Annotated in this window: 95 protein-coding genes, 1 other RNA gene and 2 pseudogenes (1 of these 98 running past the window's edge); 39 read left to right on the top strand and 59 right to left on the bottom strand. The window is 62.8% G+C overall.

What is annotated here, in order from left to right; translation table 11 throughout:
• From VGM51_07745 to hisG, 6 genes are all read right to left on the bottom strand, one after another.
• On the bottom strand, positions 1 to 1,026 hold the 5' portion of the coding sequence (locus VGM51_07745) for a glycoside hydrolase family 76 protein (protein HEY3412934.1). The gene continues 288 nt to the left of window position 1, outside the view; only the first 1,026 of its 1,314 coding nucleotides appear in the window; its start codon is at positions 1,024 to 1,026; the stop codon falls past the left edge of the window.
• A 42-nt stretch (positions 1,027 to 1,068) separates the two neighbouring features.
• Complete coding sequence (locus tag VGM51_07740) at positions 1,069 to 2,106, bottom strand: tetratricopeptide repeat protein (GenBank protein ID HEY3412933.1); 1,038 nt, start codon at positions 2,104 to 2,106, stop codon at positions 1,069 to 1,071.
• Positions 2,103 to 3,395: a zinc-ribbon domain-containing protein gene (locus tag VGM51_07735; GenBank protein ID HEY3412932.1), complete on the bottom strand. Its 1,293-nt coding sequence runs from the start codon at positions 3,393 to 3,395 to the stop codon at positions 2,103 to 2,105. Before VGM51_07735 ends, VGM51_07740 begins: the two co-directional genes overlap by 4 nt.
• A 65-nt stretch (positions 3,396 to 3,460) precedes the next feature.
• On the bottom strand, positions 3,461 to 4,480 hold the full coding sequence (ruvB, locus tag VGM51_07730; protein HEY3412931.1) for a Holliday junction branch migration DNA helicase RuvB: 1,020 nt from the start codon (positions 4,478 to 4,480) through the stop codon (positions 3,461 to 3,463).
• 20 nt (positions 4,481 to 4,500) lie between these two features.
• Positions 4,501 to 5,103: a Holliday junction branch migration protein RuvA gene (gene ruvA, locus VGM51_07725; protein ID HEY3412930.1), complete on the bottom strand. Its 603-nt coding sequence runs from the start codon at positions 5,101 to 5,103 to the stop codon at positions 4,501 to 4,503.
• A gap of 85 nt (positions 5,104 to 5,188) precedes the next feature.
• Entirely contained in the window at positions 5,189 to 6,070 is an 882-nt protein-coding gene (gene hisG / locus VGM51_07720) for an ATP phosphoribosyltransferase (GenBank protein ID HEY3412929.1), read from the bottom strand.
• A gap of 236 nt (positions 6,071 to 6,306) precedes the next feature.
• Here hisG and VGM51_07715 point away from each other — a divergent pair, with 236 nt between their 5' ends.
• The 3 genes from VGM51_07715 to VGM51_07705 are packed head-to-tail and all read left to right on the top strand — an operon-like array spanning position 6,307 to position 8,676.
• Complete coding sequence (locus tag VGM51_07715; protein ID HEY3412928.1) at positions 6,307 to 6,906, top strand: sigma-70 family RNA polymerase sigma factor; 600 nt, start codon at positions 6,307 to 6,309, stop codon at positions 6,904 to 6,906.
• Positions 6,893 to 7,684, top strand: coding sequence for a hypothetical protein (locus VGM51_07710; GenBank protein ID HEY3412927.1), 792 nt, complete (start codon positions 6,893 to 6,895; stop codon positions 7,682 to 7,684). Before VGM51_07715 ends, VGM51_07710 begins: the two co-directional genes overlap by 14 nt.
• Positions 7,681 to 8,676 carry a hypothetical protein gene (locus VGM51_07705; protein ID HEY3412926.1) on the top strand — a complete coding sequence of 332 codons (996 nt, stop codon included), beginning with the start codon at positions 7,681 to 7,683 and terminating at the stop codon, positions 8,674 to 8,676. The genes VGM51_07710 and VGM51_07705 overlap by 4 nt, the downstream gene beginning before the upstream one ends.
• Before the next feature lie 67 nt (positions 8,677 to 8,743).
• Here the strand turns inward: VGM51_07705 and ruvC are convergent, their stop codons facing one another.
• From ruvC to VGM51_07645, 12 genes are all read right to left on the bottom strand, one after another.
• Positions 8,744 to 9,250: a crossover junction endodeoxyribonuclease RuvC gene (gene ruvC / locus VGM51_07700; protein HEY3412925.1), complete on the bottom strand. Its 507-nt coding sequence runs from the start codon at positions 9,248 to 9,250 to the stop codon at positions 8,744 to 8,746.
• A 76-nt stretch (positions 9,251 to 9,326) separates the two neighbouring features.
• Positions 9,327 to 11,450, bottom strand: a complete 2,124-nt coding sequence (locus VGM51_07695; GenBank protein ID HEY3412924.1) for a PQQ-binding-like beta-propeller repeat protein — start codon at positions 11,448 to 11,450, stop codon at positions 9,327 to 9,329.
• Between the two features lie 146 nt (positions 11,451 to 11,596).
• Positions 11,597 to 12,898 carry a glutamate-1-semialdehyde 2,1-aminomutase gene (gene hemL / locus VGM51_07690; protein ID HEY3412923.1) on the bottom strand — a complete coding sequence of 434 codons (1,302 nt, stop codon included), beginning with the start codon at positions 12,896 to 12,898 and terminating at the stop codon, positions 11,597 to 11,599.
• Positions 12,895 to 13,848, bottom strand: a complete 954-nt coding sequence (locus VGM51_07685; GenBank protein ID HEY3412922.1) for a UbiA-like polyprenyltransferase — start codon at positions 13,846 to 13,848, stop codon at positions 12,895 to 12,897. Before VGM51_07685 ends, hemL begins: the two co-directional genes overlap by 4 nt.
• A gap of 28 nt (positions 13,849 to 13,876) precedes the next feature.
• Positions 13,877 to 14,488 carry a UbiX family flavin prenyltransferase gene (locus VGM51_07680; protein ID HEY3412921.1) on the bottom strand — a complete coding sequence of 204 codons (612 nt, stop codon included), beginning with the start codon at positions 14,486 to 14,488 and terminating at the stop codon, positions 13,877 to 13,879.
• A complete protein-coding gene (gene nadB, locus VGM51_07675; protein HEY3412920.1) occupies positions 14,488 to 16,047 on the bottom strand; it encodes an L-aspartate oxidase in 1,560 nt (519 codons plus the stop codon). The genes VGM51_07680 and nadB overlap by 1 nt, the downstream gene beginning before the upstream one ends.
• A gap of 84 nt (positions 16,048 to 16,131) precedes the next feature.
• On the bottom strand, positions 16,132 to 17,040 hold the full coding sequence (gene hemC, locus VGM51_07670) for a hydroxymethylbilane synthase (GenBank protein ID HEY3412919.1): 909 nt from the start codon (positions 17,038 to 17,040) through the stop codon (positions 16,132 to 16,134).
• A gap of 4 nt (positions 17,041 to 17,044) precedes the next feature.
• Entirely contained in the window at positions 17,045 to 17,869 is an 825-nt protein-coding gene (gene ccsA, locus VGM51_07665; GenBank protein ID HEY3412918.1) for a cytochrome c biogenesis protein CcsA, read from the bottom strand.
• Positions 17,866 to 19,206 carry a glutamyl-tRNA reductase gene (gene hemA, locus VGM51_07660; protein ID HEY3412917.1) on the bottom strand — a complete coding sequence of 447 codons (1,341 nt, stop codon included), beginning with the start codon at positions 19,204 to 19,206 and terminating at the stop codon, positions 17,866 to 17,868. The genes ccsA (VGM51_07665) and hemA overlap by 4 nt, the downstream gene beginning before the upstream one ends.
• A gap of 136 nt (positions 19,207 to 19,342) precedes the next feature.
• Entirely contained in the window at positions 19,343 to 19,966 is a 624-nt protein-coding gene (locus tag VGM51_07655; protein HEY3412916.1) for a bifunctional precorrin-2 dehydrogenase/sirohydrochlorin ferrochelatase, read from the bottom strand.
• Positions 19,941 to 22,223: a cytochrome c biogenesis protein CcsA gene (gene ccsA, locus VGM51_07650; protein ID HEY3412915.1), complete on the bottom strand. Its 2,283-nt coding sequence runs from the start codon at positions 22,221 to 22,223 to the stop codon at positions 19,941 to 19,943. The genes VGM51_07655 and ccsA (VGM51_07650) overlap by 26 nt, the downstream gene beginning before the upstream one ends.
• Entirely contained in the window at positions 22,220 to 22,591 is a 372-nt protein-coding gene (locus VGM51_07645) for a cytochrome c maturation protein CcmE (protein HEY3412914.1), read from the bottom strand. Before VGM51_07645 ends, ccsA (VGM51_07650) begins: the two co-directional genes overlap by 4 nt.
• Positions 22,592 to 22,727: 136 nt before the next feature.
• Here VGM51_07645 and nadA point away from each other — a divergent pair, with 136 nt between their 5' ends.
• Both nadA and VGM51_07635 read left to right on the top strand, forming a co-directional pair.
• Positions 22,728 to 23,825, top strand: a complete 1,098-nt coding sequence (gene nadA, locus VGM51_07640; GenBank protein ID HEY3412913.1) for a quinolinate synthase NadA — start codon at positions 22,728 to 22,730, stop codon at positions 23,823 to 23,825.
• Between the two features lie 63 nt (positions 23,826 to 23,888).
• Positions 23,889 to 24,362 (top strand): GyrI-like domain-containing protein, encoded by a 474-nt coding sequence (locus VGM51_07635; GenBank protein ID HEY3412912.1) that lies wholly within the window; start codon positions 23,889 to 23,891, stop codon positions 24,360 to 24,362.
• A 3-nt stretch (positions 24,363 to 24,365) separates the two neighbouring features.
• Here VGM51_07635 and VGM51_07630 read toward each other — a convergent pair whose 3' ends face one another.
• On the bottom strand, positions 24,366 to 25,556 hold the full coding sequence (locus VGM51_07630) for an MFS transporter (GenBank protein HEY3412911.1): 1,191 nt from the start codon (positions 25,554 to 25,556) through the stop codon (positions 24,366 to 24,368).
• Between the two features lie 115 nt (positions 25,557 to 25,671).
• A complete protein-coding gene (locus tag VGM51_07625; protein ID HEY3412910.1) occupies positions 25,672 to 26,109 on the bottom strand; it encodes a hypothetical protein in 438 nt (145 codons plus the stop codon).
• A 224-nt stretch (positions 26,110 to 26,333) separates the two neighbouring features.
• On the opposite strand from VGM51_07625, the gene VGM51_07620 reads away from it, so the two are divergent.
• From VGM51_07620 to VGM51_07595, 6 genes are all read left to right on the top strand, one after another.
• The gene (locus VGM51_07620; GenBank protein HEY3412909.1) at positions 26,334 to 26,819 is read left to right on the top strand and encodes a TlpA disulfide reductase family protein; all 486 of its coding nucleotides are present in this window, start codon (positions 26,334 to 26,336) and stop codon (positions 26,817 to 26,819) included.
• A gap of 136 nt (positions 26,820 to 26,955) precedes the next feature.
• Positions 26,956 to 27,978, top strand: coding sequence for a pyruvate dehydrogenase (acetyl-transferring) E1 component subunit alpha (gene pdhA / locus VGM51_07615; protein HEY3412908.1), 1,023 nt, complete (start codon positions 26,956 to 26,958; stop codon positions 27,976 to 27,978).
• Positions 27,979 to 28,033: 55 nt separating this feature from the next.
• On the top strand, positions 28,034 to 29,041 hold the full coding sequence (locus tag VGM51_07610; GenBank protein HEY3412907.1) for a pyruvate dehydrogenase complex E1 component subunit beta: 1,008 nt from the start codon (positions 28,034 to 28,036) through the stop codon (positions 29,039 to 29,041).
• A 15-nt stretch (positions 29,042 to 29,056) separates the two neighbouring features.
• The gene (locus VGM51_07605; protein HEY3412906.1) at positions 29,057 to 30,286 is read left to right on the top strand and encodes a dihydrolipoamide acetyltransferase family protein; all 1,230 of its coding nucleotides are present in this window, start codon (positions 29,057 to 29,059) and stop codon (positions 30,284 to 30,286) included.
• Positions 30,287 to 30,317: 31 nt separating this feature from the next.
• Positions 30,318 to 31,979 (top strand): hypothetical protein, encoded by a 1,662-nt coding sequence (locus tag VGM51_07600; GenBank protein ID HEY3412905.1) that lies wholly within the window; start codon positions 30,318 to 30,320, stop codon positions 31,977 to 31,979.
• Between the two features lie 97 nt (positions 31,980 to 32,076).
• Complete coding sequence (locus VGM51_07595; protein ID HEY3412904.1) at positions 32,077 to 32,571, top strand: STN domain-containing protein; 495 nt, start codon at positions 32,077 to 32,079, stop codon at positions 32,569 to 32,571.
• 58 nt (positions 32,572 to 32,629) lie between these two features.
• Here VGM51_07595 and VGM51_07590 read toward each other — a convergent pair whose 3' ends face one another.
• On the bottom strand, positions 32,630 to 33,052 hold the full coding sequence (locus VGM51_07590) for a hypothetical protein (protein HEY3412903.1): 423 nt from the start codon (positions 33,050 to 33,052) through the stop codon (positions 32,630 to 32,632).
• A gap of 230 nt (positions 33,053 to 33,282) precedes the next feature.
• Here VGM51_07590 and lipA point away from each other — a divergent pair, with 230 nt between their 5' ends.
• The 3 genes from lipA (at position 33,283) to VGM51_07575 (ending at position 36,412) form a co-directional block, all read left to right on the top strand.
• Positions 33,283 to 34,194 (top strand): lipoyl synthase, encoded by a 912-nt coding sequence (lipA, locus tag VGM51_07585; protein ID HEY3412902.1) that lies wholly within the window; start codon positions 33,283 to 33,285, stop codon positions 34,192 to 34,194.
• 119 nt (positions 34,195 to 34,313) lie between these two features.
• A complete protein-coding gene (locus VGM51_07580; protein HEY3412901.1) occupies positions 34,314 to 34,757 on the top strand; it encodes a peptidylprolyl isomerase in 444 nt (147 codons plus the stop codon).
• 89 nt (positions 34,758 to 34,846) lie between these two features.
• Positions 34,847 to 36,412 (top strand): FAD-dependent oxidoreductase, encoded by a 1,566-nt coding sequence (locus VGM51_07575; protein HEY3412900.1) that lies wholly within the window; start codon positions 34,847 to 34,849, stop codon positions 36,410 to 36,412.
• Positions 36,413 to 36,533: 121 nt separating this feature from the next.
• Here VGM51_07575 and amrS read toward each other — a convergent pair whose 3' ends face one another.
• Entirely contained in the window at positions 36,534 to 37,676 is a 1,143-nt protein-coding gene (amrS, locus tag VGM51_07570; protein ID HEY3412899.1) for an AmmeMemoRadiSam system radical SAM enzyme, read from the bottom strand.
• Between the two features lie 393 nt (positions 37,677 to 38,069).
• Between amrS and rpoB the strand changes: the two genes are divergently transcribed.
• The 4 genes and pseudogenes from rpoB (at position 38,070) to VGM51_07550 (ending at position 48,269) form a co-directional block, all read left to right on the top strand.
• Positions 38,070 to 42,329: a DNA-directed RNA polymerase subunit beta gene (gene rpoB / locus VGM51_07565; protein ID HEY3412898.1), complete on the top strand. Its 4,260-nt coding sequence runs from the start codon at positions 38,070 to 38,072 to the stop codon at positions 42,327 to 42,329.
• Between the two features lie 95 nt (positions 42,330 to 42,424).
• Positions 42,425 to 42,865 (top strand): annotated as a pseudogene (locus VGM51_07560) (DNA-directed RNA polymerase subunit beta').
• A 399-nt stretch (positions 42,866 to 43,264) separates the two neighbouring features.
• Positions 43,265 to 47,605: pseudogene (gene rpoC / locus VGM51_07555) on the top strand (DNA-directed RNA polymerase subunit beta').
• Positions 47,606 to 47,951: 346 nt separating this feature from the next.
• Complete coding sequence (locus VGM51_07550) at positions 47,952 to 48,269, top strand: DUF5658 family protein (protein ID HEY3412897.1); 318 nt, start codon at positions 47,952 to 47,954, stop codon at positions 48,267 to 48,269.
• A gap of 95 nt (positions 48,270 to 48,364) precedes the next feature.
• Here the strand turns inward: VGM51_07550 and VGM51_07545 are convergent, their stop codons facing one another.
• The 8 genes from VGM51_07545 to VGM51_07510 form a co-directional block, all read right to left on the bottom strand.
• Positions 48,365 to 48,739: a DUF4388 domain-containing protein gene (locus tag VGM51_07545; protein HEY3412896.1), complete on the bottom strand. Its 375-nt coding sequence runs from the start codon at positions 48,737 to 48,739 to the stop codon at positions 48,365 to 48,367.
• A 58-nt stretch (positions 48,740 to 48,797) separates the two neighbouring features.
• Positions 48,798 to 49,193 carry a roadblock/LC7 domain-containing protein gene (locus VGM51_07540; GenBank protein HEY3412895.1) on the bottom strand — a complete coding sequence of 132 codons (396 nt, stop codon included), beginning with the start codon at positions 49,191 to 49,193 and terminating at the stop codon, positions 48,798 to 48,800.
• Complete coding sequence (locus VGM51_07535) at positions 49,190 to 49,666, bottom strand: roadblock/LC7 domain-containing protein (GenBank protein HEY3412894.1); 477 nt, start codon at positions 49,664 to 49,666, stop codon at positions 49,190 to 49,192. Before VGM51_07535 ends, VGM51_07540 begins: the two co-directional genes overlap by 4 nt.
• Complete coding sequence (locus VGM51_07530) at positions 49,663 to 50,625, bottom strand: hypothetical protein (protein ID HEY3412893.1); 963 nt, start codon at positions 50,623 to 50,625, stop codon at positions 49,663 to 49,665. Before VGM51_07530 ends, VGM51_07535 begins: the two co-directional genes overlap by 4 nt.
• Positions 50,626 to 50,708: 83 nt before the next feature.
• Positions 50,709 to 51,287, bottom strand: a complete 579-nt coding sequence (locus VGM51_07525; GenBank protein HEY3412892.1) for a Rab family GTPase — start codon at positions 51,285 to 51,287, stop codon at positions 50,709 to 50,711.
• Positions 51,288 to 51,330: 43 nt separating this feature from the next.
• Positions 51,331 to 51,663 carry a hypothetical protein gene (locus VGM51_07520; protein HEY3412891.1) on the bottom strand — a complete coding sequence of 111 codons (333 nt, stop codon included), beginning with the start codon at positions 51,661 to 51,663 and terminating at the stop codon, positions 51,331 to 51,333.
• The gene (locus VGM51_07515; protein HEY3412890.1) at positions 51,660 to 52,448 is read right to left on the bottom strand and encodes a tetratricopeptide repeat protein; all 789 of its coding nucleotides are present in this window, start codon (positions 52,446 to 52,448) and stop codon (positions 51,660 to 51,662) included. Before VGM51_07515 ends, VGM51_07520 begins: the two co-directional genes overlap by 4 nt.
• 155 nt (positions 52,449 to 52,603) lie before the next feature.
• Complete coding sequence (locus tag VGM51_07510; GenBank protein ID HEY3412889.1) at positions 52,604 to 53,755, bottom strand: cysteine desulfurase family protein; 1,152 nt, start codon at positions 53,753 to 53,755, stop codon at positions 52,604 to 52,606.
• A gap of 162 nt (positions 53,756 to 53,917) precedes the next feature.
• Here VGM51_07510 and VGM51_07505 point away from each other — a divergent pair, with 162 nt between their 5' ends.
• Entirely contained in the window at positions 53,918 to 55,243 is a 1,326-nt protein-coding gene (locus VGM51_07505; protein HEY3412888.1) for a glutamine synthetase family protein, read from the top strand.
• Positions 55,244 to 55,331: 88 nt separating this feature from the next.
• Here the strand turns inward: VGM51_07505 and VGM51_07500 are convergent, their stop codons facing one another.
• From VGM51_07500 to VGM51_07475, 6 genes are all read right to left on the bottom strand, one after another.
• Complete coding sequence (locus VGM51_07500) at positions 55,332 to 56,339, bottom strand: NAD(P)-dependent oxidoreductase (protein ID HEY3412887.1); 1,008 nt, start codon at positions 56,337 to 56,339, stop codon at positions 55,332 to 55,334.
• A gap of 15 nt (positions 56,340 to 56,354) precedes the next feature.
• Positions 56,355 to 56,768 (bottom strand): putative toxin-antitoxin system toxin component, PIN family, encoded by a 414-nt coding sequence (locus tag VGM51_07495; protein ID HEY3412886.1) that lies wholly within the window; start codon positions 56,766 to 56,768, stop codon positions 56,355 to 56,357.
• Positions 56,761 to 56,991 (bottom strand): hypothetical protein, encoded by a 231-nt coding sequence (locus tag VGM51_07490; GenBank protein HEY3412885.1) that lies wholly within the window; start codon positions 56,989 to 56,991, stop codon positions 56,761 to 56,763. The genes VGM51_07495 and VGM51_07490 overlap by 8 nt, the downstream gene beginning before the upstream one ends.
• Before the next feature lie 38 nt (positions 56,992 to 57,029).
• Positions 57,030 to 58,115, bottom strand: coding sequence for a threonine synthase (gene thrC / locus VGM51_07485; protein HEY3412884.1), 1,086 nt, complete (start codon positions 58,113 to 58,115; stop codon positions 57,030 to 57,032).
• Positions 58,116 to 58,319: 204 nt separating this feature from the next.
• Positions 58,320 to 59,309, bottom strand: a complete 990-nt coding sequence (locus VGM51_07480; GenBank protein ID HEY3412883.1) for a ParB/RepB/Spo0J family partition protein — start codon at positions 59,307 to 59,309, stop codon at positions 58,320 to 58,322.
• A 73-nt stretch (positions 59,310 to 59,382) separates the two neighbouring features.
• A complete protein-coding gene (locus tag VGM51_07475; protein HEY3412882.1) occupies positions 59,383 to 62,391 on the bottom strand; it encodes a family 78 glycoside hydrolase catalytic domain in 3,009 nt (1,002 codons plus the stop codon).
• Positions 62,392 to 62,667: 276 nt separating this feature from the next.
• On the opposite strand from VGM51_07475, the gene VGM51_07470 reads away from it, so the two are divergent.
• On the top strand, positions 62,668 to 64,032 hold the full coding sequence (locus VGM51_07470; GenBank protein ID HEY3412881.1) for a hemolysin family protein: 1,365 nt from the start codon (positions 62,668 to 62,670) through the stop codon (positions 64,030 to 64,032).
• A 20-nt stretch (positions 64,033 to 64,052) separates the two neighbouring features.
• Here VGM51_07470 and VGM51_07465 read toward each other — a convergent pair whose 3' ends face one another.
• Both VGM51_07465 and VGM51_07460 read right to left on the bottom strand, forming a co-directional pair.
• On the bottom strand, positions 64,053 to 64,673 hold the full coding sequence (locus tag VGM51_07465) for an NADPH-dependent FMN reductase (protein HEY3412880.1): 621 nt from the start codon (positions 64,671 to 64,673) through the stop codon (positions 64,053 to 64,055).
• A 21-nt stretch (positions 64,674 to 64,694) separates the two neighbouring features.
• Entirely contained in the window at positions 64,695 to 66,917 is a 2,223-nt protein-coding gene (locus tag VGM51_07460; GenBank protein ID HEY3412879.1) for an ATP-dependent DNA helicase RecQ, read from the bottom strand.
• A gap of 228 nt (positions 66,918 to 67,145) precedes the next feature.
• Between VGM51_07460 and VGM51_07455 the strand changes: the two genes are divergently transcribed.
• Entirely contained in the window at positions 67,146 to 68,678 is a 1,533-nt protein-coding gene (locus VGM51_07455) for an NAD(P)/FAD-dependent oxidoreductase (GenBank protein ID HEY3412878.1), read from the top strand.
• A 102-nt stretch (positions 68,679 to 68,780) separates the two neighbouring features.
• Positions 68,781 to 70,262: an aldehyde dehydrogenase family protein gene (locus VGM51_07450; GenBank protein HEY3412877.1), complete on the top strand. Its 1,482-nt coding sequence runs from the start codon at positions 68,781 to 68,783 to the stop codon at positions 70,260 to 70,262.
• Positions 70,263 to 70,333: 71 nt separating this feature from the next.
• Here VGM51_07450 and VGM51_07445 read toward each other — a convergent pair whose 3' ends face one another.
• Entirely contained in the window at positions 70,334 to 71,062 is a 729-nt protein-coding gene (locus VGM51_07445; protein HEY3412876.1) for a GDSL-type esterase/lipase family protein, read from the bottom strand.
• The gene (locus VGM51_07440; GenBank protein HEY3412875.1) at positions 71,059 to 72,102 is read right to left on the bottom strand and encodes a hypothetical protein; all 1,044 of its coding nucleotides are present in this window, start codon (positions 72,100 to 72,102) and stop codon (positions 71,059 to 71,061) included. Before VGM51_07440 ends, VGM51_07445 begins: the two co-directional genes overlap by 4 nt.
• A 112-nt stretch (positions 72,103 to 72,214) precedes the next feature.
• Between VGM51_07440 and VGM51_07435 the strand changes: the two genes are divergently transcribed.
• The 3 genes from VGM51_07435 (at position 72,215) to VGM51_07425 (ending at position 74,881) form a co-directional block, all read left to right on the top strand.
• Positions 72,215 to 72,628 (top strand): phage holin family protein, encoded by a 414-nt coding sequence (locus VGM51_07435; GenBank protein HEY3412874.1) that lies wholly within the window; start codon positions 72,215 to 72,217, stop codon positions 72,626 to 72,628.
• A 1-nt stretch (position 72,629) separates the two neighbouring features.
• The gene (gene rapZ, locus VGM51_07430; GenBank protein ID HEY3412873.1) at positions 72,630 to 73,490 is read left to right on the top strand and encodes an RNase adapter RapZ; all 861 of its coding nucleotides are present in this window, start codon (positions 72,630 to 72,632) and stop codon (positions 73,488 to 73,490) included.
• A gap of 98 nt (positions 73,491 to 73,588) precedes the next feature.
• Entirely contained in the window at positions 73,589 to 74,881 is a 1,293-nt protein-coding gene (locus VGM51_07425; GenBank protein ID HEY3412872.1) for a YvcK family protein, read from the top strand.
• A gap of 147 nt (positions 74,882 to 75,028) precedes the next feature.
• On the opposite strand, the gene VGM51_07420 is transcribed toward VGM51_07425, so the two are convergent.
• Together VGM51_07420 and VGM51_07415 are read right to left on the bottom strand one after the other, a co-directional pair.
• Positions 75,029 to 76,309 (bottom strand): MFS transporter, encoded by a 1,281-nt coding sequence (locus VGM51_07420; protein HEY3412871.1) that lies wholly within the window; start codon positions 76,307 to 76,309, stop codon positions 75,029 to 75,031.
• Positions 76,310 to 76,624: 315 nt separating this feature from the next.
• On the bottom strand, positions 76,625 to 76,966 hold the full coding sequence (locus tag VGM51_07415) for a P-II family nitrogen regulator (protein ID HEY3412870.1): 342 nt from the start codon (positions 76,964 to 76,966) through the stop codon (positions 76,625 to 76,627).
• A gap of 242 nt (positions 76,967 to 77,208) precedes the next feature.
• Between VGM51_07415 and ffs the strand changes: the two genes are divergently transcribed.
• The 3 genes from ffs to VGM51_07400 all read left to right on the top strand — a co-directional run bounded on the left by ffs (position 77,209) and on the right by VGM51_07400 (position 81,305).
• Positions 77,209 to 77,475, top strand: an RNA gene (gene ffs, locus VGM51_07410) — signal recognition particle sRNA large type.
• A gap of 146 nt (positions 77,476 to 77,621) precedes the next feature.
• Positions 77,622 to 78,371, top strand: a complete 750-nt coding sequence (locus VGM51_07405) for a hypothetical protein (GenBank protein HEY3412869.1) — start codon at positions 77,622 to 77,624, stop codon at positions 78,369 to 78,371.
• Between the two features lie 27 nt (positions 78,372 to 78,398).
• On the top strand, positions 78,399 to 81,305 hold the full coding sequence (locus VGM51_07400; protein ID HEY3412868.1) for a hypothetical protein: 2,907 nt from the start codon (positions 78,399 to 78,401) through the stop codon (positions 81,303 to 81,305).
• A 47-nt stretch (positions 81,306 to 81,352) separates the two neighbouring features.
• On the opposite strand, the gene VGM51_07395 is transcribed toward VGM51_07400, so the two are convergent.
• The 16 genes from VGM51_07395 to argB all read right to left on the bottom strand — a co-directional run bounded on the left by VGM51_07395 (position 81,353) and on the right by argB (position 101,732).
• Positions 81,353 to 83,878: a M14 family metallopeptidase gene (locus tag VGM51_07395; protein HEY3412867.1), complete on the bottom strand. Its 2,526-nt coding sequence runs from the start codon at positions 83,876 to 83,878 to the stop codon at positions 81,353 to 81,355.
• A 34-nt stretch (positions 83,879 to 83,912) separates the two neighbouring features.
• The gene (locus VGM51_07390) at positions 83,913 to 84,818 is read right to left on the bottom strand and encodes an ABC transporter permease (protein ID HEY3412866.1); all 906 of its coding nucleotides are present in this window, start codon (positions 84,816 to 84,818) and stop codon (positions 83,913 to 83,915) included.
• A gap of 2 nt (positions 84,819 to 84,820) precedes the next feature.
• A complete protein-coding gene (locus VGM51_07385; protein HEY3412865.1) occupies positions 84,821 to 85,810 on the bottom strand; it encodes an ABC transporter permease in 990 nt (329 codons plus the stop codon).
• 56 nt (positions 85,811 to 85,866) lie between these two features.
• Positions 85,867 to 87,360: an ABC transporter ATP-binding protein gene (locus VGM51_07380; protein ID HEY3412864.1), complete on the bottom strand. Its 1,494-nt coding sequence runs from the start codon at positions 87,358 to 87,360 to the stop codon at positions 85,867 to 85,869.
• 76 nt (positions 87,361 to 87,436) lie between these two features.
• Positions 87,437 to 88,393, bottom strand: a complete 957-nt coding sequence (locus VGM51_07375; protein ID HEY3412863.1) for a substrate-binding domain-containing protein — start codon at positions 88,391 to 88,393, stop codon at positions 87,437 to 87,439.
• A gap of 81 nt (positions 88,394 to 88,474) precedes the next feature.
• Positions 88,475 to 89,494 carry an ABC transporter permease gene (locus VGM51_07370; protein HEY3412862.1) on the bottom strand — a complete coding sequence of 340 codons (1,020 nt, stop codon included), beginning with the start codon at positions 89,492 to 89,494 and terminating at the stop codon, positions 88,475 to 88,477.
• A gap of 24 nt (positions 89,495 to 89,518) precedes the next feature.
• A complete protein-coding gene (locus VGM51_07365) occupies positions 89,519 to 90,871 on the bottom strand; it encodes a sensor domain-containing diguanylate cyclase (GenBank protein ID HEY3412861.1) in 1,353 nt (450 codons plus the stop codon).
• A gap of 59 nt (positions 90,872 to 90,930) precedes the next feature.
• A complete protein-coding gene (argH, locus tag VGM51_07360; protein ID HEY3412860.1) occupies positions 90,931 to 92,343 on the bottom strand; it encodes an argininosuccinate lyase in 1,413 nt (470 codons plus the stop codon).
• Position 92,344: 1 nt separating this feature from the next.
• Positions 92,345 to 94,282: a M1 family aminopeptidase gene (locus VGM51_07355; GenBank protein HEY3412859.1), complete on the bottom strand. Its 1,938-nt coding sequence runs from the start codon at positions 94,280 to 94,282 to the stop codon at positions 92,345 to 92,347.
• A gap of 61 nt (positions 94,283 to 94,343) precedes the next feature.
• Positions 94,344 to 95,534 (bottom strand): argininosuccinate synthase, encoded by a 1,191-nt coding sequence (locus tag VGM51_07350; protein ID HEY3412858.1) that lies wholly within the window; start codon positions 95,532 to 95,534, stop codon positions 94,344 to 94,346.
• A 70-nt stretch (positions 95,535 to 95,604) separates the two neighbouring features.
• Positions 95,605 to 96,120 (bottom strand): GNAT family N-acetyltransferase, encoded by a 516-nt coding sequence (locus tag VGM51_07345; protein HEY3412857.1) that lies wholly within the window; start codon positions 96,118 to 96,120, stop codon positions 95,605 to 95,607.
• Positions 96,121 to 96,185: 65 nt separating this feature from the next.
• Entirely contained in the window at positions 96,186 to 98,156 is a 1,971-nt protein-coding gene (gene argF, locus VGM51_07340; protein HEY3412856.1) for an ornithine carbamoyltransferase, read from the bottom strand.
• Positions 98,157 to 98,242: 86 nt separating this feature from the next.
• A complete protein-coding gene (locus VGM51_07335) occupies positions 98,243 to 99,457 on the bottom strand; it encodes an acetylornithine/succinylornithine family transaminase (GenBank protein ID HEY3412855.1) in 1,215 nt (404 codons plus the stop codon).
• A gap of 59 nt (positions 99,458 to 99,516) precedes the next feature.
• Positions 99,517 to 99,909, bottom strand: coding sequence for a hypothetical protein (locus tag VGM51_07330; GenBank protein HEY3412854.1), 393 nt, complete (start codon positions 99,907 to 99,909; stop codon positions 99,517 to 99,519).
• A 2-nt stretch (positions 99,910 to 99,911) separates the two neighbouring features.
• Entirely contained in the window at positions 99,912 to 100,718 is an 807-nt protein-coding gene (locus VGM51_07325; protein HEY3412853.1) for a DNA-formamidopyrimidine glycosylase family protein, read from the bottom strand.
• A gap of 144 nt (positions 100,719 to 100,862) precedes the next feature.
• Complete coding sequence (gene argB / locus VGM51_07320) at positions 100,863 to 101,732, bottom strand: acetylglutamate kinase (protein ID HEY3412852.1); 870 nt, start codon at positions 101,730 to 101,732, stop codon at positions 100,863 to 100,865.
• A gap of 400 nt (positions 101,733 to 102,132) precedes the next feature.
• Between argB and VGM51_07315 the strand changes: the two genes are divergently transcribed.
• Positions 102,133 to 105,162 (top strand): hypothetical protein, encoded by a 3,030-nt coding sequence (locus VGM51_07315; GenBank protein HEY3412851.1) that lies wholly within the window; start codon positions 102,133 to 102,135, stop codon positions 105,160 to 105,162.
• 167 nt (positions 105,163 to 105,329) lie between these two features.
• Here VGM51_07315 and VGM51_07310 read toward each other — a convergent pair whose 3' ends face one another.
• The gene (locus VGM51_07310) at positions 105,330 to 106,310 is read right to left on the bottom strand and encodes a DUF1259 domain-containing protein (GenBank protein HEY3412850.1); all 981 of its coding nucleotides are present in this window, start codon (positions 106,308 to 106,310) and stop codon (positions 105,330 to 105,332) included.
• Positions 106,311 to 106,542: 232 nt separating this feature from the next.
• Between VGM51_07310 and VGM51_07305 the strand changes: the two genes are divergently transcribed.
• The 10 genes from VGM51_07305 to moeB all read left to right on the top strand — a co-directional run bounded on the left by VGM51_07305 (position 106,543) and on the right by moeB (position 115,180).
• On the top strand, positions 106,543 to 107,358 hold the full coding sequence (locus VGM51_07305) for a sugar phosphate isomerase/epimerase family protein (GenBank protein HEY3412849.1): 816 nt from the start codon (positions 106,543 to 106,545) through the stop codon (positions 107,356 to 107,358).
• 37 nt (positions 107,359 to 107,395) lie between these two features.
• Positions 107,396 to 107,656 carry a (2Fe-2S) ferredoxin domain-containing protein gene (locus VGM51_07300; protein ID HEY3412848.1) on the top strand — a complete coding sequence of 87 codons (261 nt, stop codon included), beginning with the start codon at positions 107,396 to 107,398 and terminating at the stop codon, positions 107,654 to 107,656.
• A gap of 15 nt (positions 107,657 to 107,671) precedes the next feature.
• A complete protein-coding gene (locus VGM51_07295; protein HEY3412847.1) occupies positions 107,672 to 108,169 on the top strand; it encodes a PAS domain-containing protein in 498 nt (165 codons plus the stop codon).
• A gap of 1 nt (position 108,170) precedes the next feature.
• Positions 108,171 to 109,331 (top strand): SpoIIE family protein phosphatase, encoded by a 1,161-nt coding sequence (locus tag VGM51_07290; GenBank protein ID HEY3412846.1) that lies wholly within the window; start codon positions 108,171 to 108,173, stop codon positions 109,329 to 109,331.
• A 470-nt stretch (positions 109,332 to 109,801) separates the two neighbouring features.
• Entirely contained in the window at positions 109,802 to 110,194 is a 393-nt protein-coding gene (locus tag VGM51_07285; GenBank protein ID HEY3412845.1) for an SgcJ/EcaC family oxidoreductase, read from the top strand.
• A 248-nt stretch (positions 110,195 to 110,442) separates the two neighbouring features.
• Positions 110,443 to 111,093 (top strand): flavin reductase family protein, encoded by a 651-nt coding sequence (locus VGM51_07280; protein HEY3412844.1) that lies wholly within the window; start codon positions 110,443 to 110,445, stop codon positions 111,091 to 111,093.
• A 24-nt stretch (positions 111,094 to 111,117) separates the two neighbouring features.
• On the top strand, positions 111,118 to 112,143 hold the full coding sequence (locus VGM51_07275) for a CPBP family intramembrane glutamic endopeptidase (protein HEY3412843.1): 1,026 nt from the start codon (positions 111,118 to 111,120) through the stop codon (positions 112,141 to 112,143).
• A gap of 25 nt (positions 112,144 to 112,168) precedes the next feature.
• Complete coding sequence (locus VGM51_07270; GenBank protein HEY3412842.1) at positions 112,169 to 112,762, top strand: DNA-3-methyladenine glycosylase; 594 nt, start codon at positions 112,169 to 112,171, stop codon at positions 112,760 to 112,762.
• A 73-nt stretch (positions 112,763 to 112,835) separates the two neighbouring features.
• On the top strand, positions 112,836 to 113,633 hold the full coding sequence (locus VGM51_07265) for a prolyl oligopeptidase family serine peptidase (GenBank protein HEY3412841.1): 798 nt from the start codon (positions 112,836 to 112,838) through the stop codon (positions 113,631 to 113,633).
• A 92-nt stretch (positions 113,634 to 113,725) separates the two neighbouring features.
• Positions 113,726 to 115,180, top strand: a complete 1,455-nt coding sequence (gene moeB / locus VGM51_07260; protein ID HEY3412840.1) for a molybdopterin-synthase adenylyltransferase MoeB — start codon at positions 113,726 to 113,728, stop codon at positions 115,178 to 115,180.
• Positions 115,181 to 115,343: the final 163 nt, after the last annotated feature.

Raw genomic sequence — 115,343 nt, 5'->3', positions numbered from 1 at the left:
CGCGGCGGCGGCGTTCTCGATCAATTCCCTGGGCGCTTCGGGACCGTTCACACCGCGTTCCCACGAGTTTCCGTAGCCGCCCTTCGGATCGCGAACGTAACGAGCGCCGAACGCCGCGTGCGCGCGGACCACGTTCAGATAACGGCTGTCTCCCGTCACATCGTCAAGACGGAGAAGCGATTCCGCGAAGAGGTGGTTGAATCTGGCCGTGTTCGCGATGGCGCCGGTCGCAGGGTCAACCCAGAGTTTGATCCCCGCGTCCGCGGACTTCCGGGCTTCCGCGAGATACTGCTTGTCGCCGGTGAATTCGTAAAGGAGGACTTCCGTGCGGATCATCAGAGCGGTGTTGTACGTCCACTTGGTGCGGTTGATCGCCCCGTCGAGATCCACGTTGTCCCAGTACAGCCCGTCCGTATCCTGCAGATGCGCCCGAACCCAATTCCGTATCTTGACGGCCCAGTCGAGATAGGACTCGTCCTTCGTCCACCGGTACAGGCACAACGCCCCGGTCGCGGCCGGCGCATTGGAGCAGGTATTTTTGCTCTTGTGCGATTCGTGCCAGTAGATTCCGCCGCCCAGCACCGCGTCCCAGCCGCTCAGCACCTGCGCTTGCGTCCGCTTCGACCAGTCCAGGTACGTCTCGTCCCGCGTCACGCCGTACGCCTCGGCGAAGCCGATGACGAGCCATGCGTTATCGTCGTAGTACTTGTCGCTATGGCCCGGTGAGGCCCAGTACGCGTCGAACCCCGGTATGGCGGCGGACTCATCCCAGTATTTGCGAAGGCCGCCGGAGAAAGCCGTGAGGATCGGGAGATACGTATCCGGATCGTACCGGATGGCGCCAACCAGCGAGGAGAACTGCACACCGTTTCCCCACATGAAATCATACGGGTTGGCGTCCGATTTCATGGGGCTCCACGGCCGGTACAGGCCCGCGGACGGATCGTAGTAGTGCGATTGGACGAACGCGGATTGCTGTTCCGCCATGGCCCAGTAGGACGCGGCGGAGGGTTGAGGTTCTGTCATTGTCATGGATACTGCGGCCGCACACGCGGCCGATGCGAAGGGTTAGAGAGCGACGGGTTTCAATCCCGCCGCGCGGGCGGCCACAACCGCTCGCCTGGCTTGTTCGCGATACACCGCCGCGTCCGCGGCATCGGAACCGGTTGACTTTCTAAGAGCCGCAAGGTCAGCGGCGGCGGCCTGGCTCAACAGAGCGTATGCCGTGGCGCGCTGGGCCATCGCGGGATTGGCGCGGGGATCGGAATCCGCCACGATCGGCAGTTCGAGCAGCGCGTCCGCGACTGTCAGGGCTCTGGTGTTTGCATCGAAAACGTCCTGGCGGGCCTGGTCGCCATCGCGCAACGCGACGGCCGCGCGACCCAGGGCATCGATGGCCAGAAGGGTCAGTCTGTCAATGCGTTCCCAATCCGGAGCCGGCTTTCGCGCGAAATCGATCGCGTCCACATAGCACTTCGCCGCCTCGCCGTACAGGTCGCCCTGCATGGCGGCCCGACCCAGCGCCTCTCGCAATGCGCCATCGTTCGGGTTCAGGCGCACCGCCTGACGATACTCCTTCACCGCCTCATCCGCCTTATTCCGCATCAGCACTGCGTCGGCAAGGCTGGCATGGTTCTGCCAATCGTCGGGGCCCAGCACGGTCGCCCGTCGATAGGAATCCTCCGCATCCGATCGGCGGGACGCTGCTTTCTGGGCATCTCCCAGTGAGCGGTAGGCGTCCGCGCTGTCCGGGTGCGCCCTCGCCGCACGGGATGCGATATTGACCGCATCATCAAAGCGATGCTCCCGGATCGCCACCTGAACCAGTCCCGATTGAGCGAGAAGGTTGGAGGGCGAAAGCCGCGCCGCGCGGGTCAGTGTGCGTTTGGCATCCGGAAGCCGGCCCGTGTTCAGTTCCGCGAAGCCCACCTGGGCCGCGACCTCCGCATCCGCGGGATACTTATCCGAAGCGGCCTGCCAGAGCACGAGCGCGTCCTTCCAGCGGCCTTCCCTCGAAGCGGTCTGGGCCGCGTCGAATTCCGACGCCAATACGGAGGGCGCCAGGAGCAGGCTGCCCGCGAGCAGAAAGATCAGGCTGCGTTTCATCGGGTCTCCAGCATCATCAAAGCGCGTTGCGTGGAGCGAAGGCCACGCTGGGCAACGTCCGCGTCGGCGCCGGATTGCAACTGCGCCTGGTAGGCGAGAATCGCCGCGCGGTAGGCGGCCGCGGCGTTTCGCTTGTCCGAGACGCGCTCATACGCCAGGCCAAGCTGCTGATAATTGGCGCCGGTTGCTTCACCGTTGTCAATCCGCTGCTGGAAGCCCCGGATCGCGGCGCCATAGTCCCGCAACATATACGCCTGCTGCGGTGACGACGGCCTCGGCGTCACCGTCGCGGCTGTATTCGCGGTTATGGAAGGGGTTTCCGTAGTGTCCGGCGCAGGGGTCGTGACGGCAGGCTGTGTCGGGAAGGAATTGCCGCCGAACAGCGTTCCCCCACCCGGGTGGGCCGCCGGGGGTTCGACAACGGCGCGCGGCGCCGGAGCGGGCGCAGCGGAAGCGCGGGCCGAAGGCGCCGCCGGCTGCGGAGTGGAGAAACGATTCAGAGGAGAAGCGTCCACCGGCGCGGGGGCTAGGCCGACCGCCGAGCTGCTCACCGGCGGCAGGACCGCGGTCGTCGGATTGAATTGGCCCGACGGCGTCCCGGAGTCCGCCGTCAAATCCGAGGCACGCGGCGTCGCGGCACGAGATGGAACACGAGGCCTGCCCGCGAGGACACCGGTCGGGCGAACAGGCTGCGGCGTTGCCTGCCCCGGGACGGCGGTGGCGGAATAAGGGGACAACTGGCCCGTGGGGGACGTTGGTCGGACATCAGCCTGCGTGTCGCGGCCAGCCCTCAAGGACATCATATTGAGCCCCACGACGGTGATGATCAGCAAGACCAGCAGCGCCACTCCGGCGGCAATCACACCCGGACGATTCCAGTCGAAGGAACCGGAGCCCGCGTGCCCCTGCACTGCGAGCAAGGTGGCGTGATACTCCGGGTTTCCCGGGTCCAGCGCCACGGCGCGTTCCGCATGGCGCAATGCGGAGGCATTCATGCCCTGCTTCAGCCTGGCCTGCGCGGCGATGTGGTGCGCCTCGGCCGAGTTTGCGTCTAGGACGAGCGCGGCCTCCGCGGTGAGCGCGGCCTCCTCGTACCGGCGAAGGGTGAGGTGCTCGCGCGCTTCTATGACCAGGCGCGCCGACTTGGTGTTGCCCGCCGGCTGGCCGCCGATCGGCGGCAGTGACGCGCCGCACTGTGCGCAAAACTGCGCCGTGGGCAGGTTACTCGCTCCGCACGCGACGCACCCGCGGTTTCCGGGCATCGTTGTTGAATTGCTTGGGTCCGCCATGGTATCTCCTACCTAAGGATGATAGCACGCGTGCGTAAAATGTTCCCGGCCGCTGCCTGTAATCCTCACTCGGCAAAGAGCCCGTTGCGGGGTGCGGTGAAGCCGAGGTGCTTGTACGCATCCGGGGTTGCCATCCGTCCGCGGGGAGTGCGGGCGATGAAACCAAGCTGCAGAAGGTACGGCTCGTACATATCCTCGATGGTGTCGCGCTCCTCCGACGTTGCCGCCGCCAGCGTCTCCACGCCAACCGGCCCCCCATTGTACTTCTCGATCATCACACGGAGGAGTTTGCGGTCGAACTCATCCAGCCCGAGGGCGTCGACCTCCAGTTTACTCAGCGCTTCATCCGCCACGCGCGCCGTGATCACTCCGTCGGCACGGACCTCGGCGTAATCGCGAACGCGTTTCAGCAGGCGGTTCGCTATGCGAGGCGTTCCCCGGCTGCGACGCGCGATCTCCCCGGCGCCGCTGTCTTCAATCTCGACGTCGAGGATTTCCGCCGAGCGCAGAACGATGGTGTGCAGTTCCGGCACCGTGTAGAACGCGAAGTAATGATGTATGCCAAACCGGTCGCGGAGCGGCGACGATAGCAACCCGGCGCGCGTGGTGGCGCCGATCAGCGTGAACTGTGGGAGGTCAAGCTTCAGCGTGCGCGCGCTGGGCCCCTTGCCGATGACCAGATCGAGCTGGTAGTCCTCCATCGCCGGATAGAGAATCTCTTCCACCAGGCGGTTCAGTCGATGGATTTCGTCGATGAACAGCACGCTGCCCGGTTCGAGGTTGGTGAGGATGGCCGCAAGGTCTCCCGGGCGCTCAATGGCCGGCCCGCTGGACGTCCTGAGCGTCGCGCCCATTTCGTTCGCCACGATGTGGGCAAGGGTCGTTTTGCCGAGCCCGGGGGGACCGTACAGCAGCAAATGGTCGAGCGCTTCGCCCCGCCGGCACGCAGCTTCGATAGAGATCTCGAGGTTGTCCTTTATTTTCGCCTGGCCGATATACTCGCGCAGACGCTTCGGGCGAAGGGAGAGCTCCCGATCGTCTGCCTCGTGTGTCTCCGGCGATACCAATCGTTCATCGTCTTGCATAGGGATTTACGTCACCCGGGTCAGCGGGCGGTAAGCATCTGAAGCGCCGCGCGCACGATGCCGCCGACGTCAAGGCCGGGAACGGCGCACCGCTCCGCCGCGGTGCGGGCTTGCGGCCGGTTGTAGCCAAGCCCGACCAGCGCCTCGACGGCATCCTTGAGGGCGCTGCCGGCCGGGCCGTCGGGCTCTCCGGCGCCGGAAGCCCTCCGTTCCCAGGATATCTCGGCCATTTTGTCTTTGAGTTCCAGCACGATGCGCTGCGCCGTTTTTCCTCCGACGCCCGGCACCCTTTGCAGCGTCGCAGCGTCCTCGGATACGATGGCCTGCAAAATCTGATCGGACGGCAGCACGCTCATCATGCCTAGCGCCACCTTGGGGCCGACGCCGTTCACGCAGATGAGGCTCTCAAACAGTTCCTGGTCCTGAAGAGCGGGGAACCCGAACAACTGGATCGCGTCATCGCGGACCTGGGTGTGGATGAACAATTCAACCGGCTGCCCGATGACCGGCAACTGGGCCATGAGCGAAAGCGGGACGGAGACGCGGTAACCGACGCCCCCCGCGTCTACGACAACGTAATTGAACCCCGCCATTCGGAGCTTGCCTGATAAAAATGCGATCATTGGAGGAGACAGGAGGCAGGAGACAGGAGACAGGAAGAAGAGGCCGATACCGGCGGCTGCCGCCTGCCTGCTGTCTCCTGACTACTCAGTAAATCACCTTGTTCAGCGGGTATTCCACGAGGCCTTCGGCTCCGGCGCGTTTGAGGCGGGGGATCAAGTCGCGAACCGTCGTCTCGTCGAGAATCACCTCAACGGCAACCCAATCGTCGTCCGCGAGGGGCGACACCGTCGGTTTCTTGAGGGCCGGCAACAGGCTGGAAATGCGATGCATGGACGCCTTGGGCACGTTCATCTTGAGCCCGACGAGGCGCTCGGCATTCAGCGCGCCTTCCAGCAGCATAACGAGGCTCTCCATCTTGGAGCGCTTCCATTTGTCCTCCCACGCCGCCTCGTTGCACACGAAAACGGTGGTGCTCTGCATCAGCTCTTCAATGACAAGCAGATTGTGCGCGCGCAGCGAGGAGCCGGTCTCGGTGTTGACCACGATGGCATCCACCAGTTCCGGGACCTTCACTTCGTCGGCGCCCCATGAGAACTCCACGCTGGCGGTGACGCCACGCTCGGCGAGAAAGCGCTCTGTGAGACGGACGTACTCGGTTGCGATTCGCTTGCCTTCCAGATCCTTAACCGCTTGGATGGGGCCGCCTTTCTGCACGGCGAGAACGATGCGGATGGGGTTCAGCGTTTGCTTGCCGTAGGTGAGACGGGAGAGAATCTTTACGGGTGAGCCGTTGTCCTGTACCCAGTCGAAGCCCGTGAGCCCGCAATCCAGAATCCCCTGCTCCACGTAACGTGGCATTTCCTGCGGGCGAAGGAGGAGCGGTTCCATTTCGGGGTCGTCGACGGAGGGTACGTAAGACCGCCCGCCCGCGACGAACGAGTAGCCGGCCTTTTTGAACAGGTTGAGAGTTGCTTCCTGAAGGCTGCCTTTGGGCAGCCCGATTTTGAGGGTTTGTTCTTGTTTCACGGTGCTGATGATAGGAACGGGCGGGATGAAGGGTCAAATGGGGAGGGGGCAGGAGACAGGAGGTGACGCCGACGCGGCATTGTAATACCGGTCTGAAGGGCCTTCGGCCAATCGTCCTCCGGACGATGGTAGCGGGAGGTTGGTTCATCTAGTCTGCTGCAGCACACTGCCGGGAGAAGTTCGTGACTTTTTGCGTGGCGGCGGCGTCTATGCTGTGAAGATTGAGGAGACAGCGCATGGCAGTCAGAGGCGCCCCGGAGGCGTGCACGGTGGACCAGTTGCTTATGGAACCTGCGCCGCGAGCGACCGACGGCATCGGAAATCCGGATTGGCTCCGTTCCGCACAGGCAGGGGCGCCGTGGGCGCTCGAGTCGATGTATACCGCGCACAGCGACGCGGTTTACGGATTGTGCTATCGCCTGTTGTGCCGCCACGAAGACGCCGAGGACGCGGTGCAGACGACGTTCATCAAGGCGTTTCGTTCAATTGGCCGATTTCGCGGGGAATGCGCGCTGAAGACCTGGCTTCATCGCATCGCGGTAAACCAATCCATCGAGATTCTGCGGAAGCGCAAGTCCTCGCCGCTCGAACTCATTGAAGATGCCTGCGGCCTGGATGACTCTCACCATCTGGCCGAGCGGCTGGCGGTTCAGGAGGCGCTCCGGGGCGTTCGCAGGGACCATTACGTAGTGCTTGTGCTGCGGTTCTGGCAGCAACTGAGCTACGATGAAATCGCCGACCTGCTTCGTGTGCCGCTGAGCACGGTCAAAATGCGCCTGAAGCGGGCAAAGGACGAGTTCAGATCGGTGTATGGGGAGTCTGATGAAAGGCACTAACTGGCTTGCCAAATTGTTGGGCGGAGTGCCCGAGGAGCGTCGCGAAGACGATGTTGAAAACATCCTCGGCCGCGCGGCGCCGGAGATCCCGCGCCTGACCTCGGAACGGTCCAGCCGCATTCTCGCCGCGGCACTGTCTGCCGCAGAGCACAGCGCCTACCCGCCGGCCCGAAAACGCCCGCTCATCCCGGCCTTCGCCCTCGCGGTGGCGCTCCTGGGGATCGTACTCTGGTCGCACCGCTCGCAATTCACGCCGCGCCCACAGGTCATCGCGCGGAATCCTCCTCCACAGGTCAATTCAGAGAAGACGGCCGCATTACGGGCTACAACCGCAGTCGCCCGACGGATCACGAACAAGTTACCCGGACGAAGCTCCAAAGAGAGTTCGCGGGCCACGTTCGGACGGCGCGTCCGCAAAGGGGCAGCGTCCGGCGCGCACACGGGACGACAGCCCGAAGCCCGGCACCCACGCTACACGGGGCCAGCGTCCCAGGCACAACTCGCCCGGATCCTCGTGGTGACCGCGCAACAGGCGCCGATAAAAGTGTCTTCGCGCACCGCGGAGCCGGCCGACCCGGGATTTGCCCGCGTATCCGCTTACGCTACGCCTGACCAGGCATCCGGTGCGATGCTCGAGTATACCGTGGCCGGACCGGGGTCCGGCGCGATACAAACGTCATTTTCGCTGAAGGCTGCATCACAGGACAGACCTGAAGCATTGCTGAGAGTCTCCGTTGACAAGGCGGGACCAGCAGAAACGGAAGGATCAAACGAATGAAGAACCTATCATGGTTGGCCGCTGGGCTGCTGGTTTTCGCCCTCGCGCCGGCTTCGTTACCGGCGCAGGGGCAGACCACCACGACGGCCGACGAGAGTGCCCCCAAACCCGTAAATATCGAGGATCCGATCACCGAGGTGCTCCAGTCCCTGAACGGCCTCCCGGCGGACGTTACCGATACCGACCTTGCGGCCGTGAAGGCGACCGTTGAAGGGCTGCGGGAGAAGATGGGCACCATGCAGCGCATGATCGACGTCGGCGCAGCGCCTACAGGAGACCTGACCGACGTCAAGACGCGCCTGTCCATCGCCGAAAACGCCCTGGAGAAATCCAGGCAGTTGTATGGGTCCAGCCAGAGAATGAAGAAACTGGCCAGCCCGGTTGACGTTCAGTTGAAAGACGCGACTGTGGAGCAGACGGCCCAGGCGCTCTCGCGGGGATCCGGAGTTTCCATTCGCGTGGACTCCAGTGTCCCGAAGAAGACACGGATCACGCTGGAAGCCAGGCGTGTGGCGTTGTCCACAGTGCTGGAAGCGATCGCGCGGCAGGCGGACCTGCTCATCGTCCCGGACGGTGAGGGCGTGCTGCTCCAGGCACGGCCTTCCCTGTCGGTCAACGGCGAAGACCAGATTCATTCGATCAGAAACTGGCCGTGGAGCTCCGGATGGGGCGCCCTCCCCCCCGGAGCGGGCGGACTCTCGGCGTTCGCCATGCCGTACCTGGGCGGTCCCGCGGTCTCGAAAGCCCCGTCCTTCGTTGAGAGTTTCCTGTCGGCGCCAAAGGGTTCGTCGGCCGACACAGGTGTTGCGGTAACGAGCGTGCAGGACCACATCGTGGTAGCCGAGCCGGGCGTCAACGCGAAAGGCGAACAAGGCACCTGGCTGACGGTCTACCGCCTGCAGGGGGAGGACCTCGTGGAGTCGAGCGTCACGTTCCACAAAGCACATGGCTCCACCGAAGGCGCCAGCATCACGGCCAAGCCTGCCAAGTAACAGCGCTAACCGCTGCCCGGGAACGCAAAGAGGCACCTCGACCGATTGGCCGGGGTGCTTCTCGTCGCTAGCGCTTCCCCACGCGGCTGGGTTTGTACTCCGCCAGCTTGTAGGTGTGGGCATGGCAGATGGCGAGGGCGAGGGCGTCCGCCACATCGTCCGGCTTCGGGACCTCCGGCAATGAAAGGATCCGCTGGACCATGTACTGCACCTGCTTCTTGTCGGCGGCGCCATACCCCACGACGGCCATCTTGACCTGCATGGGGGTGTATTCGATGACCTCGATGCCGGCACGCGCCGCCGAAAGGATGAGGACGCCGGACGCGCGCCCGACGCTGAGCATCGTATTCACGTTGCGCCCGAAAAACAGGTGCTCGATGGCGACCGCGTCGGGCTTTGCACGCGCGATCAAGCCCTCCGCCTGCTCGAACACGTCCAGGAGACGAGCAGCGTCGGTCGGCCCCTTTTGCGTTTCCAGGGTGCCGAAATCCATCACCGTCAGCTTGCTCCCCTCGACGCGGAGGAGACCAAACCCGGTGATGGCAGTGCCGGGATCGAGGCCTAAAATGACCATCTGATTTCACCGATTTCACCACAAAGACACAAAGGCACGAAGACTAACTTTGTGTCTTTGTGCCTTTGTGGTTATCTCATTTCGCTGACGGGATCCGAATGGCTGTCAGTGTTCCATCCATGGACGGCTCGTACACGGTGTCCCCATCGACGGTCGGCCAGGCGAATGTGAGGCCCGCGCCGGTCTTGAAGCTCCAGAGCTTGCCGCCGGTGGCGGCATTGACGGCCTCTACGCCGCCGTACAGCGTGTTGCAGATGACCTGGCCGTTGTGCACGGTCGGGCGGCAATCGTAGGCGCCTTCACCCATCTGCGACCGCCACGCCACGGATCCGTCCTTCAGGTTCAGAGCGTGCAGTTCGCCCTCCAGCGTGCTCAGGTAAACGCGCTCGCCATCGCTTGTGGGCGACGCGTAGGAACAGGCGCCGGCCTCCGGCGTGAATCCCCAGAGCGTGTCGCCCGTCTTCGCGTCCAGGCAATATACGTTGGGGTTGACCTTGTCGGACGCAGGCTTCGAGGCGCAGGTGATGATCTTGCCATCGATAACGATCGGGGAGTTGACTGCCGGGGCAAAGAAGATGCTGGTGCCGATCTTCTTCTTCCACTTCAGATCGCCAGTTTTCGCGTCGATGGCGTAGAAGTAGTTATCCCAGGCGCCGCAGTAGATCATGCCGTCCGCATACGCCGGCTTCGACTGGGTATGCATCCCCATCTCATAGGCCCAACGCTGGTTGCCCGTCGCAGCGTCCAGCGCGTAGAGCTTGTGGTCGCCAGAGCCAACGAACACGGCGCCGTCGGCAACGAGCGTGTGTCCCTGGATGGGCCCGCCGGTAGCGACTGACCAGATCCACTTTCCGGTCTTTTTGTTCACGGCGTAGATCTTCTGATCCGTGCTGCCGAAGTACACCGCTTTGCCGTCCACATCGGGCCGGCCGATGATCGCGCCCTTCGTGGCGAACGTCCAGCGCTTCTTCAGCGTAGCCTTGTCCAGGTTGTACAGCACGCCATCCCAACCGCCGGCGTAGACGGAAGTGTCGTCCACCGCGCACGGACCTTGCAGTGCCGTGCCGGCGTCAAAGACCGAGGCTTTGAGGGACAACCAAGGGTCAATGTCACCAACCTTATACCCAGTCACGACCGGCATGCTGATTGTCCTCAGCCAAACGCCTCCATCACTGTCAACGGCGCGGACAGCGAGGGTATGTTTGCCTGGCACACGCGATTCTTCCTCTTCGAATGTGTAACTCCCGTCGTCACCCAACTTAATCGGTTTCCAGTTTTTGTCGTCTGGGCGTTGATGATGATCCATCAGTTCCTCGATACGAGCAACCTTTGGCCCTTTCGACGTGACGGTCACTTTATACGTATAGAAGGGCGGGTCGGTGTCGACAATCATGTCAGGCTTAATAGTGATTGACACTCTGGGGGTGACCAGTGGCAGCGTGGCGATGAGCTTCTTACCCTCACCGTTGAGCTTGTCGTAGACCTTGATGTCGTCCTTGGTGAACTCGTACAGGCTGTAGCCGCCGTTCTCGTTCATCATGCCCTTCGTCATGTGGCAGAAGACGCCGTTCACGGTCCACGACTTGAAGATGTGGCCGTGGCCGTTCAGAAACAGGCGCACATTGTACGGGGCAATGGCGTCCCACAGTTCGACATCGCCGGTGATGTACAGGCCATCCGGGTACATCGGCGACTGGTGGCAGAACAGCACGGCGGGCGTGCCCTTGGGGTCCTTCTTGAGCTCACTCACAATCCACCGGCGCGTGTCACCGCTGACGGCGCCGTGATGCTCCAGCCAGATGGCCGCGTTGAACCCGATGAAGCGGACCCCATTGTGCAGGAACGAGATGTTGGAACTCCCGAAGTGCTGGTTGAAGCGATTGACGCTCATGTCCGCCCAGCGCGTCTCGTGATTGCCGCACGTGTTCTTGAACGGCATCTTCGCGTCCTTGATGTCGGCCTCGTACAGCTTGAAGTCCGCTTCGGAGCCCATTTCGGTCATATCACCGGTATGGATGGCGAAGGCCGGACGCGGCTCCATCGCGTTGAGCTCGGCGACCGCCGCCTTCAGATTGGCATCGTGCGCCGGAGTCCCGGTCGTAATGTGGGTGTCCGAAATGTGGGCGAACGTGAAGGGGGTGACCTCCGCGATTGCGGCGGAGGCGCAGCAGGCAAGCAGAAGGATAGTGAGGGTCTTCAAAGTTGTCTCCAATGGTAATGTATTGGTTTGGCTCCACCGACTGAAGTCGGCGGCTGTTGAACCCCAAAGTCGTCTGAAGCCGACTGCGGATCAACCGGTTTCATCCGGTTCGGTTTGACAGTCGTCCGCACGGATGGAGTCTACGATCAGGATGCCTCACGTGTCAGTGCCGCCATACTTGATTTGCAGGCGGCTTCAAAGAACGACATTTCCTCGTCGCCGTGCGCCAGCGACAGGAAGAACGCCTCAAACTGGCTCGGCGGCAGGTATACGCCCCGGTCGAGCATGGCGTGGAAGAACGTCGCATACCGGGCGGTGTCACTTTGCTTGGCGGATGCGAAATCCGTGACGGGCTGATTTGTGAAGAAGCACGTCAACATCGACCCGCAGCGGTTGACCGTCACCGGCACGCCCGCAGCCCTGGCTGAAGAGAGCAGGGCGGCTTCGGCACGCTCCCCTGCCGAGTCCAGGAACGCGTAGGCATCCGGGTGCGCCTTCATCGCGGCCAACTGCGCCCGGCCGGCCGCCACTGCCACGGGATTTCCGCTGAGCGTTCCGGCCTGGTATACGGGACCGGCGGGCGACACACAGTTCATCACGTCGCGTCGTCCGCCGTACGCGGCCAAGGGGAATCCGCCGCCGATGATCTTGCCCATCGTCGTAATATCCGGTGTGATCCCTAAGAGCGCCTGAGCACCGCCGGCGGCAACGCGGAATCCGGTCATCACCTCGTCCAGGATCAGCATGGCTCCGGACCGGGTGCAAAGGTCACGCAGCGTCTCCAGAAAGCCGGGCTCGGGAAGCACGGTTCCCATGTTGCCGGCAACCGGTTCGACGATGACCGCCGCGATCTCCGAGCCGTACTCGGCGAAGACCTTCTCCACCGCCGCAGCGTCGTTATACGGTACGAGCAACGTGTCCGCCGCCGCGGCCTTCGTCACGCCCGGCGATGATGGAAGGCCGAACGTCGCCAGGCCCGAACCGGCGGACGCCAGCAGGGCGTCCACGTGGCCGTGGTAGCAGCCTTCGAACTTGACCAGCTTGTCCCGCCCTGTGAACCCGCGCGCTAGGCGGATGGCGGACAGAACGGCCTCGGTCCCGCTGTTCACGAGGCGCACCATCTCGACCGACGGCACCCATTCGACAATCTCCCGTGCGAAGGAGACTTCCGCCTCCGTGGGCGCGCCAAAGGAACTGCCATCAGCCACCGCGGCCTGTGCCGCCTTCACCACGGCCGGATAAGCGTGGCCGAGAATCAGCGGGCCCCAGGACCCAACACAATCGAGATAGCGGTTTCCATCAACGTCCCACATCCAGGCGCCCTGTCCGCGCGCCATGAATCGCGGCGTGCCGCCCACTCCGCCGAACGCGCGCACGGGGCTGTTCACGCCGCCCGGGATGAGGCCAACCGCCTCTGCCATCAGTTCGCTGGATATTGTTGTGTTCATCTTTGTGCCATCAGCAGTGGGAGGTTAACGGCCGCGGCCGTGAAGGCCAGCATGCCGATGCTCAGAATGCCGTTTACCGTGAAGAACGCCGCGTTCACGTTCGTGAAATCGCGGGCGCTTACGAGAGAGTGCTCATATGCGAGGAGTATCGTGGACAGCGCCGCGCCAACGGCGTAGATCGGCCCCAGCCCTGCCACGATGCCGAACGCGAAAAGCAGGCCGGCGCTTAGAAGGTGCATCACCCGCGACGCCATGAGGGCTTTCGCCGGGCCCCATCGAGACGGAATGGAGTGGAGGCCTTCGGATTTGTCGTGCTCGATGTCCTGAAGGGAGTAGATGACATCGAATCCCGCAACCCAGAGCACAACCGACGCGGAAAGCACGACGGATGGGAAGCCGATGGCGCTGGTGACGGCCACCCAGGCGCCGACCGGAGCCACGCCGAGCGCCAGACCCAGCAAGGCGTGCGACCATTTGGTGAAGCGCTTCGAAAGGGAGTAGCCCCAGATCACCGCCAACGCCAGCGGCGACAGCTCCAGCGCCAGCGAGTTGAGGCGCCAGGCGGCGACGACGAAAAGGGCTGTCATCACCAGGAGGAAGACCCAGGCTTCGACGACAGAAACCGTTCCGGCTGGCAGAGCGCGGGCCGATGTGCGGGGGTTACGGGCGTCAATCGCCCGATCCACGATGCGGTTGAACGTCATGGCGCTGGAACGGGCCCCAATCATGGCGAGGACGATCCAGCCAAGGGTGCCCCAACCGGGGCGGCCGTGAGACGCCACAAGCATGCTCATCAGCGCGAAAGGCATGGCAAAGACCGTGTGCTGGAATTTTATCATCTCCAGCAACACGCCCACTTTGCCCAGCGGAGGGTGTTGTGGAGAAGCGGCTTGCATCGAGGATGAGTATAGCAGGGGTCTGCGCCGGGTGATGGTGTTCGAACCTTTCATCACACGGCAGTCAAACTGGGGTATCGTGTCACCGCAACTCGCCGGACCACCTGGAGGCATCGGGGACGTTCAGGCCAAGGTGATCCACGATGCGGTACACCACCGAATCGACGAGGTCGTCGATCGACTTCGGCAACTGGTAGAAGCCCGGCATGGCCGGCATGATGGTGGCGCCGGCCTCTGCCAGCGCCGTGAGGTGCCGCAAATGCAGGAGGTGCAAAGGGGATTCGCGCGGCACGAGGATGAGCTGGCGCCGCTCCTTGAGGGCAACGTCGGCGCCCCTTGCGATGAGGTCTTCCGAGTAGCCCGATGCGATGACGCCGGCCTTGCTCATGCTGCACGGCACGATGACCATCGCGTCGCACACGGCGCTGCCGCTGGCGAAGGGGGCATTCAAGTCGGCGGGGTGCCAGAAATGAAGGTTGTCCGGCCGGCGCCCGAGCAGCGGCTCGGGGTCGAACGCCTTGAGGCTGAGGTCGAGTCCGAGTTCGTAGTTCAACACCTGGAGGCCGCGCCGGCTCATCGTGAGATGGACCGCCTGCACCTGCGGGAGGATCAGCTCCAGCAGCCGTTTGGCGTAGAGGGCGCCCGTCGCGCCGGTGACCGCCACTACCACGGATTCCGCCCGCGGCCTCGACATCAGAGCGCTTCCCTGGCCGGATCGAGAACGCTGTCGTGGCGTTCCGATTCTACGCGCTCGGGATGATCGGTGTTGTAGTGCAGCCCCCGGCTTTCCTTGCGGTGGGATGCACACTTCACGATCAGCGCGGCTGTCTCGGCCATGTTGCGGAGTTCGATCAACGCGCCACTCGGACGGCACCGCGCCACCATCGCCTCGGCCTCTTCCAGAATGCCGCCCACGACGCACGAAGCTCCCGCAAGTCCCGCATCCGTCCGCACGATCCCAACCCTGGCCCACATCTCCTCGCGAAGACGGCGCGTCAGGTCCTCTACCCCGTTCGAGTCCTCATCACCGAACGCTTTGTAGCGGAGTTCATCTGCCTTCACGGGTTTCAGCGTGGCGATGTCCGCCGCGGCGCGCTCACTGAAGACCACCGCCTCGAGCAATGAGTTGCTGGCCAGGCGGTTTGCCCCGTGGACACCTGTGCACGAGACTTCGCCGCTGGCGTAAAGGCGGGGGATGTTTGTTCGTCCGGCGAGATCCGTGACCACGCCACCGCAGCTGTAGTGCGCGGCCGGGACAACCGGAATCCACTGCGTGGCGGGGTCGATTCCAAATTGGCGGCACGTTGCGACGATGTGCGGGAACCGCTCCTCCAGCCGCGCCGCACCGAGATGGGTCACATCGAGGTAGGCGCAAGCCTCGCTGCGCTTCTTCACCTCGGCGTCGATGGCCCGCGCCACGATGTCGCGCGGCGCCAGGCTGGCGAGGCGGTGGTATTTCTCCATAAAGGTCGAACCATCGCTCAGCTTCAGGATTCCGCCTTCGCCGCGCACGGCCTCGCTGATGAGGAACGACTGAGCGTCGGGATGGTAGAGGGTAGTGGGGTGAAACTGGATAAACTCGAGGTTCGCGAGCACGGCGCCGGCGCGCCAGCCTATCGCCACGCCATCACCGGTCGCGATCGCCGGGTTGGTCGTATGCGGATAAACCTGCCCAACGCCCCCGCTGGCGAGAACGGTGGCCTTTGCCTGATAGACACTGCTTTCGCGCGTACGGCGGTTCAAGGCGGCGGCGCCACGGCACTCTCCATCGCTAATCAGGAGGTCCAGCGCCAGGTGGTTTTCGAGGACCGTTATACGGGGATGGAGCCGGACCGCAGTCAGCAGGGCGCGCTCGACCTCGCGGCCGGTCAAATCCTTGGCGTGAACGATGCGGCGCCTGGAGTGCCCGCCTTCACGGCCGAGTGCCAGTGTTTCGCCCTTTTCGCCGGGAATGGTCGTGAAGTGGGCGCCAAAATCGATGAGTTCGCGGATGCGATCAGGCCCCTCGCGCACCAGGACGTCCACCGCGTCTTCGTGGCACAGGCCTGCGCCCGCCTCCAGCGTATCGTCCAGATGGAGACGAGGGGCGTCATCCGCGGCCAGCACGCCGGCGATCCCGCCCTGAGCGTAGTTGGTGTTGGACTCGGACTCTTCCTTCTTCGTGAGGACGATCACGTCGCCGTGGTCCGCCGCCTTCAACGCGGCCCATAGCCCGGCGATTCCCGATCCGATAACGAGTGTGTTGCAGTTCATAGTAAGGTATAGGGTGTACGGTATAGGGTGTTGGGTTTGGGGTTTGGGGTGCCGTATCCGAACCTAGACCCCAAACCCTACACCCTAAAAGAGCGGTCTCATTTTGCGGGCGAGTTTTCGTCCGGCCCACTCGGCCTCCTCCGAACGCGCGTTGAACCGATCGCGAGAGCCATTGGAACCGTCTTCGTCCGCGACAAAGGCCTGGAACTCCATATTGTGGCCCGCAACCTCGGCATATGCGGCAATTGGATTGTGGCATCCGCCGCCGAGGGCCTCAAGATAGGCACGTTCGGCCGTCACGGCGTGCCTGGTCGCCCAGTGGTCCAGCTCATTGAGCCAGCCGAGCGTTTCCATGTCGTTGTCCCGCGCCTGAATTGCCAGAGCCCCCTGGCCCGGCGCCGGCAGCATCACGCTGAACGGAAGATAGGCCGTGATCTCGTCCGTCCTATTGAGGCGATGCAGCCCCGCGGCGGCCAACAGGATAGCGTCATACTGCCCCTCATGCAGTTTGCGGAGGCGCGTGTCCACATTTCCGCGGATATCGGCAACGTTGAGATCGGGCCGCACGCGCAGCAACTGCGCCTGCCGTCGGAGCGACGAAGTTCCAACCGTGGCGCCCTCGGGAAGCGCCGCAAGGACCGCGGCGCCATCGTCGGACCGCGCCACCCCGTTCACCACAATCGCGTCCCGCGCGTCCTCGCGCTCAGGAATGGCGGCGATGGTGAGACCCGGAGGCATTTCGGTCGGCAGGTCTTTCAAACTGTGGACCGCACAGTCGAGGATACCGTCCAGCAGCGCCCGTTCGATCTCGCGCGTAAACAGCCCCTTGTCGTCAAACGCAGTCAGGGGGCGATCGAGCACGACATCGCCCTGGGTTGTGATGACCTCGATGTCGACGACGGCATCCGGGTGCGCTTCGCGAAAGCGCCGGGCAACCCAATCCGTCTGAGTGCGCGCCAACAGGCTGCCGCGTGTGCCAATCGTCAATCTCATATCGCTAACCGTGTTGTCCCGGCAGAATGGGGCGCACTACCAGCAAGGTGAACACCGCGAGTGTGAAGCCGATGATAAGGAAATACATGTTGCCTCTGCCGCGCGACCCCTTCACGCCTCTGATGTAGAGGTAGCCGGCGTACACTGCCCAGGTCGCGATGGTAGCGAGCACGATCGGCTCCATGTACCAATTGCCCTTCCACACGCCGCTGGCGGCCCAGACGAACCCCAGAAGCAAGCCCAGCGTGAGCATCGAGAAGCCGAAAGCCGCAAAGGTGTTGGCGAGGTGCTCGATATCGGTCAGTGAAAGCGCTCCGGGCCGCGTCGTGCGCAGTGTATGGCGCTTCAGGCGTCGTTCCTGAACCATGTATAGCAGCGCCAGGCAGAAAGCAAGCGCAAAACAGCCGAACGCGGCGACGATGGAACCTACGTGCGCCGACATCGGGTCCCGGTACAATGACGGCATGAGCGGGTGGATTCCACCGAACAACGGCAGGGTGTCCGCCATCACCATCGCCAATGCTGCAACCGGCATGGCCGGTACGCCCAGCGTGGCCGTGTGAAGGCGCCACTCCACGACGAGAGTCAAGAGAACGATCACCCAGGCAACGGTCATTACGGCGCCGCGCAATTCCACATATGGAGGAAGGCCCAACGTGAGGCTGCGATGTGCGATGCCGGCCGTCTGAAAGAGCCACCCCACCAGCGCGGCGATCTGTGCCGGACGGGCGCCGCGCTTCCCATTCAGTAAAACGGGAACGTGGTAGAGCCCGGCGCTCACGAAATAGAGAACCAGTGCGATTGTGAAGGAGATCTGTCCGAAGTTCATCGCGTTTGTCCCACCGGCACCTCGGGCTCCGTTGGGAGCGGCTCCGGCTCGATTATCTCTACAGTGGGCAGAGGCGATGCAGTACCGGACAGTTCCAGCCCGAAGACGTCGACCAACGCTTGCAGGGCCCCGGCCGTTCCGGATTCATCGGAGGACCTCATGAAGCGCCACGGGTCGTGCAGCATTTTTTTGACCATCGCCCTCGTCATCTGGTCCACGGCGTCGCGCTCGTCCGGGGTCAAACCCTCCAGGCGCCGCCGTGTGCGCTCCATTTCCGCCTGGCGGATGTCCTCGAACCGACGCTGCAACTCGGTGAGCACCGGCACCACCTGCAGGGATCCCACCCACTGCATGTACGATGCCACCTCCTGCTCAACGATCTGCTCCACCAGATGGATTTCGTCCCGCCGGGTTTCCACATTCTGGCTGACGAGGTCCTGAAGGTTGTCCAGATTGTACAGGAAGACGTTGTCCAGATCGGCGACCGACGGTTCGACGTCGCGCGGAATGGCGAGATCGATCAAGAACACCGGGCGGCCCCGGCGGCGCGCGGCCGCCTGACGGGCCACATCCCGGGTGATGATGGCATGCGGCGCCGCGGTGCTGCAGACAACTACGTCCGCGCGTTCCATCTTTTCGGGGAACTGATCGTACCGCACGGCCTGTCCGCCCAGAACCGTCGCAAGGGCTTCCGCGCGTTCGAAGGTCCGGTTGGCAACCGTAACGAAAGAAACCCCGAACTTCACCATCAGGCGCGCTGTCATTTCCGCGGTTTCACCGGCGCCGAGAAGCAATACGGTGCGACCTTTCAGGTCACCAAAAATCTGCCTCGCCAGTTCCACCGCCACATGGCTGACCGAGACGGCCCCGCGCGCGATGTCCGTTTCGGTTCGAACACGCCGGCCGCACGAGATGGCCTGGTCGAACAGGCGTCGAAGGACCGGCCCCGCGCCCGATTCCTCATTGGCGAAGCGGGCTGCTTCGCGCACCTGGCCGAGGATTTGCCCTTCGCCAAGCACCATGCTGTCAACGCCCGATGCAACGCGGAACAGATGCCGGACCATGGCCTCGTCCAGGTATGAATAGAGGTGGTCCCTCGCCTCGGCGCCGTGCTCACCGTGACACAGGATGTCCGCCAGCAGCTCTTCGTCCCGCGATTCGCTGACGACATACAACTCAGTCCGATTGCACGTGGAGATGATGGCTGCTTCGCGCACGCTGGAAATCCGGCGGATCGCCATGAGGGCTTCGGGGATGCGCGCGGGTGTGAGCGCCACCAGTTCCCGGACGGCAACCGGCGCGGTCTTATGGCTCAACCCCAGCACGATCAGATGCATTGGCTACTCCAATACGCCGCTGCCGGCCCGACACGGAAGTACCGGTCTGAAGGGCCATCGGCCAATCGTCCTCCGGACGAGGGATTCGGGCGGCCGTTGCTTGACCTGCGTCGCGAAGTGCCGAATGAAGTCTGCATTAGAGTACCTGCCAAGCCAGTTCCTCCGCTTCGGCGGCTCGCCCTTCCCGCAGCATTTCCAGAACGCCGGCGTCCATGAGGCGCGCCAGCAGGTCGTTTCTGGGAGCCTCTTCGGGATACCTGCGCTTGACCTCCGGCCTCAGGCGGCCGAGGAGGTCGTTCAAAGCTCGCCACTCTTCGCCATACTCTTCTCCGAGGCGGGATTTGAGGCGCTTCGCCAGCGCAGGACTGTTGCCTGAACTACTGATCGCGATGGTCAGATCCCCCCGGTCCACGATGCTGGGAACGATGAAGTTGCACAGCGGGGGAACGTCAACCACATTGCACAACTGGCTGTTGCGGCTCGCTTCCGCGAAGACCGCGGTATTGACGGCGTTTTCGTCAGTCGCCGCATAGGTGCAGAACGCGCCGGAAAGGTCACCCGCCTGGTATGTGCGGGCGATCCACGAAATGCGCCCGTTATCGACGGCTTCCCGGAGGCCTGGTGTAATCTCAGGCGATACCACGGTCACGAGGGCGCCGCATTCAAGCAGCGTGCCTACTTTGCGTTCGGCGATGTGACCACCGCCCACAACCACAGCCCTCTTGCCGTTCAGATCAATGAAGATTGGATAATACCGCATGCTCAGCCGGCCGTTCTATGAGAACGGCTGTTTCCACCACCCGTTTTCTGTCTTTCGCTCGCCGCCTCACCGAGATGAGGCCACCCGCGACGGTCGTGACCATTCCGAGCCACGTCAACCAGATGAGGGGCTTGACCGTTACATCCACGATAGCATATGCGGCAGTCATGGTGGAGTTTGGCCCGGCAAGGTCGAACACAACGCCATTCTGAAAATCGTTGTCCGGGCTGATATTGATCCTCGAACCGCCCGGTAATCCGACAATTGTGCCTCGTGACGTCTGGAAGTTGATCTCCGGGCTCACCGGCGCGTGAACCTTGCCGCGAATCGCCAGCAGGTTCGCCCTCATCCCGAAATCCGGCGAACCCGGCTGGCCAATTTGATCGACGCCGGCGAAATAGAGCTTCAGCGGGCCGAACACATAGATCTGCCCCCGCTTCAAGGTGATCGGCATCGTCTGGAGACCGCCGGGGTCGAACTGCACCGGCGCCACGTAAAGATCGTGATGCCAGTTGCTATGGATGCCGGGCGAGGTCATCTGCATGCCATTGCGGTCCTGCGACATGAATGGACGCACCTCGAAGGCTCTTCCCGGCTGCGAGGCCCCGGTCACGCGCAACGGGATCACAACCTTCTGCGGATTGGGGCTTTCGCCGCGATCGAGCAACTGGAACGAGTACCCATCGGCGAAAGCCGGCTTTCCCATGGCGACCGTCAACCGTCTGGTGGTTGAGTATACAGATGAGCAGACCACACCGACCAGAAGCACGCCGAAACCGATGTGCGCCAGGTAGCCCCCCGATGACGCCACGCCGCCGGTGCGGATGACGCGCACGAGGAGCATCACGTTCAGCGTGGCTGCCAGCACGCCGCCGAACGCCAGACCTGTCGCCGCCACAATCTGAGGCGGTTGCAGGCCGGGTATGCCACGAGCGGCTAACAGCGCGGCGGCGCTCGCGAGGAGGCCGGCGATCAGCGGGATGGCTATCCTGCGGCGAAGGTCGGCCACCGAGATGCCGTTGCGAGCGGCAAGCGGATAGACGGCCACCATCAGCGCCATTAGAAAGCCGATCGGCGCCATCGTCCAATTGTAGAAGGCCGGCGGAGCGGAATACGGCTTTTTCGCAAACCAGCCTGTGATGATGGGGGTGCTCGTCCCGACAGCCACCATCACGGCCGCGATCATGGTCACGACCACGCTCAGATAGAACCCGAACTCCCGGGAGGACAGCGAGTCGTACAGTTTGGGAGCGGGTATCCGCGCAAACCGGGCCAGGTACCACACCGACCCCAGGAATACGAAGAAGAGGAGCGACGCCAGAAGGAACCACGAGTGTTTCATCTCGGAGAACGAGTGGTTGCTGAACTGGGTGAGGACTCCGCTCCGAGTCAGGTAACTGGCGTACATCACCGCGATGAAGCCGGTGATCGCCAGGCCGATGTTCATCCGCTGGCCGGCAGCGTTTGCGCCGCGTTGGAGGTAAAGCCCGTGCAAGAGCGCGATCCCGCAGAGCATCGGCACGAAGGACGCGTTCTCAACGGGGTCCCAGCCCCAGAATCCCCCCCACCCCAGCGTGCGATAGGCCCAGTGGCCGCCCATGCTCAGCGCCAGGGCGAGGACTGTCGCGCCCATAATCGCCCACGGCGCCGCGGCGCGGATCCAGTCGCGGTAGTCTTTCCGCCACAGCGCTCCCATCGCGAAGGCGAACGGCACCGCCATCAGGGCATAGCCCAGGAACAGCGTCGGGGGGTGGATTGCCATCCAGTAATCCTGCAACAGCGGGTTGAGACCGTTGCCGTCAAGGCGCGGCGCCGCGCTGACCTTGAACGGGTTGATCATCGCCACCATGGCCAGGATGAAAGCATACGTCAGCCCGTAGAACGGCATCACGCTGGCCTCATCCTTGCCCGCTTTCCGGTAAAGGATCAGGCCCAACACGCCGGTCCACATCCCCCACAGAAGGAACGATCCCTCCTGCCCCGCCCAGAACGAACTCACGCGGAAGATGAGCGGAAGGTCGCGGGAACTGTTGTGGAAGACGTAGTCGACCTCGTAATGCCTGTTCACGAAGAACGACATCAGGTAGATTGATGCCAGCCCGGTCATCAGCGCGGCCATCCGGAAGCCGTGCCGGCCCCATTCCCTGAAAGTATCCGACTTTTGCCCGGATGTGATTTCGGAGACAACATATGCGGCGCTGCCACCCAGCACGGACAGAAGCGCCGCCACTATGAACGCATACCCTAGCGTGGTCACGCTTTCTTCTCTCCCTGATACTTCGACGGGCATTTGATGAGGAGCGTGGAAGCCTCAAAATGGTCTCCACTCCATTGACCAGTAGCCACGCAGTGGGTGGCTTGAGCCATATTGCCCGGTCGCACGCCCCGGTAGGCAACGACCATCGTGTTATTCTTCAGATCCGTGAGCGGGAAGGTGATCTCGGCGGACTTCCTGTCGTATTTGAGGTGCGCCTGGTCGATGGCGCCGTAGACCTGCACGACGTCCTGGCTCGTCTTAGCCTCCGAAACGGTAACGTACGGCGTCACCGTTTTCTTGAACGCAACGGCGCCCAATGCGGCAAAGCCGAGAATCAGGAACAGGCCAATTACGGTGGACTTACTCAAGTGCTAACCCTCCCCATGCGGTCCGTTTATGACACTGATAACTATATCACGATGCGCACGCACGAAGCGCCGGGAATTCGTGTTTCGTCCGAGCACACCGGCGCTCCGCCGAGTTAACCCGCGCTATCATGGGACTATGTTGAACCTGCTATACCAACGGCCCCTGGGGCCTGAATATACGACCCTTTCAGAAGGCGATACCTTGTCCCGCATCGCTCAGGCCAAAGGCGAACTGGGGCCGGACCTTCTAATTCTCGGCCACCACTATCAGCGCGACGAGGTGATCCGATTCGCGGACTACCGCGGTGACTCCTTCAAACTCGCCCGCGAAGCGTCAACGCGCCCCGAGGCCCGGCATATTGTGTTCTGCGGCGTCCATTTTATGGCCGAGTCCGCGGACATCCTGAAGCCAGGCGACCAGGACGTCATCCTTCCCAACCTCTCGGCCGGCTGCTCCATGGCCGATATGGCGGATATCGACCAGGTCAACGACTGCTGGAATCAGATCGTTCCGATTCTCGACGAAGACATCCTCCCGATCACGTATGTGAACAGCACCGCCAGCCTCAAGGCCTTCGTCGGCGGGAACGGCGGCACCGTCTGCACATCCTCGAACGCTCAGGCCGCGATTCGGTGGGCGCTCAACCGCAAAGATCGGGTACTGTTCTTCCCCGACCAGCATCTCGGACGTAACAGCGGCGTCGCGTTGGGCTATACCCCAGACCAGATGGTGGTTTGGGATCCGAACGAGCCCTTGGGCGGCCTTGAGCCCGATGCCATCCGCGCCGCAAAATTCATCCTGTGGAAAGGCCACTGCTCGGTGCACGGCCGCTTCACGACTAAGCAGATTGCCCTCGCGCGCTCCATCCACCCGGAGGTCCGGATTGTCGTCCACCCGGAGTGTCCCCTGGATGTCGTACAAGCTTCAGATGCCAACGGTTCCACTGAGTTCATCGTGAAGTTCATTCGGGAAGCATCTGCCGGAAGCGTCATCGGAGTGGGAACCGAGATCAACCTGGTCAACCGCCTCGCCTGCGAGCACCCGGACAAGACCATCTTCTGCCTCGATCCGGTTGTCTGCCCGTGCAGCACGATGTACCGCATCCACCCCAGTTTTCTGCTGTGGGTGCTGGACAACCTGATGGCCGGCAAGGTCGTGAACCGCATCAGCGTGCCTGAACCAACGCGGTCCGCCGCCAAACTGGCGCTGGACCGGATGCTTGAGATAACATAGTCGACAGAAACGTGGATTGCGCGCCCCGGTCGGGTATAGGTTCTCCTGAGGGAGGGTCATTGAATGCCGTACGAGATTCGTGTTCAGCAGGTTGAATCACAGGTTTTCGCGGGCGCAAGCGAGAGGGTTGCGCCCTCACAGATTCCCGCGAGAATCATACCGCTCCTGGATAAGGTCTGGGCATTTCTGAAGGGCAGCGATCTTCAAAGCCAGGGCCTCAACGTGGCGGTATACCTGAACGTAGACGACCACGGCAAATCGCTTCCGGCTGGCCAGGTCTTGATGCAGGCAGGCGTCCTCATGCCTGGGACGTTCACCGAAGAGGGCGAAGTCAGGCAGTTGGAAACGCCCGGTGGGCGAACGGCGTCAACCACTCACGTCGGCCCGTACGACCGAATGGGTGACGCGCACAGCGCCATCGTTGAATGGTGCGCGGCCAACGGATGCGACTTGCAGGGCACGAACTGGGAAGTCTACGGACACTGGATCGATGATCCGGCTCAACTCCGGACGGATGTCTTTTATCTCCTCAAGTGACGGCTAATCCGTCACGCTCACAGCCCGGCCACGGGGCAGCCATCGCGTCGCGACCAGCGAGACCATCGCAATGCCCACTCCCACCCAGAACGGAATCTGATAGTTCTGGAAGTGGTTCCAGAGCCACGCCCCGCCCAGGGGAACCGTCACGGCCGCGATATGATTCATCGTTGTCCCCATAGCGAGACAAGGGGTGAGCTCATCCGTCCGCACGATGCGGTGCAGGTACGTAGTGAATCCAACGCTGAAGGTGAAGAGGACGTTGTCTATCAGATACAGCGTGAACAGCATCGCCAGCGAGCGCGTGATGGCATAGCCGGCGAACACGATGATCAGGCCGATGGCATACCAGGTCAGAGGCCCGCGTTCGCCGTGACGGTCGATCAGGCGTCCCATCCTCGGGGCGGTGAGCGAGATCAGGATGGAGTTGACGAACGCTAGCAGGAGCATCACCGAAAGCGAGACGTGATACTGCTTGATCAGCGCGAACGAAGCGAAGATGGAGAATATCTGGCGCCGGCACCCCTCGAGAAAGACCAGCAGATAGTAGAGGCGATACTCCCTCCGGACAACCAGCCGGGCCCTCGGCGCACCCTCGGCGTGCGTTGAGAGCCGCATGCAGAGAAATGCCGCCGTACCGATGGACAATCCCGCCAGCGCAAAGTAGAGGTGGTACGGCAATTTTGGCAGGAAATGGGACACCAGCCACGCCAGACCCAGGGCCACGAGGGTGGATGCCGAGCCGACGGCGGACATGCGCCCCAGATGCCTGCCGCCCTCCCTTCCCTTCGCCAGTGCCAGCGTGATGGCGGGGGAAACCGACGAGTACAGGTGGAATCCGATGGACCAGAAGACCGAGATCGCCACGAGGCCGGCGTATCCGGGCATGAAACCGGTAACGCCCACGCCAACCGCAGTGATCAGGAGGCCCAGGCCCGCCACGCGCGATTCGGCCAGCATAACAACCGTGCCGGCCGTCAGCGCCGCCAGCAGGCCCGGCACCTCGCGCATCGACTCCAGTTTCCCCAACTGCCAGGGGGTGCCGTGAAGGGAGTTCCCGAAGAAATTCTGGAACACGCCGTTATACACGGCGAATCCGAAACCAAAGAGGAACGTCAGCAGCGTGAACAGCCGCCAGTCCCGTTGAAGCGTCTCCGGCATAGCCCGGTCGCCGACTGTGAGGGTTTGGCTCATACACACAGTCTGGCAGGTCGAGCCAAATCGTAGCGAGGAGGATCTGCGGAGGGAGGGTTAAGCGCTGTGGACGAATTCCGCTCTTTCGCCCCAGCGCTCAACCCTCACCGCATAGTTACAGTTTCACGTCAATCACGCCGGTCACACCCACGCCGCGCACGCGGCTGGGCTTATCGGTGGGGTTGGTGGTATCAACAGGGACCAGTGCCTTGATCCGGAAATTGGACAACTTGCCCTCAAGCTGCGCCACGGCTTTCACCTTGGAAACCGCCAGTCTCGGCCCCGCTACCTGGACCGCGCCAAGGTAGACACCTTTGCCCGCGCTGATGATGGGCACAACCTTCGTAACTTCCAGGTTGTCGTCCTTCATCCCGGTCATCTTGTTGACAAAATCGTTCACCTGGGGCCCGAACTTCGAGACGGCCAGCGCGATACCTCCGCCTTCCAGAATTCGCCCCAGGGGGTTGCCCGCCTGGGTGGCAATCGGCGCAACAGCCGTCGTGAATGCCAAAAACGATAACGCGACGATTGTCCTGGTGTTGGGTCGTTTCATACTTAACTCCTCTTCTTTCCTCGAAATTGCCCGGCGCGCGGCGCGTCCATTCATCGTCGATCGGTCGCCGCTGGACTCTCAAGTCCCACTGTTTATGTCGATGCCAGGAAGGGTTAAGTTCCTTTGCTTCGGTCCCATAGCGGGTATTTGGCTATATTTGAGGTTGTTGTATCCGGCATCGCGGGATTTGCCGGCATCACATCTGCGCACGAGGGAGGGGCAAAATGGCAGTGCTTGAACCGGGAACGATGGCGCCGCATTTTGCATTGAATAGGTTGGAAAATGAAACGCCGGCCAGGGTCACGTTTGACCGCCTGACTTTGCTTGTGTTTTTCAAGGTCACGTGTCCAACGTGCCAACTGGGTGTGCCCTGCCTGGACAAACTGAAATTGTACGACTCGGCGGAGTTTGAGGCCGTCGCCATCGCGGAAGACCCGCCGGAGGCGATCCATGATTTCCAGCGTAAGTTCGGCGTATCAATGGAGACGCTCACGGAGCCTCCGCCATATGAAACGTCCGAGGCTTACGGCCTGACAAACGTCCCAACGGTGCTCTTAATCGAACGGGGCGGCACGATCGCGCAGGCGATTGTGGGATTCAATAGGCAGGCCTATAATGATCTGTCCCGCAGTATCGCGGAGCGGGTTGGCGCCGCGCCCGTGTTGCTGTGCCCGGCGGACGATGGAGCGCCGGCATTTAAGCCCGGATGAGGCTCGCGCAATGCGGCCCAGGCTGGGCCGCTTCCAGGGCCGGTGATTCAATCACCGTGACAGAATGCTAGTGTAACCGATGACAATGGATGGCGCACTTGCCGGATCCCGGCACGCCCCCAAGGAGATATCTACGATGCCAAGACGTGGCGCCGCTGCCCTGAAGGAAGCACCTGCTTCCGGTGGCGCAAGCGATGAAGCCCCCTTCAGCAACGACCAGTTGGTGGACGTATACCGCAAAGTGCTGGCCGCAAGACGGTTTGAAGAGCGGGCCGCGCAGGCGTATACACAGGCGAAGATCGGTGGATATTGCCACCTGTACATCGGCCAGGAGGCGTCGGGCGCGGGGTTCCTCTCTTCCATCCGCCTCGGTTGGGACTATGCCATCACCGCGTATCGCGACCACGTTGCGCCGTTGTTCATGGGAACGCCTGCCGGGCCGTTGATGGCCGAGCTGTACGGCAAAGCCACCGGAGTTTCGGGCGGCAAGGGCGGCAGCATGCACATGTACGACGCCCCCCGCGGATTTATGGGCGGATGGGGCATCGTGGGCGGACAAATCCCGATCGCGATCGGCCTGGCTTACGCATCCAAGTACCGCAACGAGGACCGCGTCACATTGTGCTTCATCGGTGACGGCGCCGCCCCGATCGGAGCGTTCCACGAATCGTTGAACCTGGCGGGAATCCTCGACCTCCCCATCGTTTTCATTATTGAAAATAACGCCTACGCCATGGGAACCGCCCTCAAGTACACCAATTCCCGAACGGACCTGCATATGTACGGGGAAGCTTACGGGATGGACCACCGCGCAGTGGATGGAATGGACCTTTTCGCGGTCCGCCGGTGCGCTGTTGACGTCATCGAGAAGGCCCGCCAGGGGCGCCCGCAATTGGTTGAATCGATCACATACCGTTTTCGCGGGCACAGTATGGCGGATGCCGGGCAGTACCGGACCAAGGAAGAAGTTCAGGAATGGCGCGACCGCGATCCTCTGGAGTGGCTAGAGGGCTACCTCAAGGAGCACGGGATACTCACCGAGGACCAGATCGGTCACATCAATGATGAAGTGCGCCACGAGATGAAAGAAGCGGTGGACTTCGCAGAGAACAGTCCCGCGCCGGAAGCGGGCGCTCTTTACGAAAACGTCTATGCATGAGCATTCAGCATACAGGGGGGACCCGACTGCTGATTACTGATTACTGAGACCTTTTATGCCAGTTATTCAATACCGCGAGGCGCTGCGCGCCGCGATGCGCGAGGAGATGGAGCGGGATGACCGCGTGTGCCTGATCGGTGAAGAGGTGGGCGGCTATAACGGCGCCTACCGTATTTCCGAAGGCCTGATGGACCAGTTCGGCCGCATGCGCGTGCTGGACACACCCATCGCCGAGGAAGGCTTCACCGGGATGGCGCTGGGCGCCGCGATGGTCGGCCTCCGGCCCATCGTGGAGTACATGACGTGGAATTTCAGCCTCGTTGCGTACGACATGATCATCAACCACGTGGCCAAGGCGCGTTACATGTCCAACGCCCAGTTTGGAGCGCCGATGGTGCTCCGCGGGCCACAGGGTGGCGGGCAGCAACTCACCGCGCAGCACAGCCAGTGCGTGGAGTCCTGGTACATGCATTGTCCGGGGCTCTATGTGGTCTCCGCCGCTACCCCGGCCGATGCGAAAGGGCTGCTCAAGAGCGCGATACGGAACGACAACCCGGTGATATTTCTGGAGCACCTGGGGCTCTACAATATGAAGGGTGAAGTGCCGGATGGCCCGGACCTGCTCGTCCCCATCGGCGTGGCGGACATCAAGCGCCCCGGTCAGGACGTCACACTCCTGACGTACAGCAAGATGCTCTATCCCGCGCTGGAGGCCGCCAAGGCGTTGGAAGCGGACGAGATCAGCGTGGAAGTCATTGATCTGCGCAGCCTCCGACCGCTCGACCTGGATACCATCCTGAAGAGCGTGGCGAAGACACATCGAGCCGTAGTCGTCACCGAGGATTGGCAGCCATCAGGCATGGCAAGAGAACTCAGCGGGCTCATATACCAGCATGGCTTCGACGACCTGGACGCGCCTGTGGAAGAGGTATGCGGCGCGCCGGTGCCGATGCCGTACGCCAGGAATCTCGAGCAACTGGCCATCCCTGACGTAGAAGCTATCAAATCCGCTGTTCACCGCACTTTGGCCCGCCCCGGGGAGTTGGCCCCGCTCTATCGCTGAAATTCGGGAGTTTCCATGGCAATTATTACGATGCCCAAAATGGGCGACACGATGAACGAAGGCACTATTGTCACCTGGATCAAGAAGGAAGGCGACATGGTGAAGGAGGGCGATGTCATCGCGGAGATCGAGACGGAGAAAGCCGCCATCGAGATCGAGGCGTTCGAAAGCGGGATCCTCACCAAGGTCATCGTCCACGAAGGCGAGACGGTGCCTGTCGGGGCGCCGATCGCACAGATCGGCGACGATGCCGGCCAGCCCGCCGAGGCCGTGGCGCCACAGGCCGCGGCGGAGGCGTCCGCTCCGATCGCGCCGGCCCCGATGCAGGCGCCTCCGTTGATTCTGCCCCCCGCACCGAACAAGGCTCGTGTGATCGCGTCCCCCCTCGCCAAGCGCATCGCCAAGGAAAACGATATCGACCTTCGCCTCATCCGCGGAACCGGACCCGGCGACCGCATCGTGGCCGAGGACGTGGAAGCGTGGATCAAGAGCCGCGCCGGCAAGGCGGCTCCGAAGTCCGCGCAGGCGCCTGCGCAAGCTCCCGTACCCGCCGGAGATGTCTGGACCTCCGGAAAGCCAGCCAGCAAAATGCGGCAGGTGATCGCGCGGCGGCTGACGGAAAGCAAGCAGCAGGTTCCGCATTTTTACGCAACGATGGACATCAACATGGGTCCGGCGATGGAGCTTCGGACACAGTTGAACACCCGCGGCGATGAATTCGTGAAACTCAGCCCTAACGACCTCGTTCTGAAAGCGGTGGCGGACGCCCTCCGCAGCGAATCCACGATGCGCGTGTCCTTCGGCGGAGAGTCGGTTCTCACCACGGAGCGCGTCAACCTCGGAGTCGCCGTGGCGCTGCCGGACGGGCTGATTGTTCCGGTGATTCGCGATGCTGACGCCCTGAGCCTCAACGCGATCGCGACGCAGGTCCGATCGCTTGCGGAGCGGGCGCGCGCCGGCAAACTGCTGCCCGATGATTACGCCGGCGGGACCTTTACAGTGACAAACCTCGGGATGTTCGGGGTCGAGGACTTCAGCGCCATCATCAACCCTCCCGAGCCAGGGATCCTCGCCGTCAGCGCGGTTGCGGATGTGCCCGTCGTCGAGAATGGAGAAATCGCCGTCGGAACCCGGATGAAGGTCACGCTCAGCGCCGATCACCGGGTGGTGGATGGCGCGGTGGGCGCGCGCTTCCTTCAGGAAGTGAAGCGCCGCCTGGAAAGCCCGCTGCTTCTCCTCCAATAGGACAGAGAGCGACGATTGAGGAGGTAGCCCCGTGAACGAGATGCTCCGATGGGCGGGCACGTGCGCGATCCTGCTCCTTGCGCTCTCGGCGCCGGCCGCGGCGGCGCCGGACCCTCCGGTTGGACGCACCGGCAAGGCGATTGGCGCTGGCCGGTTAGGCGTTGAATTGGACGGAATCGGCGACGGAAATCGCGCTAAGCCGTTCGTCGATCTTGCCCGGACACTCCGGCCGTGGACCCGCGCCGACGGTTCCGGCCCGGCCCCAGTGGATACGCACGGCTGGCCAACGTCTGACGCTGAGACCGTCCTCTTTGACGTGCGGCCCGCCTACACCTGGGCGCCGCCGGCGGACGATCCCGACCGCTTCATGCCTGACTGGAGCGGCGTCTACGCCCTGTCGTTCAAGGGGAGCGCCGTGCTCAAGACGGTTGAGGACACGAGCGTTCAAATCCGCCGCCTCCACTACGACCCTTCCGCGAACACCACGACCGGCGAGATCGTGGTACCGAAGGGCGCGGGGCTGCTGATCCTCTCTTTCACCCAGACCAGGCGCGGCCCGTCGAGTCCCTCCGGCAGCGGGATCGCCGGCCTCCGCGTCATCCGTCCGGGCTACCGACCGGACACCCGCAAGACGTTCACAGACGAGTTTATCAGATCGTTGAAGCCGTTTTCGGTCCTCCGGTTCATGGATTGGCTCGACACCAACCACAACCCCGGCTACTACGGCGACGCCGGGCACCACGTGCTGAATTGGGCCGACCGCCGGCTGCCGACAGACGCGACGCAGCAGTCGGACAGCGGAAGATATGGCGTTGCGTGGGAATCTGTGATCGAACTGGCCAACGAGACGGGAAAGGACCTGTGGATCAACATCCCGGTGGCCGCCACCGACGACTACGTGACCAAGCTCGCCCGCTTGCTCAAGGGAAGCCTCAATGCGAGGCTCAATGTCTACGTTGAGGACAGCAACGAAGTCTGGAATTACGGCTTCCCGCAGTACATATACAACAAGCTCGCGGCGATCGACGAGGTGAAACGGGGCGGTTCGATTTTGACCGCCGGCGGGTCGGCCGACGAGGAGATCTGGGCGCGGCGCCGCCACGCCAAACGGCTCATTGAAATCGCGCGCATTTGCGAAAAGGCCTTCGGCGCCGGCAGCCTGAACCATCGCATCCGGCCGGTCTACGCCTCGTGGGTCATCAACCCGCATGCGTACTTCGCCGACGTGCTCAAGTGGGTGTCCGATACCTACGGGCCGCCGAAGCAGTTTTTCTATGCCGTGGCCGGCGCGGCTTATTTCAACGCGGAAAAGGCGGGGTCGGACGGAGACGTGTCATCCATCCTGGCCGCCATGCGCGCAAGCTCTGATGAACAGGCCAAGTTCCGGCGGGCGATCCAGCGCATCGCGGATCAGTACGGACTGAAGCATTTCCAGTATGAAGTCGGGCCGGACACGGGCGGCGGCAGCACGGTGAACATCGCCAACCGCATCCGGGCCAACCGGGACCCGCGCATGCGCGACCTCATCCTGCACGATGCGCGGGACAACTGGTTCGCGGACGGAGGCGGCCTCTATATGTACTTCAGCCACTGCGGGGTCTACAGCCGCCACGGTTGCTGGGGCCTCAGCGAGGACATCGCGGATTTGGCTACTCCCAAGTGGAAGGCAGTCCACGCCCTCGCGGGGCGGTAATGCCTGCCGGCTGGCCGTGGCAGGCGACCTCGGGCTATGATTGAGGCGTCATCCGGAGGCGCCGCGGGCGCCCCCATATCGTTCACTGGAGGCACCCATGCGCGCACTCGCGCTTGCCGTTTTGCTCTTTGCCGGGCATTTCGCAGTGGCCCAGACCGCTCCCCCGGTTGTTCCGCTTCGCACGGCGAACCCAAACGTCGTCCCGCTGAGCACCGCGCCACCGTGGTGGAGCAACGCCGAATTCGACCGCAAGATCACTCTCGTGATAAAGGGTGTGGACCTCGACGCCGCGATCGACGCACTGGGGCGCGCGGCGAACCTCAGCCTCATTGCGTCCGGGGGTTCAAAAGCTCGCAAGAAGATCACTCTGAACCTCAGGGACGCCCCACTGCGCGACGCCATGCTGGCCGTGGCCAACCTGTACGACCTCACGTGGTTCCGTACGGGGAAGGTCTACACGCTCACCTACGTGCCGGCGTCCAAGCGTACACTGGGACCGCCGCTGTCCAGCTTCGCCAGGCCAACTCCGCCGAAGATACGGGTGGTTCCCTCGCCGTATCGACTACGGACGTACCAGCGTAAGGCGAACTGAAGCCGCCAGCGGCAGCAGGACAGCGCCCTCCGGTACCGCGAGTTGTATCGAGCGGATATCAAGCTCTTGATCTGTGACCGGCAACACCGCCGAGCCACCCCAGTGCCGCCACAATCAGGAGGAAAATGGCGCTGTGCAGTCCGAGGCGCGCTCCAAATGCCAGCCTGACGGCCACACTCAGCAGGCCGGCCAATATGCCGATTAGCAAACCGTGTGTTACGCCGGACACTCCCGGTTTTCGAGCGACAAAACAGGCAGCCATGAAGGCGAATACCGCCACAAGCCATGGCATCAACCTCGGGCTGATACGAGCAGCAAAATGATTGATGGCGATCTGGTCGGGAGTGCCCCGGACCTGAAAGGCCAAGGCAAACGCATAACCCGCGATGATGATAACGAGCACAAGGAACGCCATCGCGATGACGGAAAGGGCCGCGCTAACCACGTGCTTCCATCGGATTCCTGTTACGGTTGAACTCATTTTGCCTGGATCCCTCGATTCCGGTTCTCGGCATACCTTCCGGCACTGTCAATCCCCATACTGCTGTATGGTTGCCAGGGTTTCATCGAGTACCCGCGGATGCCGGGTGGCGCCCCGACTTCGACCGCAACACATACCTGGTGATCAGCCCGCGCTGGAGTTCTCTTCAGGGCGTCCGCTTCCAGGGGAGAGCTGACCGTTTAACCGGGGTTGCTATACTGGAACCCGTTATGGAAACCCCGATTCAAATCCAGAGGAAGCCCGTTTCGACGCCTGCCGCGGGCCGCCGGCCCGACTGGCTTAAGGTGCGCGCGCCCGGTGGCGTGAACTATGCGCGGTTGGTCGGAATGATGCGCTCTCTGAACCTCCACACTGTGTGCGAGGAAGCGCGATGCCCCAATATGGGTGAGTGCTGGGAGCATAAGGCGGCGACCTTCATGATCCTCGGCGACACGTGCACGCGGTCCTGCGGGTTTTGCGCGATCAAGACGGGCCGTCCACCGATTCTCGATACCGATGAGCCGCGCCGGGTCGCGGAGGCGCTCGCCGAACTGGATCTGGCTCACGCGGTGATCACTTCGGTAAACCGCGACGAACTTCCCGATGGCGGAGCGGCGATCTGGGCCGAGACGATTCGACGGGTGAAGGAATTGTCGCCGCGCACGAGCGTGGAAGTCCTGATCCCGGATTTCCAGGGCGATTGGGAGGCGCTCAAGGTAGTGATGGATGCCCGCCCGGACATCTTGAATCACAACCTCGAAACCGTCCCGAGCCAGTACTACCGTGTTCGCCCCCAGGCGAAATATCGCCGTTCGCTGGACCTGCTGGCGAAAGCGCGGGAATACGAACCACAGGGCATCACCAAGACCGGCCTGATGCTGGGCATCGGCGAGAACAGTGACGAAATGCAGGACGTGCTGCGCGATCTGGTCGATGCAAGGGTGGACATCGTGACGCTGGGCCAGTATCTGCGCCCGACGATGCAGCATCTGCCGGTGGATAGATATGTGACGCCGGAGGAGTTCGCCCGCTGGAAGGAACTGGGCGAAGGTATGGGTATCCCGCACGTGGAAAGCGGTCCGCTTGTCCGCAGTTCATACCACGCGTGGAACCAGGTTCAACAAGTCAGGGCCGAGGGCTGAGGGCCGAGGGCTGAGAAGAGGCATCTCATCCCGGTTGCAAGGCAGGTCCGGCGTCCCCGCCGGACTTTTCAATGGATGCCGGCGGTGACGCCGGCGCTACTGTCGTATGGGAGGTTTGTGTGGCAAATCGCAGCGCGGTTATCAAGACGGAGAAGGGCGACATTACCGTCGTTCTTTATGAGGACATCACCCCGGTGACGGCGGGGAATTTCATCGACCTGGCGAGCAAGGGCTTCTACGACGGGCTGAAATTTCACCGCGTGGAGCCGAACTTCGTCATCCAGGGAGGTTGTCCGCAGGGAACCGGCATGGGCGGCAGCGGGAAGAACATTCCCCTGGAGATCCACCCGAACGCCAGGCACGACGCCGCCGGCACACTCGCCATGGCCCGTTCACAGAGCCCCAACAGCGCGTCGAGCCAGTTCTACATCACCCTCGCCGCTACCCCGTTCCTGGACGACAACTACGCGGTCTTCGGCAAGGTGACCGACGGGCTCGATGTGGTGAAACAGATTCGCGTTGGCGACAAGATGACCAGCGTGAAAATACTCGACGCTGAGTAACCTCAGCATCCAGCACTCAGCATCCAGCATTCAGGGAGCCGCCCGAGCCTGAATGCCGGATGCTGAATGCTCGTCATCCGGAGATTTCGATGAAGCAGAAGCAGTGTGATATCCTCGTCGCCGGCGGTAGCATGGGCGGCGTTGCCGCGGCCCTTTGCGCGGCGAAGCTCGGGAAACGGGTTATCCTCACGGAGGAAACCGACTGGCTTGGCGGGCAACTGACGTCGCAGGCCGTGTGCTGCCCGGACGAGAACCGCTATATAGAGCACTTCGGGTGCACGGAGACGTACCGCGCCCTGAGAGACGGTATCCGGAACTACTACCGGAAGCACTATCCGCTCCGCACGGAAGTCGCCGCCAATCCATTCTTCAGCCCCGGCAACGGCTGGGTGAGCCGCCTGTGTCAGGAACCGCGCGTCGGCCTGGCCGTCATCGACGAGCTTCTGGCGCCATACACCTCTTCGGGGCGCATCGAGATCCTCTACCGCCACAAACCCGTCCGCGCCGAAACGGATGGCGATTTCATAAGCGGCGTCGAATTTGAGTCCCTCGCGAGTGGGGATACGGTGTACATCACCGCTCCGTACGTGATTGACGCCACCGAACTGGGCGATGTGCTGCCACTTTCCGGGACGGAATATGTGAGCGGCGCGGAATCCCGCACGGACACCGGCGAACCGCACGCGGTTGACGGCCCCGCGCAGCCTGACAACGTACAGTCGTTCACTTACTGCTTCCTGGCCGACTATCTCGAAGGCGAGGACTGGACCATCGCCAAGCCGGAAGGGTACGAGGCCTTCCGCGACGCCGCGCCGTTCGCATGGACCCAGGAGGACCCGCATACCCTCAAGCCCCGCCCGTTCGGGATGTTCGATCGCGGCCTGCCGTGGTCCGAGGAGATTCCTCTGTGGACATACCGGCGGGTGGTGGACGCCGCGCAGTTCGCCGAAGGGGCGTTTGCAGGCGACGTCTCGCTGATCAACTGGCCCATGAACGACTATATCGGCGGCAATATCATCGACAAGCCGGACGACGTGGTTGCGAAACATCTGGATGCGGCGAAGCGCCAGTCCCTCAGCCTCCTGTACTGGCTTCAGACCGAGGCCCCTCGGCAGGAAGGCGGCGCCGGGTATCCGGGAGTCCGCCTGCGCGCGGATGCCGTCGGCACCGAGGACGGCCTGGCAAAATACCCCTACATCCGCGAGGCGCGCCGCATCGTTCCTCTCTTCCGAGTGCTTGAGCAGCACATCTCGCCGGAAGGAAACGATTCACCGCTTGCCGAGCCGTTTGAGGACAGCGTGGGGATCGGGCTGTACCGTATCGACCTGCACCCCTCGGCGGGCGGCTACAACTACATCGATATCGGGTGCCGCCCGTACCAGATCCCACTCGGCGCGTTGATCCCTGTGCGGGTACGCAACCTGATGGCCGCCTGCAAGAACATCGGCACCACCCATATCACCAACGGCGCCTACCGGCTGCACCCGGTGGAATGGAATTGCGGCGAATCCGCCGGCGCCCTCGCAGTTTTCTGCATGGACCACCAAACGGAACCGCACGCCGTGTACGAAGACAAAGCGCTCCTCAAGGAATTCCAGCAGGGGCTGGAAGGCCTCGGCGTACCTTTGGAATGGCCGATCATGCAGCCGGCGTGAAGCGAATCACCACAAAGACACAAGGGAGAGAGTGATGAGTTAGGAGTGATGAATGCTGAGTGCCGGATCCGGAACCGGACATTCAGCATTCATCACTCCTCTGTGTCTTTGTGGTGATTCGCTATCCGCACAGTGTTGCGGGCTTGGGCATGCGGAGCCCTGCCGATTTCTGAGGGATGTGCGGCGGTGTACCGAGGCCCACACCTGCGACGGCGAATCCGCACTTACCGCATCGGCCTTCGTTCAGGCCCCAATCGCGGATCGAGAAACCCGACCGGCGGATTACCGTCTCACCGCAATCCGGGCAACGCGTGTTCTCGGATTCCCAGCCAAAGGTGTTGCCGGTGTAGACGTATCGCAGGCCCGCATCGCGGCCGATCTCGACGGCGCGGAGGAGGCTGTCCGGCGGGGTTGAGGGCACGTCCATCATGTGGTAATCCGGGTGGAACGCCGTCAGGTGCCACGGGATGTCCCGGCTGACGCCCGCGAGGAATTCGGCGGCCTGCCTGATATGTTCGTCGTCATCGTTGTGGCCCGGGATGACCACGGACGACACTTCGACCCAGATTCCCCGCTCGTGCATTCTGCGGATGGTATCCAGTACCGGCTGGTGTCGCGCACCGCAGACCTTGAGCGTAAACTTGTCGTCCATGCCCTTCAGGTCCACATTGGCGGCGTCGATGTAGGGTCCAACAAGGTCCATCCCCTCCTCGGTGAGGTAGCCGTTGGTCACCCACACATTCGTGAGCCCGCGATCCTTCGCGATAGCGCCGATCGCCATCGCATATTCCGCATAGATGGTCGGTTCGGTGTAGGTGTAGGCGATGCTCCTGCACCCGCGCTCGATCGCCTGGTCGACGATCCACTCAGGCGCCAGGGGCTGCCCTTCGATGCGGTCGTATTCGACCGGCATCTGCGACACGTCGGAGTTCTGGCAGAAGCGGCAATGGAAGTTGCACCCCGGCGCGGCGATGCTCAGGATCGGGGAGCCCGGATGGAAGTGGTAGAGCGGCTTCTTCTCCATCGGATCGACGTGAAACGCGGTGGCCTTCAGGTAGTTCAGGGCATACAGGGCGCCGTCAACGTTGTGGCGCACGCTGCATACGCCTACGTGTCCGGGGCTGATGATGCAGCGGAATGCACAGAGGTCGCACCGGACGCGGTTGGCTTCGATGCGCTCCCAGAGCACGGCCTCGATCGGGCCGGGCTCGTTGCCCTTCGGCTGATAGTGCTTCCAGGCTGATGGTTTCTTTACTGGTGACATAAGTGTGGTCTGTCCACACTCATTGTAACGCGGCGGACCCCGATGCCATAACGCCGGAACCTCCCCGGCGGGCAACTCGTCACACGTATGAGCGGGATTAGCCCGCAAATTTACACATGTTGAGTGAATTCCAAAGAATTCGCTTGACACGCTTTCTGTCGTCTGCTACAATATACACTCGTGTCTGTTACGAACCCAGTTCCATATTTTTGGCTTTCATTGGAGGGCGACGCCGTGATACATATCCCCCTGAGCGTCCCGTTACCCTGCCGGAAACCCGGCGGGTGGCAGCCAAAGCATTCCTGTAGATTGGGTTCCTGAACCCCCTTTTTGCTTTTAACGTTCCCAACGTCACCCGCGCTCGTCTGGCTCAATATCGAGGAGGGCTACCATATGGCCACCAAGCCTCGGACGGAAGACGGCCTAAATGCCGCCTTTTCGCCCGTCGTCCCTATCCCCAATCTGATCGAAATTCAACTCGCGTCCTTCCAGTGGTTTCTGGAAGATGGACTGCGAGGGCTTTTCCGCAACTTCTCACCTATCAAGGACTTCACCGAAACGCTGGAACTGGAACTGGTGGATTACCACCTGGAACAGCCGAAGTACTCGCAGGACGAGTGCCGCCAGCGTGACATGACCTATGAAGCGCCCATCAAGGTGCAGGTCCGCCTCCACTCCCGCGAGGACGGTGTCCTCAAGGACGTTGTGGAGAGCGAGGTCTACATGGGCGCGCTTCCGCTTATGACGGAGCAAGGCACGTTTATCATTAACGGCGCCGAGCGCGTTGTCGTCTCCCAGTTGGCACGGTCACCCGGTGTTTACTTCAGAGACAACATCGACTACTCCGGCCGCACCCTTTATTACGCCACCGTCATCCCCAGCGAAGGCGCCTGGACCGACGTCGAAACGGAAACGTCCGACGTAATCACCGTTCGCGTCGGCCAGACCAAGAAGTTCCCCATCACCACCCTGCTTCGCGCCCTGAACTTCATGCAGGACCCGAAACTCACCAGCATCTCCGAGATACCCTGGAAATCCGCGGAGGGCCTGCCCGCCGCCGTCGGGATGGCCGATCCGGTCTCCGGCGAGGTCATCGTCGAGCGCGGGGCCATCATCACGCCAGAGGCCATCAAGAAGGCGAAGAAAGCCAACCTCGGCCCGAACGTAATGGTGCACGAACTGCCGTTCAAGGCGACTACGGACGCAGAGATCATGGAACTGTTCGGAACGCGCGTGGTCATCGAACAGCCGAAGGCGGAAGACATCGTCGGCAAACTGCCCATCGCGGACCTGAAGGGTATCGACGGCAAGGTGGTTGCTCACGCGTACAAGCGCATCGAGCAGAAGCAGGCAAACGACATCATCGCCGGCGAACCCGAACAGCTCGAACTGCTGGACGTGAGCCGCTACGTAACCGCCACCCTGGAAGCGGACCCCACCAAGGACGAAAACACCGCCCTGCTGGATATCTATAAGAAGATCCGCCCGGGCGATCCGGCCACACTGGAAAGCGCGCGCAACCTGTTGCGCAGCGTTTACTACGACGTGCGCCGTTACGACCTGGCGCGCGTGGGACGCTTCAAGCTGAATCGCAAGCTCGGCGTCAATGTGGATATCGGCAACGTGGCGCTTACCCGCACGGATATCATCGCGATCATCCGGTACATCATCCGTCTGGCCGACGGTGACACGACCGCCAGTGTGGACGACATCGACCACCTGGCGAACAAGCGCGTCCGCTCCGTCGGTGAACTCCTTCAGAACCAGCTGCGCCTCGGCTTCCTTCGGATGGAGAAGGTCGCCAGGGAGCGCATGACTTCCGTGGACGCGGACCACGCGATCCCACAGGTCATCCTGAGCGTCAAGCCGATCTCCGCCAGCATCAAGTCGTTCTTCGGCAGTTCGCAGTTGAGCCAGTTCATGGATCAGCACAATCCGCTGGCCGAGCTGACGCACAAGCGCCGCCTGTCCGCCCTCGGACCCGGCGGTTTGAGCCGCCAGAGCGCCAAACTGGAAGTCCGCGACGTCCACCACAGCCATTACGGCCGCATCTGTCCGATCGAGACCCCGGAAGGCCCGAACATCGGCCTCATCGGCTCGATGGCCGTGTACACGCACATCAATGAGTTCGGATTCCTGGAAGCGCCGTATTACGTCGTCAAAGACGGAGTCGTCACCGAAGAAGTTGTCTACCTGACGGCGGACTCGGAAGAGGCGTTCAACATCGTCCCGTCCGGCACACCGCTGAAGGACAACGGCGACGGCACGCACGCCTTCCTGTCCGACATGGTTCAGGTGCGCCACCATGGCCGGTTCCCGACGCTTGACCCGAGCGAGGTCCACCTGATGGACATCTCGCCGATGCAGGTGTTTTCACCCGCCACATCGCTGATCCCATTCCTGGAAAACGACGACGCGAACCGGGCCCTGATGGGCTCGAACATGCAGCGCCAGGCCGTGCCTGTCATCAAGACCGACGCTCCCATCGTGGGCACCGGGCTTGAAACCAGGGTCGCGGTCGATTCCGGCGCCGTCATCATCGCCAAGCGGGCGGGCAAGATTAAGAGTGTTACGAGCGAGCGGATCAAGGTGGAAGTCCTCGCGGCCAAAGCCGTAACGGCGGGGCCGCACCCACTGTCGGAACTGCTTGGGCAATCGCTGCTGACCGATCTGGTCGACCCCGAAACCGGCGAGGTGTTCTACACCCCGGCGGATGGCGAGATCACGCCGAAAACAGTCGAGAGCGCGCCGGAGGGCTTCATCGTTGACGTTCCGGCCCCGGGCCTTGACGCGATATATGAAATCGACGAATACCGCCTGGAGAACATGCGCCGCAGCAACCAGGCGACGTGTATTCGCCAGGTAGCCATTGTCAAGACCGATCAGCGCGTTCGCGTTGGCCAGCCGATGGCGGACGGCCCGTGTACGGACCAGGGCAGACTGGCCCTCGGCCAGAACCTTCTCGTCGCCTTTATGACCTGGGGTGGCTACAACTACGAAGACGCCATTATCCTGAGCCAGCGCATCGTCAAAGAGGACATCTTCTCCTCGATCCACATCGAGAAGTACGAAGTCGAGGCGCGCGACACCAAGCTGGGGCCCGAGGAGATTACGCGGGACATCCCGAACGTTTCCGAGGACAGCCTGAAGGATCTGGACGAATACGGCATCATCCGCATCGGCGCGGACGTTGGGCCCGAGGACATCCTCGTGGGCAAGGTCGCGCCCAAATCGCAGGGTGAACAGAGCGCTGAAGAACGCCTGATCATCGCCATTTTCGGCAAGAAGGCCGAGGAGACTCGCGACGTGAGCCTCCGCGTGCCCCACGGCGAAAAGGGCAAGATCATCGACGTGAAAGTCTTCAGCCGCTTCAAGTACGAGTGCGAGCGCTGCAAAGCGATCTTCGATTACAGCAAGAAGCCGGATCGTCTCCTGTGCGACCGTTGCGGCGGCGACCTGGAGCGCCTCCCGGGCGACGAACTGCCCGCCGGAGTCAATCAGTTGGTGCGGGTCTACATCGCCCAGAAGCGCAAGATCATGGAAGGCGACAAAATGGCAGGGCGCCACGGTAACAAGGGCGTCATCTCGCGGATCTGTCCGATCGAGGAAATGCCGTTCATGCCGGACGGAACGCCGGTGGACATCGTCCTGAACCCGTTGGGCGTCCCGAGCCGAATGAACATCGGCCAGGTGATGGAAACGCATCTGGGCCTGGTTGGCCGCGTGCTTGGCAAGACTTACGACGAGCATATCTTCCGCGGCGACAAGGAACACGAGATCCTCGACGAGATCCGGACTCTGGTCGATCACTTCCGTAATCGCCGGTTGCGCGAATACGCGAACGACGAACTGAGCCTGAACATCGCCGCGGACGAGACCACTCCTGTAGCGGAGGTTCTCTCGCAGATTCTGGAAGCGCTTAAGGGCCTGTCGCCGGAAGACAGCGATGCCCTCGCCACACAACTCGGCGTGGGCGGCAGGATCCCGTCGGGCGACCTGGTGGAGAAGACGGCGGACGGCACTATCATCCGCCTTTCCCCGTCCATCGTCACGGACCTGGAGACACCGATTACGGCCGAGGACATTCTGGCGCGCATCAAGGCAAACGTCTATGAGCGCGTGGGCCTCAATCCGGACACCGGCAAGTGCCAGTTGATCAGCGGTCAAACCGGTGAGCCGTACGAATGCGAGACGATGGTTGGTCAAATCTATATGCTGAAACTGCTCCACCTGGTGGAAGACAAGATCCACGCGCGGAGCACCGGACCGTACAGCCTCGTGACCCAGCAACCGTTGGGTGGCAAGGCACAGTTCGGCGGTCAGCGCTTCGGCGAGATGGAAGTATGGGCTTTGGAAGCGTATGGCGCTGCCTACACGCTCCAGGAGATACTCACCATCAAATCCGACGACGTGCTGGGGCGCGTGAAAACATACGAGAGCATCGTCAAGGGCGATCAGATCATGGAGCCGGGCGTTCCGGAGTCGTTCAAGATCCTGGTGAACGAACTCCAGAGCCTGTGCCTCAAGGTCACCGTGGAAGACGCGGCGGACCGCGAAATCGACCTTCGGCTGCAGGAAGACGAGCAGTTGGAGGCGGCGGAACGCGCTGGCGCGCCAAGGTTGGCCCAGTCCCGATATGGCGGCGATCTGTAGTTGGATTGGGATCCAGGAATCGGGATTCAGGATTCAGCCTGTGTTCAGGCTGAATCCTGAACCCTGGACTCCGAATCCTGTTGCGGAGGAGCATAATGGCGGAATCAAGAGCATTCGATAAAATTCGCATTGGCCTGGCCTCGCCCGAAGAGGTGCGCGGCTGGTCACATGGCGAAGTTAAGAAACCGGAAACAATCAACTATCGCACCTTCAAGCCGGAGCGCGACGGCCTGTTTTGCGAGCGGACCTTCGGTCCTGTCAAGGACTGGGAGTGCCATTGCGGCCGGTATAAGAAGGTAAAGTTCAAGGGGATCATCTGCGACCGCTGCGGCGTTGAAGTGACCCGCAGCAAGGTTCGGCGTGAGCGCATGGGGCACATCGAGCTGTGCGCCCCCGTGAGCCACATCTGGTACCTGAAGGGCGTCCCCAGCCCCATGGCGTTGCTGCTCGACCTGAGCCCTCGCCCGCTGGAGAAGGTCATCTACTTCGGCTCCTACATCGTCACCAAGGTTGACCGCAAGAAAATTCTGGACGATTGGGCGGACATCGAGCAGGCTATTCGCGATGAGCTCGTCGACCGTGAGAAAGAGCCGGAACCGTCCACTTCTCCGCTCGCAACGGTGACCCTGCCGCTCGACGCGCTGGATGATGAGGAGTCTCTCATCGGACGCATCGCCAGCGACGCCATTGTGGACCCGGAGACCGGCGAGATCATCCTGGAGGCGGGCGACGAGCTCACTCAGGAAAGCCTGGACGCTCTGGCCGACGCCGGCATCGCCGAAGTCGAAGTTGAGCGGGGTTCCGAACTGCTGGAAGACGACCCGCTTGAGCCCGGACTGCGGACGACGGCGGAAGCCATCACGTTCATCCTGCCGAACGGCACCTACGTCACCACCGGCCTCATCAGCCTGCTTCGCAAGCTGGGCATCACTGAAATGGCGGTTCGCGGCGCGGACGAGAGCGGCGCGCTTGTGATGAAACAGGTTGCCGCGCCACCCACTGACGCGGACATTAAGAGCGTCATCGGCGGAATTTTAACCGCCGACGTTTCCGTTCGCCCCGTGAAGCCGGAAGTCATCCGCCTCTTCCAGATTCTGGAGATGGACGTTGACCCGGCCACAAAGGTGACGGAAGTCACCAAGAAGAAGAACGCCCTCGAGAAAGCGTACAAGAACAACATCCTGCGCTCCGGCGGACTCGCCGCAGCCGCGGACGCCCTCAAACTCGCGTTGAAGGATAAGGGCGGAATCTACGCGGACGTGGAAGTCCTTCCTGAAGGCACACTCCTCAACGCGGAACTGGCCGACAGCCTCCGCTACATGACGGAAGCCACCATCGAGGTTCAGGTTCCGGACCGGTCCGCCGTCACCACAGTGGCAGTGGAATCCCTCTTCGAGGACCTGACCATCGCCGAGGACGAGGAACTCACGATTCCGGCCGAAACGAGTCTGAACGCCGCCATCGTGGCCGTGCTGGACGAGTTGGGCGTGCGCCCCGCGTATCACGCGCTGCCCGCCGGCTCCGAAATGCCCGCCGAACTGTCCTCCGCGCCACGCATGCTGGACGAGATCGCCGGCGACGACCTGGAATCCGGGCTCACGCTTCTCCAGAAGGTAGAGAAGAAGGAGTTGCTCGTTGAAGATCAGTTCCGCCAGTTGGAGCGTGTGGTCCAGGTCCTCATCAAGCGCCTCGGCAAGTCCTACGAAGGCATCGTCAAGGCCGGCCTCGGCGCCGCTGCCGTCCGCGAATTGCTTCAGGAGATCGACCTGGAGTCGCTGAAGCGCGAACTCGAGACGGAAATCGCCCAGACACAGGGTCCGCGCCGTCTCCGGGCGGTCAAGCGAATCGAGATCTGCCGGGCATTCCTGGAAAGCAAGAGCCGCCCGGAATGGATGGTTCTCGACGCCATTCCCGTCATCCCGCCGGAACTGCGACCGATGGTCCAGTTGGACGGCGGCCGCTTCGCCACGTCCGACCTGAACGACCTGTATCGCCGCATCATCAACCGGAACAACCGGCTGAAGAAGATTCAGGACATCAAGGCGCCGGAGAGCATCATCAACCACGAAAAGCGCCTTCTGCAGGAAGCGGTTGACGCGCTGATTGACAACGGCCGCCGCACCCGGCCCGTCGTTGGCAGCAATAATCGCCCGCTCCGCTCACTCAGCGACATGCTGAAGGGCAAGGAAGGCCGCTTCCGGAAGAACCTGCTCGGGAAACGGGTAGACTACTCCGGCCGGTCCGTCATCGTCGTCGGCCCGACCCTGAAACTGAACCAGTGCGGCTTGCCGAAGGAAATGGCGCTGGAACTCTTCAAGCCATTCGTTATGAAGGGGCTTGTGGACGCCGGCTGCACAACCAACATCAAGACCGCGAAACGGATGATCGACCGTGTGCGCCCGGAGGTCTGGGATGCGCTGGAGAAGGTCGTTGGAGAGCACGTGGTTCTGCTGAACCGCGCCCCCACCCTGCACCGTCTGGGCATCCAGGCATTTGAACCGGTACTGGTGGACGGCAAGGCGATTCGCCTGCACCCGCTGGTATGCGCGGCGTTCGGCGCCGACTTCGACGGCGACCAGATGGCCGTTCACGTTCCGCTGTCCAGCCTGGCGCAGGCCGAAGGCCAGTGCCTGATGCTCAGCACGCGTAACCTGTTCAAGCCGTCGGACGGCGCGCCTATCGTGGCGCCGATCCAGGACATCGTCCTCGGCCTTTACTACCTCACCCAGAAGGTGGACAACGCCAAAGGCGCCGGCCAGATGTTCTCGTCCGTCCAGGAAGCCCTCCTGGCGCTCGAGAGCGGAATCGTGCATCTGCACGCACCCATCCGCGTCCGCGACTATGACCCGGACGATCTGGCAAAGCGCTACCTGGAAACCAATCCGGAGGCCACCGACCGCCAGATCAACCTGCTGGACCCGGCGAGCCCGGAACTGGCCCCCATCGTGGCCCGCGCCCGCCGCAAACTGTACGACACAACGATGGGGCGCCTCATCATCAGCCAGATCGCTCCCTGGATGATGCGCTATCCGTGCGAGCGCAACGCGAAGAAGAACCGACACTACGACAAGAAGGTCGAGTCGATCAGCGGCGTCATCGACGCCGAGATGGACAAGAAGGCTGTCGCCGCGTTCATCCGCTACACCTACGAAGACTACGGCGCCGTCAAGACCATCGAACTGCTGGATGACATCAAGACACACGGCTTCACATACGCCACCCGCTCCGGGATGAGCATTTCGCTCACGGACATGGATGAGCCGGCCGAGCGCGAAACGATCATCCTGAAAGCGGAGGACCGCGTCAAGGACATCAACCGTCGTTACCGCCGCGGCGCCATCACCGCCGGCGAGCGCGAAGGCCAGGTGCTGGAAGCGTGGACCGGAGCGTCCGCGGACATCGGCAAGGCCATCCTGAAGACCATCGGGCGAGAGAACCCGCTGTTCATGATGACCAACTCCGGAGCCCGCGGTTCCGTCACGCAGATCACCCAGTTGTCCGGTATGCGCGGATTGATGTCGGACCCGTTCGGCGGAATCATCGAGGAACTGCCGATCAAGTCCAACTTCCATCGCGGCCTGAACATCCTGGAATACTTCGTATCCACGCACGGGCAGCGCAAAGGCCTCGCGGACACAGCGCTGCGCACAGCGGACGCCGGCTACCTCACGCGGCGCCTCGTTGACGTGGCGCAGGACGTGATCGTCCGGGATCTGGACTGCAACACAAACCGCGGAATCTACGTTGGCGCCATCACCGAAGCGGGCGATATCATCGAGCCCCTGCGGGACCGCATCCGCGGCCGCGTGGCTCTCGAGGCGATTGTCCATCCGGACACGGGCGAGGTGTTCGCCGCCGGAGGCGAGGAGATCTCGGATATTCAGGCGCGCAGCATCGACGAAGCGGTCCGCGTAGACGGCAAGGGTAAGCCGAAGTTGGATGCCGAGGGCAAGCCGATCAAGGCGATCACCCGCGTTGGCCTCCGCAGTCCGCTGACCTGCGAACTGCGCCAGGGCATATGCGCCACGTGCTACGGCCGCGACATGGCCACGCAGCGCACCGTTGAGATCGGAACCGCTGTCGGCATCATCGCCGCCCAGTCCATCGGTGAACCGGGCACGCAGTTGACGATGCGCACATTCCACACCGGCGGCGTTGCGGGCAAGAACATCGTAGGCGTCGCCAACGTCAAGCAGAAGAAGCAGGAAGCGCTCCGCGAACTCCACCTCGACATCGAGCGCGGCCACGTCACGCTGGAAGGCGGAGGCGGATTCGCCGGAGGGTCTCCGTCCCGCTCGAAGAAGCAGGACGGCGGTTCGTCGGAAACCGAGCATGTGCCGGTTGAGGACATCGCGCCGATCTCCCTTGCCGCTCTGGCGCCGGGGACGGCGGCCAGCGATCGCGAAAGAAGCCGCGCCGTCCAAGCGATGTTGAAGGTTCTCGAAGAGCAGGTCGGCGGCTTGCTTCGCGTCGTTGAACTGGTTGAAGGCCGGAAGCCCAAGGGCCAGGCCATCATCACGGACGTTGACGGCAAAGTCGTTGACATCGAACAGAAGGGCTCCCGCCGCGTGATCATCCACAGCAATCTGCGTGTGGATAGCGGCGAATGCAACGGGAAGGTACTCGGCGAGCCGGTGATCCATCCGGAGACGGGCGAGATCCTGCTCGAGGCCGGCACCGAACTGAACGAGAAGGCGAGCCGCCTGTTGCGCGACAAGAACGTGGAATCCGTGGTCATCCGATACAGCCACCTCGTACCTTACCGCGGTTCTCTGGAAGTGAAGATCGGCGACGAAGTACACGCGGGCGACCGCCTGACGGAAGGGCCGCTGGACCCGGACCGCGTCCTCGAACTCCAGGGCATCACAGGGGTTCAGGACTACATGGTGAAGGAAGTCCAGAGCGTCTACAAGAGCCAGGGCGTCGATATCAACGACAAACACATCGAAGTCATCGTTCGCCAGATGCTCAAAAAGCGGAAGATCGTGGACCCCGGCGACACGCTGTTCCTGCCGGGCCAGATGGTGGACAAGTTCGCGTTCGAAGACTCCAACACCGAGATCCGCGAGAACGGTGGAACCGAGGCCACGGCCGATTGGCTGCTCCTCGGCATCACCGAAGCCAGCCTGGCCACCGACTCGTTCCTGAGCGCCGCGTCGTTCCAGAAGACCACCAAGGTCCTGGCCGACGCCGCCGTGAAGGGCAAGAAGGACAACCTGGTCGGCCTCAAGGAGAACGTCATCATCGGACGCCTGATCCCGGCGGGCACCGGCCTGAAGGTGTACGCCGCGATGACCGTGGGCGGAGAGGGCGTCAACGCCGTGCGGCGTCGCGATCCTTCCCGAACGCCGGTTGACCCGACGATCGACGAACTGACCGCCGTCCTCCGGGGCGACACGAAGCTCATCACCGAGGAAGACGTGGCAGGGTCTGCGTTCATCATCACCGATGATGCAGGCGAGCCGCTGCCGACAACGACAGCCGAATACGAATAACCGACGGAATAACGCCACACACGGAAGCGGTCAGGCATCGAATTATCGATGCCTGGCCGTTTTGGCATGGTCTGTGCCTGTTTGAATACCGTAGCCGTCCGGCCACACCATACACAGGAACTTACACATGTCTCGACGAACACAGTTTGGCTTGTATCTTCTCCTCACCGTGGCGGACTTCGCTGCCACGGTCTTCCTCGTCACAAACGGTTACGCCGACGAAGCCAACCCGTTTATCAACGGGTTCACCGCATTGTTCTCATCGTTCGCGCTCGGCCTGGCCATATACAAGACCGCCGTTACCATCTCACTGGTTTTCCTGTTGCGCCAGGTAAATAGACAGAGCCCCGCGGCTTCCAGGCGGCTCCTCTTCTTCGCCAACGCTGTCATGCTCGGGATCAGCGGCTGGCACATCGCCTGCCTCCACGCCGTGAAGGTGATCTGAAACCGGTTGGCGCCTGTGTGACAGCAAATGGCGGTTGGACGGTTCATTCGTCCAGCCGCCGGTATTGTCCTTACCCCTTCGCGCGGATTCGCTCTCTACTTGGGCATGTAAAAGAACCCCGCAACGGAGAGGTGGCGCGCCTGGGCAGGCGAGCTGCGTTCGGGGGCGCTTGAGGCGTCGGAGCCTTCATCCATCAGGCGGGTTGCTTCCAGGAGCAGATTCGTTGTGCTCGACGTAATGGTTGTCGGGCATGCGGCCGGGCCGGACTCCCACGTAAAACTGCCCCCCTCCCGAGCGAGGAGCCTGTGGGCGGCCGGCTCTCCGGTCTCACCTGCAAACGTAGCGTGCACGACGTGCCCTTCCTGCACGTAGATGCGCCCGCTGGTTCCACGCCAGAACACGGTTGCCACACCCGTTTTCCGCCCCCAGCTCATCAACTGCAGCAGTTCGAGAAGCGTAACGTCCGACAATGACCCGCTTATACCCACGTCCCCTCCCCTTCGGCCATCAGGCCAACGAACGATCCCGTCACACCAGGCTCAAGACTTCCTCCGCGGCGCGCTGTACATCCACGGCAACGAGGCCAAGCGTTGCGCCCTTATCCAGCACCGCCGCCATAACCGCATCTCCCGGCCCGCCGGCGATGATAAAATCGTGCGTGGCGCCCTGGATCACCATCTGATTCAGGCGGCCCTGGCGCAGAGTCCTGGCCACTTTTCGGGCAAGGCCCAGCAACGCCGCGGCGGATGCCGCCACAAGTTCTTCGTCCACGCCGATCCGGGCGACGGCGCTAACGGGCAACCCGTCCGCCGTAAGCACGAATACCGCCAGAATTTCCGGCAATCCGTGGCGCAGCCTGCGCAACCGTTGAGTAACGCGGTCAACTGTGCCCTCAAACTCGCCAACCGGCTCAGCAACCATCATTCCACCCCCATGACGCTGTCCATTCGTTCGACGAAACCGGCGACTTCGCCGCCGATATTGAGCGGCGGAAGATGAGGCGCCGACATTTGCGCCGCCAGAAGACCGACCGCCTTGGAGGCCACCAGCCGGATAAGACCGATGGTCGTGCGGTCATCGAACACGGACATCATGATTGCCCGTGTACCCACGAGCGAAAAGTGAATATGCTCCCGCTGCCCCTGGTGAAAGAGGACCGTGAACTCGGGCTCCCCGAGCAGTCGCGCAATCTCCTGCGTGGAAGCGATGGCGCCGGCCGTCAGCGCGGCGAGCGAAACGGTATCCAGGTCTTGTGTAAAACCCTGGCGCGCCAGCATCTGGCCATCGCGGTCCACGAGGATCGCGCATTTTGCCTCGGACTCCCTCAGGAATCCACGCAGACAATCATTGATTGCAGCGAACTCCTGCTCGCCGATCACCACATCCTGGAAACTCACGCCATCACCTCCTCGGCATGGGGGGCCGCTACCGCCGCGGGCAGTGCCTCCAGCGCATCGCGAAGCGCAACCGCAGCCCTGTCGAATGCGCTGAGAACAAGACCCATACACGCAGACGGCGCGAGCAGGACCGCAAACAACAGGTCGTCCGACAACTCCCGTGAAAGGAGAATCCCCTGTTCCATCTTCAGCATCGCGCTTTCGGTGGCGCCGCAGAGGCGCTCCGTGGATTCCTGAATGGCCAGGAATGAGTGCCCCATCAGAGGCGCCACAAGTTCGGCATCAACGGCGCCATCCTGGAGGGAGGCCACGACAAAGCCATCCTTGCTCGTCACCGCAGCCATGAGGACGTCAGGCGCGGACGAGCGGAACACGTTCATCGCCGTGTTCAGCCTCTGGTGGAGCGCTTCGGTTTCGGCGGAAACTGCTGCGTCCCCGCGGCCCGCTTTCGCGACGGAGTCGAGCATCGAGGCGAGGCCCGGAGACGCCTTCGACAGCGCGGCTCGGCCCGCGTTGGCGTTCGGGGTTACGCCCAGTAGGTACCATTTCTCATCGCTGACCCGTATCTGGCGCATCACCAGGTGCGAGGTGTCCCAGCCCACCACAAACTCGTTGCCTTCCGCGGCTTCCTTGTCGCCCGGCATATCCAGCTGAAAGACCGGATCGGCCGGTGCGCCCTGAAGGCCCTTCTTGATGTAGGCCAGCGAGTCGCTGCGGTGCTCAAACCGCATGCGCTTGTCGGAGTAGAACCGGAGCAGTGGTTGGCGATCGGCGAACGCTCGGGCGATCAGCGACGGGATGGCGGCCAGGTGGTCCGGAATGGGCACGTCCCCATCGGATGCCCAGGCGAGCCCGCGCGCATCCGCCAGGGCTATGCTCTTGAATTGCCCGGCGGCTTTGACCGAGGCCAATCCCTCGGCCAGGGCCGCGTGTAGTGCATTGAATTGTGCTGTTGACATAACGTCATCCCTCCCGGGCGTCCCGCGGGGTGCTCGAAGCACCAGATCCTCGGACGCATGCCGCAACGTAACCTCTTCCAGGTTCAGGTTGCCCGGATGAGTACTCCCTTACTGATGGCCTTCAGTGTGTTCACAACCCCTTCACCGGAAGAGGCGATGCTGGAGAATGATTGCCGGCCATCCGGGTTCAACAGTTTCTCCAGGTAATCCACCGGCGCGGTATTCGGCAGGTCTCGCTTATTGTACTGGATCACCGTCGGCATATCGGCGATTGCCATCCCGTGTTCAGCCAGGTCCGTTGCCAGGCTTTGCCAGGATGCGAGGTTTTCGCGCATGCGATCCCACTGCGAGTCCGCAACGAACACCACCCCGTCCGCGCCGCGCAGCACGATCTTTCGCGTGGCGCTGTAAAAACTCTGTCCGGGCGTTGTGTACACCTGAAACCGTGCCTTCAGGCCGTTCACCGTGCCAAGGTCTACCGGCAGAAAATCGAAGAACAGCGTCCGGTCCTGCTGCGTTGCCAGGGACACCAGATTGCCTTTCGCCGTATCGGGCAAAATGCTGTGGATGACCTGCAGGTTCGTTGTCTTTCCGCACATCCCGCAGCCGTAGTAGACGATCTTGTAGCTGATCTCCTTGAGCGCGTAATTGATAGTTGCCATTTGTGTCCCTAACGCCTCGATCCCGTCCCTGAGCCCCGGGAGACTACCCCACGGCCTTCATCTGCGCCGCGGCATCCCGCATCCTCATCTTGAGGAGCCCGGCAGCCGCGTCGTTCTCCGCAAAAGCCACCAAGTGGCCTTGACCGGCGGTTCGCACCACCAGGCGTCCTTCCGTGCCGACAAATACGGCGGCGTCCAGCGGTGTGCCCCCACCTTCAACCCATCGCCTGCAGGCATCGGCGGCCCGACGCGCCAGGGGCAACGCCGCCGCTCCGCCGATCGCCTCTCCGAAATCCGCCACTTCGGTCTCGCCGCACAGATACGCGCTGCCGAGGACGCCGGGCGTCTTGTTCAGACTCTGCAAAACTGTTTTCACGCGGTACCCTCCGCTAATGCCTTCGTCAGATGCCACGCAATGAGGCCCTCCCGAAGCTGCGCATCCGCGGCGACTCTCATGACGCCTTTCGGACCGCGCCGGGATGTACAGATGGTCTCCTCGCTGTGCAGGGAAACGTCGGTCAGGTCGCCGAAACCACAATCGTGCAGCACGCCGGCCGCGCTGGCCTCCAGCACCCCCATGCGCTTCAGATCGTCGGCGGCGGGAGTGGAGGTTTCACCAAACAGCCTGTTGTCGCCCCCGCACTCCAGCAGCACGGACTTCACGCCATTCAGTGCAAGCACTTCCTGGACCCGGCTCTGAGCCTCGGGCGAGAACAGGAAACTGGGCGGCGGCGGTGGCGCCTCGGGCTCCTGCCCGGCCCGCTGTTCGGCAACGCCCAGCCATTCGATGATCTCAGCATCGCCCATGATGACGAATTCGGCGCGCTCAAGGAAGACAAGGGCCTCACGGTAGCGCTGCCGGTCCATCAGGAGATAGCAGATCGCTTTCAGGGCGCGTGGATGCTGCGGCTCGGAGGCGAGCACCGCGCGCAGATCCTCTTCGGCCTCACTGTAGCGGTTATGCTTGATCAGCGCTTCGCCGCGAAACACGCGGAGCCCCGTGTAAGCAGGGTGGCGGGAAAGCCCGAGATTGCTCACCTCGAGCGCGCCATCGGCTCGGCCCCACTCCAGCGCCTGTTCCGCGGCGGCCGCGTAAACGTGCTGGGGGGCGTTGGGCGGGATATTAACCGCCATGCTCATTTCTTTGGTGTTTGCTGCCATGGGTGTTCCGTCCTATTGGTCTACAGGACTATTCCACACCACGGCCAGGGATTTGGCAGGGTATTTCGGGCGGGAATGATGAATTCGGAGTGATGAATGATGAATGGCGGAGAGCAGCAGCCAGGGCGGCGGGGGATGGGGGGCGTCCGGCGCTCTTAGCCGCCGGGCCGCAGGTCTCGAAGCCGCTGGACGATTCCCGGAAGCACGCCCAGCAGTCGATCGACGTCCGCTTCCGTGTTATCACGACCGAGCGTCAATCGCAGCGCGCCGCGCGCATCATCCGGGCTGAAGCCCATCGCCAGGAGCACGTGGCTCGGTTCGATGGCGCCGGCGCTGCACGCGCTGCCGCTGCTCACACAGAAGCCCTCGAAGTCGAGGTTCAGCAGGATAGCCTCGCCCTCTACCCAGGGGAAGAGGAAACTCGCGCTTCCCGGCAGACGCCGAGAGGGGTGTCCCGTGAGGACGGCGCCGGGAACGGCGGACATCAAACCGGATATCAGATGGTCGCGCAGCGCGGAGAGGCGCCCAGGCGCCCCGTTCAGCAGTCCCTCCGCGGCCATTTCACACGCCTTGCCCAGTCCGACGATGGCCGCCACGTTCTCCGTGCCGCTGCGGCGCTCGCGTTCCTGTCCCCCACCCGTCATCTGAACCGCCAGGCGCATACCGTGGCGCACCCACAACGCGCCGATGCCCTTCGGCCCGTACAGCTTGTGCCCGCTGAGGCTCAGCAGATCCACACCCATCTCGTTCGGAGCGACATCAATCGCCCCAATCGCCTGAACCGCATCGGTATGGAACAGCGCGCCGGCTTCATGCGCTATCGCGGCGAGTTCGGCGATCGGCTGGATCGTCCCCACCTCGTTGTTCGCCGTCATCACGGACACCAGGGTGGTGTCGGGGCGCATCGCGTCCTTCAAAGCGTCCGGTTGAACGACGGCGGCGCGATCCACCGGAAGGAGCGTAACGTCCCAGCCGAGAACGCGCATGCTCTCCGCCGTGTCCAGTACGGCCTCGTGCTCGATGGACGAGACCACCAAGTGGCGTCCCTTGTTTTCGTTCTGCCACAGCGACCCGCGTATCGCCAGGTTGTCCGCCTCGGTTCCCCCGGAAGTGAATACGATTTCGCGGGCCTGAGCGTGCAAGAGGCCGGCAACGCGGTCGCGCGCGACGTCCAGAGCGCACTTGGCTTCCTGCCCAAGAGAATGGATGCTGGACGGGTTGCCGTAGGCCGCCGTGAGGAACGGCATCATCTCCTCCAGCACCTCCGACGCCAGAGGCGTGGTTGCCGCGTGATCGAAATAAGTCATGATTTCATTCTATCGGGCGTGGTTCCCCAATTGCCGCATCGTGTAACGTATTGGAAACCTTTGGGTGCTACGATGTTTCTCGGGCGGGAAAATCCCCGCGAGAGTACCAAGCAGCGGCCCTTTCCCCGGGCCGCCCAGCGCTTCCGAAAGAGAGTGGTTTTGATGAGCACCAAAGACACCGAATACGTGCTGCGCCAGGCAAAGGACCTGGACATCCGTTTCATCAGGCTGTGGTTCACGGACATTCTGGGCTTCCTGAAGTCTGTGGCCATTACCCGCGATGAACTTGCGAACGCGATGGAAGAAGGCATGGGCTTCGACGGTTCCTCGATCGAAGGCTTTGCCCGAATCGACGAATCCGATATGATCGCTATGCCGGACCCATCGACCTTCTGCCTGATCCCCTTCGGAGACGTTCCCACGGCCCGCATGTTCTGCGATATCAAGAACGCGGCCGATGGCACCCCGTACGAAGGCGATCCGCGCTACATCCTGCGCCGCCAGCTTAAGCGCGCCGCGGACCTGGGCTTCACTTTTTACGTGGGACCGGAATTGGAGTACTTCTACTTCAAGGGCGCCAATGACCCCACGCCGCTCGATGAGGGCGGCTACTTTGACCAGACGGCCGTTGACGTTGCCCACGACCTGCGCCGCGACACCGTGATGGCCCTGGAAGAGATGGGTATCGGCGTAGAGTACAGCCACCATGAAGTCGCCCACAGCCAGCACGAGATCGACCTCCGCTACACGGACGCCCTGACGATGGCGGACAACGCCATGACCTACCGGCTGGTGGTTAAGGAAGTTGCGCTGGCGAACAACGTTCACGCCACGTTCATGCCCAAGCCCGTTGGCGGACAGAACGGCAGCGGCATGCACGTTCACCAAAGCCTGTTCAAGGGCGATCGCAACGCGTTCTTCGATGCCAAGGATGAAGTCCACCTTTCCAAGATTGCGCGGCAGTACATCGCCGGCTTGATGAAGCACATCCCCGAGATCACCCTCGTGATGAACCAGTGGGTAAACTCGTACAAGCGCCTCGTCCCCGGTTATGAAGCCCCGGTTTACGTGAGTTGGGCCGTTAAGAACCGCAGCGACCTAATCCGCATCCCCGGATACAAGCCCGGCAGGGAAAACGCAACGCGCATCGAACTGCGCAGCCCGGATCCTGCCTGCAACCCGTACCTCGCGTTCGCCGCGATGCTGGCCGCCGGCCTTGATGGAATCGAAAAGGGCTACGAGTGCCCGCCGATGAGCAGCGGCAACCTTTACCGCCTCACGGACGAAGAGAGAATCGAGCAGGGCATCGCCACTCTTCCCGGCGACCTGGATCTCGCGATCGCCGCCGCTGAAGGCAGCGAACTCCTCAAAAAGGCACTGGGCGACCACTGCTTCAACAAGCTTATCAAGAACAAGAAGCTTGAGTGGGATCGCTTCCGCGCCACGGTGACCGACTGGGAGAAGAACGAGTACTTCGGAGTTCTGTAGAGTACTCAGCACTGGGAAACCACAAAGGCACGAAGGCACAAAGGACCGATCTTTGTGCCTTCGTGCCTTTGTGGTTTCCCAGTTCGGACTACGTGCTGAGGAGGTATCGCGTCCGATCCATCGTGAACTTGAGCGGTTCGCCGGCCTCGAAACGCCTCAGATTTTCGACACATACCCTTTGCATTGGTGTCAGCGCGGTCGCGGGGCGCCCATCCAAGGGCCACGGGTTCTCGATGTGGTGCCCGGTCAGGATCAGGTTCTCCCAACCTCGGGCCGGGTGGTCTTCGGGCAGGCTGTCCGGGTCCAGGACGTCCAGCCCTGCGCGAAGGCGGCCTGACTCGAGTTCCGCGAACAGCGCATCCTGATCGATGATGCCGCCGCGCGCGGTGTTGACCACAACGCCGTGATCAGGAAGCTTTGCCAACAGGCCCGCGGTCACGCTCCCGGCGGTTGCATCGCAAAGTGCGGCGTGAATGACGATGGCCTCGCTCGTATCGAACAACTCCTCCAGCGAGGAGACGCGCAGACAGTCATCGGGGAGGCCCGCGGCGAACGGATCGAATATCCGGATGGTCGAACCGAAAGGGCGCAGAAGGTCCACGAACCGGCGGCCGATGGCCCCGAAACCGTAGATTCCCACGTTCAGCCCTTCCAGCGTCCCGCCGTGGGTCGCGGGGTCCAAGCCCCAGCCTCCGCGCTCGATGTGCTTCACGCGAAGGTGAATCTCCTTCACCGCGCCGAGCAGGAGCGCCATGGCGCCCTCCGCAACCCCGCTCGCGGGAGTATCGCCCCAATTGGTGACAGGAATGCCCGCGTCGATGATCTCAATGGGAACAGTGCGGCGCATTTCGCCGGTGATATGACAGACATATCGCAAGGTCCCCGGCTCCGATGCGACGGCGGCCGAAACCGGCGCGGCGCCCCAACCCGTGAGCAGAACGTCGCACCCGCGTATCAAGGCGGTGCGTTCATCGCCGGAAAGCGAGCTGCCATCCTCAACTATGCGCAGCTCTCCGAAGCGGGCAATTTCCGATCGGAAAATCGGGTTGAAGATATCCCTGTTCGCTTCGCCGGAGGCGATGTGCAGTAAGTTCATGTGGAGAAGCAACCGTCAGGGACCATTCAGATCGAGGAATGCGGCAGGCGTGAGTATAGGAATCCCCTCAATGGCGCACATGTCGATCATGTCATCATCCTCCGTCACGACGCAATCAGCCCTGCCGTTGATCGCGACTTCGAGGAATAGATCGTCTTTGGGATCTCGGCAGAAGGCTACTCTGCGGTGGATGGGCACCATTTGCACTGCCGTCACGTACAATTTAATGAAAGCAATCCGAAGCCGCAGATCGACTAATCGATCGAACTTCGGACGCATCATAACCTCGCTCAATTCGTTGAGAGTCGCCTCCGATGCCAACAGCCAGTCTTCTGTTCGAGCCACATCCAGAGCCCGCCGGCTCCATGACCGGGGAGTCACGACGGCTCGAACCAGGACGCTGGTATCGAAGACCACCCGTCTATTCATTACGCAGAATTTCCTCTAGAAGATCGGGGGTAAGCCCGCGCTCCTGCGCCTGCCGGCCGATCTCATCCATTATCGGGCCTAATTGTGTGCCGGCCTCGCGCCTCTTTTGCCGGTCCTCCAACCATAGGAGGAAGTCCACGCCATCATTGGCCTTGTCAGCCGGCCCAATTTCGCGGTACCACTCGGCAACGGATGCCGGGACCTCAAGTTGAATCACAGCCATGTCACACCTCTAGAGCGATTATACCATCAGCCTCGCCATCAGAATCCGCAGGCCCGCGCCACGGCGTCTTCAGTCGCGGCGACCGGCTCCGGAAGGGCCACCTGCGCCAGGGCGCGGTCGGGGTCCTTCAGGCCGTGCCCGGTCAGCACGCACGCAATCACGGGGTTCTCAATGTCCGCAGTCTCGAAGTACCCCTGCTCGGCCAGTTGGAGGAGGCCCGCAACGCTCGCCGCGCTGGCGGGCTCGCAGAACACCCCCTCTTCCCTCGCGAGGATTCCGTATGCGTTCAATATCTGCTCATCGGTAACGATGTCAATTCTGCCGCCTGATTCATCGCGGGCCGCTTCCGCCTGTTTCCACGAAGCGGGATTTCCGATCTTAATCGCCGTGGCGATCGTCTGCGGTTCGCGCACCGGGTGGCCTAGCACGATCGGGGCCGCGCCAGCGCTCTGGAAGCCCATCATCCGCGGCAGGGAATCCGACCTCCCACGCTCGTGGTACTCCTTGTACCCCTTCCAGTACGCCGTGATATTGCCGGCGTTACCGACCGGGATGCAATGCAGGTCAGGCGCGCGGCCCAGGACGTCCACAATCTCGAACGCGCCCGTTTTCTGCCCCTCGATGCGGTACGGGTTCACGCTATTGACCAGAGTGATCGGGTACTTTCGCTCCATGATTCGCGCAAGATGGAGGGACTCGTCGAAGTTACCCTCCACGGGCACAATCAACGCGCCGTGCATCAGCGCCTGGGCGAGCTTCCCCATCGCGATCGCGCCCTTGTGGTATTCGAGCAGCACAACACACTTCATCCCGGCGCGCGCCGCGTAGGCCGCCGCGCTCGCAGAGGTGTTCCCCGTGGACGCGCATAAAACAGCCTTCGCGCCCTCCTCGGCCGCGTGGCTGATCGCCATCGTCATCCCGCGATCCTTGAAGGAACCCGTGGGGTTCAGTCCCTCGTATTTCAGATAAACGCGCGCGCCATGCCCGACACGGCGCGAGATCGCCGGCGCGGGGATCAGTGGAGTGGCCCCTTCATACAACGACACGATCGGAGTCTTATCGGTAACCGGAAGGTAGTCGCGATAATGCCTCAACAGGCCGTGCCATTCAACCGAGGAGTTCATCACTGTGCCAGGATCCCTTCATCGCCACCACCGGGCGAGCGCAGTCGCGCGCGAAAATGCGTTAAGTCCATGGTAAGACCCGAACGCATCGCCGTCAACCAGGGAAATGAGACAATGGAGAAATGGGAAAACGAGGAAACGGGGAAATGTTCGGGCATTTCCTCATCTCCCCGTTTCCAGATTTCCCCATTTCCCCATCGGGGATCAGCCGAGGGCGTCCAAAAGGCCCAGGAGAATTTCGCGGGCGATCTGCTTCTGCTCTTCGTCCAGGTCTCTCGTGTTGATCCGCGAGACGAGGTCGTGGACTTCACGGAACATGTGGATGACCACGCCCATCACTTCGCGGGGGTCGGCGCCGGTCTCGGCCTTGAGTTTTTTCGGCTGGCGCCCGGCCTCGGTGTCGCCCCGCTTGAACATCCCCTCGTCTTCAGCGGCGTCCCGCTCCGCCGCGGCGGCGAGGGCCTCCTTGCGGAAGGCTTCGCGCTCGGCCTCGCTGGCCGGCGCGACAGCGCCGTTGGCGACATCCAGGAAGGGGTTGTCGTCCACGTGGTCTCCGTCCGGCGCCGCGGCATTGGGACGTTTCGTTGCGCCGGTATATTCGTTCACCAGCACTTCCGTTTGACCCGGCGAAAGCCGATTGCCGACAACCTCCTCGACGATAGCCTCCCAGGAAGACGGATCGGCCCGTCCCACGTGCGCCAGCGTCCAGCCGCTCACCTGGCCGTCAACCTGGGCCTTGAGAACACCCGGAAGGCTGTCGTAGACCTCGGCGGCGCGGCGGGCCGCCGCCACGAACGTGGCGCTGCGTCCGATCGCCTTGGCGTAGGCGCCAGGAAGCATCTTCTGCGGCATATGCACAAAATGGAGGCCATAGGAAAGCAGGTCCATCGGCTCCTGTTCGTTCGCGCGGACGAGTTCGAAATAGGCTTCCTCGTCATTCATGCTCCAGATGTCCACCCAGACTTCGGGCAGCTTCAGGCGATTCGCCATCATCAATCGGTGGTGGCCGCTGACCACGGTCAGCATCCCTCCGTCATCCTGAACGAGGATAGGGTGCCGCTCCAGGATCGACGGATCGGATTCATAGGAAGCGACCATCGCGTCCACGCGGGCGTCGTTTACCGGACGAGGATTGCGGGGATGCGGCCTAACGGCGGTGCGGGCGACCGACGCGGTACGGATACGTTGTGCCATCTAATGCCTTTCAAACAGTTCTTGCAGGGATCGGGGGTTGACCCCATCATATTGTCGGCCAACAGCCCTATCGTCACGAGGGGCCGCCGGTCACTTCCACATCATAGTCACCGGGTTGGGCTAGCGTTAACACCCAGCTCGCATCAACCTTCGACAGCTTGGCCGAAGACGAAATCAGCGACTTGCCGTTTACCCGCCACGAGGCGCTCTCCCATTCCTTCCGCGGAAGAACGATGCGGCCGGTTGTACCGCCGGGAACGGTGAGCGTGAGAGCAACGCCGCGCTCCTGGCGCTTCCAGGACGCCTTGATGTCACCCTTCACGGTCGGAACGACGCCCTTCGCCCATTGCAGGTCGCAGAAGGCCGGCGCGATTTCCCATTCAGCCCAACCGGGCGAGGTCGGTCGAACGCCGAGGTATTGGGCCGGTAAATCCTTTGTCGGACAAGCGGACCAGCCGTGGCAAAGGCTGTCTGTCGGCTCCCATTTCTCCCAGAAAGTCGTGGCGCCCCAGTCCAGCATCCCGCCCCAGTTCTTCCGGATGTACGCCAAGGCATCGGAATGCCGTCCCATGGCGTACAGGGCGTCCAGGTAGAACGATGAGAAATAGGGCGAACCGATTTTGACGGAAAGAGGATCAGTGTCCGCGCGCCGCATCGTGTCCGCCGCACGCTCCCGGGGTGCGATGCCGAACGCCACGGCGAGGCTCGACATATGCTGCGACGGCGGGCCTATCCGCTTGCCCTTGTCGATGGCGCCCATATAGACGCGTTCATCGGGCGCCCACAGCAGGTTGTTGATGGCGGCTTTCACGGCGGCTGCCTTTGCCGCGTATCGCGACGCCTTGTCCGGGTCGCCGCTGACGCGCGCGATGTCCGACGTGGCGAGCAGCGCCCGGTAATAGAGGCAGTTCAGCGGACCCGAAACACCGAAGCGCTGTACCTCCATGCCCGGCGCCCAATCGATGAATACCCAGTATGGCACGTCTTTCAGGAGTCCGCCTTCGTCGCTCATCCGAGCCTGAAAAAAGCCCATCAGTCGGTCGATCACCGGCGTCATAGACGCGAACAGAGACGAATCACCCGTGAACAGATAGTACTCCCAGAGCGAATAGACCCACATCAATGAGAATGATGGCAGGCGCGCGCCATCCCAGTCCGTTGGGAAGACACCGCGAACGATCCCCTCTGCGTCCTGACTCTGGGCCGCCTGGACGAGCGCGCGGCGCATGAGGGCCGTATCGCCAAAGCAGTAATAGTTCACCAGCGATTCAACGCGCGCGTCACCCCACCACTGCGCGCGCTCGCGCCACGGACAGTCCGTGTACGCGTCATCCATATTCAGTTGGAGCGTCCATCGACCCATGTTCCATATCCGATTGAGGATCGGGTCGCTGCACTCGAACGCGCCCCGATAGGCGACAGGGTAAGTGGCCAGCCCGACCGTGGCCTCCGCGAGCGTCACCGGTTTCGCGGCGTTCCGGATTTCTATCTGCCAGTACCGGAAAGCGCGCTTATCGGTCGGCTCGAAGGTGTTGTCGCCGCGGCGGCAGATGAACCGGTCGGCGTAGGCAACGTCTTTGTACTCCGGGTTGAGCCGGCCCTTGGCACCGTTCCGGGGGCTCACGTAAGCGCCGTCCGGCCCGACCAACCCTTCGCCATACCCCATATCGACAATTTCGCCTCCCTGGGCGCCCCTGATCGTGACACGGGGATATCCCAGCACCTCGCGACCCATATCGAGCAGCACCGCGCCGTCCTTTCCCGCGCGGCACTGGAAGGTCGCTTCGGGGGTTTCCGTTGCGAGACTTGCGGAGTTTTCGACAAGCGATGTGCCGTTGCCGAGCACCGGTTCGGTGCGCATAATGGTCGCGATCGAACGAATGGTTGTGATCGGCGCCTGGGTCAGCGTCCATTCGGGTGTCACGCCACCCGTTTCCGGCGGGAATGCGTGATCGTATCCCGGACGCAGTCCCTTGGCGGCATCGAATTCGTATAACGGCGAAATGCGCCAGGAACCCGGTTTTGCGGCATCCTTTTCAGATGACAGGACGATGCCCTTCGCCCCCGGCCCGGAAACGCCAAAGAACAGTTTCCACTGGCCGACCACCTGGACCACTTTCACCATCACGCGATGCCAGCCGGCCTTAAGCTTGACCTCCGTGACCGCCTGCGCCGCGGCGGCCGGGCCGCCGTCGATCCGCTCCAGAACCAGGCCGCCGTCCAGCCACACTTTGGCCGCGTCATCGCAGCCCATTTCGAGGGTCACAGTGCGGGCGGTTGGAACGTAGAGACACGTGCTGGCATACGCTACGGCCCAACCCTTGCGGTCGAAGAACGACGCCATATCGATCTGCGCCGCCGGAGGCGGTACTTTGACTGCGAGAACGTCCACGACGGCCGCAGGGCGGAGTGGCTCCTCTATCTGTGGCGGCAGGCCGGAGGGCGCCAGGTCGGTCCAAGGAGCGGTCCCAGCCGGGCCGATGACGGTTGGGGGCTTCCACGAGGAATCGTCAAACGCCACCTCACGCCATCCGACCGGCTCTTTCCGCGCGTCGAAGACGTCCGGAAATGCCAGTTGGAGGCTCATTTTGTCCACGTCGCGAGCCCAGGCTTCCGACGGCAGGCATTTCCACGTCTGGTCGGTCTGGACCTCCACGGTCCTGGCGCCGTCCCGGATATCGGCTTCCAGAAGGAAGCCTGCCCTCGCGTTTTGCGTGCGGAAGGTGGGCTCTCCGTAATGCGCAACGACAGCGGTAAGCGCATTCGTCCCCGCCGTCAGGTATTTCGCGATGTCCAGGGTTTCGTATGCCATCCAGCGCGTGTGGCTGCGGGCAGGGCCACGCGAGACGCGCTGTCCGTTGACGTAGAGGACGTACCGGTTATCCGCCGTCACCCGGACGATCGCGGACGAAGGCGGCGCCGAAAGCGTGAACGTCTTGCGGAAATAGGCGTGCAGGTTTCGGGGGTTCTCAGGGCCCGGGGACCATATCCAGGCGCCCCGGCTCATCGGCGCGGCTGCAGTTGCGGCGCCGGTCGTGACCGACAGCGCGGCCAAGGCGGATGCGATGTTTAATGTTTTCATAAGCAGATCGAGGGAGCGCGTTTGGAGTGCTTGCGCCCGGCGCCCTTACAGTGTATGCGCCGCGACGACGCCTCGTCCCAAGTCGTCCGATCAGGCACCGCGGCCAAACGGGGCGCGCCGAAGATTGCACGACGCACGCTTACCCCCTGTGTTATAATATCTGATGATGCGGCAAAACTTTGAGCGCCGCAACCCGGGCAGCGTCCCTTCACCGTTGAGGAGAACGGTCTGGACGTCGTCCGTCGCGCCCACGGCGAGGCCATATCGCCGCCCCTTATGGACGCACACGTTCTGTCCGCAACCGGGCTTCAACCCGCAGCGACACTAGTATGGGCAGGCATTAATTTGCACGATGCGCTGAGCGGCGTGGGCATTGTGCTCTTAATCACCCTTAGCGCGTTTTTTGTGGCCGCCGAGTACGCCATCGTCAAGGCACGCCCCACCCGCCTTGAGGAGTTGGCTGAAGACGGCTCGCGAGGCGCTCGCAGCGCCCTGGCAGCGCAGCGCCGCCTGGGGTATTTCCTCAGCGCCACCCAGATCGGCGTCACCGTCACCACCTTGCTTCTCGGCAAGATGGGCGAGCCCGCGATGAGCCGGCTGCTGGAACCTCTCTTCCGGAAACTGCCGCTGGGCAGTGACAACGAACACACTCTCGCCCTCTTCTTCAGCATCGCGGTTATGGCCGCGCTGCAGGTTGTATTCGGCGAGCAGGTACCCAAATACATCTCGATCCAGCGAGCGGAACGCGTGGCCGTTATTCTGGCCCCCTTCGTAACGCTCTTTTACCGGGTGATGTACGTCCCGGTGTGGATACTCACGGGGATGACGCACTCGGCGCTGCGCCTGTTCGGGATAGACCCGCGTTCGCAGGCGGAAGTGCACTCACCCGAAGAGATCAACCTCATCGTGTCGTCCTCGGAAGCGCGCGGCGCCGTGGGCGCCGACGAAGCGGAAATGGCCAGAAATGCCATCATTATCGGAGACCGGAATGCGCGAGACATCATGGTGCCGCGCGTCGATATGGCCTACCTGACAACCTCCCTGTCGCTGGCCGAAAACATCGTACGCGCCAACGACGCCGGCTACACCCGGTTTCCGCTATGCGATCCAGACGCGGACCAGGTGATCGGAATGGTCCACATCAAGGACCTCCTTTCCGTTGCGGGGCGGGAAGGCGCAACCATCCGCGATGCGCGGCGCGACATATTGGTTGTCCCCGAAACCAAGGCTCTGGACTCGCTGCTGAGACAGTTCCAGTCGTCCCACATCCACATGGCGCTCGTGCTGGATGAGTGGGGAGGCACGTCCGGCATCGTCACGCTGGAAGACGTTCTGGAAGAAATCGTCGGCGACATCCAGGACGAACACCAGCACGAGCATCCGGAAGTGCAGGCGGCAGGCAAAGATGCGTGGCTCGTTGACGGCGGGGTGACCCTTGACGATCTGGAGCGCGATCTGGACATCGCGCTGGAGGCGGAGGACGCGGAGACCGTGGCCGGCTTCATCCAGTGGCGCCTCGGCGCGGTGCCCGAGCAGGGACAGCAGGTGACCGCCGACGGCTACACGCTTCGCGTTGAAGCCATGGAGGGGCGGCGGGTTCGCACCGTCCACATCTTGCGCGTTTCAAGCCAGGCGGACTGACATCCCGATCCGCGTGGCCCTCACGCATCGGGCGAGTACACCGGGTTCAAAACGCCTTCCGCCGCCTGAGCGTCCGCCGTTGTGGCGCCGCCCGCTCCAAACACGCCGGCTGACCGCACGACCTCGCTTCCCAGCGCACGAAGCAGCTTTTCAACGACCGGGTCCTTCGCCCGGCCGTCCGCTTCAAACGCCTGCCATGCGTTTGCCACCGGGACCACGAGCGGAATCGTCCAGCCTCGCAGCGACCTCACGATAAACTCCATCGTGTTGATCGCCTGAAGCCCCTGCGCGCCGCCCGCGGTGCTGATGAGACCGATGACCTTATCGGTCAGGTACGGCGGATCATCGCGTCGAAGCAGTTCGAGCCAGTCCAGCGCGTTCTTGAATGCCCCGCTGATCGTCCCGTGGTACAACGGGCTGCTCCAGACCAGTCCATCCGCGTCCCGAACGGCCGAAACTAGCTTCTGAACGGACGGCGTTGCCTCAAGGGAAGGCTCGTACATCGGAAGCTTCAGATCGTGAAGGTCAAGGACCATCGTACTCGCGCCGGCCGCTTCGGCCGCGTCCATCGTGATCTTCAACGCGGCCAGGCTGCTGGACGAGCCGTCCAGCGACCCTCCGATACCGACGATGCTGACCATAGTTGCCACTTCGTTCTCCTCTCACGCGCCGGACATGTGGTCATCGTATACTCTGCCGGGTGCATCCGGCAATGATGCAGCGCCGCCCGACGCCTGTCTCACGACCGCCAATATGTCGGCGCCCCATTTCGCCATCAGGCCGGGGCCCATCCCCCGCACGGCGAGGAGTTCCTCCTCCGTCGCGGGCCGCACCGCTGCGATGCCGCGCAATACGGCGTCGCTCGCGATCGTGTATGCGGGCCCTTCGAGCGCCCGGGCCCTTGCGATGCGCCAGGCCCGTAGCGCCTCGAACAGTGCCATATCCGCCTCAGTCAACGCTTCAACCGGGGAACGGGCAGGGTCTCCTCCGACAAGCCTCGGAGCGCTGACAGCTACGGCCGGCGCGGGCGCCTGTCCGGACAGAACCTGGCGTCCCAGCGCCGTAATCTGAACCACGGGAAGCGCCGACTCGTTCCGGGTCATCACCCCGGCCTCGATGTATCCGTCTTCGAGCAGTTCGTCCATAGCCGCGCCCACAGCCGCACGGGAAATGTTCTTCAGGCGGCCATGATACTCCGCGTACCAGTCCTGCAGAGCGACGATCCTCTTGTCGTTCGAGCCCGCCAGCACCCTCACGACCGTTGTCCGGCCGATCTTGCCGCTATACCGCCCGACACACTGAAGGATGGTCATGGCGACCTCGGACGAACGTTGCGCGAAAGGCTGAGTTCCGCCTCGGCCGGAGCGGTGGGAATGGAGGCAATTGTCGCAGTTCGTACACGTGTCCGGGATCTGTTCCTCTCCGAAATACCGCCGGATGCAAGCCCGGCGACATGTCGTCAATCGCGCGTAAGCTTCCACGGACTGCAATTTCCTCAGCCTGTTGGCGCGCACTTTGTCCAATTCGAGAGCGCGATGCTGCAGGGCAGACTGGGGGTTTGCCCCGAACAGCATTTCCACGCGCACGTCTCCCGAATCGGTGTCCGCCTTGCGCCGCGCCAAGCCGGCCTTCTCCAACTCCCCAAGTGCGGACCTCAGGAGCGTTTGGGATACGCCCAGCCGCTGAGCGGAATCGGCCCAGGAAAACCGCGCCTCAGCCCCCAGCGAAGTCAGGTAAGCATGGAGGTCGTCCAGATTGGTCTTCGTCGGCGTTGAGGCCTGGATGAGGAACCGCTGCAGAGTCAGATCGGACGGCGCGAACAGCAGAACGCAGTCCGCGTGTTCGCCATCGCGCCCGGCGCGTCCCATCTCCTGGTAAAGCGCTTCGAGTGTGCCTGGAAGCGCCGTATGGATGACGAACCGGATGTCGGCCTTATTGACCCCGAGGCCGAACGCGTTTGTTGCGCAGACGATCTCGGTCCGGCCGGCCATAAAGCGCGTCTGTACGGCGGAGCGATCCGCGGCGTCCATTTCACCGTGGTACATTTCCGCGGTGCGCCCGAAGGATCGGATGAGTTCGGCGGTCGCCGCCGATTCTTTCCGGGTGCCGCAGTAGACGATTCCGCTGCCCTGCAGGCCGGCCAACAGGCGCCGCAGGCTGTCGCGTTTCGCGCGTTCAGTTGCCAGCCGCAAGACTTCCAGGCGCAAGTTCGGTCGGTCGAAACCCGTGATGATCGTGCGAGCGCCCTCGATACCCAGCTGGGCCAGCACATCCTGCCGGACTTCGCGGGTGGCGGTGGCGGTCAACGCCATGACGACCGGCACGGACAGGCGCTGGATCGCGGTCTTCAGGAACAGGTAGTCCGGCCGGAAATCGTGGCCCCACTGGCTCACACAGTGCGCCTCGTCGATGGCGATGACTTGTGGGCGCCGATCTGTCAGGGCGTCCAGGAATCGCTTGTTGCGGAAACGCTCCGGCGCGGTGTAAAGGAGATCCAGGCGCCCGCCGACCCAGTCGTCCAGGGCGGCGGATTGCGCCGCCCGGCTCACGGAGCTATTCAGGAGGGCGACTCTGAGGCCGGTATCGCGTTGCAGGGAGTCAACCTGATCCTTCATCAGGGCGATGAGAGGAGAAATGACCAGCGTGCCGCCTGGACGGAGCACACTCGCGATCTGATAGCACAGGGACTTCCCTCCGCCGGTTGGCATCACCCCGAGAACGCGACCGCCGGCCAACCCGGCCTCTACGACCTCCGCCTGGCCCGGCCGAAAGCTGGAAAAGCCGAAGACGCGCGTAAGCGTTTCCTGGAGAACCTGCGGCGTCGGTGAGTATTGTTCGTTGATAGCCATGAAATCGAGACGATGGGATGAGGTGATGATACACATTGTATCCTCTTTGTGGCCCGTTTCAGCGCCACAATACCCGCGTTCGTAACCGCCGTATTCACCGAAGCGTTCCGCGAGAGCCCGCCCGTCAGGCCCCGATTACAGTGTGGGTACCTCCCAATTGTGTCGGATTTGGCGTGAAGACGTATAATCGTTGACTGGTGGTGCCGATATTGTGATTGGGGCCGCCCAGGCGGCCGTGCAGCGCTACCAGGGAGGGAGACGGAGATGTCCAGGCAACGACACGACTATGACGTGGTGGTGATTGGCGGCGGACCGGCCGGTGTGGAGGCCTCGCTGAGATCGGCCGGCTACGGGTTGAGAACGCTTCTTATCGAGCGAAGCCCGATGTCAGGGCGACGTAATATCGGGGGAGCGCCCTCGAGCGCCGCATTGATCCACGCCGCGACGATCGCCCGCACGATCGCGACCGGCAGCGATATCTCTTCCGGCCGTCCGGTGCAGGCGGACGCCTCCGCCTCGGCATTCGACTACGTTCGCAAGGTCCAGAACCAGGTTCGCGAGTCCGACGACACCGAAAAGCAGCTCCAGCACGCCGGCGTGGAAGTGAGCATCGGCAATGCCCGGTTCGTCGCTGAGGACACCATCCAGTTGGATGGCGTTTCGATCTCCGCTCAGGATTTCATCCTCTGCACCGGCTCGTCTCCCGCCCTCCCGGACGTGCCCGGCCTCGAGGAGGCAGGTTACCGCACCACATCCAGCATTTTCGAACTCGAGAGGGCGCCGGATTCGCTCGCGATCATCGGGGCCGGCCAGGTGGGCGTCGAGCTCGCCCAGGCGTTCGCGCGCCTCGGAACCCGGGTCATCCTCCTGGAGGAGGGAGACCGCATCCTTGAGCACGATGACATCGAACTCACATCGTGGCTGGTGGAGACGCTCCGCGGCGAGGGCGTGGACATCCGCCTCGACGCTTGCCTGGAGGCCGTTCAGCCAGGCGAGAAATGCCATACCCTGCTGACGCGAGGATTTGGAGGCCCATCGGAAGCGTGCTGCGAAACGATCCTGCTGGCCGGCGGAAGGGTGCCGAACGTGGATGGGCTTAACCTCGGGGCAGCCGGCGTCGAGGTTTCGGCACGCTGCGTCAAGACCGACGCCCGCCTGCACACGACCGGGCCGCACGTCTGGGCCTGCGGGGACGTGCGTGGCAGCCTGCAATATGCCCATCTGGCCGTACAGCAGGCCCGCCGGGTAGCACGAAACATCTTCCTGCCGATGGACGCGGGGCCCGAGGCGGACACCACCAGCTGGGCCACATTCACTACGCCCCAACTGGCCCATCTTGGCCTCACCGAAGAAGAGGCCCGCGACATGGGACTGGAGATCGACGTCCTGCGCGAGCCATTCTCCCGAAACGCCGGGGCCATCGCGACGGATCAGACGACCGGACTCATCAAGGTCATCGCCGACGGTCGGCGCGGACGCATCCTGGGCGTCCATATCCTGGGCGCAAACGCCGGGGAAATGATCCATGAATGGGCCCTCGCGATGCGCCAGGGGCTTTCGGTGAGGGCGATCGCCGATCTGCCGCACGTCTACCCCACGCTCAGCATCACCTCCCAGAACGTTGCTCGACGCTGGCTCGAAGCGCGCGCCGGGCGGCCGGCAACACGGAAGGCGCTGGCAACCTATCGTAACGCGCGGGCCAACCGGGAGCCGATCATCTACACGCTGGCAGCGGTCGGCGCCGCGGCCGGGTTACTGTGGGCGGCAAAGGCACTCTCGGACAACGACGAAGAGTGACGATTCCGACCGAGACAGGTCGTCGGTCGCGCCCATCCGCCATCAAAGCAAGTTGCCCCCACCCCCCGCGGTGTCCCAACATATATGTTGGAGGTAACGTGCATGAAGCAGTTCAAGAACTACATAAATGGGGAGTGGGTGCCCGCGCAGAGCGGCGAAACGTTCCAGGATCTCAACCCGGCGAACCGTGGCGATGTGATTGGCGAGTTCCCGAAGTCCGGGAAGGCCGAGATCGACGCCGCGGTGGCGTCCGCACGCGCCGCGTATAAGACGTGGCGGCTCGTTCCGGCGCCGAGACGCGCGGAGTTTCTCTTCAAGGCCGCGGAGGAAATGGTCCGCCGCAAAGAGGAACTGGCGCAGGAAATGACGCGGGAGATGGGCAAGGTCATCAGCGAAGCCCGCGGCGACGTTCAGGAAGCCATCGATATGATGTACTTCATCGCTGGAGAAGGCCGTCGGGCCCACGGCTACTCCGCCCCGTGCGAGCTTCCCAACAAGCAGGCCTGGTGCGAGCGCCAGCCCATCGGCGTATGCGGCCTCATCACCCCGTGGAACTTCCCTTCGGCCATCCCGGTGTGGAAGCTCGCGCCGTCCCTCGTGATGGGCAACGCGGTCGTTTTCAAGCCGGCGTCGGACACGCCGCTGCTCGCGACGCGCCTTGTGGAAATCCTGGTGCACGCCGGCATACCCGGCGGGGCATTGAACCTGGTTCACGGCCCCGGCTCCGTGTGCGGCGCGGCGCTGGTGAGCCACCCCGATGTGGATCTCGTCTCCTTCACGGGCAGCAGCGATGTCGGCCGCGACATCAGCTCCGGCTGCGCTCCCACTTTCAAGCGCGTGAGCCTGGAAATGGGCGGCAAGAACGCGATCATCGTCATGGATGATGCCGACCTCGACCTCGCCGTCGATGGCTGCATATGGGGCGCCTTCGGCACCAGCGGCCAGCGCTGCACCGCGAGCTCGCGCATCATCGTCCACAAGGCCGTCGTGGCCGAGTTCACGAAAAAGATGACCGAACGCGCGAAAGCGCTGCGCCTCGGCGACGGACTCCTCGCGACGACCGACGTTGGACCCGTGATCAACGCGGCCGCGGCGAAGAAGATCGTCTCCTACATCGAGATCGGGAAGGCCGAGGGCGCAACCCTGCTCTGCGGCGGCGGAATGGCGTCCGGCGGCGCGCTGGCGGACGGCAATTTCGTGCAGCCGACACTGTTCGGCGATGTGAAGCCGGGCATGCGGATCGCCCAGGAAGAGATCTTCGGGCCGGTGACCGTAATCATACCGGTCGGAAGCCTGGATGAAGCGATCGATGCCGCGAACAACACCCAGTTCGGGCTCAGCGCCAGCATCTTTACCTCCAACGTCAACAACGCGTTCCGCGCGGCCCGCGATGTCTACACCGGCATCTTCTACATGAATGCCGCGACCATCGGCGCCGAGATCCAGTTCCCGTTCGGCGGCACCCGCGCCACAGGCAACGGCCACCGCGAAGGCGGCGAGCAGGTGTTGGACGTCTTCAGCGAGTGGAAGACCGTGTACGTGGACTACAGCGGCACCGTTCAGAAGGCCCAGATAGACGTGTAACGGAAATGCAGAATGCAGAGTGATGAATGATGAATATCGGAAATCATCATTCATCACTCTGCATTCTGTATTCACAGAATCCCCATCTTCTTCATGACCGGCGTGAGCGCGGCAGTCCACTTCACGTGGCCGGCTTCGTTGGGGTGCAGCAGGTCGGGGAATTCCTCTTTGCGACAGACGCCTTCCGACGTGGCGAACGGCGAGAAGGTGTCGCACACCGCGACCTGTGGCCTTCCGATGGCGATGCTCTCGATGAGCGCGTTCGTCTGCATCACTCGCGACGGCGATTTGCCCGGCACCTCTTTCCACGGCATCACTTTGCACAGGATGACCGGCATTTTCGGGTTGGCCGCGCGCATCCGATCCACCATCGCCCGGATATTCCAGGCGACGTCCGACGGGCTTACGCCTCCGGCGATGTCGTTGATGCCGATCAGCATAACCACGGCGCGCGGGTGGAGGTCCAGCACGTCTTCCTGAAGGCGCCAGAGCAGGCCTTTGCTGGTATCGCTGCTGATTCCGCGGTTGGCGACTTTGAGCGTCGGGAATGCCTTGTCAACCGTCCGCCAGCCCTGGGTGATGCTGTCGCCGAAGAATACGACGGCGCCCTGATCCTTCTCGCGGTCTTTCCAGAATGCCGCACGGCGCTCCACCCAAAGCGGGTAGGCGCCGGCATACCCTTTGCCCGGCCAGTCCTTGCTGCCGGCCGGCGTGGGCTTTGGTCCGCCGGCGGTCTGAGCAATCGCTGGAACGGCACACAACGAAACTAATGCCAGGCAGGCAATCCTGGGATGATTCATGCTTGGTTCTCCTGGTGTTCGACAACGAGGCCCGCGGCCTCTGGATCCAGTTCAATCAGGGTGTCCGCGCCAGCGTCCATCAGCGCCTTCCCGATCCGCTCCGGCTCGTGGGTCAGCGCGATGATCGTGCCGCCTCCGCCGGCGCCGGCGAGTTTGGCCGCCAGGGCGCCCGCGTCCAATGCGGCGCGTATCAGGCGTTCGTTGGAATCGCCCGATCCGCCCAGGTCACGCTGGATGGCGTGGTTTTCGGCCATCAGCGCGGCGAGGCGCTCCCAATCCGCGTCGAGCAATGCGCGCTTGCCCATCTGCGCGATGCGCTGGATACGGGCGTAGCCGGCCACGACGGCAGGCTCCCCTTCAAGCCAGCGGTCGCGGAGGCTCGTATGCACGGTACCGGAGTGATGTTTGACGCCGGTGTGTGCGAGGATGAACGGAAACGCGGGCGCAGTGAGGCGTTCCGCCACCACGTACGGCTCGTCAACGCCCTGCCTCAATTGCTCGCGGTTGCGCACATCGATGAAGCGAAGGCCGCCGAATACCGTCATGGTGGCGTCCTGGAATCCGCAGAGGACGCCCAGGTGGTTCATCTCCACGTCGCGCACCGTCTCCACGAGGTGGTGGGCGTGCTGCATGCTCCCACTGGAGGCCTGAAGCGCCGCGACGATGGCGCAGACGAGGGCCGTTGACCCGGCAAGGCCGGCCTGCATGGGGATGGCAGTGGACGCCTCCAGATCAAAATGGTCTCGCAATGGATCGATCCCGAAAGCGGCCAGGGCCGCGCGGGCGACGTCCAGTCTGTCGCCGTGCATCGCCAGGTCGTCTCCGTTCGCGATGACGGCGGCCTCTCCGCCAACACTCAGGGCCAGCGCGTTTGCCGGCGAGATGGCGCATTCGGCGCGCGCCTTTGTGGCGCAGCTCAACATGCTGCCACCGTACATATCCGACGGGTTGCCTGCAATCCCGCCGCGTCCCGGAGCGCTTGTCCGCACCGGCGCCCAGATGCTCATCGGCGCATTCTCCCCCTGAAAGTGCTTCTTCATTATGCGCGGTTGCGGCCGGACACGGAAGCCCGGGCTCACTATCTCGGTGTCAAGAACCGATTTGATATATACTGAATCTCAAATTGCCACCACGCTGAAGGAAGGACGAATCATGGGTTTCATCACTCGGTTGGTCATGAATGCTTTGGCGCTCTGGCTCACCGTTCTGCTGGGACAGAAGATGGGCATCGAGGGGCTCGGCTTCAAGGCCGGCGCCCAGCCGGCGAATGCCATATTCGCGACGGTCGTCATGGTGCTGGTCCTCACGGTGGTCAACGCGACCATCGGTTTGCTGCTCAAATTCCTGACGACGCCGCTCAACTGCCTTACACTGGGACTGTTTTCCTTCGTCATCAACGCCCTGATGTTCATGCTCGCGGCCGCGGTGGTTAACCAGCTCGGCTACGGCTTCCGCGTCGACACGTTCGGCGCGGGACTCTTCGGATCCGTGGTCATGGGCATCATCAGCGCCGTAGCGACCGCCCTCGTTCACGACGCCGACAAGGGCAAAAAGGACGAGGACTGACGTGCGCCTGGTCATCCTCACCGGTATCAGCGGAGCGGGGCGCACGGCGGCCCTGCGGACACTCGAGGACCTGGGCTATTTCGGGGTGGATAACCTCCCCCCCGCATTGCTCACCGATCTTGCGCGCCGCTGCCAGGCGCAGGGTGACATCGAGCACATGGCGGTCGTGATGGACTTGCGCGCCGGGCATTTCTTTGACACGTTTCCCGAAGCAATCGCCGAGGCGCGCGCGGCCGGATTCCAGATCGAGGTCATCTACTTCGACGCCACGGAAGACGCCCTAATCAAGCGATTCAAGGAGACCCGGCGCAAACACCCGCTGTTCGAAAAGGCGGGCTCTGTTGCGGCCAGCATCACCCTGGAGCGCACGAAACTCGCTCCCGTGCGGGATGTCGCCGACCGCGTGATCGACACCTCGCGGCTCACCACACGGGACCTGGCCGCGGACCTCCGCGCCCGCTACGCCACCGAAAACCGCCCGGGCGGTCTCCAGATCACCGTTGTCTCCTTCGGCTTCAAGTACGGCCTGCCCATTGACGCCGACCTGGTGTTCGACCTCCGATTCCTGCGAAACCCTCACTGGGAGCCGGCCCTCCGCAGCATGAGCGGCCTGGACCAGGCGGTCCGCGACTACATCGACGAGGATCCGCGCGCCGAGACGTTTCTGAAGCATATCGAGGATCTCCTGGCGTTCGCCGTGCCGTGCTACCGTGACGAAGGCAAGGCCTACCTCACGGTCGGCATCGGCTGCACGGGCGGGCAGCATCGCAGCGTCTATTTCGGCGAACGAATCACCGACTTCTTGAAGAGCCTGGGCTATTGGGTAACGCTAACGCACCGGGAACTGGCCTATGGAGGCTGATGTGAGAGGGCTGAGCGAACAGGGCTGAGGGCTGAGGGCGACCCCTCATCCCGGAACCCCTATCCTCTCCCTGGCCCCCAATCCGTAACCCCTATCCGATGAGAGTTATTTCGCTGTTCAAATGGTTGTACCCGGGCATGCGCGTCAAGCGCTGGCTCTTTCTCATGGGCGTCGGCATCGTCTCCATGGCGGTCGGCGCCTACCTCGCCATCGGGCTGAACGTCGTCGACTACCTCAATGACGCGGCGCGCTGGCTCTTCCTCAAGACCGGACAAGACCTGTCGACATTCTCCACGCATCTGGGCGTTGCGCTAATCATCGCGGGCATCCTGGCGGTCCTGTACTCGGTGTTCCGTATCGTATGGTCCATCAGCGACGTGCTTGCCCCGAATCGTACCGAGGGACTCAGCGAGCTCGTGTACCGCCAGCGCTACCTCTCCCACGGGCAGCGGATCGTGGTCATTGGCGGCGGCACCGGCCTGGGGACCATGCTCCGCGGCCTGAAGCGCTACACCAGCAACCTCACCGCCATCGTCACCGTTGCAGATGACGGCGGCTCGTCCGGCCGCCTGATGCGAGAGTACAACGTGCTGCCGCCGGGCGATATCCGCAACTGCCTCGTCGCCCTGGCGGACAACGAAGGCCTGATGTCCGACCTGTTCCAATACCGTTTCGAAGGCAAAGGCGAAGGGCTCGCAGGCCATTCGTTCGGCAACCTGCTGCTGCTGGCCATGGGCGCAGTGACCGGCAGTTTCGATGAGGCGATTCGCGAAACGAGCCGGGTCCTGGCGATTCGCGGCCGCGTGCTGCCCTCCACGCTGGAACAGGTCGGCCTCGTCGCGGAGTTGGCGGATGGCACGGTGATGCGCGGTGAAAGCGCCATCGGACATCACCCCGGCGGAAACCCGATCCATCGGGTTTCCCTCGACCCGTCGAACGTTCAGCCCCTGGACGAAGCGCTGGAAGCTATCGCGGAGGCCGACGCGGTCATCATCGGACCGGGGAGCGTTTTTACCAGCATCATCCCCAACCTGCTGGTCCCAGGCATCGTGGATGCGCTGCGAACGACGTCCGCCCGCCGCATTTACGTTTGCAATGTGATGACCCAACCGGGCGAGACCGAGGGATTCAGCGCCGCCGATCACGTGAACGCCATCGAGCAGCACATCGGCAAAGGGATCATCGAGATGGCGCTCGTCAACATAGGGATTCCGAGTCATGAGGTACTGGAGCGCTACGCCGAACAGCAAGCCCACGCCGTCCGCGCCGACTTCGAGGGCCTGGAAGGGATGGGCTGCCACGCGATGGCGGCCGACTTCCTGAACGAGACCGACCTCGTCCGCCACGACCCGGACAAACTGGCGGCCGCCATTATGGAGATGGTGGCCTGATGGCCTCGACCGCAACCCGTGATATTACAACTTCTTAACACCACCGTCCAGGCGATCGCCTCGTCGACGATAAAAGGCAATGTGTGCCCGCCCGCGCAATCGAACGATAGCCTCAATAACAGGGACTACAAGCCCTCTCCGCTGTGATCATCCTTCCGTGGCCCCTTCAGCGTGTGCATTCTTGAGTCTGCCTAGCAGGTACGCCGCGCCGAGACCATACACGCCTGCCGCCAGCAATAACTCATTGGGCATCGTCATCGCATCTACCAGCGCGGTTGTCATGAGCGCTCCGAACGGCATGATGCCGATGAACGTGAGGCTCTGCAGGCTCATCACGCGTCCCCTCAATTCGTCCGGCACCGTCTGCTGCAGGATGGTTGCGCCAAGGCCGAGCGCCGACGTCACGGATGCGGACATAACGGCCACCCCGAGGCAAGTCATCGCCAGGTTCAACGACCCCGGTCGCACGCCGGTCTGTCCCAGCGCCGGGCCGGCCCAGAGGATGATCATCGCCGTACAGATGCCCACAAAGCCGTGCCCGATCCTCGTCACCCGTTTCTGCTCCGGGACAACGAGCAGCGACATCGCCGAGAGGAACGCCGCGCCGCCGCCAACCGACATCACCAGGCCCACCGCGGCCGCGTCCATTTTGAGCACGTTCTTAACGTAGAACGGCATCAGGATCGCGAAGTTGGGGAATACGAGGGTCGTCGTCAGCGCGGTCATACCCAGCAGGGCCAACAATTGCGGCCGCACCCGTACGTAAGCAAACCCTTCGCGCATCGCCTCCGTGGCGGAACCGGACACGTGCGATTCGGACGGGCGGATGCTGCGGATGACCGCGAGCGTGCCGATCACGGGCAGAAAGCTGATCCCGTTGGCAACAAAGGCGCTGTATTCGCCGAGGAAGCGGATCATCGCGCCCGCGAAACCGGGACCGATCATGCGTGAGCCGTGGAAGATCGCCTGGTTCAACTGAACCGCGGCCGGAATCTGTTCGCGATCGACCAGTTCCGGCACCAGAGCCTGGTTCGCGGGCAGATCGAATGCCATCCCAACTCCCGAGATCAGGGATGCGATGATGATGTGCCAATAGCTCAGTCGATGCGCCCAGACCAGGTAGGCCAGTACGAAGGAGACAACCATGAAGAGCGTCTGGGTGACCATGAGGATCCGGCGCTTATCCAATTTGTCCGCGGCCACTCCACCGTGGAGCATCAGCACCGCCGGCGGGATAGCCGCCACGACATTCATCACCCCCAGCGCCATCGCCGAGTGAACGATGGTCATCGTGACCCACGCCATCGCGGTCTGCTGCATCCACCCGCCGGTGAGGGAAACCAACTGGCCGCCCCAGTACAGGCGGAAGTTCCTCTGCCCCAGGACGGACAGCGGTGACGGTTGGGATTGTTCGGCCGGCAAACTCACGGAGTACCTCAAGTTTCGGGGGCGATCGAAGACGTTACATTAGTATCGCCCCGAAACAGCGAGTATGAAAAGGCGGATTCCGTATCCGGCGCAGGGCGAAGCCCCCCGGCGGGATTGGGGACAATCGCCAGGGGGCTTCATCGCGGTCAGCGCCACGCCGCCGCCGCGAGACTATGGGATTCGCGAACTCCTAAGGCCATATCCCATGACATTGCGGGCTTCGATCGGCCGCAAGGGGCATCGGCCTGGTCGCTCACCGTGCCCGATGGCCCTTTCGCCCGGACTCGGGCCTCGCACTGCCTGTTGGGATAGGGTCTATATCAGGGCCGCATCCCCTGACTCTCCTGTACGTACGCGGATCGCGTTGTCCACCCGCGTGAGGAAGATCTTTCCGTCGCCGATCTCCCCGGTCTGGGCGGCGGCGGCGATCGCGCCGGCGATCTGGTCGGCCATGGGGTCCGGGACAACCACTTCGATCTTCACCTTTTCGAGGAGGTTCACCGTGTATTCGGCGCCCCGATAGCGGTGCGTCACGCCACGCTGTTTCCCCTGCCCCCGCACGGTGATGACCGTCATCCCGTGAATGCCCACGTCGTCCAATGCGTCCTGCACAGCGTCCAGACGCTCGGGCCTGATAATCGCTTCAATCTTTGTCACTTGGCGTCTCCTTGCTCGAAGAACCTGGCCCGCAATGGGCGAGCAATCCCTTTACTAATCGATGGGCCTTTCCATCTTACCCATCCTCGTGATGCCTCTATCATAGTGGCGCGGTGTTACGCGTCGGTTGCGCAAATGTTAACTTCATGTCACGCGTAACCGCGTTCGATGCCCGGCGCGCGCCTCGACACGCCCCCGCCAAAAGCGGTAGAATACCGTTGCTGACAGCATTAACAGTTTGATCGTGCTAGACGGGGGACTAGCAGTACCCTGTGACCCGCAATCTGCTTCAGCGGGGTTGAATCCCCAACCGAGGCGCCGCATTGTCGGGAACGGATCGGAGCGGCCATGTTGATGGCCGGGTCCCGCGCAACATCGGCCCCCTAACCCCGCCAGGACCGGAAGGTAGCAACGGCGTGGGGTGTCCGGTGGGTGTTGCGGAGTCGCCTGGCCGGAATGGCTGTAACGGGACCCGCCCGGGAACGTGTGCGTCGGAGAAGGGTGCACGATCAAAACCTTGGCGGGATTCGGCGGACGGACGGCAGATAAATATCCGCCTCCGAACTCTGAATCCCGTATCGGCGTCATTCATAATGTTGTGGCGCTGCCCCATCCCTCAAACTATAGTTGCCGCAAGACCACCAAGGAGTTCCGTATGAGAATGATTGCTCTCTTTGGGTTGCTGGCCGGCGTGGGATTGCCGGCGCTAGCCCAGGCACCCGCCAAGAGTCCGGTTCTGCCCGGCAATGTCTCGGTTCATCCCGTGGATGGTGACGTCCGCGAAACACTGCGCTCGATGGCGAAGCAGAGCGGCGCCAGGCTTCTCATCGGCACCGAAGTCACCGGCAAGCTCACGGTAACGCTGAACGATATTTCGTTTGAGGGCGCCCTGAGCGTCATCACTCAAACCGCCGGGCTCCGCTGGAGCCGCATCACCGTTCCCACGGAGAAAGCGGACTCCCTGACGGCGGACCACGCGGCGGATCTCGTTTTGGCAGCGGACACGTTGAAGAGCGCCGGTGTCGTTCAGGTGCAGGTTGCCGGGCCGACGGTTGTCACCCTGGCCAACGCCGCCGCGGCTCCCGCGGGCTCGGTGAGCGTCTATCTCGTTCAGACGAAGGCCGATCCGGCCGCCATCAAAGCCGCCCGCGAGGAAGCTCGAAGGAAAGCGGCGGACAAAGACCAGACAGCCCGGGAGGGAGCCATGGCCCGGATCATGAGCCCGGAAGCGCGCAATGACCCCGGCCTCGTCAAGGCGTTCACCGCCGTGCAGAGCCTTCAACCCGACCAGATTGCGGTCTTGATGAGGGAGTTCATGACACACTCCACCCCGCAGCAGATGCAGCAGATAGGTGAGGCGATCCAGCGCCACCGCGTTCCGCTTGACGGCAGCCTCCCACAGTAACTGGGGTGACCGGTCAGGAGGATTACCGTGGCCCACTCCATCGCCGCACGGTCAATCGCGGCCGCCGTGGTTTCGTGTATCGCAGTCCCCATCGGGCAGGCCGCGTCTCCGATGCGGCCTGCCGCCGCGTTCGTCTGCGACCGCAACCCGACACGGGCCGGTCTCGCGCTTGAGAGCTCACTACGTAGCGCGGGATATACAGTCCGTCGTCTCGATTTCGACGCTGCGCTGGCCCCGTCGAGCCTGAAGCCGTTCGAGCTGCTGGCTCTTCAGGACGCCACAACACTGCCGGCCGCATTCCACAAGCCGTTGAACGAATTTCTGCACCGTGGCGGCAACCTCATAGCTTTCGGCCTGCCTGCCTGCAAGTACCCGCTCCTCAAGGTCATGGGCAAGTTCGTCAACGCCGATGAGTACGCACGAACGACCGCATGGACGCCGACCGGCAACCCCATCATCGATCTCGCCACCTCCGACCTCACCAAGTGGACACGGTCTTCAAACACGCCGGCATCGCCGACAGTCGCCTCTATCGACCATATCGGAACGGACGCGGCGTTGCACGTCGTCATACCGGACCTCACCAGCTGGGATACGTTCGGTCCGCCACCCATCGACCAGCCATTCCGGCCCGGCGACAGCGTGACGGTTTTCTGCGCGAAGGGCGGGCCCAAGACCAACTCTCTGGCGGTGGAGTGGGAGGAGAAGGACGGGTCACGCTGGATTGCCACGGTGCCTCTCACCCGGGAATGGCGCCGCTACGAGTTGCCACCGACGGCCTTCCGGTACTGGAACAGCAACCCGAACCGGGGGAGAGGCGGAGACGTCCTCAATCCGGCGAATGCGACGCGATTGAGCTTTGGACTGGCATTCTCGCATACCAGCACCGGCGGCGGACGGCAGGAATACTGGGTGGGCAACCCGGGCACGGCGACCAGGGAAGAGGCCCCCATTTCGGCGCTGAGCGCCGAAGAGGAGATCGACGGTCTATACCCCGGCTACAAGTCGTTCACGGTTCACGGCGCCGCGTCACTCAAAGGCTTTGGCGCCCGGTTCCTGCTGCCATCGGGGGTCTCACTGCGATCTCCCCATCCACGCCCATCTGGCGCCGGCTTCAACAAGGGGCGCCGGGTACGCTTCGTTCCCCTTCTCACCGCGGAGTCTGCAGGCGGCGCTTGGAGAGGCGCTCCCGGCGCGATGTACATTCACAACGGCGCTCGATATGGACGCGGCGTATGGGCTCTATTCGGGTTCACGGATCCCCGAATCGTCAGCGACCCAAGATTCGTGCGCGGTCTCACGGCCTTGTCGAAGAAGATGCGCGGTCCACTTCTCGTTGAGGGAGGCTCCGACTGGTACACATACTTCCCGGGGCAGCCGGTGCGAATCGGCGCGTATGCCGTCGGTCCCGGCGTGGATGGCGTCAACATCGGGATGACGATCACGGATAGCAGAACCGGTCACATTGCCTTGCGGTACCGGTGGCCGGCCAACGTGCGTGTAAGGCGGCTCCCATGGATGCCTCCGCGGGGTGCAAGTGGACCGTGGAAGGTACTGACCGTTCTGGAGAAAGGCCGGTCTCAGATCGACTCCATCACCCAGGACATCCACGTTTGGGCGCCGCCAGCGAAGCCTTCGTTCGTCACAACGAAGGCCGGCCAGTTCCGGCTGAACGGTAAGCCGTGGAAGATCAACGGCGTCAATTACATGCCGTCATCCGGCGTCGCGCGGGACAGGCCGGACGACGACAAGGACTTCGAGTTCTTCTTGGATCCCGCGCCGTACGACCCGGAGATCATCTCCCGGGATCTGGATAACGTCAAACGGCTTGGGCTCAACGCCGTCAGCATCTTCGTCTATGATCGCTCGCTGAAATCCGGAAACCTGCTGGACATCCTCCGGCAATGTCGGGAAAGGGGACTCAAGGCGGACGTATCCCTGCGGCCGGGGACGCCGATGGACTTCCTCTGGGAGCAGATCCGCCCGCTCATCACAACGTACCGGCTGAAGGACAACGACACTGTCATCGCCTATGACCTCGCCTGGGAGCCGTTTTTCGGCGGACGGAGCGAGCGCGTGAAGTACGATGGGCTGTGGACGAAATGGGTCGAGCGCAAGTACGGCTCGATTGAGGCGGCAACGAAAGCATGGAACTACGCTCCTCGCATCGCAGGCAATATCCTCGAAGGAGCGGGAAACGCCGAACTCATTGCAGACGGCGACTGGACGAAGTACGTTGTGGATTACCGGCGGTTTGCCGACGACCTTGTCGGCCAGCGATACTCCCGTGCGCGCAGCCTGGTCCGTTCGGTCGATCCACATCACCTGGTCTCCTTCCGCATGACGGAAACCAGCAATCCGACCTACAACTGGGACGCCAATCTGCCATACGATTTCCGCGGCCTCCGTAACGCTGTGGACTTCTTCGCGCCGGAGGGATACGGACGCATGGGCGCCTGGGACCACACGAAGGACGGCTGGTTTGAGGTTGCGTACGGTCGTGCCACAAACCCGAACCTGCCCGTCATCTGGAAGGAGGCAGGCAAATCCGCCTGGCAGCCCGGCACGGATGATGCGCCGCCCGAAAGCCTCAAGGAACAGGGCGATCAGGTGGCAACGTTCTACCGCATGATGATCGCCTCGGGCAGCAACGGGATCTACTGGTGGTGGTATCCAGGCGGCTTCCGAACCGGCGAGGACAGCGATTACGGGATCATTAACCCGGACGGCACGGCTCGTGCGTCGACGAAAGCCATCCTTGCCAACGGTCCCGCGTTCCTCAAGGCTCCAGCCCCGCGAAGGACCAACGCCTCCGTAATCATACGCCTTGACCGGCACGCGACCGGCCTGTACGGGGCATACAGCGACGTGAAGGACCCGTTCTGGTCGCTCATCGCGGCCGGGATGAACCCCAGAATCATCGTCTCGGAGTAAACCACGATAGGAGCCGCCATTATAGCCGGCTCCTTTCCGGTTCATCCCTACCTTGGTCCCAGCAGCACTGCGTTCGCGAACAGGCGGCTGGTCACGTCCCAGTAGCCGCGCTGGTTCGGATCACCGGCGAAGAGCAGCACGTGCCCTTTTCCCTGCGTCTCGTCCACCAGGTACGCCTTGCCGGCGATCGCCGGGCGCATCTTGTCCCACACCAGCCCGGACAGCACCAGACGGCTCTCCTGAACGAAGACCGCCGCATTTCGCCCTTCCACGCTGGGAGTCAGTATAAGGTCGGTCGAGCACAACACGTGGCTCTCGTCGCCGAAACCCAGAGTGGCCCACTGGTGGCGGTCCAGCGTCACCCGGAGCGCGGCGCCCGGCACCCTCTCCGGCCGGAACTCCGGCGGGACGATCTCTTCCTTTTCGGCCTTTGCCTCCGGTCCGGCATCACGCAGGTCGGTGACGGCCCGGCTGGTCGTCCAGTCCTTCCCCTTGCCGGCGATGCAGGCGGCCGCCCCCCCGATCGCGATCAGCGTGCCGCCTTGCCGCACCCAGTCGTGCAGATTTTTCCAGAGGTCGTCATCCAAATGCGCGGCGTAGCCTTCCTTCCGGCCGTCAGGAAGCACGATGACATCGTACTTGCGCAGGTCGGCGTCTTTCAGACGATGCGCTCGGACCGGGGTGAACGGAAGATCGAGGCGCTGTTCGAAAAGGTGGGCCATCCAGCCGTACGACAGGGTCGATGTTGGTTCGGCGTAGAGCACGGCCACCCTCGGGAGCTTCACTAGCGCCACATGGTCGCTTCCCAGATTGATGCCCTCATCGGTCCACGCGGAATCGACACCAACGAGTGCCGCGCCATATTCTGTCGCGGCCGCTGCGACCTTGCCGCAGACGTCCTCCCACGGCAGGGGCTGATCGCTCTGTTTGATGATGAACGTGCCACTCCGGTAATCCTGGCCGCCCACTGCGAAATCCCTCCGCGCCACGTGAACGCGCACACCCTCGTTCAGCAACCCGCATAGAACTGTGAGCGCCGCCATCGAGTCAGAGCGGATCAGGAATCCGTATTCCGGTTGGCTGACGGGCTTGAGTGGTCTGGGTTTCCACGGCTCACCGGTGAGGTTTGCATCCTTGAGCGAGAAGGCGCGGACTCCCAGCGCCAGAGGGAGCGACCAAGCCGTGTGGTCGTATATCTCCGCCGGCATGCGTTCGGCAAGGCGGCGCATTTGTTCCGCAACAAACGCGGAATCGATCTCCGTCTCACGCTCCAGAAGCGCCCGAGCGGCGCGGCCTTCCGGTTGATCCAGGCGGACGATAATCGAGCCGGCGTCGAACTCCGTCATTTCCTCCTCGCCGCCGTCATACGGCCGCGCCGCAACAACCGTACGTTTCCTCAAGCGCTCTACAACGATGCCTTGCGCCGAGAGCAGGCTCGCAAGGTGTTCGGCGGGCGTGCCGAAACCAGAGTCCGGGAAGACGTAGGCGGCGATGCCCGCATCGGGGATCGATTTCGCCGCGCCGGCGAAGTACTCCACGGTGTCCTTCAAGAGATCGGCGCGCCGCTCCGCGGCGACGCGGCAGACCGTCAGCGATGCCACAAAGTGGTGCCGAATGGCCTCCTCAAACGTCAGGAGCGTTCCGTCTTTGCGCTCAACCTCGATGCCGGCCGCCGATGCCTGCTCAAACGTCATCCCGATCGAACCGTGGATTGAGGGGAATGCTTCCCCGTAGCCCGGGAAAAAGGCGTCGAATATCTCGCCGGTCCAATAGTCCCAGCCGTTGGCATCGAATGTCTTGCCGATCCGGCGCCCCATGTGCTCCCACCAGCGAAGTATGTGCTCGCCCAGGTTAGGGTTCATTGGGCGCGCCGGGGGAGGGAAGAAAAAGCGGCTATCCCACCACATTTCGTGCAAATCCGCGACGACCTGAGGCCTCCAGGACAGGAACGCGTTGACCCGAGCCTGCGATTCGGGCTGGGTCAGCGGAAACCAGTCACGGTTCATATCGAAGAAATAGTGGTTCCCGCGTCCGCCTTCCCACGGGTCCCAATGCTCGGCGGCGTCTGCATCGCGGCGTGGTTTCAAACCGAATAGCGAGTAATAGGAGTTGACCGAACGCGCGCGACCGTCCGGATTCTGGCACGGATCGATGCATACAACAGCGTTGGAAAGCAGAGGGTCGGAGCCATCGGCCAGGCAGGCGGCGAGTGCGACGGCGGCCTCGGCGGTCGAGTGCTCATCGCCGTGCACGTTGGCGATGATCCAGACCGTCGCCGGCAAGTCGACGGGAGGATTGGAGGCCTTGGCGACCATCGACTGGTTGGCCTTGCGAATCTCTCCCAGGCGCGGTTTGTTGACTGCGGAGGCGATGGTCAGCAGTTGAAGCGGCCGGCCCTCGACTGAATGGCCGTATGTTTCGAGCGAGCACGTCTTCGGGTGTTTCTTCGCGATGCCCTGAACCGCCGCCCCCACCTGTTCGGGCGTGCTCAACCGCTCGCCCGGCGCATAGGCCATCAGCGCCGTGTACTCTTTGGCCGCTTTCAACCATTCCGTGCTCAAAGTCGCGTCCATGTCCCGATTCCTTTCGCGAACGGCCATTATCGGCTCAGCGTCGATATGGCTTCGCCAGGGCCGCGGGGCCCGAAGCCCCGTCGCGCCGCAGAAGCGCCAATGCCAACAGAGTTGCCGCGTACGGCACCATTTCGATCACTTGTGGGGATACGCCGATCCCGGTTCCCGGCAGCGCGTATTTGCACTGGGCCGCTGCGCCGAAGAACAGCGCGCCGGCCACCATTCCCCAGGGCTTCCATCGCCCGAATATGACCAGGGCGAGGGCGATGAACCCCCTGCCATTCGTCATCCCCTCCACAAATGTATTGCCCTGCGCCACCGAAAGGTAGCCGCCACCCAGCCCGGCGAGCGCGCCGCCGATGAGAACGGCCAGGAAGCGGAGGCGCACCACCGAGTAGCCCGCCGTGTCCGCCGCCTCCGGCTTCTCGCCGCACGCCCGCAGCATCAGGCCGGTCCGCGTACGGTACAGAAACCACCAGACAATTGGAGCCAGCGCGATTGAGACCGGCACAAGCGGGTTCTGGGTGAACAATAAGGGTCCGATCACCGGAATCGATCCGATGATCGGCCATTTGACGGGACCCAACGGCGTAATCGACAACGTGGCCGACGACAGCGAGTATGCTGCCCGGTAGATTGCGCCCGTCAGACCGAGCCCCACGAGGTTGACGCCGGTTCCGGTGATGACCTGGTCCGCGCGCAAAACAACCGTCATCAGAGCAAACACGCCGGCCATCGTGGTTCCCGCGATGACGGCCGCGAACAGGCCGGCGACTGCGGAACCGCTCGCATGGGCGCCCATAAACGCCGCGAGGGCGCCACAGAGCATCATGCCTTCCAGGCCGATGTTCAGCACGCCCGCCCGTTCCGAAATCAGTTCACCCAGCGCCGCCAGGAGCAGCGGCGCCGCCAGAATCATCGCCCCGTGGAGGAAATCCACCGTTACGTCTCCCTCGCGGCGCGCACCGCCAAAGCCGTCCGCACGCCCACGATGAATATGACCACACCCTGCACCACCTGCGCGACCACATGCGACACGTTGGCCTGCGCCTCCATCGCGCCCGCGCCCGCGTCCAACGCGCCGAAGAGGAGGGCCGCCAGGCACACACCGGCCGGACGCAACTCCCCGAGGAGGGCGACCGCTATCGCGGTGTAACCCCAGCCCGGCGAAAAACTATCCGTGAGTATGTGGTTCACACCCATCATTTCCACGGCGCCCCCCAATCCCGCGATGGCCCCTCCCAGAAGGAAGACGTGCCAGATGATCCGCGGCGGATCGAAGCCGGCGGCCTCGGCGGCCTTCAGGTTCTGCCCCACGACACGCACGCGATAGCCGTGCACGGAACGAAAGAGCCATACGCCGATGGCGGCCGCCACGACGATGGCAATGAATAGCCCGGCGTGCACCCGCGCCGGCGGGACCAGTACCGGCAGCGTTGCGGCCGGCGAAAGCGGCTCCGACTGCGGATAGGAGCGCGCCTTTTCGATGAGCGGTCCGTGAATCAGCGCGCTTACCAGGTTCAGCGCCAGGAAGTTCAACATGATCGTGGCGATGACTTCCGGCACGTTGCGCTTGACCTTCAGGAACGCCGCGATGCCCCCCCAAGCCGCGCCCGCCGCCGCGGCGGCCACGAAAAGCATGGGAACGAGCGCCCAGGCAGGCCACGCCTCGCCCGCCCGCCCCAGCGCGGCCACGGCGGTGGCGCCCGCAAGCAGCTGACCTTCCGCACCGATGTTCCACACGCCACCTCTGAAGGCGACCGCAACGGCCAACCCCGTGAACAGCAACGGAATTGCGCGCACGAGCGTTTCGGAGATCTCATAGCGCCCGCCTAACGCGCCGGAGAGGAAGGCGGCAAACGCCTGCGCAACACTGCCGCCTGTGGCCAAAATCACCACAGCGCCGATCAGCAGCCCCGCGACCAGGGACATCACTACCGAAGATAGTCCCGACCGGAGGAATGACCGATACGCCCTGGTCAAATGGCTCATTGCGCCGCCCCGGACGGCGGCGCGCCACTCGATCTGCCGAGCATCATCCCTCCCAGAACGTCGCGGTCATCCGCCGTGGACCCGGGCGACAGCGAGCCGACGATCCGTCGATCATACATCACCGCGATGCGATCTGAAAGCGTCAGCAATTCGTCCAGCTCGCTCGATATCAGAAGGGTCGCTCCGCCGCGGGCTCTGTGGTCCCTCAGGGCGTTATGCACGAATTCCGTAGCGGATACATCCAGCCCGCGGGTCGGGTTTACCGCGACAAGGAGCCGGGGGCGGCGCCCCAGTTCGCGCGCCACCACCACCTTCTGCTGGTTACCGCCCGAAACGCCGCCGACCGCCATCTCTGCGCTAGGCGTCCGGATATCGTATTCGGCAATCATCCGCGCCACCTCGGCGCGCATACGCGGCGCGTCTACCCATGGACCGTGATGCGGCAAGCGGTCCCCGGACAGAAACAGGTTTTCGCTGACTGACATGGTGAGTGCAAGCGCCACGGCATGCCGGTCGTCCGGAATGTGCGCCATGCCCCAGCCAAGCCGGCGCGCCACCGGCCATCTTGAAGCATCCACAAGCCGTCCGTTTTCGCTGAGACGCACCGCGAAATCCGGTCGCAGTCCGACCACCGTTTCCGCCAGTTCCGTCTGCCCGTTGCCCTCGACGCCGGCCACGCCAACCGTTTCGCCGGCCCGGATTCCACCCAAGCCGGCCGCGCCAGTTTCCATTACCATATCGCCCGGAGCCGCTGGATCCAAAGGCTGCGGCGCAAACAACGCCCGGCCGATCATCGCCGAGGAGAGCACGCCCTCGTTAACCTCTCCTCGCGTCGCCGCAAGCTCCACCTTCCCGCGTCGAAGCACGATGACGTCGTCCGCGATGGCCAGCGCTTCCGGGAGTTTGTGCGTAATGAGGATGAGCGAGGCGCCCTCGTCCCTCAGGCGGGCCAGCACGCGAAATAGATCCTCGACCTCTTTGGGAGCAAGCACAGCCGTCGGTTCGTCGAGGATGAGCAGTCGCGTCGGGATACTGAGCGCCTTGAGGATTTCCACACGTTGTTGCAGACCGACCGGCAGACGGCCGGCAATTGCATCCGGATCGACCGGGAGACCCATGCGGTCCATCATGTTTCGAGCCGCCTCACGCATCTTGCGGGGCGCAACGCTGGAATGTGCGGGAGCGGCAAGGGCGAGGTTTTCCGCGACCGTCATCGCCGGCACGAGGGTGAAATGCTGATGCACCATTCCGATGCCGATCGCGCGCGCGGCGGCCGGGTCATTGAGGTGTACGCGGCGGCCGTCCCACGTCAGTTCGCCGCGATCGGGGCGACACATCCCGTAGGCGACCTTCGAGAGGGTGGATTTTCCCGCTCCGTTCTCTCCCAGGAGCGCAACGGCCGCGCCGGCGCGCACGGAAGCGGAGACGCCATCCAAAGCGGCGAAATCGCCGTAGCGAACCGTGATATCGGTCAGTTGGAGCAGAGGCATGGTCAGCATCCAGCATACAGCATCCGGCGAGCATCTTTCACCCCACCCGGCGGATGCTGAACACTGAACGCCGCGGCTAGAATCCCTTGCCCTGGTACTGCGCCGCGTTTTCCTTTGTGATCTGGATGGTAGGCAGCGTAATGCGCTTCTCGACCTTCTTGCCTTCCAGCACGGCGATCGCGGCCTTCAGACCTTCGGCCCCCGGTCGGGGATACACAAAGGTCGCCGCCATATCACCTTTGGCAACGGCGTCAATGGCTTCGTTCTGGCCGTCCACACCGATGACGGCGATGCTTTTCAGGAGCCCGCGGTCCTTGAGGACCTTGACGGCTCCGAGCGCCATTTCGTCGTTGTGCGCGTAGACCACCTGGATGTTGTCGTTGCCCGTCACGATGGTGTTCATGACGTCGATGGCGGGGCCCCGCTTGTAGTCCGCCGGCTGGCTGGCGACGATCGGGTATTTCTTCAGATCGCCGAGGCCGTCGCGGAAGCCTTTCGCGCGTTCCCGGGTCGCTGTGGCGTCCGGAATCCCCGCGATCTCAACGATTCTGGCGCCATTGGGGAATTTGGACTTGACGTACTCGCCGGCCTGCTTGCCGATGAGCGTGTTGTCCGCGCCAACGAGTGTGGTGTAGTTGGGACCGTCGATGCCGCGATCCAGGAGGATAACAGGAATGCCCTTCTTGAAGATCTTGCTCACTTCCGGCGTCAGCGGTCCGCTTTCCTTCGGGCTGATCATCAGCGCGTCGATGCCCTGTGTATCGAGCGTCTCCACCTGGTTGATCTGAGTGCTGGCCACGTTCTGCGCGTCCTGCTTGTTCACGGTGACGTTTGAATGCAGCTTCTCCTCAGCCTCCAGTTCGGAGTTCATGGCCTTGCGCCATGGATCCTGCAACGTGCTTTGAGAGTATCCGATCACAAAGGTTTTTCCGGCGGGGGCGGCCGGCGCTCCGTTGCCTGGAGCCGTCTTTGGAGTGCAACCGGCGAGGAGTGCCACGCCGAACGCGGAAAGCATTACTGTCTTGTTCACCATTGAAATCTCCTTCTGGGGGTATCGACGTCTACCGAAGAATGGCGGGCGCGCCCCGAGGGGAGTGAAGCCCGCGCACCGAAATCAATTCTTGCGCTTCGTCTGAATGAGTACTCCGATCACAATTGCCAGAGCGCGGATGCCGCCCTGGAGGTAAGGATCGACGTTTCTTAGCTGCATGACGTTGATCAAAATGCCTACGAACAACACGCCGATGACGGTGCCGCCGATGGTCCCGACGCCTCCCATCAGGCTGGCGCCGCCGATCACCGCCGCCGCGATGGCATCCAGCTCGAGGTTGAGGCCATAGAGAGCCTGTCCGCTCTGTAGTCGCGCTGTGTAGACCAGCGCGGCTATGCCCGCCAACGCTCCGCTGATGACATAGACGGACGCTTCGATCACCCGTATGTTGATGCCGCTGAGGCGGGTCGCCTCGGGGCTGCCTCCCAGCGCGTAAACGTAGCGTCCGTATCGCGTTCGAGTGAGCACGATCCAGGCGCCAACCGCCACAAGCAGGAAGATGACGCCGGATATCGGAATCCCGGGGAACGCATGCGGGTCCGTGCGCTGGGTCGCCGGGGGGGCGAAGAGGAACAGGTCGAAAAACTGAATGGACTGCGGCAGCTTGTCGCCGATGATTATCGGGGAGCCATGGCTGTAGAGCTGCCCCATGCTGATCGCGCCAACCTGCATCGCCAACGTGGCGATGAATGGCGGGAGGCGAAGCCCGGCGACAAGTATCCCGTTTGTAAGACCGAGCAGAGCGCCGATTCCAAGGCAGGCCACGATCGCCGAACCCGGCGCGACCTGCCCGGATTTCAATATCCCGGCGGTCACAACCCCGGCAAAAAGCATCATGGAGCCGACGCTGAGATCGATTCCCGCGGCGAGGATCACGAAGGTCATCCCGACCGCGAGTATGCCGACCACCGAGTTCTGGCTGATGACCTGGACCAGATTGCGCGGCGTCAGAAAGCGGTCGGAGAGTCCCGCCGCGACAAAGAACATCAGGGCCAGGACGATAGAGCTGCGATATTGCAGGAATGCCGCCGGTCGACGCGGTTTGCTTTTTGATGGGTTTGATACGGGGTCAGGGGTTGACATGGTTTGAGGCATAAACGGGAGTCACTATGACGCCGAAAATGGCACGACACAGTTCTTGCCGCGGCGCTTCGCTTCATACAGCGCGTGGTCGGCGGCGTCCACAAGTTCAGTCTTGTTGCGGGCGTCCTGTGGATATGACGCCACGCCGATGCTCACGGTCACGGGTTGGCTCTCTCCTCCATCCACGTGGAATCGTTCATCAGCTATGGTAGCACAGAGGCGTTCAGCTAGTATCATCGCTTGATCGCGCTGTGTTTCCGGGCAGATGACGACGAACTCCTCGCCCCCGTACCTTGCGGCGATGTCCACCGTTCGCAGATCGGCCTTCAGGGTATGCGCTAGGTCCGCGAGAAGACGGTCCCCCGCAGGGTGGCCGAAGGTATCATTGAAGACCTTGAAATCGTCGATGTCCATCAGGATGAGCGAAACGGCCCGGCCGTAGCGCTGCGCCCTGCTCACTTCCTCATCCAGCTGATCCTGAAAGTGCCGGTGGTTGAACAGCGACGTTTGAGCATCGGTAAACGCCAGGCGCCTGAGATCCTCCTCGAGCAACGCCCGCTGAACCGGAAACACCACGCTGTTCGAAAACTCCTCCGCGCGGTCCACAGCGTGAGACGTGAACGCATCCGGCCGGTGGCTTCCGAAGTACAGCAGACCGACCAGGCGCTCGACACCGAGCAGAGGAACAAGGAGTATCGATTTTGCAGGCGGATCTATTTCCGAGTACCGCGTCGCGGTAATCGACGTATCCGCTACCACTTGCGGCCGTCCGTCCTTTGGTGTCCAGCCGTGATCGTCGTCGTGTATGGAGATTCGCACAGATCTCCCGTCGCCTTCGATACCGCTGGCTACACGAACGCGCAATGAGCTGCCTTCGGTCAGGAGAATCGCACAGGCGTCCGTTTTCAGGAGTTCGCGCTGCTTGAGGATCACCAGGTCGAGAGTCATGTTCAGGTCATACGCGGCGCTCATCATCTGCTGGACATCGAGAGCCGTGCGCGCGGCCGCTGCGTCATCGGCCACATCGGTCCGTCGGGCGTCCGCGCGCTCGATCAACGTGCGGGGCACCAAAGCAACGGCGACGAAGGTGGCAAGATGCACCAAATGCCCAGACACCCCGTATTGCGCGGATTCAGGGTGAACCGCCCAAAGGGCCAGGTACAAGACCATAGTCCAACCCGCCATGGTCAACGCAACGGCCACGGAACGGAAACCCGCCGCCACCAGCGGCACGTACATCAGCCCCAGCCACGGCGAATTCAGGCCGCCTGCAAGATGAGCGATCGCTGCGACGAGCACGGGTAAAAAGCCGAGTGACACCAGCGACAATTTCGCCGGCGCCGTACCCCGCAAGTTTTCTGGGCCGAGAGCACTCATCGTATGGTTCATCCGAACCGTCAACCCCTTTGTTCGACGCGCCGAGAATTCGACCTGAATCAGGCGTTTTCGCCACCGTCCTCTTCGTGAATCTCCTCAGCCGCCGCCAGGATAGCGCTCGCCTCTTCCAATTGCGCCCTCACCGCCGCCGGCGCCGTGCCTCCGTACGAGCTTCGGGAGGCGATGCTCTGTTCCACGGTTGGCACAACATAGTCAGCCGCGAAATACGGAGAGAATGCCTTGAGGTCCGAATTGCTCATCGATTCCAGAGCCGCATTTCGCTCAATGCACTGGCGAACTATCTTGCCGACGACTTCGTGCGCCTGCCGGAACGGCAGCCCCTGCATGGCGAGGTGATCCGCCAGGTCGGTGGCCACCGAGAACCCCGCGGCTGCCGCGGCGCGCAGTCGATCGGTGTTCCAAGCCGCTGAACGCAATATCGATTCCATCAGGACAATCGCCGGGTACAGCGTGTCCACGGAATCGAACAACGCTTCCTTGTCTTCCTGGAAGTCCTTATTGTACGCCAGCGGTGTACCCTTGAGCACTACGAGGATCGCCTGCAGGTTTCCGAACACCCGGCCCGACTTGCCGCGAATGAGTTCGCACAGGTCCGGGTTCTTCTTTTGCGGCATGATACTGCTGCCGGTGGCGTACGCGTCGTTCAGCTCCACAAATCCGTATTGCGGCGTGCTCCAAAGGATCAATTCCTCGCACAGCCGCGACATGTGCGCGATACAGACCGCCGCGAAGGAAAGGAACTCGATGGCGAAATCACGATCGCTCACGGCGTCCATGCTGTTCGGGTACGGCGCGTCGAACCCAAGTTCCTCTGCGGTTGCATAGCGGTCAACGGGGAACGCGGTGCCCGCGAGTGCGGCGGCGCCGAGGGGACACATCGCCGAACGGTTCAAGGCGTCCGTCAGGCGACCGGCGTCACGCTCGAGCATCCAGAAATAGGCCAGCAGGTGGTGCGCCAGGGTTACGGGCTGCGCAGGCTGGAGATGGGTGAAGCCGGGCATCACCGTCTCGACGTGCTCGGCCGCGATCTCCACGATGGCTTTCTGCAGTCCCCGGATTGCGTGGCCGATTCGCGTGCCCCAATCCAGGACGAAGAGGTGCAGGTCGGTCGCCACCTGGTCGTTGCGGCTGCGGGCGGTGTGCAGTTTGCCGGCGGACGCGCCGATCAGTTCCTGCAGGCGCGACTCCACGGCGGAGTGGATGTCCTCTGCGCCGCGACGGGGGAACTGCCCGTCGGCGAACTCCACCCCGATGCGGCCCAGGCCTTCCACCATCTCACCCAACTCACGCGCATCCAGCAGGCCCTGCGCCGCCAGCATATTCGCGTGCGCGATGCTCCCATTGAGATCGTACATCGTGAGGCGCCTGTCAAACGTCAGGCTGTCTCCATACTCCCGCGCCAGAGGATCGGATTGACCCTCGAATCTGCCACCCCACATCTGCTGGGCCATATCACATTCCTCCAAACGGCGAGGGCTCGGCTTCCTCGCGACTGTGCTGCATCACGGTGTTGCCGAACTTATCGAACAATGCAATGTCGTCCACGCCCATACAGCGCGGCACGTCGAGGTCGGGATCGAGTTGGAGCTTCTGCGGGAGATGGTCCATCGTGAACTGGAATGGGCGGTCATTGTCAGTCAATACCAGCGACGCGTCCGGCATGGGGAAAGCCGAATCGGTCTTCGTTCCATTCTTGTCGAACGCGCCCGACATCCGCAGTTTGACCTCGCACATGTACACGTCCAACGGCTGCGAAACGCGACCTGACACCTCCCACTGCCCATCTTCGTTCAACCGGGCCCGGACGTTCGAGAACTCAATCCGGGGCCACCCCTTACGATTCACCCACTGGTCGAAAAACCAGCCCCATTTCCTTCCGGTGACCCGCTCCACAGCGCGCTGGAAATCGGGCCAGTCGGTGTCCAGCCCGGAGCGCCGCTCTTTCACGAACTCCCGAATGCACTTGTCGAACGCCGGCTGCGTCACCTGATCCTCAAGCAGGCGAAGCACCACGCGCCCTTTCTCGTAGGCGATCGCGTTCACCGAACTCTCATCGCGTGCGGTGCGCAGCGAGTCGGCCTCAACCGCGTGCAGCGGCGGCCACCATGGGCGATCGGTCGGGTGGCGCTCGGTAATATTGTTGCGCATGCGGGAAAACGCCTCGTCCGAATAACGTGCGAACGACTCGTTCCACCACGAACGCAGATATGTGTTCGGGACGACGCCGCCCCACCACGTATGGGCAAGCTCGTGCGCCAGGACGTTCGGGGTAAGCGTCAGAGTGCCGTAGGACGCCATGCTGTATCCTTCGAGCGCCACGAAGCCCATGATCGCACCGCCATCCACAACGCTGTAGCGGGTATACGGATACGGCCCGAACCGTTTCTCGAAGTATGGAAGCGCCTGCGCGACGGAATCGAGAAGGGAATCCGCGAATCCGGGGCGTGATTTGAGAAGGTAGGCGTACAGCGTGTGACCGGCAACCTGCCGCCGGGTAATCTGATAGGGTGCGGCATCCAGCGTGAAGTAGTTCACAGGCAGAGGGTTGTGGAACGTGAAAGTCGCCGACTTCGCGTCCGATGCGCTCCGTACCAACTCGCCCTGTGTCACGACCGACCAGCCCCGGGGCACAACGGCTGTGACATCCGCCGTCGACGGCAAACGACCGAGGGTGGGATAGTAATACGCGCTCAACACGGCCAGGTCGGGCGTAATGGAACTCATCATCTTGTGGGCAACCACGCCGGAATACGCCATTGCCAACGTGACCGACTTTCCCTTCGGCACCGGAACCGCGATAATGCCCCCAGCCTGTCTGAACGGTATCGCTTTCCCGGCCGAACGCAGCGACGCGACTTTGAAATCGGACGATATCCGGAGAAACGCGATCCGTTGCGGGTTCTTCAGTGGCACGATCGTGAACGAGTCACGGATATCGGCGCGCTTCGCCTGGGGGGTGATGCGTATGGAAAGGTCATGGTGAGTGATGCGGTAGCCCTGGGTATCCCGTTCACCGATCTCGGGACCGATCTTCAGGCCCGCCGCCGACTTGAGGAGCGGGTGAATGTGGTCGCCGTCCGATTCCGGAGCGTGCCACGTATGGAATACCGCGAGTGAAGCGCCGTTGGTGAACGGTGGTTCCAGCGTGGCGGCCTTCCAGGGGTCCGGCTGAAAGAACTTGCGAATGGTGAGGCCTTCCGCGCCAGGGATCCAGCCGAGCGTCTTATTGCCCACCGTCACCCCGGTAACCGTTTGGGGCGTTCCGGAGTTGGCCGCCCTGACCACAGTGGCCAGCAGCGGAGCGGCACCTGGAACCCCGGCGAAGGCCGCGCCGGACAGGCAGCCAACGGCATAGAGAGACACTGTTAAGCGCGTACGCATGCGGTTCATGGGGGCCTCCGCGTGAGTCAGCGCTCCGGGACGATTGCGTTCCGGAGCGCTGAAGGGATGCTCACTTGCTTGCGATTTGCCAGGCCATGCGGGCCTGTGCGCCGTGCGCCTTGCACAGCGCCTCTCCGTCGCGCTGGTCCCACGTTTTGCTGTCGAACGACGCCAGGTCCTCGCTGTACAGCGCGTTCGGGCTCCGGCGGCCGATGACCGTCACGCTTCCCTTGTACAAGCGCAGAATCACCTCGCCCGATACGCGTTCCTGGGTCTTGGCGATGAAGGCATCCAGGTCCGCCTTAAGCGGATCAAGCCACAGGCCGGCATACGCCAGGTCGGCCCATTTATCATCGACCATCCGTTTGAAGGCACGCTCTTCCTTCGTGAATACCAGGGCCTCCAATGCGGCGTGAGCGGGATACAGGAGCGCCGGGGCCGGACACTCATAGTTCTCGCGGACCTTCAGGCCCAGCATCCGGTCTTCCATGATGTCGATGCGTCCGACACCGTTCGCGCCGGCCAGCTTGTGGGCCGCGCGGATAAGAGTCAGCGGATTCATCTTCACCCCGTCGAGGGAGACCGGGTTGCCGTCCTTGAAACCGATCACAACATCGGTCGGCTTTTCCGGCGCCGATTGCGGACTGACCGTCCATTCGAAGATCTCTTCCGGCGGAGCGAAATCCGGTTCCTCGAGGCGCCCGCCCTCAATGCTCCGTCCCCAGACGTTCTCATCGATGGACCATATCTTCTCGGCGCTCTGCCCGATAGGAACACCCTTGACCTTCGCGTACTCGATTTCCTCGGTGCGAGTCATGTTCTTCTCGCGCATGGGAGCGATGATCCTCGCGTCCGGGAGCAAGGTGCGAACAATGAACTCGATGCGCAGTTGATCGTTGCCCTTGCCAGTGCATCCGTGCGCAAACGCCTTAACGCCCTTCTGCTGCGCGATCTCAACAGCCTTGAGTGCGATCAGAGGGCGCGCGATACTGGTGGACACCGGGTAGCCGCCCTGATACATGGCGTTGGCGCGTATCGCGGGGAAGCAGTAATCGGCGGCGAATTCGTCGGCCGCGTTCACGGTGTAATGCTCGGTTCCCATTTTCCTGGCCTTTTCGGCCGCCACCGCGATGTCCTCCGCCGGCTGTCCCACGTCAACCGTAACGGTGATGATGTGGTCAAACCCATAATCTTCCTTCATCATCGGGATGCATACGGAGGTATCGAGCCCTCCAGAATAGATCAGCACAACTTCGTTCATTGAAATCTCCTCACAATCAGTAAGTCGGGCGTTCATGCCCAACGCCGTTGTCCCGGGCATCTTCACCCGACTACGGCGTGACAGTCTTCGACATCAGCAGATAGACCGGGTGGTTGTAGTCGGGCTCCGTGGGGTCGTTCACCTCGCTGTAGCCCAGGCGTTCGTAGGTCGCGATCAGATCGGGACACGTGTGCCGTGCGTGAAGGTGAACCTCCTCGTAGCCGCCGCTTCGGGCAACGTCCTCCACGGCCGCCATCAGCCGCCGGCCGATACCGCGGCGCTGGTGATCGGGGTGAACGGCGAGACGGTACAGCAGCAGGGCGCCGGGGCGTTGTTCACGGTGGCGAACAGCGCCGACCACGGCGCCGTTCAATTCGACAACGATCGCCCCACCTCGAGCGAGATGACGCAGCACATCCTCGGTCGTCTCCGACAATGCCTTATACGGCGGCACGCGTTCGGCGCGCCGTTCGTACGCCGCCCGTGTGACGGCCTCGATGGCGCTTGAATCGTCTTCGGTCGCCGCCCGCAGCGTCAATGAATCAGTATCCGCCTCGCACACAACCACTTTTCCAATCCTTCTCAAATCGAGTTCCGAGTTCCGGGTGCCGTGCTCGAAACTCGAAACTCGGAACTCGAAACCGGGAACCGCTACATCGTCAGCGCCAGGAGCGCCTTCTGTACGTGCATTCTGTTCTCCGCCTGGTCGAAGACCGCGCTGTTCGGGCAGTCCAGCGCTTCGGAGGAGATCTCCTCACCACGGTGCGCCGGCTGGCAGTGCAGCACGATCGCCGTCGGCTTTGCATGTGACATCAGCTCCATATTGAGTTGATAGCCGGCAAATGCCTTCTTGCGAATTGCCGTCTCCGCTTCCTGGCCCATGCTTGCCCACACATCGGTGTACACCGCATCCGCGCCTGTCACGGCCGCTTTCGGGTCGACCATCGCTTCGATGATCGCTCCGTTGACGGCGCCCAGCGCCTTCATCTCGTCCAGGAACTCCTGCTCGAAGTGATACCCCTCGGGCGAAGCGACGCGCATATGCACGCCGGTGCGCGCGGCGAGCTCCATCAGCGAGCGGGCAACGTTGTTGCTGTCCCCAACGTACGCCAGCGTAAGGCCTTTCAGTTCGCCGTACCGCTCGCGCATCGTAAACAGGTCGGCCAAAGCCTGGCACGGGTGCTCCAGGTCGCTCAGGCCATTGATCACGGGGACGCCCGCGTTCAAGACCAGTGCCTCGATCATCTCGTGCTTGAACGTCCGGGCGACGATTCCGTCGACCCAGCGCTCCAGGTTCCGTGCCACGTCCGCCGGCGCCTCACGCTCTCCAACGCCGATCTCGTCCGGGCCGAGGTGGATCGCATGCCCGCCCAACTGTGTCATCGCGATTTCAAACGTCACGCGTGTCCGGAGGGAAGGCTTCTGGAATACGAGCGCCAGGGTCTTTCCGGCGAGCATCGTCGAAGTATCATCTCCGTAGCCCCCTCGCTGGCGCCGGGATTTCAGGCGCTCCGCTACCGCAAAAACCGTCGCTACGTCCGCCGGATAGAGATCCGAGATACGCAGCACGTTCGCCCCCTTCATGCGGCTGCGGACGATCAACTGTGACAGGGTCAGCCCGGCAAGCTCGGCGGGGTTCACCGCGCGCTCGCGGCCTCGGTCCTTATGCAGGTCCTCGGAGACGGATCTCAGCGCGGCCAGCGTGATCCCCTCCTCCATCAACAGAGCAGCGGCCGGATTCTCGTGGCGTGAAACAATGCCCAGCAACAGCCGGAGAGTGGTGATCTGACCGTCGCCTGAATCCCTGGCGGCCAATTCGCCCTGCGCGATCGCCTCCGCCGTGGTGTTCCGCAGTTCCATCTCGCGGTCCACCGGACGCGGGTCACCCGTTCGCGGGAGCATCGCGTTCAGTTTTGTACGAATGGCGACAATGGATACGTCGAACTGTGCCAGCGCGCGCGCCGCGGCGCCTTCGTCGTCCTGCACGATGCCCAACAAGAGGTGCTCCGGCGTCACCAGCGTTTCCCCGCGCGATGCGGCGGCCGTCATGCCGGCTTCCACCGCCGACCGGGCCCGGTATGACATATGGTCCCAGGATCGGCCGATGGCGGACCGCACAAGCGGCGGCAGCGCTTTCGGAGAGGTGTGCTCGGGAACCCGGGCGTCTTCACCGGCCGGCGATCCGTTGTCGCCACGGGCCTCCGCCCGGATCTCCTCCCGGACTGCATTCACGTGGACTCCGCAGCGGGACAGGACCTGTGCAGCGCCGCCGTCGTGGCAGCGTATGACACCCAGAAGCAGATGGCCGCTGGCAATGTGATCGACCGTCTCCAGCATGGCCTCTTCCTGGGCCAGTTCCATCGCGCGGCGGGCGGACCGGGCAAAGCCAAGATGCGCGTGCGGCGCCGCCGCGCCCACCGGCATGCTGGCTACCGTCTGGACCCGTACCGCCTCCAGGCCGCCGGCCAGGGTGGCCAGAACCCGCGCCGCCATGCAATCCGGCTCATCCAGGATGCCCAGCAGCAGGTGTTCCGTCCCGACACTCGGGTGGCCGTACCGGTGCGCTTCTTCCTGCGCCTTGTAGTGAATCCGGCGCGACCGCTCCGTCAATTTCTCCCACATATTCGTGTCTCTCCTGTGTAGCACAGCCGCCCCGGCTGTGACCGATACCCACAGCCGAGGGCGGCTGCACTACAACGATCCGTATCCTAATCCAGCGACGAAGCGATGATACCCACCGCCTCATCGATATGCTCTTTCTTCACAATGAGCGCCGGCAGGATCCGCAGTATGTTCTCGCCGACCGTATGGATCAAAAGCCCGGCCTCATGGCACTTCTTTTGAACCTGCGTGGCGCTCACGCCGACCAGCTCAACGCCTATCATCAGGCCCATACCGCGGACTTCCTTGACCGGCTTGCCCTCCCGCTTGAGGCCGGCCAGGCTGTGCCGGAAATAGTCGCCCATTTCCTTCGCATTCTGGACCAGATTCTCTTCGTCCAGCACATCCAGCGCGGCCAATGCCGCCGCGGACGCCAATGGGTTGCCGCCGAACGTGCTCCCATGCGTTCCGGGTCCCAGGACTTCCGCCACGTCCGGCCGAGCCATGAAGACGCCCATCGGCAGTCCGCCGCCAAGCGATTTCGCCAGCGTCACGATGTCCGGCTGAACCTCCGCCTGCTCGTAAGCCCAGAAGCTTCCGCATCGCCCAAAGCCCGCCTGAACTTCATCGAGGATCAAGAGTACGTTCTTCTGAGCGGTCAGCCGGCGTACGTCCTGAAGATACTCCTTGCCCGCCGGGTACACGCCGCTCTCGCCCTGGACCGTCTCGAGCATCACAGCGCACGTATCGTCAGGCATGTTCTGCGTGACCACCTGGCGGTCCATGAACCGCATATGCCGGAAGCCGGGCACGATGGGTTCGAACCCCTCCTTGTACTTGTCCTGGCCCGTGGCGCTCATGGCCCCGTAGGTGCGGCCGTGGAACGACTGGTAGGCCGTCAGAATCTCAACAGCGTCCGGTCCCTTCGCCTTTTTCGCCCATTTCCGGGCTATCTTGATGGCGCCCTCAATGGCTTCGCCGCCGCTGTTACAAAAGAACGCCTTGTAGCCGTGGGTCTTTTCACTGAGGCGTTTCGCCAGCTCGGACCGCACGGGGCTGTAATAGTCGTTGCTCACGTAGCAAAGCGTTGCTGCCTGCTTCTGGATGGCCGCGACGAGTTTCGGGTGGCAATGCCCCAGTCCGCCGCCCGCGCGGCCGCCGCTCACCATATCCAGGAAACGGTTGCCCTCAACGTCCCACAGATGCATCCCCTCGCCCCGCGCGAAAGCAACGGGCACGCGCCCGTATGTGCCCATGATCGCGGATTTGTCATCCGATATGACGTGTTCTGTGAGCGGTCCGTTTGCTGTGATAGTTCCCATCTTCTGTCCCTTCGTGAGAATGGCGCGCGGTCAATCCACCGTTGCCACCCCATATCAACTCATTGTGTTGCCGCGGCATCTGCGCCCGGTTCTGTTAGCGCCCACGCAAGCAGCAGCCGCACCCTGTTCGGCACGGTCCACTGCGCGTCCTCCATCGAGAATGGAAGCGCCCAAATCTCATTGAGATCGAGCATACCTCCTCTAGCCCGCGTCGGCCAACCTTCGATCAGGCGCCACTCCACCCCGGTTTTCTCGTCCCTCAACGTCAAAACGGTCAACGTCACCTGCGGATGTCCGTCGGCCGAAACGAGCGCCAACCGAGGCGGTTGCCCTTGAACTGTGTAGGTCGCCCCAGACGGCGTCGCCACCGTGCGGTCGGCCGCGATGAAACCGATCGGCGCATCGTCTCCGGAGACCAGCCAACCGCCATCGTGTTCGGCAATCGTCAGCAAGTTCACTTCTGGCACCCCGCGCAATAGTAAATCAGCCCGCCGCCCAGTTTGTCACTCACGATCCCGGCGCCGCACCGCGGGCATTTCTGCCCCTTCCTGCGATGGATCCGCGCCACTTCCCAACCTTCGTCGCCCATGATGTTCAACGGACTCGAAACGCGTGCCTCGATCGCGCGCTCAAATACCGAACTGATGGCCGCATGCAGGCGGGCGGCCTCCCCGTCATTCAGCGAAGCGCTCTGGCGGTCAGGCCGCACTCCCGCCTCCCAGGCGATTTCGTGCGCATATGCGTTGCCGATCCCGCTCACCACTGACTGGTCGGTCAGGAGCGCTTTCACCGGCGCTTTTCGGCTCAGGCGTTTCGCCAGGTATTCCACGCTGAACACCGGGTCCGTGTATTCCGGCCCCAGCCCCTGCAGCGTGTTCACCGCGCTCAGGTCCGTGCCGGGGCACAGCGACCACCGGCCGGCACGCATCGTGTCCCGCATCCGAAGGTCCATCCCGTCGTCGAGGCTCAGGACGGCCCATGTATGGGGCGCCCGCACCTCGCCGGTGGCAGCGTATTCCAGCATCCCGTTGCGCATGAAATGCATCACCAGCGTGTCGCCAGAGTCCAGCGTCAGCAACAGGTTTTTCGCCCGCCGTCCCGTATCAGTGAACCGCCTGCCAACGACCCCAACATCGAAGGGCACTCCCGTGAACGACCGCGTCGCGGTTCCGCTGACGTCTTCGGCGGATTCAATCCGCCGCCCAAGAATCAGCGGCTTCAACCGCCGCCGCATCCCCTCGACTTCAGGCAACTCGGGCATTCCAAAATCCAAATCCACCACAAAGGCACAAAGACACGAAGATGGAGCAACGAACGCGGGCGAGGCGCCTTAGCCGAGCCTCAGTCATTCATCACTCCGAATTCATCACTTTTTTTGTGCCTTTATGGTTTTCTCCTGTCAGGTTTATTCCGGCGTGATCATCGTTCCGCAGCCTTCGTGCGTGAACAACTCCGTCAGGATGCTGTTCGGCACCCGACCGTCCAAGATGTGCGCTCGCTGACAGCCGCCATCCAACGCCATCAGGCAGCCTTCCATCTTGGGAATCATCCCCTTGTCCACCTGCCCGCCGGCCAGCATCTGGCGGCCCCGCTCCGCAGTCATTTCGCTGATGAACGTGGATGGGTCGCTGTAGTCCTCATAGACGCCCGGCACGTCAGTGAGGAGCACCAGTTTGGCGGCGCCCAGCGCGGCGGCGATCTGCCCGGCCGCGTGGTCTGCGTTGATGTTCAGCGCCTCGCCGTCCTCGTCCTCTCCCACGGTTGAAATGACCGGGATGTACCCGGCCGCGGCCAGCACATCGAGTATCTCCGGGTTAACCTTCGTCACCTCGCCCACAAATCCAACGTCCACGCCGCGTGACAGGATCTTTCGGGCTTCGAACAGATTGCCGTCGCGCCCGCTGAGTCCGACCGCCTTGGCGCCGGCCCGCTGGAGCAGGCTCACGATTCCCTTGTTCGTCTTGCCCGCGAGCACCATCTCCACGACTTCAACGGTCTCTTTGTCGGTGACCCGTAAACCGTGGACAAACGTGCTTTCCTTACCCATCCGCTTCAGCGTCTCGGATATCTCCGGCCCGCCTCCGTGGACGAGCACCGGCCGGATGCCGACCAGGCTGAGCAGCACGATGTCGTCCATCACTGCCCGCTTCAGGTCGTCGTCCACCATCGCGTTTCCGCCGTATTTCACAACGATGGTTGCGCCGTGATACTCCTTGAAGTACGGCAGCGCCTGGCTGAGGATTGCGGCGTGGTTCTGTTGTTGGGATTCGATCATTGGCTTTGGTGAGGCTCTGTCCAAAATGCGAAAAGCCGCGGGACTCCTGCGTGTCCCCGCGGCTCAAGGTGACGTCTGTAAGGTCTACCTTCTGATGACATCGGCACGCGCGACGGCTACGCAGGACGTATATTACGGCTCCTGCGACGCGGGCGGCGAGACTGCGATGCAACACTGGTATCCATTTGCGGTCATATTAGCACCCCTCTTCCGGCAAGTCAATTCCTGATCCGGAGCCAGTGTGAGGGCATGTTTCGGCGGGCGGTCCGGCGGGAACTAATAGGAGGACGTCCGGGTCAGCGTACGAGCAGGACTTATCCGTGGTTCCCTCCCCGGGGGAACGCGTTAACATAGTCAATTCCGCCACCGCGCGGTCATTCCAACAAACCGGAGAACCAGAATGCAAAGACACTGCATTTTCGTCCTTTGCCTGCTTGCCGCCCCGATGTTGCTCGGCGGGGCTGAACGAGCCAGGGCAGGGACAGTCCTGCTTTCGGCTACCCCTGCCGGCGTCGAGGGGAGCAACAACAGCTCGCTCCCCTGCGTAAATGGCGACGGCCGATTCATCGCCTTCGTTTCAAGCGCAACCAACTTGATTGCGTTGGACACCAACGCCGTGGACGACATCTTCCTTCGTGACCTCCAGACGGCGACGACAACGCGCATCAGCGTCTCCTCGGCGGGCGTTCAGGCAAATGGAGCGAGCACGCACCCGGGGATGTCCGCTGACGGCCGCTACATAGTTTTCGAATCCGCCGCGACAAATCTCGTTGCCGGCAAGGGGCAAGGCATCTACCTGCGAGACACACAGACGTCTCAAACGACCTTCATCGCCACGGGAACGGCACCGGTGATAAGCGCGAACGGTAATTTCATCGCGTTTGTGAGCACGGCGGCCCTCATACCCGCGGACACAAACGGCCTTTCGGATGTGTACGTCGCTGAGCGCGCGACCGGCACTCTGAGCCTCGTTTCCGTCGCGACAGACGGCACCCTCGGCGCCGGCGCCAGCGGCGTGGGCGGGGTGGCAATCAGCGCCGATGGATCAATCGTGGCGTTTCAGTCCGTTGCCCTCAACCTCGTGCCCAATGATACCCAGGCCGGCGGCGATGTTTTTGTCCGCGATCGCAACGCCAACACGACAGAACGCGCTTCCATCGGGAACGACGGCTCCCAGGCTAACCAGGGCTGCAGTGTGCCCGCGATCAGCGCGGACGGCAACCTCGTGGCTTTCGAGTCAGGGGCCGACAATCTGATCGCAAGCGACACCAACACATCCGTGGATGTGTTCGTACGCGACAGGACAGCGCTCACGACGGTGCGCATTTCGGTGGACCCCACCGGAACCGAACTCGCCAACGACTCCAGGCACGCGGTCATGAGCGCCGATGGGCGCTACGTAGCCTTTGAAACGGATTCGCCGAATGCTGTGCCCGGCAAGAACAACGGGCTGTTGGACGTGCTGGTGCGCGACACAGCGGGCGCCACCACGATGCGCGCTTCACTCTCCAGCACGGGCGCCCAACTCAACGGGAATAATCATGATACGGCGATGAGCCAGGATGGCAGGTACGTTGCCTACACAACCGAATCAGGCAACGCTGTTCCCGGCCTCTCAGGGGGAGTGAACAACGTCGTCGCGAGCGGCCCGCTTGTCGACACTCCGGGGCTGCTCTTCTTCACGGGCCCACCGGCCGCCGCGTCCGCCGGACTGCCGTGGCCCCCGGTGGCAGTGGAAGCCCGGAACCTTGACGGCACGAGGAAGTGGGATTACAGCGGATCGGTGACGGTCGCCATCAAGGCGGGCACGGGCCGCCCGGGCGCGATTCTGTCCGGCGCGTCAACTGTCAGCGCGGTGCACGGCACGGCAACTTACACCGGACTCTCCATCGACAAGGCCAACACCGGCTACGTCCTGACCGCATCCAGCGGATCGCTGACTCCTGGAGATTCGCCGGCCTTTGACGTTCTCCAGACCCCGACACTGGTAGCCGTAACCGTTCAGCCCTCAGGCGCGGCGGCTGTAGTCGCCTTCACCACCCAGCCAGCGATCGAAATCCGCGATGCGGAAAACAACCTGGTGGCATCGTACACCGGAACGGCGACCGTGGCCATCAAGGACGGCACCGGCCGCGCGGGAGCCATACTGAGCGGCACACTGAGCGTTCCCATTACAGGTGGCACGGCGGCTTTCACAGACCTGGCGCTCGACAAAGCCGGTACGGGTTACGTACTGACAGTTTCCTCAGGCACGCTCACCCCAGGGTCAACCTCCGCCTTCGCGGTGGCGCAGACACCCACCAAGCTCGCCTACTCCATCCAGCCGGCGGGGGCTTCAGCGGGAATCGCGTTCACTACCCAGCCCGCTGTACAGGTACTGGACGCTGAGAACAACGTCGTAACGGCCTTTACCGGTTCGGTGTCAGTCGCTATCAACGCCGGAACCGGCCGCCCGGGCGCGGTTCTGTCCGGAACAACCTCCGTGAACGCTGTCGCCGGTGTCGCAACCTTCAGCGGCCTGTCCATCGATAAGGCCAACGCCGGCTACGTCCTCACGGCGACCAGCGGAACGCTGACATCCGCCGACTCGGCGGCCTTCGTGGTGGCGCAGACACCCACCAAGCTCGCCTACTCCGTCCAGCCCGCTGGAGCGTCCGCAGGTCTGGCGTTTACCACTCAACCTGTCGTCCAGGTGCTGGACGCTGAGAACAACGTCGTAACAGCCTTTACCGGTTCGGTTTCAGTCGCTATCAAAGCCGGAACCGGGCGGGCGGGCGCCATCCTCTCCGGAACAACCTCCGTGAACGCCGTCGCCGGTGTCGCAACCTTCAGCGGCCTGTCCATCGATAAGGCCAACGCCGGCTACGTCCTCACGGCGACCAGCGGAACTCTCACATCGGCTGACTCGGCGGCCTTCGTGGTAGCGCAGACGCCCACCAAACTGGTATATGCTCTCCAGCCGGGCGGCGCGGTCGCCGGCGCCGCCTTCACCGTGCAGCCGGTTCTTACCGTCAAGGACGCCGAAGACAATCTCGTGCCGGCTTACACGGGATCCGTGACAGTCTCGATCAAACCGGGGACGGGAATGAGCGCGGCCACGCTTTCCGGGACCACTACTGTGAGCGCGGTGAACGGCGTGGCCACCTTCACCAACCTGGCGATCGACCTTCCCGGTTCTGCCTATGTCCTTTCCGGCTCCAGCGGAACGTTGACGGGCGCTGACAGCGCACCATTCAACGTCGCCAAAGCGGCGTTTGTGATCGGCGACGTGTCCAAGGCGTTACGGCGGGCGGCCGGCATTGATAAGGCCACATCCCTCGAAGTTGTGCTCTACGACATCGTCACGACGGGTAGTTCAAGCGGCGCGATCGATATCATGGATGCCGCCCGGATCGCCCGAAAGGTGAAGGGCCTCGAAGCCAACCCGTAACACTATCCCCGCGATTCTCTTGATGCAGAGAGGGTGCTCTGTGAGTAAAAAGCAAGTGGCCGTCCGGGAGGGCGGCCACTCGCTATTCGGCAAGATGAGGATTCAGGTCGCAAGCGGCGCAATCCACCGGCGCCTCTCCAGACGGCCCAGGCCGTTCGTCCCGATGTCTAGAGCTTACCGGTCTCGGATGCCTGTCCCGGGTTCGCGTCACCACCCATGGGCATTCCGCCGGCCTGCCCGACTGGTTTGCCGATCTCGCTCAACACCGCTCTGATACCGGTGGCCAGTTTTTCGGTGGTTCCCTTTCCCCAGTAATGGAGGAAAATGATCATCGGCCTGGCGCCGATCATGTGATGGTGTATCGCCACGACGTTGAGGTCGTTCTTGCGCAAGGCCTTCAGAACCGGTGTGACTTCATTTTCAAGCATCGCCACGTCGCCAGCGACAACAGCGTTGTCATCGGATCCGAAGAACGCCGCCCAGGTGTTGAGACCCATTCGGCTGTTGATCGTGGCGCCCATCTCCTTGACGTTCAGATCAGATCGTCCGATCGTGATCTTGTATACCGCCCCATTCCGGTCGCCGTTATGGCCAACGATGCGATCGATCTTCGCAGTGTCGATTGTGCCGGCGACCGCGCCTCCGGGCGCGGACCTTTCTGCCGACTGCGCTTCGCGTACCTTGATTTTGCCGATCAGGTCAAGCGCCGCCTTCACGCGCCGGGCGAGATCGCTCGCGGTTCCGTAACCATGAACGTGCATGTAGAAGATGCGCGGCTGCTCCCAGAAGAAGTGGTTGTGCAGCGCCGTCACCTCCAAGCCGTTGTCCAGCAACGCGGACATAACGGGGTTTACTTCATCCTGCAGCAAAACCAGATCCCCCATCATCACGTCCTTGCCGCCATCGCCTTTGGTCATCGCGATCCAGCCGCCAAATCCGAATGCCGTCGGCGTCTCCACGCCATCCACGGTCACCTTCAGGTCACTGCGTGGAACACTGAGCTTCAAGACGTTATCCTTGAAATCGCCCGTTTTGCCGACGATCGACATCGCATCGGCGTAGCCTTTCGGCATCGCAGGAACATCCTGAGCCAGACCCGGCCATCCCAGGCTCACGGCCGTCAGGACGATTATCGCATGCTTCTTCATCCCTTCCTCCTCGCTTTAGAGTCTCCCGGTGAAACATCGCCGCCCGGTCCGGAGATCGGCATGCGCAGTCCGGTCGGTCCACGTTTCTCCGCTGATTTCATACCCAATTTGGACTTATCACTCGCTGCCCTCGCTCAGTGCCCCTTTTCCGCGCTCGAAGGGTGTCTATTATGAGCGTGGACGGTATAATGCCGCCACGCTCATATCTGGCTTCAGGAGGATGGGTCTTCGCATGGAAATCGGCGTATTCAACTCGCTGCGCAATGGTGGCAAGTGTTTCGATCACGTGGAGCAGTTCGGTCTCAAGGTCTGCCAACTGGGGGTCTGGGACTACTCACAGGCGACCCCGGTGGCCGCGGAGACCGTGAAGGCGGAATCGGCGCGCACAGGCGTCCGAGTCTGCGCGGTGTGGGCCGGGTGGACGGGACCGGCAGCCTGGAACTTCACCGAGGGCCCCATCACGCTTGGCCTCGTGCCGCCCGCCTATCGCGCGATGCGCGTGAAGCAACTGAAGAAAGGCGCGGATTTTGCCGCGGCCTGCGGCGCTCCGGCCATCATCACGCACGCCGGATTCATCCCGGAGAACCTTACCGACCCCGCATTCGCCGAAGTCGTTGTTGCCCTTCGCGACGTGGCCAACTACTGCAAGAACCTGGGCCTGGGCTTCTGGTTTGAAACCGGGCAGGAGACCCCCATCGTCCTTCTGCGCACCATCAAGCACATCGGCACAGACAACCTCGGCGTCAACCTGGACCCGGCCAACCTCATCCTCTATGGGAAGGGCAACCCGATCGACTCGCTGGACGTATTCGGCAAATACGTGACCAACGTCCACGTGAAGGACGGCCTCTATCCCACCGATCCGCAGGAACTGGGCAACGAAGTCCGGCCAGGCCTGGGCGCCGTGCGATTTCCGGAGTTCATCAAGCGCCTCAAGGAGATCGGCTTCGATGGAGACCTCATCATCGAGCGCGAGATCTCGGGGCCGCAGCAGAGCGAGGACATCCGCAGGACCGTTGATGACCTGAAGGTCTGGCTGGCAGCGTGATGCGGCCGGCGTGACAAAGGCATCTGGGAAAAGCGCTATGGCTCCAACCAAACGAGACCTGTTCCTCTGTATGGGCTCCGCCTGCCACCAGGCCGGGGTCTACGATATGCTGCCGAAACTGCAGCAATTGCTGGAGGACAACGGCCTGGCCGATAGCATTGAGCTCAAGGGCGCCTTCTGCCTCGGCCCCTGCACGGAAGGCATCGTCGTCAAGTTCGGGGAACGGGTCTTCAAACACCTGAACCCCGGCAATGTTGAACGGCAGTTTCGCCTCAAGATACTGCCGTTCCTCCGATAGCGCATCACCAAGCTTATGAACAAGACTCTATGGGAACTGCTCTGGGACTATGACCCTAACGGCCTGCTTGTCGTCGACGCCGGGATGGTCATCCGGGTTGTCAACCCCGCGCTCTGCGCCATGTTCAAGGCAACGGCGGACGAGCTTATCGGCCACGATGCCGCGGAGTTCATGGATGACCTGTCGGACTTCCGGAGCGTGTGGGAGAGCAACTCCGCCATGGCGGCCGAGGAGCGGGAGTATCCCCGCTTCGACCTCTACGTCAGGCAGGTCATCTTCCCCATCACGGATGAGGGCATCGTCGCCTGCATCATGATCGACCTGACCCATGAACGCCGCCAGGAGCACGAGATGCGTGAACTGAAGCGGCAGGCGCTTCGGAACGTGACTCGCGTGGTGGATAACCAGATGAAGGTGGCACAGGAAATCGCCGGCCTGTTGGGGGAGACGACCGCGGAGACCAAGGTGAGCCTCCTCAAGGTGATCGAGATGCTCGACGAAGGGGTCGTGTAGCGTGGAGCACTTCCTCGACATCTTCGAGGCCAGCCTGAACAAGCGGAACGAGACGCTTTGCGGCGACAAGGTGAAGGTACACCGGGACGAGGAGAAGACAATCATCGTTCTCTCCGACGGCCTCGGCAGCGGCGTCAAGGCGAACATCCTTGCCACGCTCACCTCGGTCATCATCATCACGATGCTCGCTGCCGACGTGGGCATCGAGGAAGTGATGCGCACGGTCATCGGCACGCTGCCGACCTGCAAAGTGCGCAATATCGCTTACGCCACATTCACCGTCATCCAGATCAGCCACACGGACCACTCGTTCAAGGTCATCAATTTCGACAACCCGCCCACGTTCCACTTCCGGCACGGCAAGATCATGCCCACGGAGCGCCAGGAGGTTGAAATCCTCGGCCGCAAGGTCAAGATGTTCGAGGGACAACTTGAACTGGGCGATTTTCTCGGCGCGATGTCGGACGGCGTGCCCTACGCCGGTATGGGCGTCGCCCTGAACTTCGGCTGGGGTTGGGACAATATCGCCAGGTACATCGAGGAGCGCTGGCTCACCCACTACTGGTGCGCCCGCGATGTGGTCCGCGATGTAATCGGCAAGACCCGCAGCCTCTACCGCGATGAGGTCGGTGACGACGCCACGTTCGTCGGCGTTTTCGTCCGCCCCGAGAAGGGATTGCTGATCTTCACCGGTCCGCCCCTGGAAAAAGCCGAGGATGACGCCATTGTCGAGCGCTTCCTCGCCTTCAACGGCACGAAAATCGTCTGCGGAGGCACCACGTCCAATATCGTGGCCGACCACATGGGCGACATCGTCCAGACCGACCTCAAATCCCTGCGCAAGGACATCCCGCCCATCGGCAGCCTGCCCGGCGTCGACCTTCTCACCGAAGGCATTCTCACGATGTCCAGGGCGCTGGAGTACCTCCGAGACGCCGACGGGAACCCCAGCCGGCTCCCCAACGATCGCAACGCCGCCACCCTGCTGGCCACGCATCTGCTGCGCGCCGACCACATCCACTTCCTGGTGGGCCAGCAGATCAATGAGTATTACCAGAACCCGCTCCTGCCCAAATCGATCAGCATCCGCAAGCACCTGGTCAGGGAACTGGCCGACTTCCTCACCGAGCAGCGCAAGGAAGTCACCATCGAGTATTGCTGAGGAGGCAGGGCTGAGGGCTCTGGCAAAACGGCTGAGACCTGAGACCCTGATGTGGGGCCGGCCTCCGCGCCGGCCATTCCGTGCCCCAGCATCCTGAGCCAATCGGAGCGAGGCGCCCGGCCTGCGCCGGCCTTTTCCCACAGCCCTCAGCCCTGCCCCCTCAGCCCTCCCCCGCGCGCTACAATTGGCGCGTCAGGCAACCACTCACGGAAACGAACTACGTTTGTCACGGGGTCGTCAGCCTGGAATCTTGCCACGAGCGCGTAGTGATTAGCTAGCGAGTATGTGTAGGTAAGAACCAACAGGCAGCGACGAGTTGGGTGGAGCTTTGTCGTCGCACGCCTCGACCCTGAAATGCGTTGGCAGCCTCTTAGTAGCTAAGCAGGGGGTAAGATCGAGACCGTTGTTCTTCGAAGGCCGACGCCCTGGTTGTCGCGGGATCAAACTGGTTTTGGCAATGGAGGTTGCAGATGGGACCTGATGAACGAGCTATCCGAGAAGTGCACACCACTTGGATTGATGCAGTCAACGCCGGCGATCTTGCCCGCTTGCTCGCCCTGATGGCGGACGATGCCGTGTTCTTAATTCCGGGCCAAGCACCGATCGGCCGGAACGAATTCCCCGTCGGCTTCTCGGCCGCCCACCAGCAATCTCGGATTCGCTGCATCAGCGAGTTGGAAGAGGTCGTGATCGTCGGCGAAGTCGCCTACACAGTGTGCCGCGACTCGTTGTCCGTGACACCGCGTGCCGGCGGAGAAGCAATGAAACTGGCCGGTCACCGGATCACCATATACCGCAAACAGCCCGACGGCCGCTGGCTTCTGGCCCGCGACGCCAACACGCTCTCCCCAGTGGCGAGTTGAGCGGGCTGCTGGAGTGGGACATCCCACCTCAACCCTGTGTACTCGATGGGGTCAGCACTGAGGCTGCCTCTCCTCCTCGCGGGCATCGTTTCGTCCTTGTAGCTGGTCCCTCGCGAGTCGATGGTCGGACGCGGCGCCCGTAAATGGTTGGATAACGGATGCGGGCGGGTCGCCCGCGCTCCGCTTGGCATTTCCCAGCCCTTGGCCCTCAGCCCTCGGCCCTCTGGCAGCGCTACAATGAACGCGTCATGCAACCACTCACAGAAACCGACTACGAACACATTTCCCTTTGCGATCTGGAGCCGGAGGTCGCGCGCGTCGTGATGGGCGCGTGCATTTCGCCGCGGCCCATCGCGCTCATCACCACACTCGGACCGGGCGGAATCGTCAACGCCGCGCCGTTCAGCAATTTCATGGGGGTAGCCACGGAGCCGCCGCTCATCGCGTTCGGCATCGGCCCACGTAACGGCGAGGAGAAGGACACGCTGCGCAACGCCCGCGAGCACGGTCATTTCGTTATCAACTGCGTGTCGGTCGAGATGGCCGAGGCGATGCACCACACCGCCGCCGATTACCCACGGGACCGCAGCGAGGTAGACGCCGCCGGCCTCACCACCCTGCCGGGGACCGACCAGCCCGTTCCGCGGATCGCGGAGGCGCCGATTCACATGGAGTGCCGGGTATACAAGATCGTGGACCTTGGCGAGCCGAAGCCGGACCACGCCATCGTGGTCGGCGAGGTCCTGCGCCTCCACGTTCGGCGCGACTGCATGGGCCAAGGGTCAATACCCGATGCGGTGGCGTGGAACCCGCTGGGCGGCCTCGGCGACGATTACATGAAGCCCGGCGAAACTTTCAGCCTGGAATACCCGTCACCCAAGCCCGTGGAGCAACGCTAACCTCCCCTGACCCCTGAGGACGATATGGAAACCACCTTCATCTTCGACGCGCCGGCAAAGCCTTCCAACTCCACGCTGCTCGGCGAGAGCATCGTCGATACTCTGGTGGCCCTGCTCATCGGGCTGATGCTCAACCTGGTGGTGGCCGCTCCCATCGTGGCGCTCAATTTCCGGTCTCTACAAGAGGCGTTCAACCCTCCGCCAAGGTACGTCCAAACGTTCCGGTGCTCGTCTATGCCTCCGACTGACGCGCCGCTTCGCCGGTGGGCTGCCTCGCAAGGCGGCATGCAATCGGTCACGGTTGTTCGCCGGGGGAATCTCGTCTCCATCGAGTATCAGATCGCCGCGGGCAAAGCCATCAGCAAAATGGCGCCTGCGAAGGCGCTGGGCTACGAAGTGGTGGGCTCTCGCAGCGAACCCAAGGACGAAGGATTGGACGCCAGCGGATTCCTCGCGCGCCTCGCATCAAATCCCGTCACGGCGGCCATCCTTATCGCATCACTCATCGCTTCGGAAGCCGGATTCCTGTTGGCGTGCGCGTGGGCTCTTCGGCGAACGCGCGAAGGCGGTGAACCGGTGCCGGCGTTCTTCCGAGGTCCGGTCGGCAAATCGATTCTCTTTGGCGCTGGCATGGGGGTCGTCGCGCTCGTGTTTGGCGAGGCGTGGTCGCTGTTCCTGGAGCGCGTGGTGGGCCCATATGTGAATATCGACGGCCCGATGGCGATGGCCCGCGAATTCCCGCTATGGGGCAAAATCGCCATCTTCGTTCTGGGGACGGCGCTCGCGCCGCTGGGCGAGGAGTATTTCTTCCGCGGCTTCCTGTTCGGCAGATATGCCGCGGCAGGGCGGGTGCGGCTTGGCATCGTTGTGTCCGCGTTGTTCTTCGCGGGCGTCCACCTCGACCCGCTCAACTTTATTGACCTTTTCGTGGTAGGCATGCTTCTGGCGTGGACATACCACCGCAGCGGATCGCTCATCGCGTCCATGACAACCCACGCGGTGAACAACGCCGTCGCGTTCGGTGTTCTGTTTGCATCCCACCATGGCTGAAACCCCACATAGATGGAGCGACGGTGTGGCGCACCTGACGGCCGTCGATCCCACCCTGGCGGCGATCATCGCCGCCAACCCACCGTGCGCGATGCAACCGGATCCGGACATCTTCGTGGGGCTCGTCGAGGCCATCGTGTGCCAGCAGTTGAGCGTGAAGGCCGCCGCCACGATCTTCGGCCGTTTCAAGGCCCTGTTCAACGATCAAGTGACGCCACAATCCGTTGTCGAGGCGCCACTTGACGCCATGCGCGCGTGCGGCCTGTCGTGGGGCAAAGCCGCGTACGTCCACGATCTCTGCGCCCACATCCTGGACGGCCGGTTGGAGCTGGATCGCCTGGACGCGCTGTCTGACGAGGACATCATCACCGAACTCACCGCCGTCAAGGGCATAGGGCGGTGGACCGCCGAGATGATCCTCATGTTTCATCTCAACCGACCGGACGTGCTCCCCGTGGCCGACCTGGGCATCCGCGAGGGCTTCAAGCGGGCGTACGGCCTGGAAGAGCGCCCGGGTCCGGAAACGATGGCCCAGATCGCGGAACCCTGGCGTCCCTGGCGCACACTGGGGTGCTGGTATCTATGGCGTATACTCGAGAACGCTCCGCTTTCCGCGTAACGTTTTGACGCACGCGGAATCTGCCGCCATACTTTTCGTATGGCGCAATCCACTCATTCCTTTGGAGGTTCGTATGCACAACATCACATCCGTCCTTTTCGCCGGCATGGCACTGGCGTCCATCGCTTCCGCGGCCGACGCCGCGCCAAAGCCGGTTGAGACCGGATTCCTGTTCAAGAAACTCACGCTTGACAAGAAAGACTACCCCTACGTGGTTTACGTCCCCGAAAACTACGACGCCACCAAGGCGTGGCCGCTGATCATGTTCCTGCACGGCGCCGGCGAATGCGGCTCGGATGGCTGGAGGCCGGTGATGCAGGGCATCGGGACCGCCATCATGCTGGACGTCGCGAAGTGGCCGTTCATCGTCATTATCCCGCAGAAGCCGGACGTGAAGTACGCGTGGGAGCAATACGACGGCGCCCTGATGCAGATGCTGAAGACCGCGCGCAAGGACTACAAGGTGGACGGCTCGCGGCTGTACCTGACCGGCCTGTCGCAGGGCGGACACGGAACGTGGGCGATCGGGGCCAGGCACGCCGACCTCTGGGCCGCCATCGCGCCCATCTGCGGGTACGGCGGATCCAAGTGGCCTCAAACCGAGACTCCGAAAGGGCTCCTCCCTGCCTTCAACGGCCCTGACAGCGAGTTCGGGACTGCCCTGAAAGACACTCCAGTGTGGGCATTCCATGGCGAGGCCGATTCCGTCGTGCCGATCAAGGAGACCCAGGATCTGGTTGCCGCCGTGAAGGCTGCGGGCGGTGCGCCAAAGATCACGACTTACCCGGGTGTGGACCACAATTCGTGGGACAGGGCGTACCGCACCGAAGACCTCGGCGCGTGGTTCCTCTCGCACCGCAAAGGCGGCTGAGGAACCGGACGCGGCGCACTGGTGTTTGACGGATGGACGATTAAAGCCTAACATCCATGTAGTGTTAGTCAAGTTTATTTGAGGAGGCCCCGATGTCCGTCACAGTCACCATTCCGGCGCCGCTTCGCCGGTACACCGACGACCAGGATTCCGTTCAGGCCGAAGGCCACACCGTTGGCGCGGTGCTGGAACAGGTCGTCGCGAAATATGATGACCTGCGCAAGTCGTTTTTCGACCGCGAGGGCAACCTTCGCCGTTTCGTGAAGGTTTTCCTCAACGATGACGACATCGACGCCTTGCAGGGCGCGGCGACGCGGTTGAACGAAGGCGACACCCTTGTCATCGTCCCCAGCATCGCGGGGGGAACGGATGTCGTGGACGCGGCCGCAGTCGATCGTGTCACGTTTTCGCAGGAAGAGTACCGCCGTTACAACCGGCACATGATCATGCCGGAGGTGGGCGAAGAAGGGCAGAAACGGCTCAAGGCATCGCGCGTCCTCGTGGTTGGTACGGGCGGCCTCGGCTCGCCAGTAGGGTTGTACCTCGCCGCCGCTGGCGTGGGGACGCTCGGGCTGGTGGATTTCGATGTTGTGGATGACAGCAACCTCCACCGCCAGGTGATCTTCGGCGTGGATGACGTTGGGCTCCCGAAAGTTGAGGCCGCCAAACAGCGGCTTCAACAGATCAACCCGTTCATCACGATCAACACCTACAACGAGCCGCTCACCAGCGAGAACGCGATGGAGATCATCCGGGATTACGATGTCGTCGTGGACGGCACGGATAATTTCCCGACGCGCTACCTGGTGAACGACGCATGCGTACTGCTCGGTATCCCGAACGTATACGGCAGCATCTTCCGATTTGACGGGCAGATTTCGGTGTTCTGGGCGGAGAAGGGCCCATGCTATCGGTGCCTGTATCCGGAGCCTCCCCCACCCGGCCTGGTGCCGAGTTGCGCCGAGGGCGGCGTTCTGGGGGTCCTGCCGGGCATCGTAGGTTGCCTCCAGGCCAACGAAGCGATCAAACTCATCATCGGGCAGGGCAACACGATGGTCGGACGCCTCGCCCTGTTCGATGCACTGGAGATGAAGATTCGCGAGCTCAAGCTCCGCAAAAACCCGGACTGCCCGGTCTGTGGCGAACACCCAACCATCCATGAGCTCATCGACTATAACGAGTTTTGCGGCGTGCCGCACCTGAACCAAACGAAGGAGGAACCATTGGCGACAGACGAGATATCCGTCGAGCAACTGAAGCAGAGGCTGGATGCGGGAACACCCACGATTGTGTTCGACGTGCGCGAACCGAGTGAGTATCAGATCGCGCGCCTTGGAGGGTCTACCTTGATCCCCCTGGGGGACCTGCCGCAGCGCTATACCGAGATTCCTCGGGACGGCGACGTTGTGATCCACTGCAAATTGGGCGGGCGCAGCCGCATGGCCGTCGACTACCTCAAGTCTCTGGGCTACACCAACGTCAAGAACCTCGCCGGCGGCATCACCGCGTGGAGCCAGCAGATCGACTCCAGCGTGCCGACGTACTGACGCCGGGGAAAACCGGGATACAGGGAAATGAGGAAATCAGGCTGGGTCACAACGCGTGTGTTTTGAATATTTTGGTTACCATGGATGCCAGGTTCGAGCGCGACGTAAAATGTAGATAGTGACGTTCGCGCTTGAGAGGTTTCCATGCTGAAGAAGAAATACC

It is taken from the genome of Armatimonadota bacterium, assembly GCA_036504095.1.
Classification (GTDB): Bacteria; Armatimonadota; DTGP01; order JAKQQT01; family JAKQQT01; genus DASXUL01.
This window is presented reverse-complemented; position numbering and strand designations above follow the sequence as displayed.

Bases quoted from the DNA above. Each gene is read 5' to 3' on its own strand.
- VGM51_07740 (HEY3412933.1), bottom strand. From the start codon at position 2,106: ATGAAACGCAGCCTGATCTTTCTGCTCGCGGGCAGCCTGCTCCTGGCG.
- VGM51_07735 (HEY3412932.1), bottom strand. From the start codon at position 3,395: ATGGCGGACCCAAGCAATTCAACAACGATGCCCGGAAACCGCGGGTGC.
- ruvB (HEY3412931.1), bottom strand. From the start codon at position 4,480: ATGCAAGACGATGAACGATTGGTATCGCCGGAGACACACGAGGCAGAC.
- ruvA (HEY3412930.1), bottom strand. From the start codon at position 5,103: ATGATCGCATTTTTATCAGGCAAGCTCCGAATGGCGGGGTTCAATTAC.
- VGM51_07715 (HEY3412928.1), top strand. From the start codon at position 6,307: ATGGCAGTCAGAGGCGCCCCGGAGGCGTGCACGGTGGACCAGTTGCTT.
- VGM51_07710 (HEY3412927.1), top strand. From the start codon at position 6,893: ATGAAAGGCACTAACTGGCTTGCCAAATTGTTGGGCGGAGTGCCCGAG.
- VGM51_07705 (HEY3412926.1), top strand. From the start codon at position 7,681: ATGAAGAACCTATCATGGTTGGCCGCTGGGCTGCTGGTTTTCGCCCTC.
- ruvC (HEY3412925.1), bottom strand. From the start codon at position 9,250: ATGGTCATTTTAGGCCTCGATCCCGGCACTGCCATCACCGGGTTTGGT.
- hemL (HEY3412923.1), bottom strand. From the start codon at position 12,898: ATGAACACAACAATATCCAGCGAACTGATGGCAGAGGCGGTTGGCCTC.
- VGM51_07685 (HEY3412922.1), bottom strand. From the start codon at position 13,848: ATGAAAGGTTCGAACACCATCACCCGGCGCAGACCCCTGCTATACTCA.
- VGM51_07680 (HEY3412921.1), bottom strand. From the start codon at position 14,488: ATGTCGAGGCCGCGGGCGGAATCCGTGGTAGTGGCGGTCACCGGCGCG.
- nadB (HEY3412920.1), bottom strand. From the start codon at position 16,047: ATGAACTGCAACACACTCGTTATCGGATCGGGAATCGCCGGGCTATGG.
- hemC (HEY3412919.1), bottom strand. From the start codon at position 17,040: ATGAGATTGACGATTGGCACACGCGGCAGCCTGTTGGCGCGCACTCAG.
- ccsA (HEY3412918.1), bottom strand. From the start codon at position 17,869: ATGAACTTCGGACAGATCTCCTTCACAATCGCACTGGTTCTCTATTTC.
- hemA (HEY3412917.1), bottom strand. From the start codon at position 19,206: ATGCATCTGATCGTGCTGGGGTTGAGCCATAAGACCGCGCCGGTTGCC.
- VGM51_07655 (HEY3412916.1), bottom strand. From the start codon at position 19,966: ATGCGGTATTATCCAATCTTCATTGATCTGAACGGCAAGAGGGCTGTG.
- nadA (HEY3412913.1), top strand. From the start codon at position 22,728: ATGTTGAACCTGCTATACCAACGGCCCCTGGGGCCTGAATATACGACC.
- VGM51_07635 (HEY3412912.1), top strand. From the start codon at position 23,889: ATGCCGTACGAGATTCGTGTTCAGCAGGTTGAATCACAGGTTTTCGCG.
- VGM51_07630 (HEY3412911.1), bottom strand. From the start codon at position 25,556: ATGAGCCAAACCCTCACAGTCGGCGACCGGGCTATGCCGGAGACGCTT.
- VGM51_07625 (HEY3412910.1), bottom strand. From the start codon at position 26,109: ATGAAACGACCCAACACCAGGACAATCGTCGCGTTATCGTTTTTGGCA.
- VGM51_07620 (HEY3412909.1), top strand. From the start codon at position 26,334: ATGGCAGTGCTTGAACCGGGAACGATGGCGCCGCATTTTGCATTGAAT.
- pdhA (HEY3412908.1), top strand. From the start codon at position 26,956: ATGCCAAGACGTGGCGCCGCTGCCCTGAAGGAAGCACCTGCTTCCGGT.
- VGM51_07610 (HEY3412907.1), top strand. From the start codon at position 28,034: ATGCCAGTTATTCAATACCGCGAGGCGCTGCGCGCCGCGATGCGCGAG.
- VGM51_07605 (HEY3412906.1), top strand. From the start codon at position 29,057: ATGGCAATTATTACGATGCCCAAAATGGGCGACACGATGAACGAAGGC.
- VGM51_07595 (HEY3412904.1), top strand. From the start codon at position 32,077: ATGCGCGCACTCGCGCTTGCCGTTTTGCTCTTTGCCGGGCATTTCGCA.
- VGM51_07590 (HEY3412903.1), bottom strand. From the start codon at position 33,052: ATGAGTTCAACCGTAACAGGAATCCGATGGAAGCACGTGGTTAGCGCG.
- lipA (HEY3412902.1), top strand. From the start codon at position 33,283: ATGGAAACCCCGATTCAAATCCAGAGGAAGCCCGTTTCGACGCCTGCC.
- VGM51_07575 (HEY3412900.1), top strand. From the start codon at position 34,847: ATGAAGCAGAAGCAGTGTGATATCCTCGTCGCCGGCGGTAGCATGGGC.
- amrS (HEY3412899.1), bottom strand. From the start codon at position 37,676: ATGTCACCAGTAAAGAAACCATCAGCCTGGAAGCACTATCAGCCGAAG.
- rpoB (HEY3412898.1), top strand. From the start codon at position 38,070: ATGGCCACCAAGCCTCGGACGGAAGACGGCCTAAATGCCGCCTTTTCG.
- VGM51_07550 (HEY3412897.1), top strand. From the start codon at position 47,952: ATGTCTCGACGAACACAGTTTGGCTTGTATCTTCTCCTCACCGTGGCG.
- VGM51_07540 (HEY3412895.1), bottom strand. From the start codon at position 49,193: ATGATGGTTGCTGAGCCGGTTGGCGAGTTTGAGGGCACAGTTGACCGC.
- VGM51_07530 (HEY3412893.1), bottom strand. From the start codon at position 50,625: ATGTCAACAGCACAATTCAATGCACTACACGCGGCCCTGGCCGAGGGA.
- VGM51_07525 (HEY3412892.1), bottom strand. From the start codon at position 51,287: ATGGCAACTATCAATTACGCGCTCAAGGAGATCAGCTACAAGATCGTC.
- VGM51_07515 (HEY3412890.1), bottom strand. From the start codon at position 52,448: ATGGCAGCAAACACCAAAGAAATGAGCATGGCGGTTAATATCCCGCCC.
- VGM51_07510 (HEY3412889.1), bottom strand. From the start codon at position 53,755: ATGACTTATTTCGATCACGCGGCAACCACGCCTCTGGCGTCGGAGGTG.
- VGM51_07505 (HEY3412888.1), top strand. From the start codon at position 53,918: ATGAGCACCAAAGACACCGAATACGTGCTGCGCCAGGCAAAGGACCTG.
- VGM51_07500 (HEY3412887.1), bottom strand. From the start codon at position 56,339: ATGAACTTACTGCACATCGCCTCCGGCGAAGCGAACAGGGATATCTTC.
- VGM51_07495 (HEY3412886.1), bottom strand. From the start codon at position 56,768: ATGAATAGACGGGTGGTCTTCGATACCAGCGTCCTGGTTCGAGCCGTC.
- VGM51_07490 (HEY3412885.1), bottom strand. From the start codon at position 56,991: ATGGCTGTGATTCAACTTGAGGTCCCGGCATCCGTTGCCGAGTGGTAC.
- thrC (HEY3412884.1), bottom strand. From the start codon at position 58,115: ATGAACTCCTCGGTTGAATGGCACGGCCTGTTGAGGCATTATCGCGAC.
- VGM51_07480 (HEY3412883.1), bottom strand. From the start codon at position 59,309: ATGGCACAACGTATCCGTACCGCGTCGGTCGCCCGCACCGCCGTTAGG.
- VGM51_07475 (HEY3412882.1), bottom strand. From the start codon at position 62,391: ATGAAAACATTAAACATCGCATCCGCCTTGGCCGCGCTGTCGGTCACG.
- VGM51_07470 (HEY3412881.1), top strand. From the start codon at position 62,668: ATGGACGCACACGTTCTGTCCGCAACCGGGCTTCAACCCGCAGCGACA.
- VGM51_07465 (HEY3412880.1), bottom strand. From the start codon at position 64,673: ATGGTCAGCATCGTCGGTATCGGAGGGTCGCTGGACGGCTCGTCCAGC.
- VGM51_07460 (HEY3412879.1), bottom strand. From the start codon at position 66,917: ATGTGTATCATCACCTCATCCCATCGTCTCGATTTCATGGCTATCAAC.
- VGM51_07455 (HEY3412878.1), top strand. From the start codon at position 67,146: ATGTCCAGGCAACGACACGACTATGACGTGGTGGTGATTGGCGGCGGA.
- VGM51_07450 (HEY3412877.1), top strand. From the start codon at position 68,781: ATGAAGCAGTTCAAGAACTACATAAATGGGGAGTGGGTGCCCGCGCAG.
- VGM51_07445 (HEY3412876.1), bottom strand. From the start codon at position 71,062: ATGAATCATCCCAGGATTGCCTGCCTGGCATTAGTTTCGTTGTGTGCC.
- VGM51_07440 (HEY3412875.1), bottom strand. From the start codon at position 72,102: ATGAAGAAGCACTTTCAGGGGGAGAATGCGCCGATGAGCATCTGGGCG.
- VGM51_07435 (HEY3412874.1), top strand. From the start codon at position 72,215: ATGGGTTTCATCACTCGGTTGGTCATGAATGCTTTGGCGCTCTGGCTC.
- VGM51_07425 (HEY3412872.1), top strand. From the start codon at position 73,589: ATGAGAGTTATTTCGCTGTTCAAATGGTTGTACCCGGGCATGCGCGTC.
- VGM51_07405 (HEY3412869.1), top strand. From the start codon at position 77,622: ATGAGAATGATTGCTCTCTTTGGGTTGCTGGCCGGCGTGGGATTGCCG.
- VGM51_07395 (HEY3412867.1), bottom strand. From the start codon at position 83,878: ATGGACGCGACTTTGAGCACGGAATGGTTGAAAGCGGCCAAAGAGTAC.
- VGM51_07385 (HEY3412865.1), bottom strand. From the start codon at position 85,810: ATGTCCCTGGTCGCGGGGCTGCTGATCGGCGCTGTGGTGATTTTGGCC.
- VGM51_07380 (HEY3412864.1), bottom strand. From the start codon at position 87,360: ATGCCTCTGCTCCAACTGACCGATATCACGGTTCGCTACGGCGATTTC.
- VGM51_07375 (HEY3412863.1), bottom strand. From the start codon at position 88,393: ATGGTGAACAAGACAGTAATGCTTTCCGCGTTCGGCGTGGCACTCCTC.
- VGM51_07370 (HEY3412862.1), bottom strand. From the start codon at position 89,494: ATGTCAACCCCTGACCCCGTATCAAACCCATCAAAAAGCAAACCGCGT.
- VGM51_07365 (HEY3412861.1), bottom strand. From the start codon at position 90,871: ATGAGTGCTCTCGGCCCAGAAAACTTGCGGGGTACGGCGCCGGCGAAA.
- argH (HEY3412860.1), bottom strand. From the start codon at position 92,343: ATGGCCCAGCAGATGTGGGGTGGCAGATTCGAGGGTCAATCCGATCCT.
- VGM51_07355 (HEY3412859.1), bottom strand. From the start codon at position 94,282: ATGAACCGCATGCGTACGCGCTTAACAGTGTCTCTCTATGCCGTTGGC.
- VGM51_07350 (HEY3412858.1), bottom strand. From the start codon at position 95,534: ATGAACGAAGTTGTGCTGATCTATTCTGGAGGGCTCGATACCTCCGTA.
- argF (HEY3412856.1), bottom strand. From the start codon at position 98,156: ATGTGGGAGAAATTGACGGAGCGGTCGCGCCGGATTCACTACAAGGCG.
- VGM51_07335 (HEY3412855.1), bottom strand. From the start codon at position 99,457: ATGGGAACTATCACAGCAAACGGACCGCTCACAGAACACGTCATATCG.
- VGM51_07325 (HEY3412853.1), bottom strand. From the start codon at position 100,718: ATGCCCGAGTTGCCTGAAGTCGAGGGGATGCGGCGGCGGTTGAAGCCG.
- argB (HEY3412852.1), bottom strand. From the start codon at position 101,732: ATGATCGAATCCCAACAACAGAACCACGCCGCAATCCTCAGCCAGGCG.
- VGM51_07315 (HEY3412851.1), top strand. From the start codon at position 102,133: ATGCAAAGACACTGCATTTTCGTCCTTTGCCTGCTTGCCGCCCCGATG.
- VGM51_07310 (HEY3412850.1), bottom strand. From the start codon at position 106,310: ATGAAGAAGCATGCGATAATCGTCCTGACGGCCGTGAGCCTGGGATGG.
- VGM51_07305 (HEY3412849.1), top strand. From the start codon at position 106,543: ATGGAAATCGGCGTATTCAACTCGCTGCGCAATGGTGGCAAGTGTTTC.
- VGM51_07300 (HEY3412848.1), top strand. From the start codon at position 107,396: ATGGCTCCAACCAAACGAGACCTGTTCCTCTGTATGGGCTCCGCCTGC.
- VGM51_07295 (HEY3412847.1), top strand. From the start codon at position 107,672: ATGAACAAGACTCTATGGGAACTGCTCTGGGACTATGACCCTAACGGC.
- VGM51_07285 (HEY3412845.1), top strand. From the start codon at position 109,802: ATGGGACCTGATGAACGAGCTATCCGAGAAGTGCACACCACTTGGATT.
- VGM51_07280 (HEY3412844.1), top strand. From the start codon at position 110,443: ATGCAACCACTCACAGAAACCGACTACGAACACATTTCCCTTTGCGAT.
- VGM51_07275 (HEY3412843.1), top strand. From the start codon at position 111,118: ATGGAAACCACCTTCATCTTCGACGCGCCGGCAAAGCCTTCCAACTCC.
- VGM51_07265 (HEY3412841.1), top strand. From the start codon at position 112,836: ATGCACAACATCACATCCGTCCTTTTCGCCGGCATGGCACTGGCGTCC.
- moeB (HEY3412840.1), top strand. From the start codon at position 113,726: ATGTCCGTCACAGTCACCATTCCGGCGCCGCTTCGCCGGTACACCGAC.